This window comes from Vibrio sp. CUB2, assembly GCF_001557945.1.
Lineage (GTDB): Bacteria > Pseudomonadota > Gammaproteobacteria > Enterobacterales > Vibrionaceae > Vibrio > Vibrio owensii.
This window is the reverse complement of sequence record NZ_LNRB01000010.1, coordinates 1-115,343: the sequence shown is the minus strand read 5'-3', so window position 1 is coordinate 115,343 and position 115,343 is coordinate 1. Positions and strand designations below refer to the sequence as shown.

The 115,343-nt window shown below is 45.2% G+C and carries 100 protein-coding genes and 1 tRNA gene (1 of these 101 running past the window's edge); 32 read left to right on the top strand and 69 right to left on the bottom strand.

Annotated elements, in window-relative coordinates:
* Positions 1-3,841: the 5' portion of a retention module-containing protein gene (locus ATB78_RS17235; protein ID WP_061009459.1), read on the bottom strand. 14,792 nt of this gene lie to the left of the window's left edge; 3,841 of the gene's 18,633 nt are visible here — the first part of the coding sequence; it begins with the start codon at positions 3,839-3,841; its stop codon lies beyond the left edge, outside the window.
* An 862-nt stretch (positions 3,842-4,703) separates the two neighbouring features.
* On the opposite strand from ATB78_RS17235, the gene ATB78_RS17230 reads away from it, so the two are divergent.
* Together ATB78_RS17230 and cueR are read left to right on the top strand one after the other, a co-directional pair.
* A complete protein-coding gene (locus ATB78_RS17230) occupies positions 4,704-4,952 on the top strand; it encodes a YgjV family protein (protein ID WP_005431786.1) in 249 nt (82 codons plus the stop codon).
* Positions 4,953-5,120: 168 nt separating this feature from the next.
* The gene (gene cueR / locus ATB78_RS17225) at positions 5,121-5,507 is read left to right on the top strand and encodes a Cu(I)-responsive transcriptional regulator (protein ID WP_005431823.1); all 387 of its coding nucleotides are present in this window, start codon (positions 5,121-5,123) and stop codon (positions 5,505-5,507) included.
* 86 nt (positions 5,508-5,593) lie between these two features.
* Here the strand turns inward: cueR and vctC are convergent, their stop codons facing one another.
* From vctC to ATB78_RS17205, 4 genes are read right to left on the bottom strand one after another with little or no spacing between them, the layout of a single operon-like run.
* On the bottom strand, positions 5,594-6,349 hold the full coding sequence (gene vctC / locus ATB78_RS17220) for an iron chelate ABC transporter ATP-binding protein VctC (RefSeq protein ID WP_045403161.1): 756 nt from the start codon (positions 6,347-6,349) through the stop codon (positions 5,594-5,596).
* A gap of 2 nt (positions 6,350-6,351) precedes the next feature.
* Positions 6,352-7,302 (bottom strand): iron chelate uptake ABC transporter permease subunit VctG, encoded by a 951-nt coding sequence (vctG, locus tag ATB78_RS17215; RefSeq protein ID WP_061009456.1) that lies wholly within the window; start codon positions 7,300-7,302, stop codon positions 6,352-6,354.
* Positions 7,295-8,230, bottom strand: a complete 936-nt coding sequence (vctD, locus tag ATB78_RS17210; protein ID WP_045379770.1) for an iron chelate uptake ABC transporter permease subunit VctD — start codon at positions 8,228-8,230, stop codon at positions 7,295-7,297. Before vctD ends, vctG begins: the two co-directional genes overlap by 8 nt.
* A gap of 22 nt (positions 8,231-8,252) precedes the next feature.
* Positions 8,253-9,161, bottom strand: coding sequence for a siderophore ABC transporter substrate-binding protein (locus ATB78_RS17205; RefSeq protein ID WP_061009454.1), 909 nt, complete (start codon positions 9,159-9,161; stop codon positions 8,253-8,255).
* Between the two features lie 244 nt (positions 9,162-9,405).
* Here ATB78_RS17205 and ATB78_RS28555 point away from each other — a divergent pair, with 244 nt between their 5' ends.
* Positions 9,406-9,570 carry a DUF3012 domain-containing protein gene (locus ATB78_RS28555; RefSeq protein WP_081096617.1) on the top strand — a complete coding sequence of 55 codons (165 nt, stop codon included), beginning with the start codon at positions 9,406-9,408 and terminating at the stop codon, positions 9,568-9,570.
* Positions 9,571-9,644: 74 nt separating this feature from the next.
* On the opposite strand, the gene ATB78_RS17200 is transcribed toward ATB78_RS28555, so the two are convergent.
* The 10 genes from ATB78_RS17200 to rbsD form a co-directional block, all read right to left on the bottom strand.
* Positions 9,645-10,325, bottom strand: a complete 681-nt coding sequence (locus tag ATB78_RS17200; protein ID WP_005437794.1) for a Crp/Fnr family transcriptional regulator — start codon at positions 10,323-10,325, stop codon at positions 9,645-9,647.
* Positions 10,326-10,447: 122 nt separating this feature from the next.
* Complete coding sequence (locus tag ATB78_RS17195; protein WP_061009452.1) at positions 10,448-11,179, bottom strand: nucleoside phosphorylase; 732 nt, start codon at positions 11,177-11,179, stop codon at positions 10,448-10,450.
* Between the two features lie 4 nt (positions 11,180-11,183).
* Positions 11,184-11,921: a nicotinamide riboside transporter PnuC gene (gene pnuC / locus ATB78_RS17190; RefSeq protein ID WP_061009450.1), complete on the bottom strand. Its 738-nt coding sequence runs from the start codon at positions 11,919-11,921 to the stop codon at positions 11,184-11,186.
* Positions 11,922-12,078: 157 nt separating this feature from the next.
* Positions 12,079-12,297 (bottom strand): hypothetical protein, encoded by a 219-nt coding sequence (locus ATB78_RS17185; RefSeq protein ID WP_033005155.1) that lies wholly within the window; start codon positions 12,295-12,297, stop codon positions 12,079-12,081.
* Between the two features lie 222 nt (positions 12,298-12,519).
* The gene (locus ATB78_RS17180) at positions 12,520-13,530 is read right to left on the bottom strand and encodes a substrate-binding domain-containing protein (RefSeq protein WP_054824544.1); all 1,011 of its coding nucleotides are present in this window, start codon (positions 13,528-13,530) and stop codon (positions 12,520-12,522) included.
* A gap of 283 nt (positions 13,531-13,813) precedes the next feature.
* A complete protein-coding gene (gene rbsK / locus ATB78_RS17175) occupies positions 13,814-14,731 on the bottom strand; it encodes a ribokinase (RefSeq protein WP_061009448.1) in 918 nt (305 codons plus the stop codon).
* Positions 14,732-14,935: 204 nt separating this feature from the next.
* On the bottom strand, positions 14,936-15,814 hold the full coding sequence (rbsB, locus tag ATB78_RS17170) for a ribose ABC transporter substrate-binding protein RbsB (protein WP_009704137.1): 879 nt from the start codon (positions 15,812-15,814) through the stop codon (positions 14,936-14,938).
* 92 nt (positions 15,815-15,906) lie between these two features.
* A complete protein-coding gene (gene rbsC, locus ATB78_RS17165) occupies positions 15,907-16,890 on the bottom strand; it encodes a ribose ABC transporter permease (protein WP_005435746.1) in 984 nt (327 codons plus the stop codon).
* On the bottom strand, positions 16,887-18,392 hold the full coding sequence (rbsA, locus tag ATB78_RS17160) for a ribose ABC transporter ATP-binding protein RbsA (RefSeq protein ID WP_061009446.1): 1,506 nt from the start codon (positions 18,390-18,392) through the stop codon (positions 16,887-16,889). The genes rbsC and rbsA overlap by 4 nt, the downstream gene beginning before the upstream one ends.
* Positions 18,393-18,416: 24 nt before the next feature.
* On the bottom strand, positions 18,417-18,836 hold the full coding sequence (rbsD, locus tag ATB78_RS17155) for a D-ribose pyranase (protein ID WP_005435742.1): 420 nt from the start codon (positions 18,834-18,836) through the stop codon (positions 18,417-18,419).
* Between the two features lie 504 nt (positions 18,837-19,340).
* Here rbsD and ATB78_RS17150 point away from each other — a divergent pair.
* Positions 19,341-21,677, top strand: coding sequence for an EAL domain-containing protein (locus tag ATB78_RS17150; RefSeq protein ID WP_038895371.1), 2,337 nt, complete (start codon positions 19,341-19,343; stop codon positions 21,675-21,677).
* Positions 21,678-21,791: 114 nt separating this feature from the next.
* Here ATB78_RS17150 and ATB78_RS17145 read toward each other — a convergent pair whose 3' ends face one another.
* The 4 genes from ATB78_RS17145 to ATB78_RS17130 all read right to left on the bottom strand — a co-directional run bounded on the left by ATB78_RS17145 (position 21,792) and on the right by ATB78_RS17130 (position 24,828).
* Positions 21,792-22,547 carry a 5'-methylthioadenosine/adenosylhomocysteine nucleosidase gene (locus ATB78_RS17145; protein WP_009704133.1) on the bottom strand — a complete coding sequence of 252 codons (756 nt, stop codon included), beginning with the start codon at positions 22,545-22,547 and terminating at the stop codon, positions 21,792-21,794.
* Positions 22,548-22,904: 357 nt separating this feature from the next.
* The gene (locus ATB78_RS17140) at positions 22,905-23,603 is read right to left on the bottom strand and encodes an aspartate/glutamate racemase family protein (protein WP_061009444.1); all 699 of its coding nucleotides are present in this window, start codon (positions 23,601-23,603) and stop codon (positions 22,905-22,907) included.
* Between the two features lie 8 nt (positions 23,604-23,611).
* Positions 23,612-24,229 carry an NUDIX hydrolase gene (locus ATB78_RS17135; RefSeq protein ID WP_061009442.1) on the bottom strand — a complete coding sequence of 206 codons (618 nt, stop codon included), beginning with the start codon at positions 24,227-24,229 and terminating at the stop codon, positions 23,612-23,614.
* A 188-nt stretch (positions 24,230-24,417) separates the two neighbouring features.
* Positions 24,418-24,828: an NUDIX domain-containing protein gene (locus tag ATB78_RS17130; RefSeq protein ID WP_061009577.1), complete on the bottom strand. Its 411-nt coding sequence runs from the start codon at positions 24,826-24,828 to the stop codon at positions 24,418-24,420.
* A gap of 574 nt (positions 24,829-25,402) precedes the next feature.
* Between ATB78_RS17130 and ATB78_RS17125 the strand changes: the two genes are divergently transcribed.
* The 3 genes from ATB78_RS17125 (at position 25,403) to ATB78_RS17115 (ending at position 27,077) form a co-directional block, all read left to right on the top strand.
* Positions 25,403-26,047 carry a murein L,D-transpeptidase catalytic domain family protein gene (locus ATB78_RS17125; RefSeq protein ID WP_020197530.1) on the top strand — a complete coding sequence of 215 codons (645 nt, stop codon included), beginning with the start codon at positions 25,403-25,405 and terminating at the stop codon, positions 26,045-26,047.
* 209 nt (positions 26,048-26,256) lie between these two features.
* A complete protein-coding gene (locus tag ATB78_RS17120) occupies positions 26,257-26,664 on the top strand; it encodes a hypothetical protein (protein WP_038895379.1) in 408 nt (135 codons plus the stop codon).
* A 95-nt stretch (positions 26,665-26,759) separates the two neighbouring features.
* The gene (locus ATB78_RS17115; RefSeq protein WP_009704127.1) at positions 26,760-27,077 is read left to right on the top strand and encodes a hypothetical protein; all 318 of its coding nucleotides are present in this window, start codon (positions 26,760-26,762) and stop codon (positions 27,075-27,077) included.
* A gap of 85 nt (positions 27,078-27,162) precedes the next feature.
* Here the strand turns inward: ATB78_RS17115 and ATB78_RS17110 are convergent, their stop codons facing one another.
* The 5 genes from ATB78_RS17110 to ATB78_RS17090 all read right to left on the bottom strand — a co-directional run bounded on the left by ATB78_RS17110 (position 27,163) and on the right by ATB78_RS17090 (position 30,126).
* Complete coding sequence (locus ATB78_RS17110) at positions 27,163-27,840, bottom strand: VTT domain-containing protein (RefSeq protein ID WP_005435728.1); 678 nt, start codon at positions 27,838-27,840, stop codon at positions 27,163-27,165.
* 49 nt (positions 27,841-27,889) lie between these two features.
* Positions 27,890-28,297 (bottom strand): hypothetical protein, encoded by a 408-nt coding sequence (locus tag ATB78_RS28545; protein ID WP_081096616.1) that lies wholly within the window; start codon positions 28,295-28,297, stop codon positions 27,890-27,892.
* 141 nt (positions 28,298-28,438) lie between these two features.
* Positions 28,439-28,822, bottom strand: a complete 384-nt coding sequence (locus ATB78_RS17100; protein ID WP_061009438.1) for a hypothetical protein — start codon at positions 28,820-28,822, stop codon at positions 28,439-28,441.
* Positions 28,823-29,000: 178 nt separating this feature from the next.
* On the bottom strand, positions 29,001-29,465 hold the full coding sequence (locus ATB78_RS17095) for a hypothetical protein (protein ID WP_061009436.1): 465 nt from the start codon (positions 29,463-29,465) through the stop codon (positions 29,001-29,003).
* Positions 29,458-30,126 carry a helix-turn-helix domain-containing protein gene (locus ATB78_RS17090; protein WP_061009434.1) on the bottom strand — a complete coding sequence of 223 codons (669 nt, stop codon included), beginning with the start codon at positions 30,124-30,126 and terminating at the stop codon, positions 29,458-29,460. Before ATB78_RS17090 ends, ATB78_RS17095 begins: the two co-directional genes overlap by 8 nt.
* Positions 30,127-30,615: 489 nt before the next feature.
* Here ATB78_RS17090 and ATB78_RS17085 point away from each other — a divergent pair, with 489 nt between their 5' ends.
* Genes ATB78_RS17085 through ATB78_RS17075 form a run of 3 tightly spaced genes read left to right on the top strand, consistent with a single transcriptional unit; the run spans position 30,616 to position 37,356 of the window.
* Positions 30,616-32,721: a hypothetical protein gene (locus ATB78_RS17085; protein ID WP_061009432.1), complete on the top strand. Its 2,106-nt coding sequence runs from the start codon at positions 30,616-30,618 to the stop codon at positions 32,719-32,721.
* Positions 32,722-32,740: 19 nt separating this feature from the next.
* A complete protein-coding gene (locus ATB78_RS17080) occupies positions 32,741-33,793 on the top strand; it encodes a two-component system response regulator (protein ID WP_061009431.1) in 1,053 nt (350 codons plus the stop codon).
* Positions 33,793-37,356, top strand: a complete 3,564-nt coding sequence (locus ATB78_RS17075; RefSeq protein ID WP_061009429.1) for a response regulator — start codon at positions 33,793-33,795, stop codon at positions 37,354-37,356. The genes ATB78_RS17080 and ATB78_RS17075 overlap by 1 nt, the downstream gene beginning before the upstream one ends.
* An 82-nt stretch (positions 37,357-37,438) precedes the next feature.
* Here the strand turns inward: ATB78_RS17075 and ATB78_RS17070 are convergent, their stop codons facing one another.
* Complete coding sequence (locus ATB78_RS17070) at positions 37,439-37,957, bottom strand: DUF4136 domain-containing protein (protein ID WP_061009427.1); 519 nt, start codon at positions 37,955-37,957, stop codon at positions 37,439-37,441.
* A 328-nt stretch (positions 37,958-38,285) separates the two neighbouring features.
* Here ATB78_RS17070 and ATB78_RS17065 point away from each other — a divergent pair.
* Positions 38,286-38,360: transfer RNA gene (locus tag ATB78_RS17065), tRNA-Gly, on the top strand.
* Positions 38,361-38,546: 186 nt separating this feature from the next.
* On the opposite strand, the gene ATB78_RS17060 is transcribed toward ATB78_RS17065, so the two are convergent.
* The 7 genes from ATB78_RS17060 to ATB78_RS17030 all read right to left on the bottom strand — a co-directional run bounded on the left by ATB78_RS17060 (position 38,547) and on the right by ATB78_RS17030 (position 45,967).
* Positions 38,547-38,954 (bottom strand): hypothetical protein, encoded by a 408-nt coding sequence (locus ATB78_RS17060; RefSeq protein ID WP_061009425.1) that lies wholly within the window; start codon positions 38,952-38,954, stop codon positions 38,547-38,549.
* A gap of 103 nt (positions 38,955-39,057) precedes the next feature.
* A complete protein-coding gene (locus ATB78_RS17055) occupies positions 39,058-39,915 on the bottom strand; it encodes a sterol desaturase family protein (protein ID WP_045483255.1) in 858 nt (285 codons plus the stop codon).
* Between the two features lie 9 nt (positions 39,916-39,924).
* Positions 39,925-40,935, bottom strand: a complete 1,011-nt coding sequence (locus tag ATB78_RS17050; RefSeq protein WP_061009423.1) for a DUF2804 domain-containing protein — start codon at positions 40,933-40,935, stop codon at positions 39,925-39,927.
* A 151-nt stretch (positions 40,936-41,086) separates the two neighbouring features.
* A complete protein-coding gene (locus ATB78_RS17045; protein ID WP_061009421.1) occupies positions 41,087-41,968 on the bottom strand; it encodes a LysR family transcriptional regulator in 882 nt (293 codons plus the stop codon).
* A gap of 76 nt (positions 41,969-42,044) precedes the next feature.
* The gene (locus ATB78_RS17040) at positions 42,045-42,512 is read right to left on the bottom strand and encodes an OsmC family protein (protein ID WP_061009419.1); all 468 of its coding nucleotides are present in this window, start codon (positions 42,510-42,512) and stop codon (positions 42,045-42,047) included.
* A 121-nt stretch (positions 42,513-42,633) separates the two neighbouring features.
* Positions 42,634-44,997 (bottom strand): ATP-binding protein, encoded by a 2,364-nt coding sequence (locus ATB78_RS17035; RefSeq protein ID WP_061009418.1) that lies wholly within the window; start codon positions 44,995-44,997, stop codon positions 42,634-42,636.
* Positions 44,990-45,967, bottom strand: a complete 978-nt coding sequence (locus tag ATB78_RS17030) for a cytochrome c peroxidase (RefSeq protein ID WP_061009416.1) — start codon at positions 45,965-45,967, stop codon at positions 44,990-44,992. Before ATB78_RS17030 ends, ATB78_RS17035 begins: the two co-directional genes overlap by 8 nt.
* Positions 45,968-46,226: 259 nt before the next feature.
* Here ATB78_RS17030 and ATB78_RS17025 point away from each other — a divergent pair, with 259 nt between their 5' ends.
* The 3 genes from ATB78_RS17025 to ATB78_RS17015 all read left to right on the top strand — a co-directional run bounded on the left by ATB78_RS17025 (position 46,227) and on the right by ATB78_RS17015 (position 52,704).
* Positions 46,227-49,829, top strand: coding sequence for a transporter substrate-binding domain-containing protein (locus ATB78_RS17025; protein ID WP_061009414.1), 3,603 nt, complete (start codon positions 46,227-46,229; stop codon positions 49,827-49,829).
* Complete coding sequence (locus ATB78_RS17020; RefSeq protein ID WP_061009412.1) at positions 49,830-50,972, top strand: EAL domain-containing response regulator; 1,143 nt, start codon at positions 49,830-49,832, stop codon at positions 50,970-50,972.
* Between the two features lie 64 nt (positions 50,973-51,036).
* Complete coding sequence (locus ATB78_RS17015) at positions 51,037-52,704, top strand: response regulator (protein ID WP_179947007.1); 1,668 nt, start codon at positions 51,037-51,039, stop codon at positions 52,702-52,704.
* A gap of 37 nt (positions 52,705-52,741) precedes the next feature.
* Here the strand turns inward: ATB78_RS17015 and ATB78_RS17010 are convergent, their stop codons facing one another.
* Positions 52,742-53,008, bottom strand: coding sequence for a hypothetical protein (locus tag ATB78_RS17010; RefSeq protein ID WP_061009408.1), 267 nt, complete (start codon positions 53,006-53,008; stop codon positions 52,742-52,744).
* Positions 53,009-53,104: 96 nt separating this feature from the next.
* Between ATB78_RS17010 and ATB78_RS17005 the strand changes: the two genes are divergently transcribed.
* Together ATB78_RS17005 and ATB78_RS17000 are read left to right on the top strand one after the other, a co-directional pair.
* Positions 53,105-54,472, top strand: a complete 1,368-nt coding sequence (locus ATB78_RS17005; RefSeq protein ID WP_061009405.1) for a nodulation protein NfeD — start codon at positions 53,105-53,107, stop codon at positions 54,470-54,472.
* 9 nt (positions 54,473-54,481) lie between these two features.
* Complete coding sequence (locus tag ATB78_RS17000) at positions 54,482-55,273, top strand: slipin family protein (RefSeq protein WP_061009403.1); 792 nt, start codon at positions 54,482-54,484, stop codon at positions 55,271-55,273.
* 88 nt (positions 55,274-55,361) lie between these two features.
* Here ATB78_RS17000 and ATB78_RS16995 read toward each other — a convergent pair whose 3' ends face one another.
* The gene (locus tag ATB78_RS16995; RefSeq protein ID WP_041060632.1) at positions 55,362-55,766 is read right to left on the bottom strand and encodes a hypothetical protein; all 405 of its coding nucleotides are present in this window, start codon (positions 55,764-55,766) and stop codon (positions 55,362-55,364) included.
* 287 nt (positions 55,767-56,053) lie between these two features.
* Between ATB78_RS16995 and ATB78_RS16990 the strand changes: the two genes are divergently transcribed.
* Positions 56,054-56,710: an NAD(P)H-dependent oxidoreductase gene (locus tag ATB78_RS16990; protein ID WP_061009401.1), complete on the top strand. Its 657-nt coding sequence runs from the start codon at positions 56,054-56,056 to the stop codon at positions 56,708-56,710.
* 120 nt (positions 56,711-56,830) lie between these two features.
* On the opposite strand, the gene ATB78_RS16985 is transcribed toward ATB78_RS16990, so the two are convergent.
* The 7 genes from ATB78_RS16985 to aspT form a co-directional block, all read right to left on the bottom strand.
* Positions 56,831-57,997 (bottom strand): BamA/TamA family outer membrane protein, encoded by a 1,167-nt coding sequence (locus ATB78_RS16985; protein ID WP_061009399.1) that lies wholly within the window; start codon positions 57,995-57,997, stop codon positions 56,831-56,833.
* A 258-nt stretch (positions 57,998-58,255) separates the two neighbouring features.
* On the bottom strand, positions 58,256-59,167 hold the full coding sequence (locus ATB78_RS16980) for a LysR family transcriptional regulator (protein WP_061009397.1): 912 nt from the start codon (positions 59,165-59,167) through the stop codon (positions 58,256-58,258).
* A gap of 142 nt (positions 59,168-59,309) precedes the next feature.
* The gene (locus ATB78_RS16975) at positions 59,310-59,738 is read right to left on the bottom strand and encodes a hypothetical protein (protein ID WP_061009395.1); all 429 of its coding nucleotides are present in this window, start codon (positions 59,736-59,738) and stop codon (positions 59,310-59,312) included.
* A gap of 17 nt (positions 59,739-59,755) precedes the next feature.
* Positions 59,756-60,925 (bottom strand): patatin-like phospholipase family protein, encoded by a 1,170-nt coding sequence (locus ATB78_RS16970; RefSeq protein ID WP_061009394.1) that lies wholly within the window; start codon positions 60,923-60,925, stop codon positions 59,756-59,758.
* Between the two features lie 226 nt (positions 60,926-61,151).
* Entirely contained in the window at positions 61,152-62,009 is an 858-nt protein-coding gene (gene pdxY, locus ATB78_RS16965) for a pyridoxal kinase PdxY (RefSeq protein ID WP_061009392.1), read from the bottom strand.
* Positions 62,010-62,134: 125 nt separating this feature from the next.
* Positions 62,135-63,730, bottom strand: coding sequence for a bifunctional aspartate transaminase/aspartate 4-decarboxylase (locus ATB78_RS16960; protein WP_061009390.1), 1,596 nt, complete (start codon positions 63,728-63,730; stop codon positions 62,135-62,137).
* A gap of 95 nt (positions 63,731-63,825) precedes the next feature.
* Positions 63,826-65,541: an aspartate-alanine antiporter gene (gene aspT, locus ATB78_RS16955; protein ID WP_031781104.1), complete on the bottom strand. Its 1,716-nt coding sequence runs from the start codon at positions 65,539-65,541 to the stop codon at positions 63,826-63,828.
* A 426-nt stretch (positions 65,542-65,967) separates the two neighbouring features.
* On the opposite strand from aspT, the gene ATB78_RS16950 reads away from it, so the two are divergent.
* From ATB78_RS16950 to ATB78_RS16925, 6 genes are all read left to right on the top strand, one after another.
* Positions 65,968-66,180 carry a DUF1656 domain-containing protein gene (locus ATB78_RS16950; RefSeq protein ID WP_033005140.1) on the top strand — a complete coding sequence of 71 codons (213 nt, stop codon included), beginning with the start codon at positions 65,968-65,970 and terminating at the stop codon, positions 66,178-66,180.
* Positions 66,181-66,190: 10 nt separating this feature from the next.
* Positions 66,191-67,051 carry an HlyD family secretion protein gene (locus ATB78_RS16945; RefSeq protein ID WP_061009388.1) on the top strand — a complete coding sequence of 287 codons (861 nt, stop codon included), beginning with the start codon at positions 66,191-66,193 and terminating at the stop codon, positions 67,049-67,051.
* A gap of 13 nt (positions 67,052-67,064) precedes the next feature.
* The gene (locus ATB78_RS16940; protein ID WP_061009385.1) at positions 67,065-68,420 is read left to right on the top strand and encodes an FUSC family protein; all 1,356 of its coding nucleotides are present in this window, start codon (positions 67,065-67,067) and stop codon (positions 68,418-68,420) included.
* 301 nt (positions 68,421-68,721) lie between these two features.
* Positions 68,722-70,374, top strand: a complete 1,653-nt coding sequence (locus ATB78_RS16935) for a hypothetical protein (protein WP_061009383.1) — start codon at positions 68,722-68,724, stop codon at positions 70,372-70,374.
* A 232-nt stretch (positions 70,375-70,606) separates the two neighbouring features.
* Positions 70,607-72,646: a carboxylesterase family protein gene (locus ATB78_RS16930; RefSeq protein WP_061009381.1), complete on the top strand. Its 2,040-nt coding sequence runs from the start codon at positions 70,607-70,609 to the stop codon at positions 72,644-72,646.
* Positions 72,647-72,747: 101 nt separating this feature from the next.
* On the top strand, positions 72,748-74,199 hold the full coding sequence (locus tag ATB78_RS16925; RefSeq protein WP_061009380.1) for a phospholipase D family protein: 1,452 nt from the start codon (positions 72,748-72,750) through the stop codon (positions 74,197-74,199).
* Positions 74,200-74,257: 58 nt separating this feature from the next.
* Here ATB78_RS16925 and ATB78_RS16920 read toward each other — a convergent pair whose 3' ends face one another.
* The 7 genes from ATB78_RS16920 to betI form a co-directional block, all read right to left on the bottom strand.
* The gene (locus ATB78_RS16920; protein ID WP_061009378.1) at positions 74,258-75,964 is read right to left on the bottom strand and encodes an autotransporter assembly complex family protein; all 1,707 of its coding nucleotides are present in this window, start codon (positions 75,962-75,964) and stop codon (positions 74,258-74,260) included.
* 141 nt (positions 75,965-76,105) lie between these two features.
* Positions 76,106-77,290, bottom strand: a complete 1,185-nt coding sequence (gene choV / locus ATB78_RS16915; protein WP_061009376.1) for a choline ABC transporter ATP-binding protein — start codon at positions 77,288-77,290, stop codon at positions 76,106-76,108.
* Position 77,291: 1 nt separating this feature from the next.
* Entirely contained in the window at positions 77,292-78,134 is an 843-nt protein-coding gene (choW, locus tag ATB78_RS16910) for a choline ABC transporter permease subunit (RefSeq protein ID WP_038888377.1), read from the bottom strand.
* Between the two features lie 62 nt (positions 78,135-78,196).
* Positions 78,197-79,135, bottom strand: a complete 939-nt coding sequence (locus ATB78_RS16905) for a choline ABC transporter substrate-binding protein (protein ID WP_050910269.1) — start codon at positions 79,133-79,135, stop codon at positions 78,197-78,199.
* Positions 79,136-79,164: 29 nt separating this feature from the next.
* Positions 79,165-80,865, bottom strand: coding sequence for a choline dehydrogenase (betA, locus tag ATB78_RS16900; RefSeq protein WP_061009374.1), 1,701 nt, complete (start codon positions 80,863-80,865; stop codon positions 79,165-79,167).
* 19 nt (positions 80,866-80,884) lie between these two features.
* On the bottom strand, positions 80,885-82,345 hold the full coding sequence (gene betB / locus ATB78_RS16895) for a betaine-aldehyde dehydrogenase (RefSeq protein WP_061009372.1): 1,461 nt from the start codon (positions 82,343-82,345) through the stop codon (positions 80,885-80,887).
* Between the two features lie 16 nt (positions 82,346-82,361).
* Positions 82,362-82,961 (bottom strand): transcriptional regulator BetI, encoded by a 600-nt coding sequence (betI, locus tag ATB78_RS16890; RefSeq protein WP_061009370.1) that lies wholly within the window; start codon positions 82,959-82,961, stop codon positions 82,362-82,364.
* 546 nt (positions 82,962-83,507) lie between these two features.
* Here betI and ATB78_RS16885 point away from each other — a divergent pair.
* Positions 83,508-84,959 carry a coniferyl aldehyde dehydrogenase gene (locus ATB78_RS16885; protein WP_061009368.1) on the top strand — a complete coding sequence of 484 codons (1,452 nt, stop codon included), beginning with the start codon at positions 83,508-83,510 and terminating at the stop codon, positions 84,957-84,959.
* A gap of 47 nt (positions 84,960-85,006) precedes the next feature.
* Here ATB78_RS16885 and ATB78_RS16880 read toward each other — a convergent pair whose 3' ends face one another.
* On the bottom strand, positions 85,007-86,005 hold the full coding sequence (locus ATB78_RS16880) for an AraC family transcriptional regulator (protein WP_061009365.1): 999 nt from the start codon (positions 86,003-86,005) through the stop codon (positions 85,007-85,009).
* 147 nt (positions 86,006-86,152) lie between these two features.
* A complete protein-coding gene (locus ATB78_RS16875; protein WP_061009364.1) occupies positions 86,153-87,241 on the bottom strand; it encodes a sensor domain-containing diguanylate cyclase in 1,089 nt (362 codons plus the stop codon).
* Between the two features lie 206 nt (positions 87,242-87,447).
* On the opposite strand from ATB78_RS16875, the gene ATB78_RS16870 reads away from it, so the two are divergent.
* Both ATB78_RS16870 and ATB78_RS29855 read left to right on the top strand, forming a co-directional pair.
* A complete protein-coding gene (locus tag ATB78_RS16870) occupies positions 87,448-87,768 on the top strand; it encodes a hypothetical protein (protein ID WP_061009362.1) in 321 nt (106 codons plus the stop codon).
* 236 nt (positions 87,769-88,004) lie between these two features.
* Positions 88,005-88,166: a hypothetical protein gene (locus ATB78_RS29855; protein ID WP_009704081.1), complete on the top strand. Its 162-nt coding sequence runs from the start codon at positions 88,005-88,007 to the stop codon at positions 88,164-88,166.
* Between the two features lie 498 nt (positions 88,167-88,664).
* Here ATB78_RS29855 and ATB78_RS16865 read toward each other — a convergent pair whose 3' ends face one another.
* The 5 genes from ATB78_RS16865 to ATB78_RS16845 form a co-directional block, all read right to left on the bottom strand.
* Positions 88,665-89,927, bottom strand: coding sequence for an amidohydrolase family protein (locus tag ATB78_RS16865; protein WP_061009360.1), 1,263 nt, complete (start codon positions 89,925-89,927; stop codon positions 88,665-88,667).
* 98 nt (positions 89,928-90,025) lie between these two features.
* On the bottom strand, positions 90,026-91,039 hold the full coding sequence (locus ATB78_RS16860) for an XRE family transcriptional regulator (RefSeq protein WP_240537413.1): 1,014 nt from the start codon (positions 91,037-91,039) through the stop codon (positions 90,026-90,028).
* A gap of 217 nt (positions 91,040-91,256) precedes the next feature.
* Positions 91,257-91,532 (bottom strand): ANR family transcriptional regulator, encoded by a 276-nt coding sequence (locus tag ATB78_RS16855; RefSeq protein ID WP_061009358.1) that lies wholly within the window; start codon positions 91,530-91,532, stop codon positions 91,257-91,259.
* 138 nt (positions 91,533-91,670) lie between these two features.
* Positions 91,671-92,306: a TRIC cation channel family protein gene (locus ATB78_RS16850; RefSeq protein ID WP_050554353.1), complete on the bottom strand. Its 636-nt coding sequence runs from the start codon at positions 92,304-92,306 to the stop codon at positions 91,671-91,673.
* 70 nt (positions 92,307-92,376) lie between these two features.
* Positions 92,377-93,813 carry an amidohydrolase gene (locus ATB78_RS16845; protein WP_061009357.1) on the bottom strand — a complete coding sequence of 479 codons (1,437 nt, stop codon included), beginning with the start codon at positions 93,811-93,813 and terminating at the stop codon, positions 92,377-92,379.
* Positions 93,814-94,058: 245 nt separating this feature from the next.
* On the opposite strand from ATB78_RS16845, the gene ATB78_RS16840 reads away from it, so the two are divergent.
* The gene (locus ATB78_RS16840) at positions 94,059-94,976 is read left to right on the top strand and encodes a LysR family transcriptional regulator (RefSeq protein WP_061009355.1); all 918 of its coding nucleotides are present in this window, start codon (positions 94,059-94,061) and stop codon (positions 94,974-94,976) included.
* A 75-nt stretch (positions 94,977-95,051) separates the two neighbouring features.
* On the opposite strand, the gene ATB78_RS16835 is transcribed toward ATB78_RS16840, so the two are convergent.
* From ATB78_RS16835 to ATB78_RS16805, 7 genes are all read right to left on the bottom strand, one after another.
* Entirely contained in the window at positions 95,052-96,182 is a 1,131-nt protein-coding gene (locus tag ATB78_RS16835; RefSeq protein WP_061009352.1) for a BspA family leucine-rich repeat surface protein, read from the bottom strand.
* Between the two features lie 26 nt (positions 96,183-96,208).
* Positions 96,209-96,646 carry a BspA family leucine-rich repeat surface protein gene (locus ATB78_RS16830; protein ID WP_061009350.1) on the bottom strand — a complete coding sequence of 146 codons (438 nt, stop codon included), beginning with the start codon at positions 96,644-96,646 and terminating at the stop codon, positions 96,209-96,211.
* Positions 96,647-96,975: 329 nt separating this feature from the next.
* Entirely contained in the window at positions 96,976-98,019 is a 1,044-nt protein-coding gene (locus tag ATB78_RS16825; protein ID WP_009704073.1) for a GMP reductase, read from the bottom strand.
* A 454-nt stretch (positions 98,020-98,473) separates the two neighbouring features.
* Positions 98,474-100,009, bottom strand: coding sequence for a bifunctional ADP-dependent NAD(P)H-hydrate dehydratase/NAD(P)H-hydrate epimerase (locus ATB78_RS16820; RefSeq protein WP_061009348.1), 1,536 nt, complete (start codon positions 100,007-100,009; stop codon positions 98,474-98,476).
* Between the two features lie 90 nt (positions 100,010-100,099).
* Positions 100,100-100,540, bottom strand: coding sequence for a PAS domain-containing protein (locus ATB78_RS16815; RefSeq protein WP_061009346.1), 441 nt, complete (start codon positions 100,538-100,540; stop codon positions 100,100-100,102).
* Positions 100,540-101,544 (bottom strand): response regulator, encoded by a 1,005-nt coding sequence (locus tag ATB78_RS16810; RefSeq protein ID WP_061009344.1) that lies wholly within the window; start codon positions 101,542-101,544, stop codon positions 100,540-100,542. The genes ATB78_RS16815 and ATB78_RS16810 overlap by 1 nt, the downstream gene beginning before the upstream one ends.
* A gap of 309 nt (positions 101,545-101,853) precedes the next feature.
* Positions 101,854-102,762, bottom strand: coding sequence for an aldo/keto reductase family oxidoreductase (locus tag ATB78_RS16805; protein ID WP_061009342.1), 909 nt, complete (start codon positions 102,760-102,762; stop codon positions 101,854-101,856).
* A 96-nt stretch (positions 102,763-102,858) separates the two neighbouring features.
* Between ATB78_RS16805 and ATB78_RS16800 the strand changes: the two genes are divergently transcribed.
* Positions 102,859-103,272 carry a helix-turn-helix transcriptional regulator gene (locus tag ATB78_RS16800; protein WP_005435626.1) on the top strand — a complete coding sequence of 138 codons (414 nt, stop codon included), beginning with the start codon at positions 102,859-102,861 and terminating at the stop codon, positions 103,270-103,272.
* Between the two features lie 42 nt (positions 103,273-103,314).
* On the opposite strand, the gene ATB78_RS16795 is transcribed toward ATB78_RS16800, so the two are convergent.
* Positions 103,315-103,875: a hypothetical protein gene (locus ATB78_RS16795; protein WP_061009341.1), complete on the bottom strand. Its 561-nt coding sequence runs from the start codon at positions 103,873-103,875 to the stop codon at positions 103,315-103,317.
* A 695-nt stretch (positions 103,876-104,570) separates the two neighbouring features.
* Between ATB78_RS16795 and clcA the strand changes: the two genes are divergently transcribed.
* Both clcA and ATB78_RS16785 read left to right on the top strand, forming a co-directional pair.
* The gene (clcA, locus tag ATB78_RS16790) at positions 104,571-105,977 is read left to right on the top strand and encodes a H(+)/Cl(-) exchange transporter ClcA (RefSeq protein ID WP_005435622.1); all 1,407 of its coding nucleotides are present in this window, start codon (positions 104,571-104,573) and stop codon (positions 105,975-105,977) included.
* Positions 105,978-106,188: 211 nt separating this feature from the next.
* Positions 106,189-107,154: a TDT family transporter gene (locus ATB78_RS16785; RefSeq protein ID WP_081096614.1), complete on the top strand. Its 966-nt coding sequence runs from the start codon at positions 106,189-106,191 to the stop codon at positions 107,152-107,154.
* A gap of 75 nt (positions 107,155-107,229) precedes the next feature.
* On the opposite strand, the gene ATB78_RS16780 is transcribed toward ATB78_RS16785, so the two are convergent.
* Both ATB78_RS16780 and folE read right to left on the bottom strand, forming a co-directional pair.
* Entirely contained in the window at positions 107,230-108,471 is a 1,242-nt protein-coding gene (locus ATB78_RS16780; protein ID WP_061009338.1) for an NRAMP family divalent metal transporter, read from the bottom strand.
* Between the two features lie 277 nt (positions 108,472-108,748).
* Complete coding sequence (gene folE, locus ATB78_RS16775) at positions 108,749-109,402, bottom strand: GTP cyclohydrolase I FolE (RefSeq protein WP_005373478.1); 654 nt, start codon at positions 109,400-109,402, stop codon at positions 108,749-108,751.
* A gap of 288 nt (positions 109,403-109,690) precedes the next feature.
* Here folE and moeA point away from each other — a divergent pair, with 288 nt between their 5' ends.
* Together moeA and moeB are read left to right on the top strand one after the other, a co-directional pair.
* Positions 109,691-110,926, top strand: coding sequence for a molybdopterin molybdotransferase MoeA (moeA, locus tag ATB78_RS16770; protein ID WP_017635208.1), 1,236 nt, complete (start codon positions 109,691-109,693; stop codon positions 110,924-110,926).
* A gap of 9 nt (positions 110,927-110,935) precedes the next feature.
* On the top strand, positions 110,936-111,685 hold the full coding sequence (moeB, locus tag ATB78_RS16765) for a molybdopterin-synthase adenylyltransferase MoeB (RefSeq protein ID WP_061009335.1): 750 nt from the start codon (positions 110,936-110,938) through the stop codon (positions 111,683-111,685).
* Positions 111,686-111,837: 152 nt separating this feature from the next.
* On the opposite strand, the gene ribB is transcribed toward moeB, so the two are convergent.
* From ribB to ATB78_RS16745, 4 genes are all read right to left on the bottom strand, one after another.
* Positions 111,838-112,530: a 3,4-dihydroxy-2-butanone-4-phosphate synthase gene (gene ribB / locus ATB78_RS16760; RefSeq protein ID WP_061009333.1), complete on the bottom strand. Its 693-nt coding sequence runs from the start codon at positions 112,528-112,530 to the stop codon at positions 111,838-111,840.
* Positions 112,531-112,552: 22 nt separating this feature from the next.
* The gene (gene fre, locus ATB78_RS16755) at positions 112,553-113,254 is read right to left on the bottom strand and encodes an NAD(P)H-flavin reductase (protein ID WP_061009331.1); all 702 of its coding nucleotides are present in this window, start codon (positions 113,252-113,254) and stop codon (positions 112,553-112,555) included.
* A 1-nt stretch (position 113,255) separates the two neighbouring features.
* On the bottom strand, positions 113,256-114,392 hold the full coding sequence (locus ATB78_RS16750) for a long-chain fatty acid--CoA ligase (RefSeq protein WP_061009329.1): 1,137 nt from the start codon (positions 114,390-114,392) through the stop codon (positions 113,256-113,258).
* Positions 114,393-114,477: 85 nt separating this feature from the next.
* Positions 114,478-115,343, bottom strand: an 866-nt coding sequence (locus tag ATB78_RS16745) for an LLM class flavin-dependent oxidoreductase (protein WP_061009327.1), incomplete at its 5' end; no start/stop codon positions are given.

Below are 115,343 nucleotides of genomic sequence, written 5' to 3'. Positions count from 1 at the left end.
CCAAGGTAATCGCCTCACCTTGAGACGTTAGCCCCGCAACAGGATCAGCGGTTGAATCCAGTTGATAGCTCACCACTCGGTCAGAGCCTTGAGTGGTCGTAAACGCGCCTTCAACGAACAGAGCGCCGCCTGGGTCGGACCCCACACCGCTAAGGTCATCTTCATCGACACTCAACGCATCCACCGCTGTGATGGTCGGAACATCATCAACAATTGTGACTGGAATGGTTTCAGTAACGGTGTCGCCATCAAAGTCGGTTGCGATAATTGGGAAGTTGAGTGTCAGCTCATCACTATCAACCGCATGATCAATTGGCCCTTCTAGCGTGAAGTTATAAGAGCCATCAGTATTCACTACCAAAGTAAATACAAGGTTGCCACCCGCTGTCGCTTCATAAGTGAAACTACCATCACCATTTGCGGTTTCTGTTAGCGTTACCGCTACACCTTGCGAGGTTAAACCGTCAACTGGTGTTGCAGAAGCATCTAACTGGTAGCTCACCACTCGGTCAGAGCCTTGTGTGGTAGTAAAGTTCCCATCAATAGAAATCGGATTGCTTTGGTCTGAGCCAATTGACGCGAGATCATCTTCATCAACCGTGATTGCATCTACGTCAGTAATAACTGGCTTATCGTCCACGATCGTCACAGGGATAGTGGCGTTTGTGGTATCGCCATCAAAGTCTGTCGCGATGATTGGGAAGTTCAGTGTCAACTCGTCGCTATCAACAGCATGATCAATTGGCCCTTCTAGCGTGAAGTTATAAGAGCCATCAGTATTCACTGTCAGCGTAAAGACCGCTTCACTCCCCGCCGTCGCCTCGTAAGTAAAGCTGCCATCACCGTTTGCGGTTTCAGTCAGCGTGACGGCCACGCCTTGTGATGTAAGGCCATCAACTGGTGTTGAAGAAGCATCGAGCTGATAGCTCACTACTCGGTCCGAGCCTTGTGTGGTGGTGAAGTTGCCATCGATTGAAATCGGGTCAGTCTGATCTGACCCAATCGTGCCTAAGTCATCTTCATCAACGGTAATCGCATCGACGTCGGTAATGGTTGGCTTATCATCCACGATGGTAACAGGCAATACGATTTGGCTTGTGTCACCATCGAAATCAGTAGCAATAACATTAAAATCGAGGGTTAAGCTGTCGCTATTTGCCGCATGGTCGATTGGACCTTGCAGCTCAAAACTGTACGAGCCGTCGGTATTCAAAATTAATGTGAAAACTGCGCTGCCATTTGCCGTTGCGCTGTAGGTGTAACTGCCGTCTGCATTTTGCGTTTCGGCAATGGAGACGGTCTGACCTTGAGATTGCAGGCCATTTAAAGGATCAGCGTTTACATCCAACTGATACTGTACGACGCCATCAGAACCCTGAGTCGCCGTGAACTGACCTTCAACCAGCGTTGGCTGTGATTGGTCAGAGCCTACCGAACTTAAGTCATCCTCATCGACGGTAAGAGCAACAACGTCGTTAATGGTTGGCACATCATCAGTAATGGTAACCGGTAGAACAAGTGAACTGGTGTCACCGTCAAAGTCCGTTGCGACAATAGTAAAGTCTAGAGTTAAGCTATCGCTACCAACAGCATGATCGATTGGACCTTCAAGGGTAAATGAATAAGAACCGTCAGGGTTCACTTGTAAGGTGAAGATAGCGTCCCCTTCTGCTGTTGCAGAATAGGTAAAGCTGCCATCTGAGTTGGTTGTTTCCGTCAGAGAGATAGATCGACCCTGAGATTCCAACCCATTGAGTGGGTCAGTACCGCTTTCTAATTGATAACTTACAACACGGTCTGAGCCCTGAGTCGTCGTGAAACTGCCTTGCGCGAGCACAGAGTCGCTTTGATCGGAGCCAATGCTTGATAAATCGTCTTCATCGACGGCTAGTGCCTCGACGCCATCAATCGTGGGAACGTCATCTTGAACTTGAATGACAATTTGCGCTGCTTCTGGTGTGTTCGAGCCGTCGGTAATCGAGGAGCGGTCACCATCCGCATCTACCGCGTAAACTGGCAGTGAGAAAGTAAGCGAGTCATCGTTGGCACCCGTATGGTCAAGTTGTTCATACAAGTTGAATTGGTATTCGCCCAATGCAGGCGCATCAATCGCCACATCAAATACGGTAATACGCACGCCATCCAGCTCGATGAAGCCTTCGTAAGTACGTACGCCGTTACTCTTGGACGCTAGTTCTAGTTGAACAACCTGCCCTTGAGATTGGAGTTCTCCACCAACATTAAACTCCGTAGGTTCCAACTCATAGTGATCAATGATGTCGCTACCGACCGCTGTCGTGATCGACCCAGTACCACTTGTTACTACCGCACCTTCCTGTGAACCTTGGTCAACCCCCGCCTCGTCTAAAGACAATCCCGTCACGTTTTCAATCACCGGATTATCGCCATCAAGGATGGTCATCGTAAAGGTGTTGCTTGCCGTATCTTGGTCAAAGTCGACGATTGTGGTTGGCAAAGAGAGCTCAATCGTATCTTCACCGTTTGTTTGTTCTAACGGCTTAAATTGCTCAAATTGGTAAGTGCCATCTGTGTTCAGACCAATGGTTAAGACGGTTTCATTCGAGCCAGCAATGGACAAGGTGATAGTACTGCCGTCTTCAGAGAGTACCGCTTCTGTCGCCTGATTATCACTCAGTAGGCCATCGAACTGACTAAGTCCTTCTTGATTAAACGTGACCGTTGCCAATTGATCACTACCAATATCAACAAAGGTGCCAGTGATTGGTGTAGAAGAAGATTCAACGTTTTCAAAAGTAACGTTTTGCGGCGCAGGATCATCGCCATCAATAACAGTTGTCGTAAAATCAATAGGCGCTTGAATGCTGTTACCACCAATATCTGCACCTGTAATATCAAAAGCAATATTGATTTGATCACCGACGATCGATACTTGACCATCAGCAACAGACGCAACATGGTCAACGCCCTGGCTAATCGTGGTAACGACCTCTAACTCTAAATCACGGCCTAAAGATGTCGCTTCGATCTCGATACGAAGCACTTCGTTACCTTCTTGAGTACCGATAATAGCATTTTGCGCTTCGTCATAAACGAACGCCACTGGCTGACCACCAGAAGTAATATCACTGTTAAGCTCAGTTAACAAAGACTCTAAAGAAGACGTTTCGGGTATAAATGAAGCAGTATCAAGTGCGAGATCCCCTGCTTCAACCAGCAAACTAGACGAAATGGTTTGCGGATAGCTTGATAGAGAAATTGAGCCTTCTGTTACTTGAGAAGAGAGAGATTGGCCACCATCGGCAAAAACAGTGACATTTAAGCCGTCAGGATCATCTTCAGTATCCGTGTTACCAGTCGGAGCTGAGGTTTCAAAAAACGTTGAGGCCAATACTTCAGGGTTATTGTATTCAACAGTAACAAAGCCTGCGTTTGCAGACCCAGAACCACCGCCGCCACCAGCCGGACCCGCGGCCGTGGCTTCAAGGATAGCCGTAGGGTCAGCGCCTTCTAAAATGGCTTGCTGGATTGCAGCCACATCCTCAGCCCCGAATTCGGCGTCAGCCGCCGCGGTTGGATCGACATTGATTTGGCCATCAACGGGCGCTTGAACAACCGCGTCTGTCGGTTGTTGCTCTAAAGATGGTGCCGGTATGCAGGCTACACAATTCTCATCCACGAGATAGAGTGAGCCTTCCGCGATCACTTCAATGGAAGCGCCGTTTTCAGTGATGATGACATCACCCGGAACTAATACATCCCCAACGTTTATCGCTCTCACCTTCCCCTCAAGGCTTAGCGCGTAAACATCCCCTTTGACAGCATCTACTACAACTTCTTGCGGCACAGCTTGTGTACTCATCTGACCCCCGCTAATGGCTAACGCACTTCGTTAGACCTTTATAAATTATTTTAGTTTATAGAAATGTGATTCACATTGTCTCACCAGACTGATTTAACTAACTATTGAGTCAATAAACAATCAAATTTTGTTCTTTCGTTAACCACATGAAATGAAAACCTCACCAAGTCACAAGTATGCGACACATTCAAATGTAAACTATCCATTAATTTTATGAAACAAAAGGCTTATTAGACAAAGATTAGTTTCAATCCAGTGAGAAGAAAAGTTGAACAACCTAAGAAGTGAGAATCAAGCCACCAGTGCCAATGAGTAAGGGTAGAAAGGCAAACAAAACATCGTATGTAGACGAACGCTTTGCCAACCTAATAAGCAAAGGAGAAGTAAAGAACATCACGATAAGATACTGAATAACATAGGAAGAAGGGATAAAAATCAACAGTAGTATGTGAGTTAGGATATGAACCCCAATTCCCAGTGAATTCGGTTTTGTCCGCATGATAAGAGCAAACGAAAAAATAAGACTAATAGCAATTGGCATAAATCAACTTAATTAATAATAATTCTCATTTGCAATATTATGTTATTGTTTACCTTCCTTCAACTTTGTTTTATCTATTGTTGCCATCACTAATATCAATCAACACAATAAGTAAAATTATCAATAATTTCTCTCCTAAACGTTTGCGTAATCGCTAACCTTCTCTTAACCTTTATTTGAGGCTTTCATCACGGTTTTTCCATTGCTATAGTGCACCCATCAAAACGAAAAAGACCATTCGAGGCATGGAGCTTCCTCGTTAATCTCAAGATGAGAAGAAGTGGTACCGACAAAATTCGGCAGATTTAAGAGGGTCAAATAATGGAAATGAACATGGTTGAGATTCTAGGCTACGCGGCTTCTATCATGGTTGCTATCTCACTAACTATGAAAGATATCGTTAAGCTTCGTATCCTTAACTTTATCGGCTGTGCACTTTTCACAGCGTACGGTTTGATGATTGATTCATGGCCAGTAGTACTAACAAACGGCTTTATTGCATGTGTTAACGTGTACTTCCTTGCAAAAATGCAGCAGGAAAAAAAAAGCCTAGCGCCTGAAGAAGCCTAGTTAAAACGATTTTAGAAAGCCCGTAAGTGTTATGCTTACGGGCTTTTTTGTTTGCCAAATTTTTAACCCACCGAATCGACAGACGAAAAACAGCATTAAAGTCGTTTTTGAACACCAACACTTAGCGTTATACTCGCGAGAAAGGTTATCTGAAACACAGAGGTCATCATGAATATTGGTGCAGTTGCAAAACTCACAGGATTGTCTTCTAAATCGATTCGTATGTACGAAGACAAAGGCATCATTTCGTCACCAGCTCGCAGCGACTCCGGCTATCGCGAATATTCTGAAAAACACATCCAAGAGCTAAACCTTGTTTCCAGAGCAAAAAACGCCGGTTTCTCATTACAAGAATGCAAAGAGTTCGTGCAATTGGCACACAACCCAAACCGCAAAAGTAGCGAAGTAAAAGCACGAACCATGGACAAACTTCATGAAGTGGAGCAAAAAATTGCCCACTTAGTGGAGATTAAAAAGCAGTTGGAGGGCTGGGTTTCTTCATGTCCTGGGGATGCAAAGAGCCGCTGTCCGATCATGGACGAGCTCACCAAGTAAACCCGTCACTGTTTCTACTTTACCTTGCTGGGCTATTGTTTTGTTGAGCTCCGCTTTAACGGAATTTTGGTCGATAGAACATAACTTTAATGGTAAGTACACATACGCTTACCATTAAGCTCAATGATATTGAACGGAGTCTCGTAGATATCCTCTAGCGTTGAAGACTGAATCACCTCTTCGACTTTACCACTGGCCACTACTTTCCCTTTCTTGAGGGCAAGGATCTCGTCGGAATAACACGCAGCAAAGTTAATATCATGAATCACCACCACCATGGCTTTGTTCATATCGTGCGCAAGACGTTGAACGACTTTCATGATCTGTAGTGAGTGCTTGATATCAAGGTTATTCAATGGTTCATCGAGAAAAACGTAATCCGTATCTTGGGCAATTACCATTGCAATAAAGGCCAGCTGTCGTTGACCACCACTCAATTCATCTAAGAATTTATCTTGAATTTCTTTCAGATCTAAGTAGTCGATAGCTTGGTCGATTAACGCATGGTCATCTTTGGTTAGGTTACCTTTCGAATAAGGGAATCGTCCAAATGAGACCAACTCTTTTACGGTAAAACGCATCGTAATTGTGTTTGCTTGGCGCAGTACCGCCAGCTTTTTTGCAAGCTCTTTGGTGTCCCATTCAGCAATCTCTTTACAGTCGATCATAACGCTACCACCATCACGCTCAGTCAATCGCGACGCCATTGATAGTAACGTACTCTTCCCTGCTCCGTTAGGGCCAATAATTGACGTTACTTTCCCTTTTTCAAATTGAGTATCGGCCTCATCAACCACTTTGTTGGGACCAAATGCTTTCGTTAGTTTATCTATAATAATCATGTTTATACGACTTTGTTTTTCAGCAATAGATACAAGAAGTAGATACCGCCAATAAAGTTAATCACTACGCTCAACGTCGTTTCAAATGAAAAGACGTTTTCTATAATCCATTGCCCCGACAACAAGGCACAAATTGCCATCAATGAGCAGCCTATTAACAGGGTACGATGCTGGTAGGAGCGGAACATCTCACGACTTAAGTTTGTCACCAACAATCCAAAAAACATGATAGGGCCGACAAGCGCGGTCGAGATGGCAATGAGGAGCGCGGAGAGAATGAAGACGTTGCGCGTCACTTTAGGGACATCAACCCCTAGACTCTTAGCATTGTCCTGGTCGAGCCAAAACACATCTAAGGTGTGATGCATGCGATACAACAACCAACAAGCGATGAACAATATTGGCGAGCTTAGATACACCAAGTTCACCTTCACATTGTTGAAACTGGCATACAGTTTAGATTGCACAAACGCAAAGGTATTTGGGTCCATCAGAAGAGAGAAGAACACCGCAATATTGCTAAACAACTGCCCAAAGATCAGCCCAACCAACAGCAAAGTGATGAGATTACGCCCGCCTTTTGAAAAATAAAATCCAAACAGCAATAGCGAAAAGCCTACCATCACCAATACCGCAATCGAGAAGTTGATGTAAACATTCAGAACGAGAGCGCTTAAACCACCAAACAACAAAACAACCAGAACTTGCGTCAACACATACAACGCATCAAATCCCATGATGCTAGGGGTGAGGATCCGGTTATGGGTAATGGTTTGGAACACCAATGAAGATTGAGCAATCGCAATACCTGCCAATACCATGGCTAACACTTTAGGTACACGTCGCGACAAAAAGTACTGGTAGTTATCTGTTGTTAAGCCAATACCAATAAACAAAAATGCAAAAAGCAGCGCAATGCCTGCCAATAAGATCAGTTTCTTGGAATCACGCACTTTGCTTACCTCGTAACAACATCGCGATAAACACCACACCACCCAAGATGCTGATCACAATTGAAATAGGCATTTCATGAGGGAAAATGATCACTCGGCTAACCAGGTCACACGCTAAAACAAGGAACGCTCCATACATGGCAGTAAGCGGGATATTGCGTTTGAGGTTATCACCGTAGAAGTAACTGACTAAGTTTGGCACGATAAGTCCAAGAAACGGCAGTTGACCAACGATCATCACCACACTGGCTGACATTACCGACACCAAAAGTACACCTAATGTCACCACTTGTTGGTAGTTAAGACCAAGGTTTACTGCAAAGTCTTTACCAATACCAACCGCAGAAATTCGTGCCGCAAACAAGTAACTTAAAAGGGCGACGGGGACAGCGATATAGAGCAGCTCAAAATCACCGCGCAAAATGTTGGCAAAGTTTGCCACGCTCCACGCAGACAGACTTTGTAGTGCATCGTATTTGTAGGCAATGAAAGTAGTGACAGCGTCAACAACGTTACCAAAGATGATGCCCACGAGCGGCACAAATACGACGCTTTTAAATTGGATACGCTGAATGAACTGAACGAACATTAAAGTGCCAAGAATAGAGACACCAAAGACAAGCCAAAGCTGTTCGCCACTACCAAAAAACACCACACTCATTACGTAACCAAGCATGGCACACTCAATCGTGCCTGTTGTTGAAGGCGCAGCGAATCGGTTTTGGCTAATTTGCTGCATCACTAATCCAGCGATACTTAGCCCGGCCCCAGCAAGCAGAATCGCAAATAGGCGCGGAATCCGGCTAGTGAAGAAGAGTTCTAGTGCTTTTGCATCACCCGAAAACAACTGTTGGGGTGTCATATTTCCCACCCCAACAAACAACGACGCGACGCTTAGAGCAACAAGAACAAGCAATAACTTTTTCAAAGTTAACCTCTGCTAGCTTGGCTTAAAGTTCGATCGTGTGTTTAATTTCACTCACCATCTTTTCCGTTGCAGTCACACCCGACATAGCTAAGTACCAAGCATCAACATCTAGGAAGGTAATTTTCTTGTTCTTGTATGCAGAAGTCGCTTTAACCAAATCGTTATCAAGCGATTTAGCAAGGTCATTGTCAGACTTTGCGTGAAGTGCGTTTCTATCAATAACGAGGATGTTTTTCGGGTTGGCTTCGCGAATAAACTCATAAGAAATGACGTCACCATGTGTGCCCGTTTTGAGATTCTCCACAGTCTCTGAAAAGCCAAAATCTGAGTAAATCGCGCCAAAACGAGATTTCGCACCAAATGCACTGATGTTGTCAGCAATGCTTAGAATTGTGAGTGCATCATTATTGTTGGTTTGGTTGTAATCACGAATCGCCTTGAACTGTGCATCCAGGTTTTCAATTTTTTGTTCAACCTTTTCTTCTATATTGAAGATCTTGCCAACGTTGCGCCATTGCGCTTTTGTGCCCTGCCAGTAGCCTTCGTTTTCACCTGATGCGAGCACAACTGTTGGTGCTATTTCACTTAACTCATCGTATTTAGACGAACCGCGAGGACCAACCAAAATCAAGTCCGGCTTTTGCATGTAGATGGTTTCAAAGTCTGGTTCGAAAAGACTACCTGCCGATGTGTAATAGGTCTTGCTGTATTTAGATAAGTACTTTGGAAGATGGGAGGCGTTCGATACCGCTACTGGATCGATGCCAAAACTATCCAGCATATCGAGTGGGCCAAAGCCAATCACAACCACTCGTTTGGGGGATTGTTCAACTTCTGTCGTTCCCATGTAATGGTCAATTTTGACGGTTGCAGCAAAAGAAGGTGAAATTATAAGCAGCGAAAGAATTGCCGCACTGACGAGTTTTTCCATTTTCAAGCCTTAATGAGATCCGTTATCATGCGCATTCGCAATATATCCTTACTCAAACAGGCATTCAACCAATTATTCAATAACTTTACATTCGTTACACTTCTAAATAGGCTTATTAAATCAACAAATTACACCATACAGATATCGAATTTGAGACGGTAAGCGCAAAGTTGTCATTTTGATATTTATCAGCTCAGTGAATGTTTATACTAGGTTTAAATGACTCACTAGAAAGGACTAGATAATGAAGAAGTTAGCATTGGTTTTATTTGTCGCTGCACAATTGATGGCTTGTACTGAAGTTGGTAGTGAAGCATGGTGTAACGACATGAAAGAAAAGCCAAAAGGCGAATGGACAGCAAACGAAGCGTCTGATTTTGCTAAAAATTGTGTTTTTAAATCAGAATAAACACACATTGTTCTGATTGAATAACAGATAAACCAGATAGCCCGCAGCTTTTTTTTTAAATGGAATCGTGCGGGCTACTCGTAGGCGTCAAGAAACGCTTTTAGTGCAAGTTCATCAACAATCTCTAGCCCCTGTTCGCCCTTTCTGATCAAACCCTTTTCCATTAAATCTTTCACCGCTCGGCGATAAACACGCCCCGAAGTGCCAAATCTTTCGGCTTCTTGGTTTACTTTGCCAAATCCACCCAACAAGGTATTAGTCTGTTTTTGCACCAACAAATCATAAGCGATGTTGTAAGTAATTGGGTGTAACAAGCGATTGGTGTAGATGTCCATTGAATCCTGATAATCCTCCGCCAAAGCAGAGGCAAAGAAGAACATCATGTCAGGTTGTTGATGCAACGCCTCAGTCAGTTTTTGAATACAGATGATATCCACTTGCATGTGTTCATCAGCTACCACATTCCATTGGCAAGGCGTTTGGGTGAAGTACTCCATTTCACCATAGATGTGATAATCGCAATTGGCTTCGCCCAGCTGGAAACGTCGTCCATTAGCAGCAATGATGCTCATCGAAACTCGACCAACTGGCACAACATAAAGATATTGAAGTTGTTCACCTTGGCGAAGGATCTCTTCACCAGAGTCAAAGTATCGACTGCCGATTTGGCATTGATAGATTAAGTCACGAAACTCAGCACTTTTCTGTTCTAGAAAGCTTTTGAAACGTCCAGTCGGATAAGGGCTTATTTTCACGTGAGTTTCTCTTTAATGACAACAATCTCAAATAGATTGTACTCGCTAGAATCGTTTGATGACAGCCAATAAAAAAGCGACACCAAGGTGCCGCTTATAAAATTGACTAAGCTGTGATCTGGTTAACTCTGTGTAATTAAGGCTTCAAGAGCAGCGTAAGACGCTAAACGCTCCCCTTCCATCATCACTTGCGCTTCGTCGACGTACTGCCCTACGCCTTCTTTCACATCCTGCTGATACAAAACCACATTGTTCAGAATGGAGGCGACATTCAGACCACGCAGTCGACCGACAGTAAACAAAGCCGAGGTTTCCATATCCGCACCGAGAATACCTTTCTTGTTCCAGTACTCGCAGATCGCTTCTTCGTCGTCGGTATAGAAGCTGTCATGGGAACGAACCACACCTAAATGATAGCGCGCCTCTTTTTCGGCTAAATAGCTGTCCAACGCTTTCAATAACGAAAAGCTTGCGTAAGCCGGATACGAAGAGCGAACGTACGCTTTCGAGCCACCTTCGTCTCTTAAGGCGCCTTCAGCCACAATCAACTCACCAAGTTGAATGCCAGATTGCATCGCGCCAGCAGAACCCACTCGAATCACATCTGTCACACCACACTGCTTTAACTCTTCCACCGCAATGATCATCGAAGGTGCTCCGATACCTGTACTGCAAACAGATACGCGTTGACCTTTGTATGCGCCAGTGAAAACGCGATACTCACGGTTTTCAGAGACCAGTTCTGCGTTATCAAACAACGCGGCAATACGGTTTGCTCGATCTGGCTCACCACAGACGATCACTCGAGGCGCTATTTGAGTACTGTCTACACCAATATGAGGTTGTTTCATCATTGGCTTAACCTTGAGCTGTCGCTTGAGTTAGGGTCTTCCCACCGTTGCGTTTTGCGCTACGTGCCCACTCTCTTGTGCCGTTTGCTGCGATGAACATGAGAATCGCGTATTGAACCGACATTGCGTACACACCTTGTGTCGCGTAAATACCAACGCTGATGATGTTGATTACGACCCAAAGAATCCAGTTCTCAACGTACTTACGTGTCATTAAGATTTGCGCCACGATAGAAAGCACTGTCATGGTTGTATCCCAGAATGGGAAAGCATCTGGTTCTAAGACTGGTTCAGACAAACCTGCACCGAACACATTTAGCGTATCAACGGCAATGTTAGCCAACGCAAAGAAGAATGGGTCGATGTAAATCGTTAACATCGCAATCGCAACAATGCTTACTGAACCTGTCGCAATCAGCTTCTGTTTGCTTAACCAACGCACCTCAAGTATCTCACCTTGTGCATTTGGTCTTGTCCATGCATACCAGCCATAGATGTTGGCGCAAAAGAAGAACAGTTGAAGCAGAAGCAATCCGTAAAGCTGAATCTGGAAAAAGATAACGGCAAAAAGTGTTACGTTCAGCAGACCGAACAAGTAGTTGATCGTTTTTTCTTGGCTTGCAAACCAAATACAAAGCAGACCGAAAACCGTACCAAAGGCTTCAATCCAGCTCATTGCATAGCCACCACCAATAGGAATGTTAACAAGGGTGTTGTTGATGTCTAACAGGGCAAATAGGTCCATGAAGATGTCCTTTATTATTGTGCTTGGGATGCGCTCATCTTATTGCCTCGCAGCAAACAAAAAGGAGGACATTTGTCCTCCCTTTGATGTATCCGATCATAAATCAGATCAATAATTGTTTTAAAGTGCTTTGATGGCACTTGTCACCCTAAGGCGCTTACGACTCATGCCCTAAATAGCGCTTTTTGAAAGATGACGCAGAAGCAAAAAATGCAGTTGCAATGAACGTAAAAGCAATACCCGATAAGTAGACGAATTCTTCGTTTGCGAGCAGTTCATAAACACTGACTACAAATACGAACAATACCAACATTACATTGATACGATGAAACCACGGTTTCTTGGTTGAATACTGTGCGTATCTCTTAACAAACATAAAAAATTTCCATTCACCACAATAATTTATAAATCTATTTATAGACTCTTCTAATAATAAGCTTTCCTGTGAATTTCTACACGATATCTTTCACTTTACGCGCAAAAAATCACACTTTGATGGGCTTATTATGTAAAAAGAAGGCATTTACTTTCTAAATCCATTCAGAAAGCTAACCATTATAAGTTTAGATAAATAACTAATTGAGAACGAATAACTTCTTTATTCGGAGAGGCACTTCACACTGTTACGCTCAACCAATGTAGGTTCAAGCTGTACAACCTGAGCTTCATCAGATTTATCATCCAATTTTCGCAATAAGGTTTCGACTGCGGCTTGCCCTAGACGGTATTTTGGTTGGTGAATTGTTGTCAGAGATGGAGACATGAATTTGGCGATATGGATGTCATCGTAGCCAATAATAGATAACTGCTCTGGAATTTTAATGCCTAGCTCGTTAGCCGCGTTAATTGCGCCCATTGCCATCATGTCGTTGGAGACAAAAATCGAGCTTGGGAGCGGACCACGTTCCGCCATCTTCTTGAAGGCTTGATAACCACCTTCACATTCAAAGTCAGATTCAACAATCCAGTTTGCATTGAACTCAAGCCCAGCTTCAATCATCGCTCGCTTATAGCCTTCGTAACGCATTTGCGCTTGATGCTTGATTAGTGGACCTGTAATACAACCAATCTCTTGGTGGCCGCAGTCGATAAGGTATTTAGCTGCAAGATAGCCACCACGAAGCGAGTTATCTTGAATCTTATCGCTGGTGAACAACATTGGGCCCCAATCCATGACTACAACTGGAATATCAGGGTAACGTTCGAATACATCAATACGCTCCCCTTCTAACGATGAACACATCAAAATCAAACCATCAACGCGCTTTTGCAACAGCGTATTGATAGATTCACGCATGCGCTCGTTATCGCCTTCAGTGTTACACAGGATCAGGCTGTAGCCTTTATGGTAGCAACTGCGCTCAACACCTTTTACGACTTCACCGAAAAATGGGTTGGTAGAGGTGGTTACTAGCATACCAATGGTTTTGGTGCGATTGACTTTGAGGCTACGCGCCAAAGCAGACGGCGCGTAGTAATTGAGTTCTTTGGCAGCGTTGCTGACTCGTTCCGAGATCTCTTCGCTGACAAAGCGAGTTTTGTTAATAACATGGCTCACAGTTGAAGTGGAAACCCCTGCCAGTTTTGCGATGTCTTTCATCGTTGCCATGTTATTACTCCTTGATTTTAGGGTCTGTTGTTCTTTCGTGGTTAAGTTTTGTTCGAGATAAAAGCGTTTTAATCGCGACGAGAGGTTTGTAGCCTAGTCATCCTAAGCACATACCTCTCAACAAAGAGTAAAACGCTTTTAGCCGAACCCTTCGGGCAGCATTTGTGGCTTATTTCTACTTCGTTATCGGCTTATCAGGTAGGCCAACTACATTTCAAAGCCTCTGCCTTGTATAAACTGCCCACAAATCGCTGCAAAAATCAGCTCGAAAGGTCAACAGGCCCTACTTTTGAGCCAGAAACTCCTCAACCTCTTCACGGGTTGGAATGGAGGTTTGCGCGCCAAAGCGAGTTACTGAGATCGCTGCTGCTGCGTGGGCAAACTTAATCGCTGATTCTAAAGGTAAGTCTTCCAATAAACCAGTGACTAATGCCCCATTAAAAGTATCGCCCGCCGCTGTGGTATCTGTTGCCTCTACGCGGAAGCCAGGAATGATTTCACCACGACCGTTTTGACTCAGCCACACTCCTTTCGCACCGAGCGTGATCATTACAATTTCAATGCCTTTCGAATGCAGGATGTTCGCCGCTTCTTGTGCACTGTCATCGTCCGTTACCGTCACACCTGTTAGCACTTCCGCTTCCGTTTCATTTGGTGTAATCACATCGATGCAAGACAGTAATTCATCTGACAGCTCGCGAGCTGGTGCAGGGTTAAGAATCACGTTGGTTTTGGCATCTTTCGCGATTCGTGCTGCTTTCTCGATGCCGCACATTGGCGTTTCTAGTTGCATCAACAAGTAATCAGCCTGACGAATGCGCTCTAGATCGGGCTCAATCGCCTCCGCAGTCAGCTTTACGTTGGCTTCTGCAGAGATACAAATGCTGTTCTCGCCGCTGTCCGCCACTTGAATCATGGCAATGCCCGTTGGGCAGTTTGGCTGCATCTTCACGCCAGTAATGTCGATGCCATCCATTTTGAAGTTCTCGCGAATGTTGATGCCGAATGAATCATCACCCACACACGCAATAAAGCCGATGTCTGCGTTTAATCGAGCTGCCGCCACAGCTTGGTTGGCACCTTTGCCACCTGGGATAACTTGATAGTTGCGACCATGCAGCGTCTCGCCTGGGCGAGGGAAAGAAGGCACTTGAAGAACATGGTCAGCGTTTACACTACCTAACACCACTAACTTATTCATACGGTTATCCTCGGTTCTGATTGAACCCTTTATATTTGAACAGGAGTAATAGGTTTACGCTCTTTGAAAAAACGTAAGCGTATTACGATTCAGTAAGTTTTAATTTTCTAACGTACCGCTTTCGTTGTTTGGAATGACCCAACACATTCATTGGGTCATTCCGTTATCTTCAACAAAGAAGAATCACTGAGTCAGGCGCTAAGCTTACTTAGTCACGACTTTAAGCGGAACAGGAATGTACTCCTCAACCTTCTCGCCTTTCAATACTTTCGCTGCAGTTTCTACACCCAACGCACCGATAAGATCTGGTTGCTGTGCGATAGTCGCTGCTAGCTTGCCACGGTTAACTGCAGCGATACCATCGTCGGTACCGTCGAAGCCTACGATCATTACGTCTTTACCTGATGCCTGAACTGCGCGAAGCGCACCAAGTGCCATCTCATCATTCTGAGCAAATACCGCTTGAACATCTGGGTTAGCTGCAAGCAAGTTTTCCATTACGTTCAGACCTTTAGTACGGTCAAAATCAGCAGGTTGGCTTGCTAGTAGCTCCATGTTGCTGCCCTTAACTGCTGTCATGAAACCTTCACCACGCTCTCGCGCCGCAGACGTACCTGCAATACCTTCTAGTTGGATAACTTTCGCTTTCTCACCTACTTTTTCCATGATGTAGTGACCAGCCATTTCGCCACCAACTACGTTGTCAGATGCGATGTGGCTCACTACATCACCACGACTTGCACCACGGTCTAGTGTCAACACAGGGATCTTAGAACGGTTCGCCATACGAATCGCGTTTGACACAGCGTCTGAATCTGTTGGGTTAATCAGAATCGCTTTTACGCCACGAATCGTTAGGTCTTCGATGTTTGACAGTTCTTTACTCGGGTCATTTTGCGAGTCCAGTACAATCAAGTCATATCCCAGTTCTTTCGCTTTTGCTTCTGCGCCGTCTTTCATCGTTACGAAGAACGGGTTATTCAGTGTAGAAACTACAATCGCCATTGTATCTTGAGCGTGCGCCGCTACCGATACGGTTGAAGAAAGAAGTGCAGCAGAGATAAGAGTTGCGAGTTTTTTCATCGTTCTAGTCCTTTGTGTAGGGTGAGCCAGCACACGTCCTCTGGCTCGATTTGTATTCAGGATTTAGTGGAGCTCTTTATTTTAAATATCGATTACTTGTTTTTGTTGTCTACCAGTACTGCTAGCAAGATAACCACTGCTTTCGCAATCATTTGGTAGTAAGAAGAAACATCGAGTAGGTTCAGCGCGTTGTTTAGGAAGCCGATGATTAGAGCACCAATCAAAGTCCCCATGATGCGACCTTTACCGCCCATCAAACTGGTGCCGCCAAGAACCACTGCTGCGATAGCGTCTAGCTCGTAGCCCATACCTGCTGTTGGCTGCGCCGAAGACAGGCGAGATGTTACGATGATGCCTGCAAGCGCTGCCAACATACCGCAGATGGCGTATACACCGATTTTCACACGGTCAACGTTTATACCAGAAAGGCGCGTTGCTGATTCGTTGCCACCAAGTGCATACACGTAGCGACCAAAGCGAGTGTGGTTCAGTAGGTACCAAGCTGCAGCAAAGACAATCACCATCAACCAAACAGGAACTGGGATACCGAGTGCGTAACCGGTACCGAACCATGCAAATGCGTCTGCTGTGTCAGTAAAGCCCGTAGAGATAGGACGACCGTCTGTGTAAACCATGGTTACACCGCGTAGTAACGTCATAGTAACCAGTGTTGCGATAAAGGCTTGAACCTTACCTTTGGCAATGATGATACCGCTGATCGCCCCCAAAGCTGCACCAGCGAACAATGCAGTCGGAACTGCGATAAGCACAGGCACTTCTAATGCAATCATGCTCGCGGCAAACGCACCACATAACGCGAGTACAGAACCAACACTTAGGTCGATGCCTGCGGTCAGGATAACCAACGTCATACCTACCGCTATGATTGCGTTAACTGAGGTTTGACGAAGAATATTAAGAATGTTGTCTACCGTAAAAAAGTTCGGGTTCAAGAATGACACAACAACAATCAAGAAAATCAGTGCAATCAGCGACTTTTGCTCAATCAGCCATTCTTTGGTGAACAACTTTTTGCTGTTCGCTTCGGTTGGTTTGCTCATGGTCTTAGTACTCATGCTGCTTCCTCATTGATCTTTCTGCCTACGGCACAAGCGAGTAGTGTTTCTTGGTCGGCGTCTTTCGCATCGAATTCGCCAGTAATACGACCTTCGTGCATCACCATGATGCGGTCACTCATGCCTAGCACTTCAGGCATCTCAGAAGAAACCAAGATGATGCTCATGCCATCGGCTTTAAATTTGTTGATTAGCTGGTAGATTTCTTTCTTCGCACCCACGTCGACGCCGCGAGTAGGCTCATCCAGAATCAGAACTTTGGGTTTGGTCATCAGCCCTTTTGCGATTGCCACTTTCTGCTGGTTACCACCAGACAGGTTGCCAATGATTTGGTCTCGGGTTGGCGTTTTGATGTTGAACAGTTTGATGAAGTCTTCTACCGCCACGACTTCTTCGCCATGTTGGATTTGGAAGCCTTTGGTGAGTTTATCCAGTGCACACAGAGACATGTTCTCCTTCACGGATAACCCCAGCACCAAGCCATCGCCTTTACGATCTTCAGAGATGTAAGCAATGCCATTCGCCAGGCCATCTTGTGGACTAACCGGGTTAATGGTCTTGTTGTCTAAGTTGATAACGCCACGCTCACTTGGTAGCGCACCGTAAATAACCTTCATCAACTCCGTACGCCCCGCGCCCATCAAGCCTGACACGCCAAGGATTTCACCACGTTGAAGTGTGAAGTTAATGTCGTGAACGCCCGAGCCCGTCAAACCAATCACTTCAAGACAAACGTCACCATGCGTCACATCGATACGTGGATATTGTTCTTCCAACTTACGACCAACCATCATTTCGATGAGTCCATCTTCGTCGGTGTCTTTAACTTGGCATTCGCCGATGAACTTACCGTCACGTAACACAGTAATGTCATCACAGATTTCGAAGATTTCTTTCAGGCGGTGTGAGATGTAAACGATGCCGCAACCTTGGTCGCGAAGTTCGTTGATCACTTTAAACAACGATTCCGTCTCTTTGTCGGTCAACGCGTCCGTTGGTTCATCCATGATGATGACTTTGGATTCGAAAGACAGCGCTTTCGCAATCTCAACCATTTGTTGCTCACCAAGGCTCAAATCACCAAGCAAAGTTTTCGATGAGTGCTTTACGTTAAGGCGTTGAAGCAACTTGTCTGCTTCTTCATACATCTTGCCCCACTGAATACGCCCCATAGAACCGGTAAACTCACGACCTAGATAGATGTTTTCGGCAATCGTCAGCTCCGGGATCAAGTTCAATTCTTGGTGAATGATACTGATGCCGGCTTCTTGCGAGTCTCGTGGACCTTTAAACGCCGCTGGTTGGCCTTGATATTTGATGCTTCCTACATCCATGTGGTAGATGCCCGTTAACACTTTCATCAAGGTCGACTTACCTGCCCCGTTCTCTCCCATCAACGCCATCACACGACCTGGGTATACGTTAAGGCTGGCTTTATCCAACGCCTTAACACCCGGGAACGCTTTCTCGATGTCGCTCAGTTGTAGAATGGCTTGAGTCATAATTTGTCCTCAATTAGTTGTGGCTTAAAAAACCACGCCGGCTTGGAAAATCACGTTCGCGTAAGGTGTGCACTCGCCTGTTCTAACAACAGCGCGGCTTTGTTCTGTGCGAGCTTTAAAATCTTCATGCGACACATAGTTGATCGCGATTTGTTTGCCTGTTTGCTCACTTTCTTTGGTTAGCTCAGTGATTAAAGCATCATGGTGAACTGGGCTAACTTTTGCGAATTCTTCAGCAATGATGACCCCTTCAATTTGGGACTCAGACAGAATCACGCGAACGGTATCTAGAAAGCCTGGGACTCCGTGCGTCAACGCTAAATCAATGCGCTGTACATGATCAGGAATTGGCAAACCCGCGTCACAAATGGTGATTTCGTCGGTATGACCCAGCGTCGCCACCAAGTAAGAAATTTCTGAGTTAATTAGGGTACTTTTTTTCATCTCATCGACCTTTCGGTTACACGTTCATACAACTTTGAGTTTCATTTCTTAGTATTGACAGAAAACCCATCGAAACGTTTCGATGCAATAATAGGACGGCAATGAAAATTGGCTAGTGACAGATCGATAAGGTGTGAGAATGATCCGTAATTGAAGCTTATGTGATGAAGAAAAAGATATTGAGGTCACATTTCCCCATCGAAACGTTTCGATGGGGAAAAATCAATAAAAGGGAAACTGTCAGAACTGTATTTCTCATTTTCGCATTCATCCAGAAAATGTATTTTGTGCTTTTGAAACGGTACAAATATGTCTAAAGTTTGAGACTTCTTCTGGTCAATCTCGTAAAAAACCGCACACAGCATCACAAATTAAGTAAGGGTGTCTGACTTTCGAAAATCACCCACTTACAATTTGAAAAACACAGAAATACTATCGTCATCCGTTCGGAACCTTTAAGTAGGGAACGTTTGTAGGGACACAAACGGAAATTGAAGAACCATAATGAAACTAAGCAATAGAGTTGTTTTGCTTGTCGCGCCAGTCATTCTTATTAGCGCGTTGGTGTCGAGTTACATCATTTATAGCATTCAAAAAGTCACATTGATCAAGCGAGAAGACAGCTACATTCAGCTGCAAATGGAGAAACTCGCAGGGCAATTTCGTCAAGCCAATATCTTCCTCAACAGTTACGCCTATACCCTAGGGAAAAGTGAAGTCTTACAGGATTACTTCGTTAACCACGAAGACCCGTACCGAGAACGACAGCTATTCAACCGATTGGATGAAACAGTGGAAGTGCTAAGCCATGGTTATAATGGCGATGCGAACATGGCAATACTGGATGGCGACCAACACCTACTCTATTACACCGAGAATCAGTTTTATGAGTCCAACGGCAGCGTCGATCCTAAGATTCTCGAATACGTAGAAAAGAGCTATGCCCAGCACGGTAAAACCAGCCATACCGGCTTTATTTACAACTCAAGTGGGCAAAGCATACTCCTGCAGTACGAACTGTTCGATAAGCGAACGGGCGAGCACCCACCCAGCTTTGATCCGCACAACGCATTCTTTGTTGTCGTCTCCGTCTCTCTCGAAGCTTTTAATGACATCAAACACGAAATCGAATTTGATACCCACAGTGTCATCACATTTTCTGACAAACCGATTCACCTCGACATCCCTCTAGCCCAAACCATAGAACTCTTACCGCATTTCCACGCAATTTTGTCACCGGCAGAGTATTTAATGTGGAATAAGGTCGATAAGGTCTGGTTGGAGCTGGCTCTTTCGTTTGGTATTGCGTCGTTTTGTACCATCACTTTGATTGTCTTAGTTTTATATCGTTACGTGCTCAGCCCGGTATCGAAACTGGACAAACAACTGCGCGAAATAGAAGCAAACAAGCGCACTAACATTGAAAAGCTAAACAGTGACGATGAAATTGGTCGCCTCTCTTCGCGCTTTTTCGACATGTATGAAGAACTCAATAACATCTATCATAAAACCAAGCACTTGGCTGAAACAGACCACTTAACTCAACTCGCGAACCGTCACCGTTTTCATGAGTTGGCAACTCGCGAGTTAGCCGATCCCTCTGAGCAACTTTGGGTTGTATACATCGACCTAGATAACTTCAAGTACGTGAACGACAAATACGGCCACGAATTGGGTGACAAGCTTTTACAAGTCTTCTCTCGTCATATAAAAAATGTCTGCCAGAAGTTTACCCAACAACACAATAGCCCTTGCTTTGGCGCTCGTTTGTCTGGCGATGAGTTCGCCATCCTACTGAGTACAAACCAAAAGAAAGCCGACATACCAGATATGTTCGCTTCAGAGTTACTCAAACCCATCCATAATCTGAGCCAATCTTCGACAAATTCGTTTCCGGTGACGGCAAGTGTTGGTATTGCTCAATATCCAAGAGATGGCGCTGATATTGCCAAGTTGCTTTCAAGTGCGGATGCGGCGATGTACCAAGCCAAACGCGGCGGTAAAAACCAATACGCCTACTATTCAGCGGCGCTCAATATTGAAGCTCAGCGCCGTAGCCAGATCGAACGCGCTTTGCGTAAAGCCAACGTGGAAGACGAGTTCCATTTAGTTTTCCAGCCATACATGAACAGTCACGCCAATGAAATCGAGGGGCTGGAGGTTCTCTTACGTTGGGAAGCGGAAGGAATTGGGTCGATTCCACCGAAGGAATTCATCCCTATTGCGGAACAAACCGGGTTGTTCGAGAAAATCGACCGCTGGGTGTTTGCGAACGCAATGGAAGAGTACCACCAGCTTAAGAGTATTTTTGGCAAGGACATCATTTTATCCATTAACCTATCATCAGCAGAGCTGAACTCCCTCTCGATGGCCGAGTTCATCCACGACAAAGCGAAGCAAAATGGTGTGCCCCCTCACTGTATTGAGTTGGAAATCACGGAAACCTTCGCCGCCGACCAACAAGGTACTGCTCTACTCGATGAACTAGCCCAACTTGGCTATAAGCTGGCAATTGATGACTTTGGCTCAGGCTATACCTCATTGACACAACTTGTTCAGTACCCTGTTCAGAAAATCAAATTCGACCGAGAATTTCTGCTCACCTTGATGAATACAGACAACGGCCACGTCATCAAACCCATCATTGAACTGTGCCATGCGCAAAACAAGAAGGTAACGGCAGAAGGTATTGAGCATAACGTGATGCACGAATGGCTATCTTCGTATCGCTGTGACTTCATGCAAGGCTATTTGTTTGGTAAGCCCATGAACAAAGAGCAGCTTGATCAATGGTGGAAATCGGCTAACGACCAACCTTTTACCCGTTCTGATATTGCGTAGCTTAACGGCTTATATCGTTCATCACAGAGCAATTGAAACCCAACAAAAAAAGCAGCACCGTGTGTGCTGCTTTTTCGTGTTCTCAAAAGACAATTTAACCTAGTGAACGTTTTCTCACATGCGCTTTAGCATATTGAGGGTAATGTTCGCTGAGTTGTCGGCCGTTGCTTTTTTAAGATCCGAGTAGACAACATCTGCCGAACCATCCGCTTTATCTGAAATCGTACGGATAACCACGTAAGGTACTTTGAACGCATCTGCTACTTGGCCTAATGCTGCGCCTTCCATTTCCACAGCCATTGCGTTGTATTCTTGGTAGATACCCGTCACTTTCACTTTGCTTGCAATGAACTGGTCACCAGATGCGATAACGCCACGGTAAACACTCTCTTTGCCAAGCGTATCAACGGCTGCATCAAATGCGTATTTTTGCAGTGTTTTATCTGCGTAGAAGTAACGCTCTTCGTAATCAGGCAGTAGACCTTTCGGCATATTGAATGCGGTTAGGTCAACATCGTGCTGAACCAAACGTGTAGAAACCACGACATCTAACGGGTCTAATTTAGGATCGCTAGCACCAGCAATACCCGTGAAGATCAGTTGGTCAACGCCGAAAGATTCAATCAGAAGAGTAGTCGTCATTGCTGCATTGACCTTACCTACGCCAGATTTTGTCACGACAACGGTTTTGCCCTCTAACTCACCCGTGTAAAAGCGATGGCTACCAATTTTCTTTACTTGTTGGTTTTGGATTTTTGGCAGTAGCGCTTCAACTTCGACATCCATCGCACCGACGATACCGATGGTCGAACCTGCAACGGAAGGAAGTGAGTACGCAGCAAGCATTAGAGCAAGAGATTTCTTCAACATGGGAATCCTGAAATGTAATACGCGCCACCAAAGTGTGACGCGACGCAAATTATACAATACATCCCCAAGAGAGCAATCGTTTGCATCAATCAACTAATACTGATTGATTAAGAAATTCTCAATTAATGAGAACGACTTAGCCATTTTTACTTTTTAAAGGAGAAACCACACGATCTTTAACCCGGATCGTCGGCATAAAATAATCGCAAGCTGCACGGTTCGCATCCGTTGGATGACCCCAAGCCCCGCAAATATCAGCGCTGCTCTTCTGTCTCGTAAACTGGCGACATTGTCCGCATCGATAATTCATAACTCTTCCCTGAGCAATTTAATCCTGTCGATCAATTCTGTAGAGAATTACGCTTCATTCAGCGCAGCTTCTACCGCGGCCTTAGCGTGAATCTCTGTTGTATCGTAAAGCTTCACGCCTGTGTGTTGAGGTTCAACTAACATCGCAATCTCAGTACAACCAAGAATGACCGCTTCAGCGCCCTCTTCAACTAACTTATCGATTATAGCGAGGTACTGTTGACGAGAATCCTCAAGCACTTCTCCTTTGCACAGTTCGTTATAGATAACCTCATGAACAATCGTTTGGTCATCTGAACTCGGTACAACGACATCAACACCAAATTTATCGATGAGTCGCTGTTTATAGAAGTCTTGCTCCATGGTAAAACGCGTACCAAGTAAACCAACCTTCTTAATGCCATCCGCCACCAGCTTCTCAGCGGTCGAATCAGCAATGTGAACAAGCGGTACATTGACAGCTTGCTGAATTTGGTCCGCGACTTTATGCATGGTATTAGTACAAATCAGAATGAAGTCCGCACCGCCTGCTTCCACCGATTTTGCTGCTTGGGAGAGAATCGTAGCCGTGTCATCCCATCGACCTTGATGTTGAAGTGTTTCAATTTCGGCGAAATCGACACTGTACAGACAGACTTTTCCAGAATGTAACCCACCTAGACGCGCTTTTACTTCACGGTTAATGATTTGGTAATAGTTCGCGGTAGACTCCCATGACATACCACCAATTAGACCTATCGTTTTCATTTTCTTCCTTAATCGACGTGTACTTGAAAATCTTCACTGTAAAAAGCATCGAAGACCATTTCAATATCTCTTGGTAAAACTCGACTTTGCGAAAGTGGCGGAATCTTATGCTGCGCGAAGAAATCGATTTCCGAAACTTCAATGTTCTCTTTAGGCTCACCAGAAACGTATTCACACAAAAAGAACATCTTATAGATGTGGAATGGATAAGGCGGCTGATAGTCATGCATCGCTCTGTCGCGAATCGCAATCAGTTTCGGTCTTGCAACCACGAGGCCAGATTCCTCCAACACTTCGCGTACCACCCCACTACTTGGCGTTTCACACACGTCAGCCCAACCACCAGGCAACGTCCACCCTCCGTCTTCGCGCTCTCTTACGAGAAGTATCTTGCCATCTTTTATCACCCCAGCACGTAGGTCGACTTTGGGTGTTGGATAGCCCGTTTCAGGGATAAACAAGTTTTGAATATCGGCAACTGACTTATCGCTGATGTCAGCAAACATCTGATGAGCGATGTCTTCTACCGTTTTAAATCGCTCTAGATCGTAAGCATCTTTACTGTATGCTTCCCCTGCTTGAGCAATCGCCTGCAGCTGCTTTGCCCAATCTAACCACTTCGACATACACTTCCCTTTTTCAACTTACCTTTGCAGAAACTAGCATAACCAACTGAAAGCAAAGTTTATTTTTGATCAAGTTTTCGCAAAGTATTTATCCGCTATATTTTGTTCACAAGATAATTCGAATATTTTCGATATTTACAATTCAATCAAAAATATTATTACTCGTCACAAATATTATTTATGGAACTTCATTTATTAAACACAGTTCTTAGCGCTGTATTTAATCGAAGATATTCACTTAATGCGACGCGATCGACTTCCGTCGAGACTGGTGCATTTATTATTGGATACCAGTTAACAGATTCCGCTTCTAAACTCTGAATATCACCTTTCCAATTGGTCACCACATAATAGTGAATCAATTGCAGTTCTGTAGTTGGGTGATATAAAGAACATAAATAACCAAATTGAAGTGGCTTGATATTGAGCTCTTCTTCCAATTCTCTAAACAACGTTTGTTGTTGCGTTTCGTTAAACTCCATATGACCGCCGGGTATTGCTATTGCCCCAGGGTCAGATTCCTTATCCTTTGCTCTAGTTTCCAGCAACACTTGATCGCCCTTAACTAAGATAAATGAGACACACTCATGAACTTCCATCTTCATCGCCCTTTGATAACAGTTTTCTAGCAAACTAACATAAATTATTTCGATGATGTGAACAGCAATAGTCAATAAATTGACCACATACAACAACCTAGCTACACGTTTAGTTGAATATGCAGAATTAGGTATTCGCTTAATCTATCAATTGTCTGTAGCCGGGTAATGATTTGTTACGACTAGGATCACAGTCTAAAAAATTTTTGCACAATGCTAAGTATGAAATAAATACATTGAATTCAAACGGTATTTTTATTTCATTTATAATTAAACGACGTTTTATTAGCACCACAGCTTAGCAAATCACGGTAAACACAGTTTTATTAATTACCCAAATCGGCTAGTATTTGTCTTGAAGATTTTTAAAGTCATCGATTAACCTCTCAATGTTGATTAATTTCAGCGAGTTAGTTGGCAGAACTCTGCCAAATACCAAAAATGGCTCGGTAATACGTGTCACTACGCATAATAGGAAACGTTGAGAATAGAATTAAATTGATGTGCATGCTGTATTAACGACTGCAAGACGCAATCGCTGAATTTGCTACACCAAGAGTTTTATTTAGTACAAATGAAAAAGCTATTTTTATTATTGATATGGACATCGCTTACGGTTTCACCTTTTGCCTTTGCTCACCACTCATCAGCGAAAGCAACGGAAACTAAAGCTACCAAGCAACTTGTTGAAAAGACATTTAAAGAAGCCAATTTGGAAGGGGTCATCGACTTCAGTTTATTCAACGATGCATTTTTAGCTTACAAAAAAGCACATGACCGTAAAAAGCCAGTATTAACCATCATCGACTACAGTAAACCCTCTACTGAAAAACGCTTTTATGTGGTCGATTTAGATAAGAAAAAACTTATCTTTAATACCTACGTTTCTCACGGCGTAAATAGTGGTAAAAAGACTGCGACAAAGTTTTCTAACGTAGTGAACTCTCGTAAGACTTCTTTAGGTACGTTCTTAACTGATACCACTTACTATGGTTCTAACGGATACTCGCTGCGACTCGATGGATTAACATCTGGTGTCAACGACAAGGCACGTGAGCGTTACATCGTGGTTCATGGCGCAGACTACGCAAACCCTTCTTTTATCAAGAAGAATGGCTATCTTGGCCGCAGTTGGGGTTGCCCAGCACTGCCGCAAAAGTTATCACGACAAATCATTGATACCATTAAAGGTGGTAGCGTTATCTACGCCAGCGCTTAACGCCGCTTTTACAAAGTTCAAAAAGGGAGCAGATTTGCTCCCTTTTTTAATAGACAAAAAACTGTTCATCCTGTTAACAAGTCGCTAGTATACGCAAGCGCCACCAATTGGCAGCAAACGAATGTCGATTCCATCTTGTGTTAGGGTTAGTTTTGGTTCACGTATTTCGCCTACTGCTTTTGTTGTCACTCTCCCTGTTCTCAGGGCAGATGTATGCTGCGCAAAATCATGAATCTGCAGATACCAACTACACCGCTTCCGAGGCGTTCTACAAACTTACGCTACATGACTATCATGCGTTAAAAGTCCCTTATCGAGCTTGGAATACTCGTGATGCTTGGAGCCCTGATGGTTACTACCGCCACTTAAAGCGCGACCTGTTGGGTCTACTGCCTTGCCGTCGAGCTTCTGGCAACGATGGCGAATTGACATTGAGCGTCCTACCCGAGTATCACCTTCTGGTCGCTTTTTTGTCCCCTTCCTTATTGGATATCGCACTCAAAGCCACACCTTTGCCAAATCGTGCACAGTTATCGGCAAGCAAAAGTGCATTTCATCTTCCGGGATGGAAGCAAGCCAATTTACTTTACGTGTTTAAACACAGTCGCGAGGCTTAGCTCGCACATTGACTGTACTGAGATTAATACGGATACCTTCAGTACTAGCCAAGGATGATCTCATCTTTACCCTGAATTAACTCGAGATCCTGATTATGAAAAAAATCGCGACTATCGCCGTTTTGGCTCTAACAACCTTATTCGCTGCGACGTCACAAGCAGCAAAACCTGAAGATATGAGTAATAGTGCGCTTCTAGAGTGTGCAAATGCTTCTAACGCTCGTGCAGCCGTTCCTGAGCATCGTGCTATGTTTCGTCATTACTTAATGGCTGAGCGCGGCTATACATTCAGCCAGCTCTCTTCTGCGGAGACCGAATTCAAAGCACAAGGCATGGATGAAACGAAGATGGAACAGTTCTACAAAACTGAGTGTAAGGAAGCAGGCGAATACCTTTACAATATCGGTTACTGATTCGCGCTCATTGTAAGCAATGTAAATACAGAAAAAGGCGCTGTGATAGCGCCTTTTTTGCTTTTCAAATTTCTTACCAGAACAATTATGGCAGTTGTGGAGTTGTTTTTGATTTGCTCCAAGCCTTGCGAACTTTCACCAATACAAAACTCATGATGGCAATGGTTAGGGTAATAACCGGTGCAGCCATCAATCCCATGGTCACAATCTTGTTTAGCTTTTCTGGTAACAATGGTAACAACAGGCCAAGACCGCACAGCAGTAGTGTCCAGAGAATCGCACTCAGCCACGCAAAGTAATGGAACTTGCTAACACGGTTCACACGTAATCCCATCATCAATGGCAGCAACGAACGCACCACTGGAATAAAACGCGCGCAAAATAGCGCAATCAAACCATGCTTACCCAGCAGCATGTCCACTTGTTCTAAACGCTTCGCTGGTACTGCATTCACCCAGCCTTGTACTTTCGGCAAGCGGTTTAGCCATTTACCTTGCAAATATGCTGCCCAACTGCCCATTGCTGCACTGACTACAATCACCAACATGATCATAACTGGGTCAAGCACTCCAACCGCTGCCAATGTACCAGAAAGTACGACCACGCTGTCACACGGGAATGGGGCTGCGGGGATAAACCCACTTTCAAGGAAAATAAGTGCACCAACTACAAAGTAAATCAGCCCTGCACTACCCGGCGCCATCAGCGCGGTAAAGTCTTGGTGCCACAACGCAAACAACACCTGAGTAATCGAATCAAACATAGCAAACTCCTAAACATCACAAATAAATTTAAAAACGGATGAATAGGCATCACCTAGAATGCATGAAGCGATATATGAGATTGGATTCTTGTCCTGTCCCAAGTCGATATTTCGAGCGAGGATAAAAGACATCTATAACTGGCATGGCCACTTTTGATACAAAGCGTTTATTAGAATCCGCAACTACTGTTAACCAGCGTGCAGGTACTACATCAAAGTCATCAGATACTGGTGATGTATTGGAATGGTTAACGCGCAGTGCGTTTCGACTGAATAAGCTGGCGGCAATTTTACGAGATGGTGAGAATGGTGCTTTCTCAAGATGCGCTTCACCATCAATTAAAGAAGAGGTGTAGCTGACCGCGTGGGAAAGTTTTGGTGACGGTGAAGCCTGACTCAATCCAAAAGCCATCAGCGCAACAACAAGCCCTAACACACTGACTAGGTAAGTACGCACAGAATTCACCTAAACCACAACGATACGCTGTTGTAACTCCATGCGTGTTGATTTGCAATCTAAATTCTCAGTTGATAGTAAAAAGAGAGTTTTGCAAACCTTTGGGCGTACATTTCATGCTCAAAAGGCCTCAAAAGTATTCTAGGTGATACCGGATAACCGAGAAGCAATCTTAGCAACCACTTGAGCAACAAACTCAAGTTTACAGCGCCCTAATAATGCACCAGCCGTTGCTTCTGCCAACATACGTATTTCGTTTGAGTTGATGCCAAGCCTTGTCAGCTCATTTAACTCAAACAACAAACCCGACTCTTGCGAACTTTTCTCTCCGGGCAGAGAAACCACGTTAATGAAAATGCCAACGGATGCTAAGCGATTACAAGCTGATGCAGAACCCTCTTCATGATGCCACTTAACCATCACTTTATTCGCTTGCGCGTTTTCATCTTTGAGCTTACAAACTTCAAGCCCTTCATCAATCAAGCAACGCGCAAACAAGTTCGCATTATCAACATCACTTAGCATTGTCTTGTTCCTTCTATCCAAAAGCAGCTTCTTTAATACTTCTGTCGCTACTTTAAAAATAACGTTCGCGCCTTAGTGAGTAATTTAGCGTTAAATAATGGCGGTACTGTTTGTTCCCATCGAAAAGCAGCGCTTCAGGAGCTAGCTAATTCACTGATGAAACGCGAGTTCTTTATAGTCACCTCATCACCATGGCAAACAAATCCATTTCCCCTTCTAACTGCCCTTCAATAACGTTGTTTTCCGGGAAGTTTTCGAAGATAAACACACGCTCGCCCAGCGGCTCTACGTGGTAAAAGAGAACGTTGTATCCCGAGAAGATTTCGTTATATCTGTCCGTCTGGTTGTTTGTGCTGCCACCATCAATGCGGTTTCGGTCATAGATGATGTATATCACCTGCTTGCCAAACTTCATTTGCCTTGCCATTACCTGCCACTTGGAAACTAGTTCATTTTGCTCGTTGAGAAGAGAATGGAGCACCACCACCTTGCCGCGGTAGCAGGTGACAAACGTTTTTTGATGTTCAGCATTTTCCACCGAGAGGTCATAGCGACAACCAGCACCATTGACCAGCCCATATAAAAGAAAAGCGGTAGTTAAGATGAAGCCAAGAAATGCGCCGCGTTGTAGTAGCTTAGTCATGATATGCCCCCTCATAACGCTTGCCGTTTGATGAGACGAAAATGGATGAGCCTTGCTCTGCTTTCAGCTCAGAGTCGACATCCCCTCGAATTGCACAGACTTTGGATTGGCCGACAACCTCGCAATCAACTTGAACCCAAGAAAAGCTGAAATACGACGCCACAAACACCACATACAACAGCGATAACCAGGCGCAAATGACGCTAATCATGTTGGAGTTTGTTTCAATACGTTTATTGATATTATGTTCAGGCTTGGATGCAACGACTTGCTCTGTTACTTCTTCAACTTGTTCTGAATGCGACTCTCCAGCCCCCATACACTCTACTTCCAGTTGATAACCTTGGCGGGGGACATTAACGATCTTGATCTTTTCCGGTTCGAGTACTTTACGCAGGTTTGAAATCGCGACAGGTAACGAGTTGGAACCGATGATCTCGGGGTTTCCCCACGCTGCGCGAATAAGGGCATCTTTGGAAACCACTTTGCCCAAGTTGGTAACTAACGTTTTTAAGACATCACTTTCTTTCGTTGTAATGTTGTAGCGTTTACCGCTTTCCACGATGAGTTCACACGCGTGCTGTTGCACCTTGAGTAAACACGACCCTACTTGAACTTCGTGTGCTTCAAATTCCTCGAATACAGGGCTGGTAATCTTCATTGCGACCCCCACTTTTATCCATCCTGTTTAGGAATTAGCAAAAGCTAAGCCAAGCCCTAAAAGTATCACCGCGACAACCTCTGTCCATTGAGGCGATACCTATTGAAGTCGCTGTCCAGCAGTCAGCTGGCGTCAGTAATAGATGAGCATGAGGAAGATTGCTCTCATCTACTTGGGCGCTAGGTTCTGAGTTCTGGGTTCTCAAATTGAATGTCAAAAAGAGAATTTTTGTCTCAAAGAAGAAACCTAGGCGGATAAATGAGCAATAAATTACTTATTTTATCCGGTAATTTTCATCAATCATTAGTGCCCAGCGAGATTCACGACTGGTTCACTCGCTAAATACACACTTGGTATGCCTTATGCTTCTTCAGTGTGTAACCCCGTCAGAAATAAGAGTTAGCCGACAACAAAAACAACACAACCGCTAAAGGCTAGTGAAACAAAAACGAATCCAGTCGCTTGTAAGTTCACAACTCGGAATCATTTATGAAAGCACTTTTATTGTTAGTCACATGCTCGACGCTTTTTCTTACTGCCTGTAATGACACCGAAACAGGCACGGAAGTCGTTACGCCACCGCAACAACAAGAAGTTGAACTGCCGAAAACCCCAGACGTAGAACCGACACCAGACCCAATTCAACCGCCAGAGAGTGAAAAACCACCACTTCCGCCCGTCGATACGCCTCCAGTTTTGCCACCAAAGGCTGAACCGAAACCTGATCCGGTGCCAGAAAAGCAGCCTGACCAGAATCAGAACAAACAACCTGACGAGAATGCAAAACCGCAGCCTGACCAGAATCAGAACAAACAACCTGACGAGGATACAAAACAGCAGCCTGATCAAAACCAGGACAAACAACCTGAACCACCAGTTATTGCGCCAGACCCAACACCTGTGCCTGTGCCGCCAAGTGCCTTTACTTTAAGCGCGCCAACTTCCGTGAGTGGGAAAACGTTCTTGTTTCAGTGGCAAACCAGTCAAAACGCTGACGAGTACACGTTGTGCAGAAAAAACACGACAGCAACGGATAACTGCGACGTCTTGTCTAGTGGATTAACCGAGACCAATAAACAAGCTGAGCTCAACAGTTTGTTATCCACCAACGAGACGTATTTCGTGGTGGCTAGTAACAAAGATGGTAGCCAGAAAAGTAACGAAGTATCGATTGAACCAAGCGCTTTATTGAATGCTATTGGCTTGTTGAAAGCTTCTAACACCGACAGTAACGACAATTACGGCAACGCTGTCGCGGTGAGCAACGATGGCTCGACTATCGCAGTGAGTGCTTTCAAAGAAAGCGGCATAGCCAATGATCCTACTGCAAACAGCGCTGCCCTATCTGGAGCGGTGTATGTTTATCGAAAAACAAACGGTATTTGGAACGAAGTTGCTTACCTTAAAGCGCCGAATGCCGATGACAAAGATGAGTTTGGTTACGCGATTGCTCTGAGCGGAGATGGCAATACGCTTGCTGTCAGCACAATAAACGAAGCCTCGTCTGCAACGGGTATCGATGGCAATCAATTGGACAACTTAGCGCCAGCGTCCGGTGCTGTTTATCTATACGTTAACGGTGGTTCTTCTTGGCAATCGCAAGCTTACATTAAATCCTCAAACAGCAACCTTGTTGATTCGTTTGGCTTCTCAGTATCACTGGATTCAGACGGTACGACGTTACTTGTTGGTGCGCCTGGAGAAAGCTCCTCAGCTCAATCCATCAGTGGTGACGAGACAGATAACACAGGTAGTTTGTCTGGTGCTGCCTACGTGTTTGAACTGCAAAATAGCCTGTGGGCGCAAACCGCGTACTTGAAGTCAACAAACTCAGACAAGCTTGACTCGTTCGGATACGACGTGGCGCTAAGCGAAGACGGATTAACCGCGGTAGTCGGCTCTCCGGGTGAAGATTCAAATACCACAAGCGTCAATGGTAACGAGATGGACAATAGCAGCGATAACTCAGGTGCGGCCTATGTCTTTGTTCATAACGGTACAACTTGGGCTCAAGATTCCTATTTAAAAGCCTCAAACTCGGATTCTGAAGACCAGTTTGGACACTCAGTCGACGTAAACTCAGATGGCACCGTGATAGCGATTGGCGCTTTCAACGAAGCGTCTGACAGTGAGATAAACGGCAATGAATCAGACAACTCAACTTCTGGCGCTGGAGCCGCTTACCTCTTCTACAAATCGCAAGCGGGTTGGCAACAAGAAGATTACATCAAAGCCGTTAACTCCGATGCTTCTGACCACTTCGGTTCCGATGTTCAACTGAGCAGCGATGGCAAAGCGCTCGTTGTTGGCGCCCCAAATGAAGCCTCATCTAGCCAAGGTTTGGATGGTGACGTGCAATTGAATGACGCAAGTACAGCTGGTGCAGTTTATCTCTTTACCGATGTTGAAGGAACTTGGCAGCAAACAGAATACATCAAATCCCTCAATACAGATGCAGGCGATGGATTTGGCAGCGTTATCGCCATCAGTGGTGATGGTAATACCTTGATCGTCGGCGCAAAAGACGAAGCGTCTGACGGGTCTGATTTCAACGACAACAGTAGCTCGGGTTCGGGCGCAGCTTACATCTACTAAACGCAAAAGGAGATGAACCATGCTAACGACTAAACCTACCGTCTTGGTCATTGACGATACACCCGAGCACATTCAGATCATCTCTAACGTGCTGAATGAAGAATACCAAGTTAAAGCAGCGATCAACGGTGAACGCGGCTTGCAAATTGCACTTCAAGAGCCAAAACCTGACCTCATCTTGCTCGACATTGTCATGCCTGCAATGAACGGTTTTGAGGTATGTAAGCGTTTGAAGTCTAACCCTTTGACTAGCGCTATTCCGGTCATGTTTTTAACCGCGCAATCCGATGACGATGATGAACAGTTCGGCTTTGATATTGGTGCGGTTGATTACATCACCAAACCGATTAGCCCAGCCATACTTCGGGTAAGGGTACGTTCACAATTACTGGCTTACAGTAAAAGCCGAATGCTAGCAGCTCAAGTCAAAGAAAAAACCGCCCTTCTTGCTCGAAACCAACTCGAGATCATCAACTGCTTAGCAAGGGCTGGCGAGTACAAAGACAACGAAACAGGCATGCACGTGATTCGAATGAGCCACTACAGCCGATTGCTAGCAGAAGCCATTGGCGCTGATGAGGAATGGTGCGAGCTGCTCTTTACCGCCGCCCCCATGCATGACATCGGTAAAATAGGAACACCCGATGCAGTTCTACTCAAGCCCTCTCGACTGGATGAAGATGAATGGGAAGAGATGCAACGACACGTGGAATATGGTTATGAGATCCTCGGCAAGCACGATTCTCCTCTCCTGAACCTTGCGAGAGAAGTCGTCATCGCGCATCACGAGAAGTGGGATGGAAGCGGTTACCCGAAAGGTATTTCTGGGGAGCAGATTCCCCTTTCTGCTCGAATCGTTGCCATTGCAGACGTGTTCGACGCTTTAACCAGTGAACGACCTTATAAACGAGCATGGTCGATTCCCGAAGCATGCGCGCTTCTGACTAAGGAATCGGGTACCCACTTTGACCCAAAACTGGTACCTGTTTTTATCTCTCTCATTCCTGAAATCAAAAAAATCATGGCGCGTTATTCCGATGTTGAACCCCAAGCCTTAAGAGTTAACGCGTAATGACCAGAGAAGGCGAAAACAAAGTCTCGAAACAAGCAAAACGAACCCTATTGAGTTTCGGGTTCGTTATCGTGCTGTTTTGTATCGTGGGCTTGTTCGCTGGTTTCAGTATCAATAAAACCTTTGGTTCAATTGAAAGGTACGGTCTCGCGGGGCAACTCTTGCTAGCACTTGATAACGCGAGATTATATGAGCTCACCTACACACGCGACCGCCAGTTGGAAGACGCAGCTAAAGCAGAGCGTTTTATCGAAGAAACCAAAAAACTCGCGCAGAGCTTTGAAGATAACTCAGTGTCAAACGACCTCATCGATGAATCTTTACTTAGCTACGTAGAAGATTATCAAGAGCTCTTCACCCAATATAAAACCCTCACAGAACAACAGAAACAAAGCCTTTCTGTGATGGAAAAGGATGCGACAACCGTTGCCACACAAACCCGAGAGTTACAAAAACGCCTCGCTTCGAAAGTCGTATCAGACAAACAGGAAGAGCTTCAAAACCGAGACATGATGGTTCGTGTGGCCGAGCACGAATCACTCAGCTACGAGATAAACTTAACCGCCCAGTCCATTCGCTCTGCGAGTCTAGAGTTTCTTCTATTCGGCAGAGACAGGGATCTCAACGATGCCATCAAGTACACGGACGAGCTTGAGCAGCTCACAGAAACGCTCTCTGAAGCGCTGCACAACAAATACGAATTAACCCTCGTTCAAGCGCTAAAGAACTCCCAAAAGCGCTACTCATCAGCCTTAAGCTTGGTAAATCAAAGCGCAGACAATGAAGCCACGTCTAAAAACCTGAGAGCCTCTTCGGAACAACTTGCTCGAAGCGTTGATGCATTGCGTGAACGCATCAGGCAGGATCTGATTCAAGCGCAAGCCAATGCCTCCAACCTAGAAAGTGACATGAACATGAGCCTTGAAGCAGGTATCCAAGCAACGCTACTTAAACAATCGGTCGGTAAGGCAAGACAAGCAGATCGCGACTTCATGATTTCGACTCGAGCCGAAGAAAAGGAAAAACACAAACTGATTGTTTTAGAGGCGTTGGCGAAAGCGCAAGCACATACGCGAAGCATCCAATCTTTCCTGGTTGAAGAGAGCAATAATGCGCTGTTTGAATCTGTGCCTAGCTCTATTGAGGCTTATAAGCTGCACTTTTTAGATGTCGTCGAGGTATCCCAACAACTGAACAATATTGCAGGCAAAATGGTCATGGCCGCGACCAAAGCAGACGACCAGCTTGATCATTTAAGAGAGCTGCGTTTTGCCGAGGTGTCGCAATTCAAACAAGTGTCGCAATATCTCATTTATTCGGCGTTCGTGTTCATTTTAGCAATCATCTTACTCGCCTATACCATGCGTCGCTCCCAAATTGAACTTCAGGCCATGGCGGCGACATTGCAAGAAGCACGTGATGACGCCGAATCTGCCAACCAAGCCAAATCGAGCTTCCTAGCCAACATGAGTCATGAGATCAGAACGCCGATGAATGCCATCATAGGCATGAGTCATCTTGTTCTTGAATCAGAGCTCAATAAACACCAAAAGAACTACATTGAGAAGGTGCATCGTTCAGCGAAATCTTTGTTGCGATTGTTGAATGACATATTGGACTTTTCGAAAGTAGAAGCAGGAAAACTAGAGCTCGAACGTACGCCCTTCTCTCTCGATGAATTACTCGATCAAGCTATCGATATTTTGTCAGTCAAATCACAGGATAAATCTCTCGACCTATTACTTTCTGTCGATCAGAACTTACCGCAAACCTTGATAGGTGACCCTTACCGCGTCAAGCAAATCATTCTCAACTTAGGGTTTAATGCCATCAAGTTTACTCATCAAGGTAAAGTCACATTGCGTTTGAATCTGCTTCATAAAACCAAGAAATACAGTACGTTGGAGTTAGTTGTCGAGGATGAGGGTATCGGCATGACACCCGGACAGATCAACAAGCTGTTTAATAGTTTCTCTCAAGCAGACACTTCAACAACGCGCAAATACGGTGGTTCAGGGCTCGGTTTGGCCATTACGAAAAACATCATAGACTTGATGAAGGGGACAATCTCAGTGACCAGCACGCTTGGAAAAGGCTCAACCTTTAAGGTTCAATTCGAACTCGAATATTGCAATGAAGACGTTCCGTGTCCAAACTTCGACCACGTGCCTAACCGCGCGTTTTTGATCGATGCTTGTAAAGAGTCTCGCTTGCTTATACAAGGCCAGTTGCAACAACTAAACATCCAATGTGAGGACTTTGCTGACCTAAAAGACATGATAGATTCTGAACTTAAGCTACCTCCACTCCTTTTGGTCACCCTGCCCGCCCAACCCCACTTAATTACCAAGATGCTCTCCCAGCTTCGGAGCCTTGATGTGCCGAATAGCAAAGTGCTTTTGGTCACGAATACCAGTGTTGCGCACGTTCTACACCAACTGGATTCTATTGACCTCAAATACGATGAACTACTCAGGAAACCTTTCACAAACACAGTGCTTTCTGAGTGCTTGGACACCCTTTTCCAAAGTGAGAGTGAAACGCCTTCTCCTGCCACAACAAGCTCAGGCTCAAACTTGGCGAAAAAACGTATTCTTGTTGTTGAAGACCATCGAATAAATCAAGAGTTAGTGCGAGATGTATTAGTCAATGTGGGCTGCGTTGTGCAAATTGCCAACCACGGTAAAGAAGCCTTAGAACTTTTGGTTAAACACAACTTCGATGCCGTCTTAATGGATTGTCAGATGCCAATTATGGATGGATATCAGGCGACCCAAAACATCCGACAGAAGCTAAAGCTTACCGAGTTGCCAATTATCGCATTAACGGCCAATACCTTAGTTGAAGATGAGAAAAAAGCCCTCGATGCAGGCATGAATTGTGTGCTGCATAAACCCATAGATATTCCATTGCTGAAATCGACATTAGCGAAGCTACTGTGTACTGATGGCGGCGATAGTATTGAGACGCAAACGCCTACAAATGAGATGCCAATTGCCATAAAAGAAGCGCTTTCTCAAATACCTGAACTGAATATTGAACAAGGCATCAGAGTCACAGCAGGAAACAGCACGCTGTATCTGTCGGTACTACAAAAGTTTGCTCACCAATACAAATCGTTTAGCTTCGATGAAATGAATACTGACGAGGTAGGCAGAGCTATTCATACCATCAAAGGGCTCAGTGGCAGTGTCGGACTCAAGCAAATTCAAGCGCTATGCACGCAATTGGAAAAAGAGAACGTCAGTGCAAACGACAAAACACTTCTTGTCCAGTCCTTAATGAGCGTCTGTACTCACGTGTTGTCAGCCATTGAAAGCAATACAAAAGAAAAACCCGTTCATATTGACGAATCATTCAATCCAGAGACGTTCGAAATGTTGAAACGCCTACTGCTGAATGATGACACCGAGGTGCTTAATCACTTGAGTAGCGTTCATAGCGGCAAACAGCTCGGATTGGCGGCCTCTTGTTTCGATAAATTTAAAAGAGCAGCGGAACAATATGATTTCTCCCTCGCGCTTGAAATCCTCAATACATCCGATGGTTTGAGTAACTCGTGAGGGAGCAATGATGAAACCCACGATCAAAATAGCCCCGTTCGACTCATGCCGGACGGGGCTATTAGTTCGTGCTTGAGCCGAGCTATTTCTTACCGTAAGGGTAGTTTTCAAACATCTTCATCACTTCTTCCGAGATTAGCTCTTCACGCTTTTCCGTACTCATTGATTCGGTTAGCTTGCGGCTAGAGACACCCTTCCACACCACTTGGTTAGCTTTGGTATCAACAAGTTCAACAACAAGCTTGCCGTACTTCTTCTCTTTATAGCGCTCAGGGCTAGAAGTGATCACGCCAAAGCTGTTCCATCCGTAACCAACGCTAAAGCTAGACCCCGATGACACCAATTCGGACTCTTTGATGATGTCGTGATGCACATAAAGGTCACCGCCACTTTGCTCGCGCGACAGTCCTTTTGATTCCAGTTGAGCAGCCAATCCCTGTTCGATTCTTCGTGCGTCCAAACTGGTTGGAGTTTCAGACTGCTCACCAAAATCAAACGTTTTGTAGGATGAGAAATCCGCTTGCTTGTCGACGTCTGTCGTCACCGTTGTACAAGCCGTTACCGAGATAGCAAACAGTGTTGCCAGTAAACCTTTCCACATACCCTTTCTCCTCTGTATTATCGTGCCGGTCTCTCTCGGCAAATGGTGGTATTCGTTTTTACGTGTGTGGGAAAAAATTGAATCATTTCAACATTTAGTCTTGACCATGAATGCCAAGTGTTCAAATTCAAGACGCGAGAGAGACGAAGAACAGAGTAAATAACTGCCTGAGAAAGAAAACGGTTCGATATTTGGAGTTACCTATCGCCAACGCCATCGCGCGCTTTTTGAGCGAATTGGTATTTATTTGCTCATTAAGCAACTCATTGAGCAAAAAAGACTTTTCTTTTGAATTTAATCTGGCATATTGAATGAGTCCTATCGATGCGCGGGCATCGTATAATGGCTATTACCTCAGCCTTCCAAGCTGATGATGCGGGTTCGATTCCCGCTGCCCGCTCCAAGCTTTCCCTTAAGCTAATCTTTTTCTCAGATTTCCCAAACCTACCCTTTAAATTCTTACTTCACTGCTATCACGCTGTGGCTGTAATCGATCTCTTGTATTTGCTACCTCAAACTGCAGGCATAAAAAAGCCCCTGCAAAATACAGGGGCGCGTCTTCGTTATAATGTTCCCCATATCTTTGGGGTTAATCCAACTGAAGTGTCGTGAACGTGTCGTTTTTCAGCCCGCCACCAGCGCGTTTCTTCATGGTGACTTCGACCGATCGCTTCCCTTCATTGACGCGATAACGTATGGCTTGAGTAAGGTATTTGTCATTTCGCTTCAAGTCTCTAGCGTCAATCTTTAACGTACGATTTTGACGATTTCCCGTGCAGCGATAACCCCAATCATTTTTGCCTTTTTTCAAAGCCAGAAAAATACGTTGCCCTGACGTTCCCGCCGTTTTAATCCCGCGGGGCTGCTTATCTATCGCCATTGCTAACCCTGCTTTACACAGCTGATCTGCACTAAAAGCAGGTGCTGCGTATGCGTACCCAGAGCCGAGCATAGCGGCGGTCATCGTTACAATTGAGAAAACTCGATTAAATGTCATCGTCCGTTCCTTAAAACTTACAAAACACCGTACGCATTAAAACAACATTACCGAATGCTGTCAAGAATAAATAGTATGGCGTTTAGTTAATCATAAGAAACGGCTATTCCAAGGTGTCAGACGGAGGTGCAAACAAACACCGCCAGCGCTGACGCCAAGATAAATTAGGACGAGTCACTTCTTTGAACATGTCTTTCCATTCCGCAAACGTCACGGTAATAGGATTAAAGCTGTTAACAGGTTTTGAAATGCCATAACGAACCGTTTCAACTTCTGGCTCGAATGTACTGAACATGCGATCCCAGATGATCAGCACACCAGCGTAATTTTTATCGATATATTGACGATTCACACCATGATGAACTCGGTGATGAGATGGCGTATTGAAGACCCATTCTAAAGGGCCAAGAGAACGAATCGACTGAGTATGAACAAAGAATTGCAGACCGAGATTGAGCAGAACAACAAACACCACCCACTTAGGATCAAAACCAATAATGACCAGTGGCAACCAGAACAACCACATGCCTGCCAATGGGTACATTAGGCTTTGACGAAATGCGGTACTGAAGTTCATGCGCTCAGAACTGTGGTGCACCACATGTGCTGCCCACATCCAACGGATACGATGGCTTGCTCGGTGGAACCAGTAATAGAAGAAATCTTGTAAGACCATGAGTAACAGGAAGGTAGAAACCGTCATCTCGATATCAAATAAACGCCAACCAAACCACCATAGGTACAGCTTGGCGATAAGCAGCCCTGTTAAGATATCTGTCGCTTGATGAAGCCCAGCCAATACAAAGTTACACACCACTTCGGGTAAGTAATATCGGGCGCTCTCAGGTAATCTTCCACCACGCTGTCCAAACCAATATTCTGCAGCAATGCAAAGAAAAAATATTGGCGCGAGCAACATCAACAATAAATCAGGATGTTCCGTAATTTGTGACCATTCCATAGTCCGTTCCTACCATTTCGCGTAGTGATCTTCGGTGAGTCCCATCACCTCTTCAAGTTCGTGTTTAATGCCATTGCCATCAATCAAATAGCCAGAAAAGTAACCAACAAACTGACGAAAGTTACTCTTCAAAAACCAGAAGTTCTTTTTCTCTGAACGCTGATTTTTAGGTTTGAAGATCAGGTCGATGCGCTTGTCTTGTGACGTAATTCGCCATGACGCTTCTTGATGCAGGCGAGAAAATTCGAATTGGACAGGTGGCATCAAATGCCGTTCGCCATCAATCCAAATCACGTTTTCACAATGTCCGGTTTCGTTGACTCCAGCAGCAAAGTTCAGCCCTATCCGTTTGTCTTCACTGTAATGATTAATGCTCGCCCATCGCCAACTGGTTTCCCGTCGCATATACCCGGCAGAGAAGTCATACCCAGCGACTGCGTTGGTTAAATCTTGTGGTTGCCCTTTCACACTCATTTCACCTTGAACAGCGAGCGCGTTGTGTTTTTGGGTGTAGGTCCAGCCGGAATACGCGGTTGGCGTGCAGAGCATCAAAGGCAAGCTTTCTGACTCAGGTTTTAACCTCAAATCAGCTTGAATAAGGTCTGTTGAAAGCTGTATGTGCCAGAGTCCGTTTTCAATCTTGAATTGAATGTCATCATTAGCGAGATAGGCTTGGCTGTTCCAACTAGAAGGTTGTGTTTGATAACCCATGTTGAGCGGTTTTAGCCACTGCTGCTCAACGAGCTCATGGGTTTCTGTATCAAACACACAGCAAAAGCCAGACGCCAAATAGCGAATATCGGCAATCGCAACACCAATGATGTATTTCTCTGTCACGATCGAGACGAACTGGAACTGCTTATAGTCGAATCGCTTTCGCCAACTCGATGCAGGCTGGTCCATCTCATTAAGATACTGAAACGCATCCAACTGAAGCGATTCGGGAATCGATGCTAAATGACCAAATTGAGGTAATCCATTCGCTTGAATAAAGGGATTCAAAGGCGTTTGCACATCCATGCTCGCTATTAATCAATGACACACCATTCGATATTAACATTAATTTAACAACAAACAGTTTGCGCCACTGCACAACATTGGTTCAGTTCTTGGCTTCAAATGAGCTGAAATGTGAAACCAGTCACCCATATTCAAACCATTGAACGGTTAATTAGAGCTTTAACTTGGGTTGGATGAAATCAAGGAAAGCGGAAATACGCAATGAGACAGATGAAGATTTGTAGTAAACCGCATTGATCTGTTCACGACCAGTATTGGTGATCTTATCCGATTCCAATACCGGCACTAAGCGCCCCTCTTCCATGTCTTTACGCACCATAAAACCGGACAAACACGCAATGCCATTGCCTGCTAGCGCCAATTGACGAATGGTCTCACCGTTACTGGAAAGCAAATTAGGCTCAATCTCTGGTGCGCCTTTTAATGGCAATTTGTTGAGGGTCTTCGGCTCAGTGAATCCGATAATGTCGTGATGAGCAAGGTCAGTTGGCTTTTGTGGAATCCCTCTGTGTTTGAGGTAATCCGGTGAGGCAACCAAATACAACTCGCTCTTACCCAATGCTCTTGCATGCAAAGTAGAATCAGACAGTTTACCGATACGGATCGCCACATCTGTACGCTTTTCTAATAGATCAACGAAACCTTCGTTGGACTTCAGCTCCAATTCAATCTGCGGATAGGCTTCACGGAAAGGTTTAATCAGGTCAACAAGTTGATGGAAGACGAATGGGCTTGCGGCATCCACACGCAGTGTCCCTTGAGGTGTTTCTCCTAATGAGAGAATGCACTCTTCCGCCTGCTGAATGTACTGCATTGCAGTGCGCACATGCTCGACAAAACGGCGACCTTCATCGGTTAACTCAACGCGGCGTGTGGTGCGGTTTAGTAAAGAAACGCCAAGCTGCTGTTCAAGACGACTGACTGAACGAGAGACTCTTGCCACTTGCACATCTAATGCTTCTGCCGCAGCGGAAAAGCCACCACAGTCTACAACCGTTAATAGGATTTCTAGATCATCGGAACGCGTTAACATCGTCTTACCTCACTTTTGTTGCTGTAACCATAATTGAGGAGAGACTTTTGTCAATATTGAAATAATCTAAACGACACTAATCGAGAATTTCGGTCACGACTTCGGTCTTTACAGAATTGGCGATAAAACAGTTCTCATGAGCCAGATGATGCATTTTTTCTAACTGTTCACGTGTCGGCTGTTTATCTCCAGAAAAAACGATGCGTGGTCTCAGCACAACTTTAGAAACCCACTCTTTGCCGTTTTCTCCTGCCGTCAGTTCCCCAATTGCTTCGTCCACGTACGAATCAATTACGTAGCGACGCTTAGCGGCAATAGGGAGGAAAACCAACATATGACAACTCGATAACGCAGCAATAAACGCTTCTTCTGGATCGACGTTTTCTTCTACCGAAAGTGGTAGCGGAACAACTTGAGGAGATGGGGATGCAGGAACGGTAACGCCACCGTCAAACTGCCAGACGTGTGCTCGGCTGTATTGATTGTCGCTAAAGATTTCGTTGGTCTGGCGCTGCCATCGGATAACTGCGGTGTGTGTACTCATTACCATCCCTTGTGCTGTGGGGTTTTGCCTAATAAGGCGACTCTCCATAAATTAGAGCCCCAAGTAAACCACAGTACAAGGCGTGCCCCAAGAGCGGGGATGAAATACGTGCGCTAAGCCATTAAATCACCTGATTTGTGTCTGCCTGTTGTTTGCGAGATTGGTCAATCAAACGTTGCCCTTGATGCACATTCACCTGCAATCGGTTAATCAACTTTTGCAGTTGTTCAATATCCGGAATTTGTTTGTTTTTCACTTGGGTTTCAATTTCAAGCGCTTGATTTGCTAGCGTATCCAAACCTAAGTTTAACGCCATGCCTTTGGTGGTATGTAAGGTGCAGTGGAGCGCTTCAAGATCTTCCGCCATAAAGAACTCAATCAACTCGTCGACCGACTTCTCAAAGTCATTCACTATGCTTTCTAACAAATCCACCAAGGCTTCTGGCTCCTGCTTGAGGATCTCGACCGTTTCTGAGTGAGTCAGTTCCTCTTCAGTCAGTCTAAGCTTCTCAATCGGCTCACGGTGCAATTGAACAATATTGTCAGCTTGCTCTGTTGCATCATCACCTTGGGTCGGCAAACGCGAAGCAAACTGCTTGAGTGCGTCAGCAAAACTCTCTCGTTGCAGCGGCTTGGTCAGTACATGATCCGCCCCTGCTTCAATGAAGTTATCGTGCGCTTCTCTAAATACATCGGCGGTATAAGCAAACAATAAGGTATTCACGCCAAGTTTTTCGCGGATAAAGCGGGTCGCCTCAACCCCGTTCATCTCCGGCATGTGATTATCCATAAGAATCAAATCATATTGGTTCTCTTGTGCTTTCTTAGTCGCAATTAGACCATTCTCAGCAATCTCGACCGTATGCCCTAACTTCTCACAGAACCCTTTCGCCACAATCGCATTGACCCGATTGTCTTCGGCTAGAAGAATGTGCAGGTTACGTTTGTTTTCGCGCTGAACTTTAACTTTGGTATCCGCCGCTTTAGGTAACGCCTTCTCTTCCCAAGGTATTGGCAGTTCGACTAAAAACTGAGTACCAATGCTCTCTACGCTCTTAAGCTTGACCTCACCACCCATCAATTCTGTTAGCTTTTTCACAATCGCTAAACCAAGCCCTGTGCCACCAAACTTACGTGTGGTGGAAGTATCTGCTTGCTCAAAGGAGTTGAAGATACGGTCTTGCTTGTCCGCCGGAATACCAATGCCCGTATCGTTGATAGACAGCAATAAGCGCTTTCTTGATTCATCCAATTCTGCTCGAATCAGTACATGCCCATCACTGGTGAACTTGACCGCATTACCTGCAAGGTTAAACAGGATCTGTCGAATGCGCGCACAGTCACCATTAAACTCGATGTTTTCTGGTACTTCGTTCTCGACGTAAAGCTGAATGTTTTTCTCTTCGATTAAAGGCTGAATCGCACTACAAACTGGCGTGAGGACTTGGGGTAAATTGAATGGTGCGGCTTCAAGCTCCAACTTATTCTCTTCAACTTTGGAGAAATCCAAGATGTCATTAAGAATCGTCATCAGATGTTGACCAGAGTCCAAAATCACCTGAACGTGCTCTTTCGTCCCCTTCTCCTTGGTCTCACTGGCGATGATTTGCGAAATACCTAACACCCCATTCATTGGCGTTCTTAGCTCATGGCTCATGGTTGCTAAGAATTGTGACTTGGCTTTCGCCGCCCGCTCCGCTTTTTCTGTGGCTTCGGTTAAGTCATCATTGAGTTGCTTCAGCTTGTTCACACGGTGCTGAGTTTGCAGCACAAATACCGCTACCAAAGAGATAATGGATAACAGAACGAACACCCACGTAAGCCTTGCTTCACGCTGAGCAATCTCTAAAAGTTGATGCTCCGAGTATTCAACAAATTCAAAATAGTGACTCTCCAAAATCTTGTTGGTGAGCAACTCAATTTTGCGTTCGCTCTCTCGCAATCGATCAAGGAATAAGGCGATATTTTGGCTTTGCGCGTTCTCCCCCTCTAGGGCGGCATTGGTCAAGAATTCAAAATAATGCTGTTCGAGCCAAGCATCTTCATTGGTGACTTCAAACTGCTGCTTATAAATGTTGTGCAGAGTGTGCATTTCATATTGGTTTGCCACTTGAACGCCAACCAACATATCTAGCGTCTGCGTCGCATCGCGTACCTTGCCATCGAATTGGGCGACGATGTTTTGCACGCGCGTTTTGGTTGGGGTGAAACTAAACCAAATGGATTGCTTGAAATCCGTACACAAATTCTCGGCGGCAATCTCTAATTCCACCAAGCTTTGGGTGATTTCGTAGTTCTTTCGCTCTCTCAAAGAGTAACGATTCACGACACTGTCACGAGACTCAATCAAATGGTGACCAATCTCAGATAACGAAGTATGTAGACCATGTGTGTTTTTGGAATTCACATGCGTCATGTACGCCAGCACCATCATTGCTGCAATAACGATGAAAAGAAAGGCGTTGAGTAATCGGAATTTATTCATTTTCAAACACCTCTAAAATCGCGGGTCTCGGCGCCGTTAACGTATTTAAGAACGCTTCGATGTCTGCCACTTTGTCGTCACTCATGGTCACTCCCAGTTGGGTTTGCGACATGATCTGAATGGCTTCGGAAAGCTCATCGACTTGCCCGTTGTGGAAGTAAGGACTGGTTTGCCCCACGTTACGTAAGCTCGCGACTCGGAAATAGTACTTATCCTCACCATCCGTTGTTCTTAAGTGACGCCCTGTATCGAGCCTTTCATTTTGGGCTCGGAAGTAGGAAAAGCGCTGAATCATTGAACCACCGACATTCTTACCTTGATGACACTGAACGCAACCGACTTTTTGAAACGTATTCCAACCCCGAATTGCTTGTTCATCCAAAGTGTGGGAGTAGCCGAGTAAATAAGAATCAAAAGGCGCGCCTGGCGTTTGCAGTCCTCTAACGAACTCAACAATGGCACCTTTGATGTTGTTAACTGTGATCGCTCGATTGTCGGCTTGCTTAAATAGATCTTGGTAAGAAGGTTTCGACTTCACATATTGTTCTATGTCCTGCCAGTTCGAATCCATCTCTAACGGGTTTTGCACCGGACCGTCGATTTGAGCCATCAAAGAGTTCGCTGTGCCATCCCAAAGAAAACGATAATTTAAAGCCGCATTAAAAACAGTAATCGAGTTACGGTTGCCGACACCATTCACGCCAGTAGAAACCGCGGTTGGTTCTGCACCGTTAGTTGAAAGATCATGGCAGGTTTCACAACTGATAGTCCCGTTGGAAGATAAGTTTGGATCTCGGAACAAGTGCCAACCAACTCGAGCTAGATCCGTGTCGATATTAGGTTCGCCATCAATTGGTTGCACCAACTGAAAATTCACTTCGTCATCATGCGTTGCACCAGCAATAACCGAAGCACTAAAACCTATCATCAAACATCCACATAACCCTTTTGTGGTAAGCCTTTTGTTCATAATTCTGGGTGTCCTTACCTAGCCTCTTAATATGAACTTAGTTGCTTTTAAGTTTTTTTCCATTACGGCTCGTGGGGATATTGAGCTTCCTCTCATAACTTATTGATAATTAATCGTCCTGATCCTCTCTGAACTCATCGAGTTGTATATCAAGCGTATGTTGTCGACAAGACAAACAACCTTGATTGGAGAACGCGGTGAAAACCTATACGATTCCGCCCCATTTTGAATTCGGTTCTTGGCTGGAAAACATAAAATAGTGAAACTGTTCGCATTCATTGCTGCACTACTTACCACTCTGTCATTCAATGCATCTGCTCGTGATTTCTTAAACGCAGAAGACAGAACATTTCTGGACAATCAAAGCACATTAAAAGTCGGTGTACTTGAGGGAGATTGGCTACCTTACTGGGGTGATCTTGCCTCAAAAGAAGGCATCAATATCGAGTACGCAGAGACCATGCTGCACGACTTAAACATTGAGGCAGAGTACGTCCCGTATAGAACGTTAAATACACTATTCGATGGTTTAGAGAACGGAGAGATAGACCTCACCGTTGGCTTTGTTGCAACCAAAAAGCGCGCAGAACGTTTCCTGTACTCTGATCCAATATTTCACACATTGAGACTGGTTTGGTTGCGTGACAGCGCATTAGAGAATACCCCGCTAGACGAGCTCAAATGGGTATGTGTGCAAGATTCAAGTGCGTGTGACCAGATTGATGTACTTGGCTTTAAACACGTCCATTCTGTGCGTAATAACATGATGATGACGGCATCGCTGAATAGTGGTGCAGCTGATGCTGCCGTGGTCGGTTTGTCGACGCTGAGCTCTTATGGATTCAAAAACCCGAAAGGTGAACTGACGGGTAAAGTCGTGTACAACAAATCCCTCACTCCGGGAGAAGTAACGATTTTTACCGGAAAAGAGTCCACTCAGTTGATGGACATCATCACTAAGTACATCAAACACTCGAAAGAATCGAAACACAGTCGTGTTCACATCGAAGCCAACATCAACATTCTGCACAATGAATTGATGCTCGATATTCTTGAGCAGCAGCAAGGTCATCAGACGGTACGCTACACAATTCAAGATAATGTGTATCCACTGTCTTACCTCGACCCTAAAACAGGAGAGCTCAAAGGCTATGTTCATGATCTGCTTAAGCTAATGGAGCAAAAAAGCATGATCAAATTCGAATACGTGCCAGCCAATGGGCGTGATTTGGATTTGATGTTGGAAGAGAAGATCGTCGACCTACTGCCAGCGCGCAATATTAAGCTAACGGACAAGGAACGTTTCATCACCACTAGATCTCTTAGTGTTCTCCAATATGGTTTTGTTAAGTCATTAAGTAAAAACACCAAAAACTCGATTGCTATCCTCGATCGTTCAGGAAACTTTTACCCACATTTTCTCGACTACCCAAATTATCAGTACGCGTTGGTATATCGCGACTTTGATTCTTTAATCGATGCGATGCAAAGAGGTGATGTATCCCATGCATTTGTAAATCAAAGCCTTATCGACAATCACTTCTATGATAGCCAGGGCGTTAGATTCGTCTCAGTTGAGCCTCCTAAGGATATTCAACTGAGAATAAAGTTGGGCATGGAGCTAAGAAAAGACTCTGAGTTCTTACGCCGCGTGTTGAACACCGTGTTGAAAATCACCACAGACGCCGAGTTAAAGCAGCTCATGGAGCGTCATGACAAAGTCACCGTCCATTATGGTGTCGACAAAGAAATCGTGGTGATTTGGGCGCTAGTCGGTGTCTGTGTGCTGTTGGTTTCCGTACTGATTTACATTCTGAGAACCGGACATCTGACACGCAAGATCAAGCGTAAAGAGTACGAGACCAAAGTACGTCAACGACAAAACCGATGGTTGTCTTCGGTGCTTGATCATATCCCTAATAAGATTTTTATCTCGGATGATAACCACCAGCAAATCTTAGCCAACAAACCGTACTTGTCGATGCTGCAACGATGCAATACCGACAGCAACATCACAGATGAACAACGCGAGCTGGTTTTGAAGCTAACCAAGGATACGGATTACCCAGTACCGGATGAAATCGTCACCACGCTCTGCTCTCTTGGCAAAAAGCATTATCGAGTAAGAAGGCAGTCTCTCCTTCATCCAGAAGAAGGGACACGCTTCCATATGACGGTATTTGATGACATCACTGAGCTGAAAAAGAAAGAGTGTGCATTGAAAGCTTCCAACCTCAAAGCCATGCAAGCGATTGAGGCACGAGAGCACTTTCTCGCGGTGATCAGCCATGAACTGAGAACCCCTATCGCTGCCATGCTCGGACTGATGGAACTGTTGGAACAAGACCTCGATCGCCCAGAAAGCAAAGAACTACTGAAAAGTGCGATGTTGTCGGCTGAGCGTTTGCAGCTGCACGTAAACGACATTCTAGACTTCTCGAAAGTGGATGCGAACCAGCTTCAGTTGGATGTGCACAGTGGCAATGTTTATGAAGAGCTTGGCTCAAGTTTGCGTAGCTTTGAAAAAGCAGTAGAACAAAAGGCTTTAGCGTTTGAAGTGAATTGGCAGCCGACGCCTTATGCTTTGGTGAATCTCGACTGGCTGCGCGTTAACCAGATCATCAACAACCTACTGAGTAATGCCGTTAAGTTCACAGACAAAGGCAAAATCAGCGTGAACATTCACGTCTACACGAATGAGCTTGTGTTCTGCGTGCAAGACACCGGATGTGGCATGAGCAAGACTCAATTGGATGCCCTATTCCAACCATTTGTTCAGGGTGACAAGAGCATCAGTCGACGTTTTGGGGGCACAGGTCTTGGTATGTCTATTGTGAAAAAACTGGTCGACATCATGACCGGCACGATAGAGGTGAACAGTAAACAAGGCAAAGGGACAGAGATTACCGTGCGTTTGCCAATGACCAGCCAACCTCTCGACCTAACGGGAATGGGACCGATTTACACCGAAGACAAACAGATACAACGTTGGCTAAACACTTGGCAGGTAACACTCGATGAGTTTGAACTCAAGCATCATGTCATTGAGCCAGAACCGCACTACTCCAATGTTTATCCTGACCTTATTCAGCAAAAACTGAACACAAGTTCGACGATGCCAAATCACTGGACACAACCGACAACCTGCCAATGGCAAGGTCGAGTTTTAGTGGTTGATGACGACGCCATTAACCGACTGTTGTTTAAGCGCCAGTTTGAAAAGCTTGGTGTGTGTTGCCAATTGGCAGCGAGTGGGAGTGAGGCGATTGAGTTGTTGAAACAGGCTCAAGACGACAATGCTTTCGCGCCAATCAGTTTGATAATTAGTGATTGCCATATGCCGGATATGGATGGCTATCAACTAACACAAAAACTCAAAGCGAGCAGCGAATTTTCCATTCTACCCGTTGTGGGTTGTACAGCAGAAAACTCTCGCAATGTGATTGAGAAAGCGGAGCAAAACGGCATGGAATCAGTCTTGTTCAAACCCTATAACTTGGACGATCTCAAAGCCTTGTGTGAGCAGTATTTGGCGATGTCCTTCTCTAGCGAAACTCAAAGTGACTGGTTGGATGCCTATCACCATGAAGAAAAAGCAGAAATGGCACACGTGGTGTGCGAAGCGCTGAGTAACGACATCGCATTGATTCACTCAGGCGAAGAGAGCCTTAAGTCTGTCGCGCACCGAATTAAAGGTTCTGCTGCGGCATTGAATTTGACTCAATTGAAGCACAGTGCCCAACAATGTGAAGCGCTGATAGGTACAGAGCAAGAACAGCAAGCGCGCACGGCTTTACTTAACGAATTAGAAACCATCATAGCCACCACAAAACAATGGCTAGATTTGAGTGAGAACAACTAATTGAACATTTTGATTGTTGAAGATGACCGACTACAAGCAACCAATCTCAAGATTCTGCTTAATCGTCTTTTTAATGGCTCAATCACCATCGTACATCGTGGCTCTGAGGTCAGCGAAATCTGCACCAACCAAGCTGTAGATTTGATGTTCTGCGACATCGACCTACCCGATATCAATGGCGTCGACTTGCTGTGCACGCTGTCGAAAGAAACGCGTCCAAAAGGTGTGGTGATTTTGAGTGCAATGAATCAGGATGTGGTCGAAATCACTTACAACATGTGTTTGTCGGCAGGCTATGACTTTGTACGCGCACTCACTAAACCGATTTCTTGTGAACAGCTGAGCCAGATATTAACGGCTTTCCAGCAGTACACCATCGAAGAACAAATCGTTGCGCTACCTGTGCTGATGAACTCAACAGATATCGATACCGCGTTCCAACAAGATTGGTTTCATAACTACTACCAGCCGCAATACTCGGTAGTCGATAACCGTTTGGTTGGGCTAGAAGCGTTGGTGCGCTGCTTTCACCCAGAACATGGCGTGTTAGCTCCGGTTCAGTTTTTAAGTGAGATCCACACCCGTAATGAGCTGGATAAACTGTTTTGGTTGGTTTTGGAAAACGCATTGCGTGATTTGGCAAAACTCAACACAAGCGTGAGTTTGTCGGTCAACATGAACCAAAAGACGCTTAAACAACCGATGAGCGAACGATTTTTCGGTTTGTGCGACCAATACCAGATCGCTCCAGAACGAGTGACGCTAGAGCTGACAGAAGATGAGGTCTACGATTCAGACGTAGTTTCATTGGCCAACCTAGCTAACTTGCGCCTAAGAGGTGTCGGTTTGGCGATTGATGATTTTGGGACGGGTTACTCTTCTCTCAGCCAACTGGCGATTTTGCCGTACACGGAATTGAAGATTGATCGCCAATTCATCAAAAACGCGCTAACCAATTTTAAGAGCCAACAACTGACCATCTCTAGCCTACAGCTGGCAAAGTCACTGGGATTAAAGTCGGTAGCCGAAGGCGTCGAAGACCATGAAACGCTTTACTATCTTCGTCAAATTGGCGTCGATCTGTATCAAGGTTTTGTGCGCAGCCGTCCTGTTCCATTTGAGCAACTGGAAGCTTTGTTCTAATTCAATCTAAGTGGCATATGGTCTGCCCTCGCCGCTTAGATTTTGTTTGATGAATCACTTTGAAATGAATACCAAATCTTTCTCACAATACAATGTGCTCATTGTCGATGATGCGCCTATCGTAGTGCTCACATTACGTAACATGCTGACCAAACTTGGGTTCTCTGACAAACGTATTTTCACCGCTCGTCTTGCTAAGGGTGCGATTTCAATCGCCCATCAAGAGCGCATTGATCTGATCATTTGTGACTATAACTTTGGTCGCGGCATGAACGGCAAACAGCTCTTTGAAGAGTTAAAACACCTTAAGCTCTTAAGCCATGACACAGTATTTATTCTGGTAACAGGGGAAAGCTCTGCTACTATCGTGCGTGCGATCATTGAGCTCAAGCCCGACGAGTATCTACTTAAGCCCTTTAACTCAATCACGTTAAAAGAGCGTATTTCGGGCGCAGTAAAGCGTAAAAACACCTTACAAGCCATCTATGAAGCAGAGCTGAAGAACGATGCTCACGCTGGCTTAGAGGCGTGCGACGAGTTAGCCCCCTTCCACCCAGAATACTTCTTCATCATTGAGAAGTTCCGTGCCGATTTCTTAACGCGCCTAAAGCTGCATCACGAAGCCAAAATCGTCTACGAACAAGTCATCGAGCGCAAAGACGTTAACTGGGCAAAAATCGGCTTGGCAAACACGCTGGTTTCTCTGGGTGAAAACGACGAAGCACAACGTCTAGTACGTACCTTGCTAGAAGAGTCTCCTAACAATGTTGAAGTTCGTGAATGTGCCGCGAACTTCAACATGCTTAACCGTGAAGTGCCAAGTGCAATCAGACACTTAGAGCTAGCAAACAGCTTAGTTGAAGGCAATTCAGAACGTGAACTGGTGATCGTTAACTTGTGCCTAGCAGAGCACGATTATCACTCAGCATTACAGCACTATCACGCGTACATGGAGATCAACAAAGATACCTATCGCAACAACACCTTCTCTAAGCTGAATTTGATCCGAATTTTGCTTTATTGTGTGCGAAAACTAGAAGGTCGTGAGGATTTACTTGCTCAGGCAAAAAGCTTGTTTAAATCCATCACTAATGGCCCAGAAAACAAAGCAATTAAAGACGAATTGGATTTGATTGCCGCGCACATTGCGATTGAGGAAAACCAGTACGTTGCAGCGTTTAAAGTACTCAGTGATTTGTATCGTCGTAAGCCTTTCGCTCACTTTTATGCGCAGTTTCATCTCGCTTGGTTATTGCATGAGATGAACTTCGAATCTGAGTTTTCTCAAGCCATCACTTGGTGTTTTGAAAACCTACAAACCGACTCAAGCGATACGATTCTATCGAGTAAAATTGCTCTTGGTCGTTCTTTAGAAACAGACAACGCGGAACGCCAAGCTTGGATGCAAGAACAATACAAGAAGATTCGCGCAGCTGAGCAAGATTACCAAGCTTTGATCGACGCATTAATTGAGCTTCAAGCCCGTTGTCCGCTACTAAGAACCGTGTGTATTAACATCATCAAAGTGCTAACACGTGCTTTTCCGAGCAACAGCTCGTCATTAGAGGTCGAACTGCTGATCAAGCGCTGCGACAACATTGTGAAGCAATTGGTTTCTAGTGAAGAGCTTGAGAAAAGCGGCTACGACAAGTTTCTGTTTCTGGCTCAAGATCGATGTCAACAGATGTCTGTGGTGAACACTCCACCTACGCAACCAGAACTGGCAAACTAGACAGCAAAAAGGGGCTCGATGCCCCTTTCATTTCGGATTACAGGTTGAAGAAACGATTAATCCAAGTCACCTCACCGAACGCAATCAAATCGTAGATAGTGAAGAACACTGCACAGATAACGGCAAGCTTCACCAATCGAATCGCAATTAACATCATAACTTCCCACTTAACTTCTTGTCTGAGTGTCGTTGATTCTTCGCAGTTTACTGGTTTTCTGAAGAACCACAACGCATGAAAACCCAGATTACGTGACAAAGTGTTTAACACAGCGAACATCCCACCTTTGTACATTTGCTTATACATTTGGTTGCGAAGGATAAATCTATCCTCTCACCTAGTCGTATCTATACTTTAAATAGTGTTTTCAAAAAGTCCCAGTGGTAACACAAGGAGGGCTGTATGAAACAGATACGATTGTGGCTTCTTCCTCTACTCTTGTTTGCCAGCCAAGCGCTAGCGAGCACCGTTTGGGTATTGCCTGTCAAAGGCGCGATTGGTCCTGCTCTGAGTGATTATCTGTCGCGAGAGATTGAAGAAGCTCAGCAAAACGGCGTCGACCTCATCATTCTAAAAATGGATACCCCCGGCGGACTTGATAGCTCAATGAGAGACATCATTCACGCCATCACTACCTCTTCCGTACCCATTGCAACTTGGGTTGGTCCGTCAGGTTCTCGGGCCGCCAGCGCTGGCACCTACATTCTGCTGGCTAGTCATGTCGCTGCGATGGCAGAAGCCACCAATTTAGGTTCAGCTACTCCCGTTTCACTAGGCGGTGCACCACAGCAACCTTCGAGTGCCGACGACAAAGACAATGACGAATCGAATGATGAATCATCAGGCAAAAACTCTGATGAAGTGCCTGCTAAAACCGCAATGGAAAAGAAAGTCATTAATGACGCCAGAGCATATATCAAAGGCTTGGCTCGCTTGCATGGCAGAAACGCAGAGTGGGCAGAGAAAGCCGTCAGCGAAGCTGCAAACATAGACGCTTCAGAAGCGCTAGAGTTAAACGTTATTGATTACATTGCTAACTCTCCCGAAGACTTGGTCACAACCATCAATGGCACAGAGGTCAAAGTGAACGGCAAGCCATATAAGCTGACGTTAGATAACCCAACGTGGGTCAAGCGCGTCCCCGACTGGCGTGCCGAGATGTTGGCGGTGATCACAAATCCTAACGTGGCTTACATCCTGATGCTGATTGGTATTTACGGGCTGTTATTAGAGTTCTACAACCCTGGCATCGGTTTGCCAGGTGTGCTCGGTGGGATATGCTTGTTGCTCGCCATGTATGCCCTACAAATGATGCCTGTGAATTACGTTGGTTTAGGGTTACTGCTGCTCGGCATTGCTCTAATGATTGCTGAAGCCTTTAACCCGAGCTTTGGCGTACTCGGCTTAGGTGGTGTCGTTGCGTTTGTTCTCGGCTCCATCTTCCTGATGGACAGCGACATCCCCGGCTTCCAAATCGCTCTGCCATTAATCATTGGTATCGCTGTTTTCTCTGCTGGCTTAATCGTTATTACCGTTGGCTTGCTTCTTAAAATTCGCAGTAAAAAAGCCACCACCGGACTAGAAACCTACCCGGGCAAACTAGCTGTTGTGAGCGATGATTTTGTCGATGGAACTGGGCTTGTTCAACTGGATGGTGCTTTGTGGCAAGCCAAGGCTGACGCACAGCTCAAACAAGGAGACCACGTCACCGTGGTAACCATAAAAGGGTTGACCTTAACCGTGAAACCCAGTGACCGCCCTAAGGAATAGGAGGCGCTTATGATGCTCTACACTATTGCTGTTATCATTGTTTTATTGGTTGCACTGGCAACGCAAATGTTCAAGGTGCTGCGTGAGTACGAGCGTGGCGTGGTGTTCTTCCTCGGTCGTTTCCAAGAAGTAAAAGGACCGGGTTTGATCATCTTAATTCCTTTCATTCAACAAATGGTTCGTGTCGACTTACGCACCATCGTATTAGATGTTCCGACTCAAGATTTAATCACCCGTGACAACGTATCGGTCAGAGTCAATGCCGTGGTTTACTTCCGAGTTGTCGACCCACAAATGGCGATCAACAACATCGAAAGCTACAGCGATGCCACCAGCCAACTTGCGCAGACAACGTTGCGTTCTGTGCTTGGTCAGCATGAATTGGATGAATTGCTTTCTGAACGCGAACGCCTCAACAAAGATCTGCAATCCATTCTCGACCAGCAAACTGACGATTGGGGTATCAAGATAGCAACGGTTGAGGTGAAACACGTCGACCTTAACGACAGCATGGTGCGCGCCCTTGCCCGCCAAGCCGAAGCCGAGCGTAACCGTCGTGCGAAGATCATCCACGCAACTGGTGAGTTGGAAGCCTCCAACAAACTCAGAGAAGCCGCCGAGATGCTAAATAAAGCACCAAACGCGTTGCAGCTTCGATACATGCAGACGCTCACTGAAATCACCACAGACAAAACATCAACCATCATCTTCCCAATGCCGATTAACCTCGTCGAAGCGGTCTCCGATATCGCCAAAGCTGTGAAGAAGAATCAGGGAGAGTTGGAAGAAGGGAACGATTAAGCGTAGTAGCCGCTATAGAGGAAAGTAGAAAAAGGAAAAAGGGAGTAGCTGTGTTCTACTCCCTTTACGAATTCACCATTGATTGAACTTATGCATCGGTGCACTCTTTCTTCATAATTGCTAATCCAGTTTCAAAGCAGTGCCGCCACGCGTACTCCACCCTTTCATCAAAATCAGGATCACATTGGGCGACGGTTTCTAACAGGCTTTCAAACCAGACATCAATGTCTTCAGGGGCGACGCCAATATTATTGTGTCCGTGCTTATTGCCGTATTTCCTCATCATATCTCGAGCATCTACAGAGGTGTCTGCCATCATCACAAACACGATAGACCCTTTAAGCATCCGGATTTGCTTCTTCATGTCCACGCCATCGAACTTTTGTCTGAAGTTTTCACCTTTCGACCAAAAGTTCTCATAGAACAAATCAAAGAAGTCCTCATGGATTACGCAGCGTTCGTAGCTGTCGTTAAAAACCTCGATTACGTTCATACCCTAGCCTCCAACCAACTTATCTATTTTCATTATGAATGTAATTTGATAATCCTACCAAGCTCGTTGGTGGTTTCTGCGGTTTCTGAACGTCGGCGTACGGAGAATACCAATCTGCCCTTTAGGCGTTCAAATTCGATTTTCAATAAAAAATAGAAAGTGATTTAAACGAAACACGTATTATCAATTCGATAAAAGTCGATATTATGGACTCACTTTCGAGGTACGCATGGTTGTCGATGCTAAGCGCATCCTCATTTGTCTAATAATATTAAGAGGATATAAACGTGTCTCATCAAATCATTACAGACCTAAACAACCGTTACACAGCTAAAAAATACGACGAAGAGAAACGCATCTCTCAAGAAGATATGGCAATCATCAAAGAAGCAATCTGCCTATCTGCGTCTTCTATCAACTCTCAGCCTTGGAAATTCATCGTAATTGAGAGCGACGAAGCGAAACAGCGTTTCCATGACACGTTTGCTAACATGCACCAGTTCAACCAACCGCACGCTAAAGCAGCATCTCACACTATTCTGCTAGCGTACGATCCAAAATTCACTAAAGAGAAATTCGCGAAGCGTGTTGATGCTGAAGTGACTTCTGGTCACCTACCAGCAGACATGTACGACATGTTCATGGGTGCTTACGCATTTGCTGAAGCAAACACAGATGAGAACGGCTACAACGGCGGCTGGACTAAAGCGCAAGTTTACATCGCGCTTGGTAACCTACTGCACACACTAGCGCGTCTAGGTATCGACTCTACTCCGATGGAAGGTGTTGACCCAACACTGATCGGCGAAGAGTTCAAAGCAGAACTAGACGGTCACGTATGTGAAGTTGCACTAGCAATCGGCTACCACAAAGACGGCGAAGACTACAACCACGGTCTACCAAAAGCGCGACTAAACATGGATGACGTAATCACTACTCTTTAACGAGAACCGTGTCCTACCTCCTTGGTTCCTAGCCTAGAGCTTAGCTATCTAAATCATTGTTCAAATTGAAAGAGCCGTACTTCTTAGTTTCTCAGTCTAAGAGTACGGCTCTTTTTTTGTTTAAAATCCACTTCCAACGTTGAAGTATATTGCGCTTTCTTCATCGCTCACCGCGTAGTCCATTCCTAAATGCAATCCATAGCGACGAGCAATCTGATAACGAAAACCGACGCCACCCGCTTTTACTTTGTTTTCCTTTTCTGCAGATTCTTTTTGAATCGCTTTGCCTTCGCCGTAAAAAGCAGATACTTTCCAACGGTGAGTAATGCTGTAAGTGAGTTGACCTTGTAGCGTTTCGATTTCATCCCCTTGATAACGGTAAGAGGAGACACCGCGTAGCGACACATATGGCTTTGCCGTTGGAGATACAAATAGGTCATCTTGTTCGAAGCGCTGATAGTTTCCTGCTAAACCAAGTGTCCACTTCTCAGCCAAAGGAATAAAGCCTTCCCCTTCGAGGTTGAGATTACGATAGTTGTAATCACTGCCGATGGCATCATCGTAGAACATATAATCGGCACTGATCCTAGCGCCTTTGATTGGAAAAAAGAGGTTGTCTCTGGTGTCGTACTCCAGCTCTAATCCCAAACCCGATGTGAGATTCTCGTCCCCTAATGTCAGTTCCATGACGGTTTCAACGAGTTTGTTGTCAGACTCAACCTTAGACTTTGCCAATAACTGTTTTACGCCAACCATGATAGGCGTGTCTGCAATGCGCACTTGCACCTTTTGTGAGAGCGCGGCAACCGAGGTGGTGGTGCCAAATCTCAAGTCTTTTTGAATTGGGCCAAACGATAACTGTTTATACAAGTCCAGATTTGCAACCCCAAAGCCACCAACACCGATGTAGCGAACACGATCATTAAGCCATGAATGACGGTGTCCTCCAAAGACAAACCATGTGCCATTTTCTGTCCCTAAAGCGCCGGCAACGGTCATAGCAGCAGGAACAAGTTGTGCACCACCATCAATCGCTTCTAGTGCTGCTTGCTTTCGCTTGTTTTTCTCTTCTTCGGTTTCATGGAGAAACAGCCCTGCAACTCCGCCACCGTAGCCAACAGCAGGTTCAGTGATCAAAATGGGAATAGGCAAAAATCCGTGGGCGTTTTCTGCGATGTAATGCCCCATATCAAATTGTCCGTCAATTGGGTCATAAAATGAGGCGAAAGATGGAAATGCCAATAAGACGGATGTAGAAAGTAACGCACCTTGGCGTTGGCTATTCATAATAAATCCTCAGATAAAAAAAGCCGGGCAGTAAGGACCCGGCTGAAAATTCTGCATCCGTGCAGCAGACATATAGATAAAACACTTTTTGCTCTGGGTGACCCCATTCGCAGGGCTAGATTAAGGCAAAATAGTGATATCCCATACTCTCGTATAGAGGGTGTGATCCTTCAAAATTTCTAGCCGAATATTTCGAGTCGGATAAAACGAAAACAAGGCTCTAAATGAGCCTTGTTGGAATGAAATGAGTCTTTGGAATCAGCGACGAAGGCTGTCTTCGAATCGTTGGCGATAGTTATTTATCACGGTCATTAGCGATTGCTTGATATCACCAATCTGTTTGGAATGTGGACACCATAGTGCAAAACCAAACTTGAACCCTTCAAGCATCTCGGCAGATTCAACAGGTTCAATCGAATGGTTGGCAAACTCAGTGTTAGCAAAGGTTTTAGGCAGTAGCGCCCAACCCAAGCCCGCTTCGACCATTTTTATTACTAGGGCAAGCTGATCGACTTCTTCGTTATCAGAGCTAACGATGATCTTCTCCGCCATGCCTTCTTCGATAAATGAGCGTAAGACAAATTGCTTGCTGCTTTTCAATGCGGTTAAGACTTCATCTTTCTTCAACTTAGACAGCTCTCCACCTTTTTGTGCAAAAGGGAAAAACTCGAAATGCCCAAGGAAGGTGGCATCAAAACTGTGCATCGCCTGACTATCATGAACATTGACGATACCGAAGTGGAACTCACCACTAGCGATCCCCTTTTTGATGTCCTGTTTATTCCGAACAAAGAAGTTCACACGCATTAACGGAAAGTCACGTAACAATTGCTGGCGAATTTCAACCAAAGCACGATGCGGAATCACACTAGAATAGGCGATGTTAACGCTTTCTAATCCACCGTAAGAAAGACTCAGTGCGACTTTATCGAAAGTACGAGCCTGTTCGATGGTTTGTTTAGCATAATGGTACAGATAGTGACCATCTTCTGTTGGCTCTACCGATCGCCCGACTCGTTCAAACAAGTTAACAGCTAGTTGGTCTTCAAGATTGGTGATCACCTGCCCTATTGTGGTTCGGTGCTTATTGAGTTTGACCGCTGCCTTACTGAATGAAAGCTGTTCATAAACGGTCACGAACGCGAGAAGTTGTTCAAAACTAAAATTCATAGGTTGTGCTTACTTTTTAGAGTTATCTAATTAAATTATCACAAGATAGTAGAATTGCTACTCGGTAACGGTAACAAGCTGCGTTTGAATTCCTTCTCGGCTACATAAAAAAACCTACTAAAGTCAGTAGGTTTCTTCCATCTTAGTTATACTCAACAACGCGAGCCAAATAGTTAAATTCACCCGAGTCACCATGGTAATCGCGGTAAACATCCACACTAAAATACTTAGGTTGGTCAGCTTGAATGTGGTCAACGATCTTCTGTTCTAATGACGCTAGCGTTTCACCGGCTTGCGAATACACAAACTGCTTGTTCACTTTTTCCAATTTGCGTTGCTTTGCTTCTTTGTGTGAGACATAGTTGTTGATCTCTTCCCACTTACCCACATACTCTACTGCCACGTAACTCGAGTTCTCATCAATCATGATAAAGGCTGCACCTTCTTCTTTAATGGCAGACAGTTGCTGCATATCACTGTCGACTTTTTGCTGGTCAAGGTGAGCACCACTTTGTGCAAATGCAGTCGCAGAAGCAGTGAGCATCATTAACGTTAGAACGGCTTTTTTCATTGTGTTTTTTTCCTGTGTTAAGGGAGTTCAGTCACCCAAAGTTGTCCTTGGGTGGCTTTTTTGAATCCATATTCGTAAATCGTTAGCAAGTAATGTTGGTCGAACATGTCTTTCGTCACTTTGGCGTATCCGAAGTCTTGGTCGATATAAGTAAACTGCATCTCGATATCGTTGATTTCACTGATGTATTTCATTCGATACAGATCACCACGAGTTTGCGCTAACGTAAGGCTTGAGACGCTTTTTGAGACCAAATCCAAACCTTTGTCTTTTAGTGGTCGATACGGTGCTTTCAAAGCACCATTGCGAATAACATCTAACTGAGGTGCTTTTTCTAACCCCAGAGCCTCTGAAATTTGTTGATAGTTGAAGTTAGACGGATTAAAGAACACCTGCGCTGCAAGACCACCATCTACGTGTAACTCTTCAAGTGTTTCCCCACCATGTTCAACATCGATAAATTGTGGAGGGAAAACTCCAGGGATCGATGCACTTGCGGCAAGCACTTTGTAGATCAATTCAGATTTGTCCACTAAGTCACTATTCGCAATCGCGCCGATGTTCCAAATTACTAATTCACCTGAATCAAAATGGGTACTGCCGATAAAGAGGCGTTTACCATTGCGATGTTGCTGTGCCATCGCCTCAATCATTGGCTCAGGGTAAGCGTCCGCAATGAAGTCATAGAGGTTCTCGCCATCGGTAAACGCGTCCTTAAACAGTGTGTTTAAAAAGTTCTTTTTACCCAGGACGCTTTTGTCGTTGATGTTGAGCATGACTTCTTTCATCTTTGGCATTGCATCACCACCGATGAAAACAAATGGCGCAATTAACGCCCCCGCGCTAATGCCAGTAATGATGGCGTATTCTTTCAGTTCACCCTTTTCCTGTAAGCCCATCAAAACTCCGGCACCGTATGCGCCGTTTACGCCACCACCCGATAAGGCCAAAATATTGAGCTGTTCACCTTCTACTTTGATTGGTGTGGTTTGATTGTGTGCCGAATAAAGGAAATCGGGAGCCTCATTGGCCCACATTCGAAGCGGTTCTTTCGGTGTCGAGTTTGCGATTTCAACGTCTTTATAGTTGCTTGGAGAAACGCGGACATCCAGCGTATGGGGTGAGCTGCAAGCCACTACCAAGAGCGAGAGTGCTATCGTTACACCAGAGGAAATTAAACGATTCATAGTCAGTCTCATTTAATGTTCTCTGGCGTATGACCAGAGACTCAGTTTGAAGTTAATTGGGTCAAAATGAAGTCCGTTTCGTTGTGTGGAAGTACTATATCTAAGCGCATCAAAACGCTGTAATCGCAGATGTAGGACGCTATCCATCAATGCAATGACGCACAGATTTCATAACGTCGCGCTTAGCTTCTAGTCATCACTTTACGTATCCATCTGCGCCGTAGCACTAGGCGATTTTCACGACATTAAACTCATGCGTCGGCTCGACAAATTCGTATTGGCCGTTGATCGTCTGCAGTTCCCATGTGCCATAGCCTTTGGTGATCTCTAATACGCCATAAACCGCATTGTGAGCATGACGAAATGCAGCGACAGGAGACATCTTCTTCACCAAACAAGAAGTGAAAATTGCAGAAATCAAATCCCCAACGCCCACGGGTTGCTGGTCAAAATCAATACTTGGGCGTTGAGCTAAATAACACGCTTTTGGTGTCGCTAAGATCATACTGAAGGCATCATCTGTTAGCGCATGCAGGTGTTTCACCAATACCATTTTTGGTCCCAGCTCTAGGGCCTTTTTGCATGCAGTGACCGCATCATAAAGGGAGTCAATTTTCACGCCCGTTAGCTCACTCAGTTCAAACTGGTTTGGAACAATCACATCAGCGATGGGCAACAAACTATGGTTGATCGCTTCTTTGACGCCGTCCTCTACAATGCAGCCTTTATCTGGATCACCCATCACTGGGTCGCACACGTAAAGCGCGCTGTGGTTACGCGATTTAACTAAACTGACGGCTTCAGCGACGGCGCGGCATTGCTCTGCGCTGCCTTGATAACCGGACAGTACCGCACCGCATTCACTGAGCTTTTCAATATTGTCCAAACCGCGCATTAATGAACGAATATCGTCAGAGCCGAATCGTTGTCCCGTCCAGCCTTGTTGGTATTGCGTATGATTTGAGAACTGAACCGTGTGGATTGGCCAGACTTCAAGCCCCATTCTCTGCATTGGGAAGACTGCAGAACTGTTTCCTGCGTGGCCATAAACCACATGAGATTGAATAGAAATAATGCTTTTCATAAGTCACTCTTAATTGGGAAGTTTGTTAGCTTGGCGACTAAATAAACACAATGCCGCGCACTGTGCTTATTTGGTCGGAATAGCCTCGACAACGCCGAGGCCTATTCTTAATCAGGCTGGATTAATTAGCCCTGGAACTCAGCAAAGTACTCATCCAACACTTTGCGTGTTGCACGACCGATAAGCTCGTATTCGTGGTGAGTAAGGTTTGCTAACGAAACTCGAACTGATGCGTGCACTACATCGAAGCCTTGGCCTGGAAGTAGGATAACGCCGGTTTCATGTGCAAGGCGGAACAGGAAGTCTTTGCCCTTCTCGCTCGCTTTGAACCATTCAACGAAGGCTGGTCCGTACAATTTGCCGCCCAAAGTGTCGAGCTCAAGCAGTGTGTAGTAGTCCACACGATCTTTGTTTTCTTCAATTTCTACACCCATGTTTTTGTACAGAGTTTTGTAACGCTCACGGATGATACGTTTACATGCTTCTTTGTAGTTTTGTTCTGAGTCCATCAAGCAGTTCAATGAGAACAACGCCATTTGAACTTGTTGAGGAAGAGACAAACCTGCTGTGTGGTTAAGCGCTACGCTGCGGCTGTCTGCTACGATACGGTCAATAAACTTAATCTCACGAGGTTCCGGAGTCAGTGTTTTGTAACGATCGTCCAACTCAAGTTGACGCGCTTCAGGAAGGCTGCGCATTGCATCGTCAAACACGTTGTTGTCTTGAATCGCAATCGAGCCTAAACGCCAGCCTGTTGCACCGAAGTACTTAGAGAACGAGTAAACACAAAGCGTGTTGTATGGCAGTTTCGCGAACAGTGAGACAAAGTCGTCCGCAAATGTGCCGTATACATCGTCAGTCACAATGAACAGGTCGCTACGTTCGTTGTTCACGAAGTTTGATAGGTTATCCAGAGTCTCGTCCGAGAACTTCACAGACGCAGGGTTTGCTGGGTTCACGACACAAAGCAGTTTGATGTCTCTATCTGCAAGCTTTTCGATTTCAGACATAGGCAGTTGCCATGTGGTCTCATCCAAACGTAGCTCAACGATTTCCAGTTCGTATTCACTAAGCTCTGGAATCTCTAGGTACGGCGTAAAGATTGGAGTGATTAGCGCAACCTTGTCACCTTTCTTCAACAGACCGTTGTTGAACATAGTTTGGAACGTGTACGTCATAGACGCAGTACCGCCTTCAGTTGCAAACAGATCGAAGTCTGTTGTCATTGGCATTGGGCCGTACATCTCTTCTGCAATGTATTGCTTCACAACGGTTTCGATGTTCGTCAACATACGTGGTGGCACAGGGTAGTTACATGCAAGGTATGCGTTAACCAGCTCATTCAAGAAAGCTTGTTTCTCTAGACCCAAACGGTCTTTTACGTAGCTCAGTGACTTTTCTAGGAACTGCACGCCTTGGTCTTTCTTATTGTCGTTTGCAAACGTGTCGAAGCGCTCAACAATGCCCACACCATCGGGAATGCCACCAAAACCACCATCTAGGTATGAGTAAGTGCGCTCTGCTTCCAACACTGCGAATTCACCCAAACGAATGAACGCTTTACGTGGTAGCGTCGCTAGAAAGTTAGGGTTACCACGACCAGCATCTAATAACGCGCGGTCAGGAACAGTTTGTGCCACTTCAATAAGTTTATCTTTTAATTCAAATGGGCTTAAATCTGCAAATTTTGAAAAATCAATTGTTGTGTTTTGCGTAGTCATAATATTTACCTGAATCTATTATTTACTTAAATTTTGATAATACTTCCCCTATCGCCTATTTAATTAGGCGATAAGCGTGTTCGAATTTATTTAAATTACATGCCTGCGTTTAAAGTAATAATGCCGACAATAATTGGACCCCATAGGGTAAGCAGTACATTGGCGACTGCATAAGTCACGGTGAATGAGAATACTGGCGTTGCGTTGCCTGTTTTTTCCATTAAAGCCGCGAACGCTGGGTTTGCACTTCGTCCACCTGTAACACAACCTAGTGCTTCAACTGGGTTCTTAATCTTCAATACAAAGTATGAGAAGAAGAACGAAATAAACTGAGGAATAATGGTCACAGCCATACCAAGGAACAACAGAGACATGCCGTGTTCTTTGATGGTGTCGACCGCTTGAGGGCCTGCCTCTAAGCCAACAATGCCCACAAATGCTGCCAAACCGAAATCTCGAATGAAGTTCGCTGCACCTTCTGGGAACTGAGCAACGTGTGGATTGCGGCTACGTAACCAACCGACGATCAAACCTGAGATCAAACAACCTGCACCAGAACCGATGGTGACGGGAATACCAGCAATCTTAAAGCTGATGAGACCAATCAATAGACCAAGCACCATGCCCATACCTAGCACAATGAAGTCCGTCATGGTTGCAGAGCCCATGCGTTGACCGATGTTTTTCTCAACGCGATTAATGTCTTTTGCTGTACCTGTAAGCTGGATGACGTCGTTTTTCTTCACCACAAGATCCGGCGTCATTTCGATAGAGCTGCCTTCACGAATGTAATCCGTCACATAAATGCCGCGCATTGAACCTTGGTTCGAAGCCTCTTTAATCTCTTGCAGCGACTTACCAATCAGTTTGCGGTTGTCCGCAATCAGTTGACGGTTTTCTTCAATAACTTCATAGCCTTCTGGAAGTGCAATCTCGTTGTCAGCCAAACCATCTTGCAGCTGATGTACCGCATTACGACGACCTGTTACAACAATGACATCCCCTTCTTTCAGTGCGGTGAATTTGTCCACTTCTAGCACTTTGCCATCACGTTGAATCAATTCAATACAAGCTGCTAGTGCGTGCTGGTTTAACTGAGCCAAGGTTTTTCCTGCTAGCCCGCCATCTTTGCTCACTTTAAATGCTCGTGTAACCAGCGCGGTTACTGCGTTGAATTCACCCGGCGCAAGATCGCGCTTACCATTTGAGTTTTTCTCTTCTAGAGCAATCGCTTCTGCTCGGATATCCCACTTCATCAGTGTTGGGAATACCCATGTCACCATAAGAATTGGACCAAGCGAACCAAAGATGTACGTAACTGCATAGCCTACTGCGACGTTGGTCTGCATTAGGTGTTTTGCTTCTTCTGTCACACCACCAAGACGTGCGATCGCATCACCCGCTGTACCGATGATTGCCGATTGAGTCAAACCACCCGCTGCAAGACCCGCTGCCGTACCTCTGTCTAGATCAAACATCCAAGCTGCCGCTAACACACAAAGCAGGCCAGAGACCGTCATCACAACAGCAGAAAGTAGAATGTTGATGGTTCTAAAGTTCAATGCTTTGAAGAACTGCGCACCACCTTGATACCCTACTGCGTAAATAAAGAGCGCAAAGAAAATGCTTTTTACGCCGGGATCAATATGAACACCAAATTGCCCAATAATTACACCCATTAATAATGTTCCGGCTACACCGCCAAGAACAAATCGACCAATGGTAATTTTACCTACCATATAACCGAGAGAGAGCGTAATAAAGAGAGCAACAAATGGTGCCATGTCAAAAAGGTTAGAAATAATTTCCATGACAATTTTACTCTTACTAATAAATATAAAACTCAAATAATCTAACGAATAATCTGTCACTCATATTTGTTGGATTATTTAATTTAAAAAGCATCTCGTTTGCTTCGAAGCGAATATTAGGAACAAAAACTCACAACTCGTAATCCCATTTGATGGATGAAACCATCACTTCGCGTATTAAAAAGCGAACATTGAGCAATAATTGTCGAAAATTTAATAACTTAGTGTTATGCAATGAACATCAGATAAATCAGAAAATAATTTTATTTTTGTTTTCGCTCTCCAAAAAGCGGTTTGGTTGCATCATCCCCTCTATATAGCGCATAACACCTTTCGTTTGATGGATTAGATCCTCCAAAAGCGATTATCACGGATGCCACCATTTGCCTTATCTTTCCATTCATCAAGTTAATAGAGAAAAACACCATGAACTCAATGCCACATGAACTTGTGTGGGGCGAAGTTTACTTCCCACCCTTGTTGCTGGTTATTGCATTGGCTTACATGCTCACCATTTTGGTCGGAACCATTGCTACAAAACTGGGTATCCACAAGTACGTTGCATTTCCTGCACTCGCAGAGCTGAGCCTAATTGTGATTTTTACTGGCGTTATTGGTCGATTCATTACCATCTTTTGAGGCAAATCCCGTGATTAAACGTTATCTCATCACATTGCTACTGCTTTGTGCCGCTGGCAGTGTGATTTTCAGCTATTACCAGTCGTACTCAAGCAGTCCTTGGACACGAGACGGTCAAGTCAGTGCATACATTGTCTCAATCACGCCGCGTGTGACAGGACAAGTCATTAACGTGTATGTCGAAGACAACTCGCAAGTGAAACAAGGCGATTTACTGTTTGAGATCGACCCTAGCATCTATAAAGCCGCATACCACAAAGCGCTGGCGACTCAAAAACAAGCGGTCGCTCTGCTAGCAAAAGCAAAAAACGAAGAGCAGCGAGCACTTAAGTTAGAAAAGCGCACACCTGGAGCCGTACCTGTACTGACATTGAACAACTTAAACAATGCGGTAGAAACGGCGGTTGCCAACGTAGAACTCGCAAAAGCCAATGTAGAGGAAGCAAGACTGAACCTTGATTACACCAAAGTTTATGCTCCAACGAATGGTTACATCACTAATTTGAATTTACGTGTCGGTTCTCAAGTGGTCGCCAACTCTCCGGTCGTTGCCCTAATTGATGAAGACAGCTTTTGGATTGAAGGTTACTTCAAAGAGACAGATCTTGTTGGCGTCAACCCTGAAGACACTGCTTACGTAACCTTGATGATGCACAACGATGTACAACTAAAAGGTGAAATCAAAAGCATCGGCTACGGTATTGCTAAGCAAGATGGCAGCACAGGCAATGACCTCCTGCCGAATGTCAATCCGAACTTCCAGTGGATTCGTTTGGCTCAACGTATTCCCATCAAAGTAAAACTGGATGAACTGCCAGACGATCTGCAACTTCGCGTGGGTATGACGGCTTCTATCAAAATCATTAAATAGTTCGGTGATTGTTATGTTCAGCGCCTCAACCAAAGAAGCGATCAAAGCCGCGCTCTCTATCGTTATCGCGATCTGCCTCGCCTTATGGTTTCAATGGGAGAAACCTTACTGGGCGGCAATTGCGGTCGCGGTGATGGCATTGAATGAAAGCTTCGCCCACTCGATAAACAAAGGTCATAACCGGTTGTTGGGAACCTTATTGGGCACCGGTTATGCCTTTTTTCTTATTGCGATGTTTTCTCAAGACCGCTTTTTGTTCCTCACCTTCTTCACCTTGTTTTTGGGGGTGTGCATTTTCATGTCGAGCGACGAAAAGTATGGTTATGTGTTTACCATCGGTTTTGCTGTGTGTTCGATCGTCGCCTGCATGGGTGGCTTTGACAATCAAGCAACGTTCCACTTCGCCGTCCTTCGTATGCAGGAGACGATTCTTGGCGTGATCACCTTCTCGGTGGTGTATCGCTTAGTGTGGCCAGTAAACACGGAACAAAACTTCATTCAGCGTTTTGAGACAAGCCGTGAGGCGATGTTTAATGCCATGAATAACCCTCGCCACATTGATATAGAAGCACTGGAAACCAATACGACTAACATAGAGAAACTGTTCCAACTGATCAGCTTGCCGCTCACTGGTAGCTACCATTTAAAAGAGCATCGTCAACTATGGCGCGCGCGTTTAAATGAGATGGCACAGATCCAAGACCGATTGCTAGAACAAGCCGATAAGCCGAAACGTAATGAGATCGATTGGCCGACGTTAGCACAGCAACTTCAAAGCTTTGATATGAAAAAGCCGAGTACATCGTTTGTTGGCAACGTCTCTTCTGTTATTCGAGGCGATAAAAATACTGTTTGGCATCATGAGCATCGAACCTTCATCCAGCATTTGAATGAAGACGGAAGAAAGGTACTGCAAGGTGTCTCCATGTTCGTGACGTCGCTGCTGATCTGGATTTACCTTCCTGTGCCCGGAGGGTTCATTTTCCCTATGCTGGCCGGTGTATTCTCATCACTCGTTCCTACCATGCCACCGAGCATTATTAAGGATGCTTTTTTTGGGGTGATAGGTACGGGAACCGTGATCCTTCTGCAATACATTTTCTTAATGCCCATTATGACCGAGCTATGGCAGCTTGCCTTGTTCTACTTCATCAACATCATCGTGATTTGGAAGGTTTTTTCCACACCAAAACTGATGGTACATAGAATCCTAGGTATTAACTTATTGGTTGTTTTGACATCGGGTGCGCTCAACTTAACCCCAGCGTATCGAATTGAAACGCCATTGCTGATGCTAGTAAACATTATGATCATTTTGATGATTGCCAAGTTGTTTACCGATCTGTTCCGTGTTCGCGTCACGGCCTAAGCGTCACCTCCGTTCTTGAAACTAAAGCCCCGCATTGCTTTTGCTCTGCGGGGCTTTTTGCTTTGTTCACTGCCCTATTCCTGCCTCACCCTTAAAGCGAGGATAGTATCCATCAAAAGCGATTAACGGGATTTCTCTACCCCCCATAAAATCCTCTCATTGATTTACGAAATGCAATTAAAAACGCTGCATTCACAACATCAATCACAGCAAACACATCTATCCAACTGAACAAGAAGTTCAGTGACACATTAACTGTCTGAGTCTCGAAGGTCTGAGGCTATTCAGAGTGGAAATCGTCATGAGTTTTTTTGAAATACGCGCTAGCAAGACATCTTCTCTTACTGTTCTAGCGAGCGCACTAATGCTTACTACCCCCACTTTTAGCTTCGCCGCAAAAGAGACAACTTACAACGAAGTAATGGAACAAGGTCGCCAGCTCTTCGACAAATACGGTATCAGCCATGATCTACCGAAACTGGCCATCAGTTCTCTAGTGCAAGGCGAGCACTTGGTAGAGCATGCTCACCGAACGGTTCAAATCGGCAACGAGGTCCGTGACTCTTCGGTGTTCCTTGTAAAGAACACCGACAGCAAGGGCAATATCGATTTACGCATCAAATACAACCCTGAAGAGCTAGATAAGAACGAAAAAGTGTTGGATGAAATCGAAGCCTTCACGCGCACAGAATATCGTCTGCGTAATTACGCAGAGAGCTTTGATTCTTCATCGGTGCGAGCAAAAGAAGATCAAAACGGCAATGTCGTTGTCAGCTTCAACTACTCAAAATATGGGCTTCCACAAGACATCGCCTATTTCCGTTTCTTAAGCGTCGATATCGAACTCGTTAACGGTGAACCAAAACGCATGGTCATCACTAACGAAAAGCCGTTCACACACCACAAATACAAGGTGGATACGTACCATCAAGAGATCCGCTTTCAAAAGTTGGATTCTGGCAAACTTGTGATTGCGAGCAAACACACTGAAATTGTTGGCTCAAGCAAAAACAAACCACTGAAAATGTTCAGCACTCTTAAACCTGTTGCCATCTATGAGGATGACATTGGTGTGCAAGTGTTGGATGAGAAGCGCTTGAACGAAGTTTCTGACCCACGCATGCAAGAAGCCAGTGTAAAACTTGATCGTATCTTCCCATTAATGGGCGATATGGTGCGTCGACAAGGCATCGATTTACCGCTGCCGTTTGGTGTATCAATGGCTTACCGTAACCAAGATATGAACATCCCATTCAATGACTTCACTATTGATGGCGTGCGTCTAAACGACCTATTCGACCCAGAAGACACCGTCGGGATTGTGAACGCAGAGAGTTTCAGTGTTCGTGGTGATGTGAACATCCTCCCTTTTTGGAACGTGTTTGGTTACGTCGGCAAAATCAATGTCGATGCGAACGTGGATGCGGGATACACAGGCGAAGGTGGCCAGTATCTAAAAGACAAGCTTAATGATCGTCTCCCGGGCTTAGGCGACAAGTTTTGTGATGGTTTGTCTGCCCTATGTAATCGCGGGCGACTGAACGTGCCAATTCACCTTGAATACGATTTGCGCGGTGTCGGTACAACACTCTCGGTTGGTTACAAAGAGTTCTTTGCTTCTGTGACTGGCACGTACTCTCAGACACGTTTAAAAGGCTTGGATGACTGGGGTGACGGCATTGTTACCGTTCAACCGATGCTTGGTTATCAGTTAGTCGACTACCGTACCCAGTTCTTTGTCGGTGCTGAATATCAAGGCTTGGACTCTCGTATGGATGGCCGAGTAAAAACCGGAGATATCGAGTTCGATTACGACATCGGTGTCGAGCTTAACGAGTGGGCATTCCTGACAGGTTTCAATAAGCAAATCGGTAAGAACTACAACTTAACCATGCTTTACAACAAAGGCGAAACACGTGACTCACTGACCTTGAACTTGGGTTATCGCTTCTAATCGCACAAAGCAATAGCACACAAAGAAATAACACATTGGTAGGCCATTGGATGGTAGGACTGCATCCTACAAAGGCGATTATTGAAACTGTCACTGATGCCCTACCATTTGAGCCATCAATACAACAAGCCATCCAACCATTCACGGATTAATACCAAAGCGTCAGGACGTCGCTTGTTAGATGCCGTTTAACATTTTCGGTGTACGCACCAAATGACTTTTGGACATAACAATGACTTTACTCAATCGCTCAACTTTAGCCATTACCATCACTCTTGCCTTAGCGGCTTGTGGTGATGATTCAAGTAAACCTAGCGTTCCTTACGATCCGGAGCCATTACAACCGTTACCGCCAGAGCAAATCTCTTTGGAAATTGGTGATGCGACCATTCAAGCCACTAAAGAGTCCCTTGTCATCACACCGCTTGATGCGGATGAAAAACTGGCAGCGATAGAGGCGTTCAAAGGTATCCAATTTGCGCAAGCAGACCGCTTTCAGCACAGCATTGTGGCCCCACTTGAAGGCGATGTTGATGCGACTCAGTTCGGTGATGCGTGTCCGCAATTAAAAACCACGACTCAAACGCAGTCAGAAAATTGTTTGAACCTAAACATTTGGCGACCAACCGGGACAGAAGCGTACGCAGATTTGCCAGTTTATGTCTTTATTCACGGTGGAGACTTTGAATACGGCGCGGGCTCAGAACCGCTGATTCATGGTGATATGGTGGTTGCACAAGGTGCTGACGATGGTAACCCGTTTATTGCTGTTACTTTTAACTACCGTTTGGGCTTGTTGGGCAGTGTTTGGGTTGATGGTTTGGACAACCCTGAGGGCGGTAACTTTGGCCTAGGCGATCAAAAACACGCGCTAGAATGGGTTCAACAAAACATAGAGGCATTCGGCGGCAATCCGCAAAACGTGACACTCATGGGTCAAGGTGCGGGTGCCATGTCGGTGGGAATTTTACAGCAATCAAAAGGCGATGCTGCAATCGCAGGTGAGCACTTTCAACGTGCCATCATGCAAAGCAACGCTTACGGCTTTGAATATAAAAGTTACGATGTTGCCAAGAGCCAAAGACCAGAGCAAAGCGTTGAAGATCTTGCGTTACTACCACTTGAAGAGGTTATGAAGGTACAGAGCGAGATGCTTGATCCTATTCAACGTCTTAAGAACTGGGTACTGACCGCCGCGAATATTCCGGTTATAAGCCCAACACGCGACAACAGCCCATTAGCTACGTTGATGCCATTTGCGCCTTACATCGAGCATCGCCCACCAGCGTTTCTAGTGAAAGAAGTACCAGGCTATCACTTTACTGAACAAGCGATTGAGAGTGAATGGATCGTACCGACGGTAATTGGCTCAAACAGTGCAGAGAGCAATACTCTGGGCATGCTGCCGAGCCTGACATTTTTGATCCCAACTATCCTTGATATTTTGAGCCAAGAAGCGCCAGAAATCATCGAAAGTGGTGACGAAACCTTAATCGTCGAATACATGGTGGAGTGGCTAGAATCGGATGCGAACTTGAACCGTTTACGCGCTGAATATCGTTCATTACTCAGCGATTCAGCTTCGATTGAACTCGATCTTTCTGACTTATTGGAACTGCTGCCTAGCACCGCTTATGAGGCGATGACTAAGTTGTTTTTCGGTTTGGGGAACTCCGATTCAACCACTGAGTTACTTGCTCTGGCTGACTTTTTCCCTAACGATGAAAGTGAACTGAATGGCGCGGCGAAAAACATGCAGCAATTCAAAACCACGTTGCATGATTTGCTCTTCACGGGTCCAAACCGTCATAAAGTTTCAACTGAAGAAGCAACAGGAGCAACGCCAAGCTTCTACTACTTTGACTACAAACCTGGATTCAACGTATGGACTTACAATACCAAAGGTGAAAATGGCGATCTCGACGTTGGCGATTTACTCAAAAGCATCAGTTGTATTGTCGGCGCTTGTAATGCATCGGAATTACCATTTGTGTTTAACAAGGCATTAAAGCTTGATGGTTCAAGTGTTCGCCCAGGTAGCAAAGACAAAGCAATGATGAACGAACTCTCTCGTATGTGGTTTAGCGAACGTTTATTTGAGGACTTCCAATACAACAATGCTACTGACCGAGTACTGCTGATCGATGACGATGGCGGTATTCAATCCACACAAGACTGGGACAATGCTCATCACTCAGGCATCGATCCAAAACTGCGCCAAGGTCGCCTCAACGGTCTCGAGGAACTTGGGCTGATTCTGAGTCACATGTAACGTTATCTTCAGTCACTAAAAGCTCGTTACCGAATACCTAAAAGCCAGTTCGCTGGCTTTTTTCATCCTTATTCCTTGAACATAATTAGGAAGGTTTACTCATGTTTCCTAACGCCCTTCGTGCTCTGCTACTCTTTATCTTCAGCGTGCTATTGGTTGGCTGTGCCCAGCCCTACCCGCAAGTTGAACCGGATTTTGAAGCCAATTGGCAAACTACTCAACATCAAGCCAAAGTTTACTTAATTCCTACCGCTCCGGAAGCCTTTGCGCGTCGCGTTGAGCTGGTAAGAAATGCTCAGCAAAGCATCGATATGACTTACTTTTCTTGGGAGATTGACACGCTTGGTTTGATGCTACTCAATGAACTCAAACAAGCAGCAGATCGAGGCGTGCAAATTCGACTCACTCTCGATGATTTATTGGTGTTTAACGATAAATGGCTTGCAGATCTCAGCGCTCACGACAACATTCAAATCCGCTTATTCAATCCGTTTGATTCACGTAAGTCAGGTTGGATTGGTCGCGCCGTCAACTTCTCTACTCACCAACAACGTTTGGACAATCGTCTGCACGAGAAGTACTTCAACGTCGACCATCAATGGATGATTCTAGGTGGACGTAACATTGGCGACGACTATTTTGGTTACAGCCGTATAGCCAACTTCTTTGATATGGATGTCTTGTTCAAAGGCAGCATTATTCGAGCGTTCGACCAAAACTACCAACAGCTTTGGGACAGCCAGCATGTTACGCCAATAGAAAACATCGTTAACGTTACCCCAAACTATTCCGCGTTTACTAAAGCGCTTAATAAAGGTGAGAAAGACAAAAGCATCATTCTGGCGGAAGTTGAAAAACAAGTTAAGCAACTGACCAGTCCCGACTTCATCACTGCGCAAGTCACCCCCGTTTTCGACTCATTAGACAAGTTAGAAAACAACAAACCCTACTTTAGAAAACGTGCAGAACACCAAGTTTGGCAACAAATAACCTCTGCATCCAAAGCAGTGATATCAACACCTTATGTGGTACCAAGTGATGGTGAATTTGCCTTTATTGATACCTTGATGGAGCAAAAAGCGGACATCACGTTAATGACGAACTCGTCTGCATCTAATGACTCTGGCTTTATTCCAGCTTATTACGAAGAGCATCGCCAAACCTTGTTGGATAAGGGCGTTCATATACTTGAGTACAAAAACCAAGCGAAAAATGATGACCATTACTTCCATGCGGATACTTATTATCACAACAAGACGGTGATACTCGATGATCGGCTGACTTATATCGGCTCATCAAACTTCGACCCAAGATCGGATTTCCTCAATGTGGAATTTGGTGTGTTGGTCCAAAGCGAAGCCTTTGCAGAACATGTCATGCACTACTTAACCCGACAACAAGATGAACTGTTTTGGCGAGTATCTCGAGATGGACAAGGCCAAACTCAGTGGCAATCAATGAATGAAATCCATACTAAGAATCCAAACTATGGTGGATGGCATAAGGCGCCTAACTGGATATTCAAGAAACTGAATGGGGAGTTCGAACTCTGAACAATCAAGCATTAAACAGGCTCTCTATCTGCAAGGATGAGAGCCTTTTTAATGCCCGCTAAAACTGCGTGCCTAGTGAGAAGTGAACGCGGAATTGGTCTCCTTGAGGAGCATCTAACCCGTAAGCAAAATCCACTTTGACGGGCACGTATTTTGAATTCCATATCAAACTCAACCCTGTACCACTTTTCCAATCCACCTTATCGTTGAAGGCATCACCGACATCATAGAATGCCCCAAGCCACAGTTGGCGGTAGACCTGATATTGATATTCCAGCCCAGCAGTAAACATGTAACGAGCACCGGTTAAATCGCCATTTTCATCTCTCGGAGAGATAGACTCATAACCATAACCACGAAGATTGCCATCACCTCCCGCAAAGAAGCGTAATGATGATGGGATATCGCTCAAAGTGTCAGCGACATTAATGCCAACATTGGAACGAAAGTGAAACTTGTGTTTTTCACTAATATCCCAAGACAGAACACTATTGCCCTCAATACGCAGCAAACGAGAATCGGAGAAAAAATTGGGGTCTGAGTATTCCAATGAGTAAACGTGACGGTGCTTTACTTCTAATTGGTCATTCTTGCGATCAAGCAGCGAAAATGTCACCCCCGGTAATAACAACTGTGACTCGTTATTCTCCGACGCTTGTCGATAACTTTCTTGCAAGTAACGAACGTGCATGGTGCTTTGCCAATCACTATCCAACTGCCAGTGTTTTTCGAACGACAAATCATTAGAAAAACTCGATGTATCTCGATAATCGACATGCTTAGATTCAAACTGAATCCCGTAGTAATCCGTCAGGACATTTTGGGTGGGAATTTTATAACCAAGTAATAGCGATTGTTCCGGTTTGGAAGCGTACGCTTGTGCCTCAAAACTGTGTCCACGTGCGTTGTACCAAGGCTTGGTCCAGTTCAGCGAAGCGCGCAATCCCAAGTCTGTCGAATACCCTCCACCGACCTCCACAATATTGCGTGAATTCGGCTCTGCGAGCACTTCTATCGGCACCTTATGACCATCGGATATCTCCTCGAAATCCGCTTTCACAATCACACTGCGAAACCAATCAGTACTGGAGAGGTCGGCCTGATATTGACTCAATTTCAAAGTGTCAAAATCGTCGCCCCGCTCAAATGTTCTCATCGCTTCTATTCGTGCCGTTTCGATACCCGACGTAAGAACAGACAGCTCTCCAAATTGGTAACGAGAACCACTAGAGAAATGCAGATTCACATGGGCTTGATTCAAACTTGGAATGACTTCCAAAGACGATTCGATAAAACGTCCATCCAAGTAACCTTTTTGCTGAGCCAAAGAAATCAAGTTTCGCTTTAGCGTATCGTACTCAGAATGAAGCAACGGCTGCCCTTGTTTAAGTTGAGCTTGATTGATTAGTTCGATGAAATCTTGATCGTTACTGGCCTCCCCCGACACAGCAATATTAGATTGTTTGACCAACATCACCTCCCCCGCGTCAACCTCAAGCGTGATGAGATCATTCTCTGATCTCTGAACTCTGAGCTCGGAATGGTAGTAACCAAAAGGATTTAACGCTGACCTAACCAGCTTGTTGAGTTGACTAATAGAAAGGTTTTCAGCCGGCACTTCAGCTAATGGCGAGAGGTAATACTCTAGGTTCTTCTCCAGTGGTTTTGATAAGCCTTGTATAGCAAATTCTGCTGCCAAAGCGTCACCAAAAGGAAGAGAAGCGAATACAGAAATTCCAACGAGTTTTTGGACGAGAGATGCCACAAATCTGCCTAAGTGAGTTTGACACTCAACTAGGCTAAACGTACTACAGAAATCACGTTAATCGTGTATGTAGGATGCCGCCCTACTAAAACAAAAAAGAGCCATGATAGCGGCTCTTTATTGTTCGAAAGTGTAATCGGCCTACGCCACTTGCTTGGACTTAAAGTTACCAAGCAGCGCATCGTACAACTCGTTATCACTCAATACGCCCACTAGCTTGTTCTCTTCTACTAGCAATATCGGCTGGTTGCTGCGTTGCTTTAGTTCAATCGCCTCACGCATGCTGATATCTGGATTGGCTTGAACAACCGTGCTTTCGCCAATGTCGTCGAGTGTGGTTGAACCACTTTCCCAATTCACCAACGACTTATCGGAATCCACTAGCGTTAAGCCTTTCGGCTCTTGCTCGACCCAAATCTGCTTATCTGCACACACCAATACGCGGTCATTCTGCTGCTTAAGCTCGGTGCTCGCTTGCATTAGTGAACGACCTTTCAATACGTTAAGCGGATTAGTGTGAGCAACAAAGTCCGCCACATAGTCGTTTTCTGGCGCAAGGATGATTTGCTCCGGCTTGCCGTGTTGAATCAGTTTGCCCGACTCCATAATGGCAATGTTGTTACCGATTTTCAGCGCTTCATCTAAGTCATGGCTCACAAACAAAATCGTCTTGTTGAGCTTCTCTTGCAGTTGAATCAGCTCATCTTGAAGCTGAGCGCGAATCAGCGGATCGAGCGCAGAAAACGGTTCATCCATTAGTAAGATGTCGGTATCCATAGCAAAGGCGCGAGCCAAACCAACACGCTGCTGCATACCGCCAGAAAGCTCATGCGGGAATTTACTCTCCCACTCGCTTAGCCCAACCATTTCAAGTTGTTCACGCGCTTTTTTACGACGTTCCGCTTTGCCAATGCCCTGCATCTCAAGACCAAATGCCACGTTATCCAATACCGTTAACCACGGCATCAGCGCAAACTTTTGGAACACCATCGATACACGGTGAGTACGCAAGTTACGCAGAGTCTGCTCGTCACAGTTAGCAAGCTCTACCATGTCGTCACCATCTTTGATTTTGAGTGAACCGCGAGAGATCTCATTCAAACCATTAACGGCACGAAGGAGGCTGGATTTACCCGAACCGGACAGCCCCATCAATACACAGAGCTCACCTTGTTTGACGCTCATTGAGACCTTATCAACACCAACCACTTGTCCGGTTTCATCAATGATCTCTTGGCGAGACTTACCTTGGTCTAAAAGCGCCAATGCTTGCTCTTGCTGCTGACCAAACACAACGTCGAGGTTTTCAATCGTAATTGCATCCATGTTATGCCTCCTTTTGGTTTGGTGCTTTGCACAAACGGTCGAGAATAATCGCGACCAAAACAATCGCTAAACCGGCTTCAAAGCCTTGAGAAATGTTCACCGTGTTCAGTGCTCGTACGACGGGTTTACCCAGACCATCGGCACCGACTAGCGCAGCAATAACCACCATAGAAAGAGACAACATAATGCACTGCGTAATACCCGCCATAATACTTGGCAATGCTGCTGGGAGTTCGACTTTGAATAGCAATTTCATACGACTGGCACCAAAGGCTTTACCCGCTTCAATCAACTCTTCTGGCACTTTGGTGATGCCAAGGTAAGTCAGACGAATCGGCGCGGCGATGGCAAAGATAATGGTGGAAATCAGACCCGGAACGATGCCTAAACCAAATAGAACCAATGTAGGGATCAGATACACAAACGTTGGTACGGTCTGCATTAAATCGAGTATCGGGCGCAATAAGGTATACAACCACGGGCGATGCGCCGCCATAATGCCAAGCGGTACGCCAATTAATACGGAAATCGTTGTCGCAGCGAAGACGAGAACAAAGGTTTCCAGCATTTCTTGCCAGTAGCCGAGGTTAAGAATAGTCAGTAGCGCCAGCACGATAAACACAACTAAAGGAATGCTGCGGTGTAGGAACCACGCAATCGCTGCGGTCATGATGATTGGTGCTGCCGGTGGCATCCATTTGAAAATATCCACCACGAATAGAATGATGGTTTCGAGAAAAATAGAGATAGCATCAAAGAAACCCGACGCGTTCATGGTTAACCAATCCACGCCTGTTTCCATCCATTCGCCCAACGGAAGTTTGTTGTCCGTAATAAAATTCACAATAAGACCTTTGTGTTAATAGGTGAGCATCGCTGCCCACCTTTTCCTAAAGAGAGGAATGATTAAGCGTTTGTTTTTAGGTAAGAAGTAATCGCTTGTTTTGCATCTTTGCCGTCTAGCGTCTTCACGCCTTCTAGCCACGCTTCAAATTGTTGTGGGTTGGCATTCAACCATTCTTGTGCTGCTTTCGCTGGCTTCTGCTTTTGGTTTAGAATCGCTTCCATCAACTGGTTTTCCATCTCTAGACTGAACTCTAGATTCTTAAGCAGTTGACCCACGTTTTGACACTCAGATAGGTAGTCTTGGCGCACGTTGGTGTAAACATTGGCACCACCGTAGTTAGGTCCAAAGAAGTCGTCACCGCCAGATAGGTATTCCATCTCAACATTGCTGTTCATTGGGTGTGGTGCCCAACCTAGGTAAACGATCCATTGGTTACGACGCACTGCGCGAGACACTTGAGACACCATGCCTGCTTCGCTTGATTCCACTAGGCTGAAGTCTTTCAAGCCGAATGCATCGCTGTCGATCATATCTTGGATCAAACGGTTGCCATCGTTGCCAGGCTCAATGCCGTAGATGCGGTCTTTAAATTTGTCGGCATGTTTTACCAAGTCAGCAAAGCTTTTCACGCCTGCGTCATACACATACTTTGGCACGGCTAGAGTGTATTTCGCGCCCTCTAGGTTTGCGCGAACGGTTTCCACTGTGCCAGCTTCACGATATTTGGCGATATCGCCTTCCATGGTTGGCATCCAGTTACCTAGGAACACGTCAATGTCGCCGTTTGCCATTGAAGAGTACGTCACAGGTACAGACAGAAGGTCGGTCTTGGTTTTGTAGCCCAAGCCTTTTAGCAGCTCAGAGGTAACAGCAGTAGTTGCAGTAATGTCCGTCCAGCCGACATCGGCAAATCGAACAGTTTCACATTGGTTAGCGTAAGCACCTGTCGCTGCTGCACTCAGCGCGATAGATGAAAAGATTTTTGTCATCGTAGACATGTTTAAATTCCTTGTAATGATTGCTGACTTTATGAGATTGAGCTTAAGTCTCTTTTCGGCGGACGCATTCTTTGCGTCTCTTGCCAGTTCGGAGCAATCCAAACTGGTGTGTTATTCGATTCTTCGAGTACGTTCCCCAAGATCATGTCCGCTGCACGCTCTGCGACCATGATGGTTGGTGCGTTTAAGTTGCCATTTGGAATAGTTGGGAAGATGGATGAATCCACCACGCGCAAGCCTTCAAAACCACGCACTTGGCAGGCTTCATTCAGAACTGCCATTGGGTCATCGTCTGCGCCCATTTTGCAGCTACACGATGGGTGGTAAGCACTTTCCACGTTTTGCTTTACCCATTCATCAATCGCGTCATCGCTGGTGATGTTAAGACCGGGCTGGATCTCTTCACCCCGAAACGCATCCATTGCTGGTTGGTTGAGGATTTCACGCGTTAGGCGAATACAGTCTCGCCAATCCTGCTTATCTTGTTCCGTCGATATGTAGTTGAACTCGATTTTTGGCTTGTCATTTGGGTTGGCAGAAACCACTTCGACACTACCGCGACTCTCTGGCTTGTTTGGACCAACATGCACTTGGAAGCCGTGACCATCAAATGCCGCGCGTCCGTCATAGCGCATTGCCGCTGGTAGAAAGTGATATTGAATGTTTGGCGATTTCAACCCTTCACGAGAACGGATGAACGCACACGATTCAAAGTGGTTGGTTGCGCCCAGACCTTTGCGTGTCAGAATCCATTCCGTACCAATCAAACCTTTACTGATCAAACCTAACTTGCTGTTAAGCGTGATCGGCTGTTTACAGTGATACTGGAAGTACACTTCAAGGTGGTCTTGCAAGTTCTTACCCACACCTTCAAGAGCGTGTTTCACTTCAATGCCCGCTTTCTCAAGCACAGTCTTAGGACCAATACCCGAGAGTTGCAGTAGTTGTACCGAACCGATAGAACCCGCGCTCGACACCACTTCTTTGTTAGCAAAGCACTGTTTGATCTTGCCAGATTGCTCAAACTCAATGCCGACCGCTTTCTTGCCTTCCAGCAAAATACGGTGAGCCGTTACGCCTTTCATCAAGGTGAAGTTACTGCGCTTTTTTGCACGGCTTAAGTAAGCGTTAGAGGTAGAAGCGCGCACGCCTTTATCTACCGTCATGTGCATCGGACCGAAGCCCTCTTGCTGATAACCGTTGTAATCTTGTGTTTCTGGGTAGCCCGCATCTTTGCCTGCTTCAATAAACGCTTGGTAAAGTGGATTAAGCTTCATGTCGTTGCCGTTGCATGTCCCTACCGGACCGCTGTCGCCACGGTATTCGTCTGCGCCGCCTGTCCACGTTTCCGCTTTACGGAAGTACGGCAGACAAGCTTGGTAGTTCCAGCCTTTTGCGCCTTCTGCTTCCCATTCGTCAAAGTCACAAGCATGACCTCGAACATAAACCATTCCGTTAATCGAAGAGCTTCCGCCTAACACTTTGCCGCGTGGACAATGCAGTTGGCGTCCGTCTAAACCCTCTTCAGCTACAGTTTCGAACTGCCATGCGTACTTTTCAGTATTCATTGGGTAAGACAGCGCCGTTGGCATTTGGATGAAGATGCTCTTGTCTGAGCCACCCGCTTCCAACAGTAAGACTTGGTGCTGACCGCTTTCACTCAGGCGATCCGCCAAAACACAGCCTGCCGAGCCAGCACCGACGATGATGTAATCGTAGTGTTGTTGCATTACAAATCCTCCTGACTGATTAGGCGTAAGGGCTATCGAAATCACCCAAATGCACTAACACGCTCTTGGTTTGGGTGTAATGCTTGAGGGTTTCAACGCCGTTTTCACGTCCAATGCCAGACAGTTTGTAACCGCCAACTGGCATTTCAGCTGGGGAATCTCCCCAGGTGTTAATCCAACAAATACCTGCTTGAATTTGATGAATCACGCGGTGTGCACGAGAGAGGTTTTGCGTAAACACACCAGCTGCAAGTCCGTAATCGGTGTTGTTAGCACGAGCAATCACTTCGTCCTCGTCACTGAACTTAAGCACTGACATTACGGGACCAAAGATCTCTTGCTGCACGTGCGGCATTTCGTCTTCGCAATCAATGAAAACCGTTGGCACAACAAAATTGCCGCTCGCCAAACCGTTTTCTGTGACTTTGTATCCGCCGGTTAGTAGCGTTGCTTTGCTTGCTTTCGCTTGTTCAATTGCGGAAAGGACTTTTGATTCATGCTCTTTAGAAATCAGCGCGCCAATTTGAGTTTGCTCATCAAGCGGATCGCCAACCACCAGCAGCTCAGTACGCTTCTTAAGTTGAGCGACAAACTCATCATAGATACCTTCATGAACGAACACGCGAGTACCGTGTGTACAAACCTCACCTTGGGTATAGAAGTTCGCAACCATTGCAGCAGAAACCGCGTCGTCTAGCTTGGCATCATCAAAAATGATCATTGGCGATTTACCGCCAAGCTCCATTGTGACTTGCTTCAGCGTCGCGGCGCTGTCACCCATCACGACTTTGCCCGTACCCGATTCACCCGTGAAAGAGACTTTAGCGATGTCAGGATGTGCGGTGAGCATTTGCCCTACTCGGTAATCACCTTGAATAACGTTGAACACGCCATCTGGCAACCCTGCTTCGCTGTAGATTTCTGCTAGTTTGAGTGCGGTTAACGGAGTTTCTTCTGATGGCTTAAAGATCATCACATTACCCGCAGCAAGTGCAGGGGCAGATTTCCACATCGCGATTTGAATTGGGTAGTTCCATGCGCCAATACCCGCACAAATGCCTAGAGGCTCGCGGCGAGTGTAGAAAAACTGTGATTCATTCAGCGGTTGCTGTTCGCCATGCATGCTAGGCGCAAGACCTGCGTAGTACTCGATGACATCGGCGCCCGTGGCAATGTCTACGCAATTCGCTTCTTGAATTGGCTTGCCTGTATCTGCAACTTCTAGTGCTGCCAACTCGTCGTTTCTTTCACGAAGTAACGCCACCGCTTTAAGTAGAATGCGACTGCGTTCTGTCGCCGTCATGGCAGACCAAATCGCAAAACCGCGCTTGGCAGATTCAATTGCCGCTTCCATATCTTGCTGGTTAGCCTGCTTCACATTCGCAAGCGGCTCACCATTGGCGGGATTGTATGTGGTGAAGTGTTCTTCTGAGCATCCTAGGTGCATCGCACCATCGATGTAGTGTGCTTTCATATCCATTTGAAGGTTTGACTCTTTATTTTAGTTTTGAGTAGAACGTGAGCTGTTTGTCGAGATAGTCGTTGATGATGACGCGTGCATTCTCGGCATCGATGCCTTGCGGGTTGAGCGTTCCACGCAGCCAAATGCCATCAATCAGTGACGCAATACCATGCGCTACTAGCTCTGCTTGGTCATTATCCAGCAAAGCTTTTAATTCTTTTTTTAGGTGAGAAAGGAGTCGTCGTTCATTCACTCGCTGCAGACGTTTGAGCTGCGCGTCATGCATGGAGTACGACCAGAATGCCAACCAAGTTTTTGCCACTTGGTTCTCGGCTTGGAAACCCACAAAGTTGCCGTCGATGATGGCATTAATACGTTGATGATGCGCATCAGCTGGCAGCTGGCTTAAGTTCTCTTTGATGGTGGCAGAAAGCTGGCGCAGGATTTCACGCATGGTCTCTTCTAACAAGCCGTGCTTTCCACCGAAATAGTGATTAATGATCCCTGTTGATACCCCTGCTTCTTTGCTGATCAACGAGATACTCGCGGCGTGCAAACCTACTCTGTCGATGACCGACATCGTCGCTTTGACTAGCTGCGGTTTTCTGATTTCAGGCATCCCAACCTTGGGCATTTTGCATCCTTGTTATTTTTAATTGAACGGTTAGTTAAATATAAAATGCCTTAAATTTAGTTCGAACTCAAACTAATTATCTAGAAAAAATGACAGATACAGCCGAATCATTTCGACTACAATCATTACTAAAACTTGAGAAAAGATAGAACTTACGAAGATTTAATACGTAAAAACAGAAAAATTAAAACCTTTAAAGTCAATAAGTAGAGTTTTTACAACGCAAATTATAGATACAAAGACTCATGAAAGCCCCGTTCTTATCAAAAGTACAAACAAAGACAAATACAATGAGCTCAAATATTTTCTACACATTTTATTTTTAAGTTTGTTAATTGACCAAGGAATGGCATACCGCTTCATCACATCAAGTTCATTGCACCAGGATGTAAACACCTTGTGGCAGTCAAGATCGTTCAGTTTGATGACATTCTTTGTTTTTGTTGTCCGGTTTGGACAATAAAATGTCCGCTATCAACATGTGAAGTTCACTTTGCTAAAGACATACTGAATTCCATAAACGCAGATACTAATGAGGAGTCAGATATGTCAGCTCAACCACTTTACGACATTGACCAACCAGAAGCGGCGCTTCGTCCAACGTTAGAAACATTGAAAAGTGCTTTCTTAACCATTCCAAATCCAAGCGCTGGCATGCGTATTGAACGTCTTCAAAGACTGCACTCGGCTTTGTTAGCCTATCAAGACCGTCTCATAGACGCGGTAGATCAAGATTTCAATGGGCGCTCAAGTGCTGAAACCTTGATGATCGAGCTTCTGCCTATTCTTGAAGGAATTCATTACAACAAGAAAAACCTGCGTAAGTGGATGAAACCATCTCGTCGCAAAACGCCTTTGATGTTGTTCGGCGCGAAAACCAAAGTGCATTACCAACCACTCGGTGTCGTCGGCATTGTTGTGCCTTGGAACTTCCCTATTTTCTTAGGTTTGTCACCTTTGGCTGGTGCGCTGGCGGCGGGTAATTTGGCCATGATCAAAACTTCTGAATTTGCCCCAAAGACGGGGGAAGTGATGAAGCAAATGATCTCCGAATATTTCACCTCTGACGAGGTTGTCGTGGTCAATGGTGGTGTTGAAGTCGCGACCGAATTCACCAAATTGCCGTTTGACCATATTGTTTTCACTGGCTCAACTCAGGTGGGTAGCATTGTAATGCAGGCGGCAGCACAGAACCTGACTCCTGTGACCCTAGAATTGGGCGGCAAATCTCCTGCAATCATCCACGAAGACTTCCCTATTGAAGAAGCAGCTAAACGCATCGCTTTTGGTAAAGGTCTCAACGCTGGACAAGTTTGCGTCTCACCCGACTACATTTTAGTGCCAAATGGAAAGGTGGATGAGTTTGCAGAAGCATTCAAAAACGCCATCTCCAAGCATTATCCAACCATGCGTGACAACCCGGATTACACCTCCATCATTACAGAGAGGCAGCGCGATAGATTGGCTGACAACATTGCTGACGCGAAACAAAAAGGCGCAGAAGTGATGGTGATAAACCCAGCAAACGAAGACTTCTCTGGGATTCGAAAGCTGCCTATGCATGTGGTTAAAAATGTCACTCACGACATGCGAGTGATGCGTGAAGAGATCTTTGGTCCAATTTTGCCGCTAGTACCTTACGAAACGCTTGACGACGCCATTCAATACGTCCAAAGCAAAGATAGACCGCTTGCTCTGTACTACTTCGACTGGGATCAGAGCCGCGTTGAGAAAGTGGTAGAAAACACACATTCAGGTGGCGTGTGTATCAATGAAGTGATGACCCATACCATGGTCGATGATATGCCTTTTGGCGGTGTAGGGCCTTCAGGCATGGGGCACTACCACGGCAAAGAAGGCTTCTTGAACTTCTCGAAAGCAAAATCGATTGTGATCAAAGGTCGCTTCGATGCGAGCCAGTACATCTCTGCACCTTGGGGAAATAAGATGTTCAACTTCTTCACCAACTTTCAGTTGAATCGTCTGAAGAAATTCTAAAACCAAATAGCCCTAATGACGCTAAGAGTCATTAGGGCTATTTGTGGTCAACACGTTTTCTTAATACTGCCAGGCGAGAAGCCGAACTGCTTTACAAATGCTCGAACAAAGCTGGCTGGCTCGGCATACCCCACTCGCCATGCGACGGTTTCTACGTTCAAGCAGGAAGCTTCAAGTAACTGCCGCGCAATGGTCAAACGCGTGTTGGCATACAGTTCTCGATAAGTTGTCCCTTCGTCACTCAAACGTCTTCTTAAGGTTCGCTCTGTCATTGAGAGTTTGTCGGCGACCGCACTGAGCGTCTTCTCTTCTGCGATATCTTCGAGAACCACTTCTTTCACGCGCTCGGTCCACTGCTTCTCTTCGTCTTCTCCCTGAGCTACAATGGCATCACACTGCTCCAGACAGAACTTCAAGGTAACCGGATCGCTTTTTGGCAGTGGCTGATTGAGCATAGAATGGGGAATCACCAACGCATGGTGTGATTGCCCGCCTTTAACATGAATACCAAGAACCTGACTAAGTTTGTCGATGTGATCCGGGTTATCTAGTGTGGTTTTCAGATAAAGGTCTTCCAGTGCGGGCAAAGGTAATGCTTCACGCATAAAGTTAAGCGTAACGGCGGTATGCCTCTCTAAGATGAAAGGCGTTACTCGCTCAGACAAACCAGACATGCCAAAGCTCAGCTCACCACCTTCTTGCGTCTCTTTGAAAGTCAGTTTGGCTATCACCAAAGAGAGCGCGACATAGTCGATTGCTGTGTTGAACGCAGCACGCATCGTCGGACTGGTTAATATCGCAAATCCCCAAATTCCGAACACATTCACATGCATTTGCTGACCGATTTCAACACCGAGCCCCACTTCACTTGGCGCCAGTTTGACGTAGTTTTCTATCACCGCGACTTCTTGCGGCATGGTGAGTTTAAGATCGTCTTTGACAAGGTCTTGTTCTGTCAGCCCTGTGCCCGCTAAGCATTCCTCTAAAGGAATACCTCGCTTCTGTGCGGCATCACAAATCAATCGTACGCTGGTGATCGATCTCATAAGTGTCTCTGTAGGTGATCAAGGCTTACGAGTTTGAATTTTAATGCAACCATGCACTTATACATAAACCATAACTTCCTAATTCAGGTATTTCCTTTTAAGCGAGAGTACTGATAGAAGTATAGAGCGTCAATGCTGAGAAGATAGTCAAAGCACATTGCATTGACGTGAGCTATGTTTCTCGCTCAGTTCAGCCTTGGCACTTGCTTGTTGTATCGATTCATCTTCAGAGCTACACACTCGGTTTCGACCCAATGTTTTCGCACGATAAAGCGCTTTATCTGCTCGGCGATAGCTTTGCTCTACAGAACGGTTGATCGTCGTAATTCCGCCACTGATCGTAATACCCAATACACTTTTCGATTGAATAATTTCTTTAAGACGATAAATCGCTTCAAATGCATTGCGAGTATTAGTCTCTGGCATGATGATGGCAAACTCCTCACCGCCAACACGCGCGACAATGTCTGTCTCTCGGCACTGTGCTTTCATCAAGTTCCCGAGGTCTTTGATCACCTCATCCCCAACATCATGACCGTGTTTATCATTAATCTGCTTGAAGTGGTCTATATCGATAATAGCCAATGCGGTATTAGACACCGCGTAACGATCAGCAATACTCGCATGACGCGCCAGCTCCTTGTCGAAACGACGGCGATTCCAACAACCCGTTAGTGGATCTTTTTCGGCAAGGTTCTTCAGTTTATTCTCCAACCGCACTCGATGGCTGATGTCTCGGAAACTAAGCACATAACGGTCGCTCATTCCCATCCCCATTTTATAATGAGTAATGTGCGTATCTAGCGTTAGATGGTCACCAAAACGATTGGTCACTTTGATTTCACCTTTCCAGTTGGCTTTCGCGCCTAACTTGGTCATCGCCTTGTTCAAACAGCTGAAGCCATACTGTTGCAGGTTTTCACCATTCAGTTGTTCGCGTGTATAGCCTGTCAGCTTAGAAAAACTCTTGTTCGCAAAATCGACTCGTAAATCTTGATCGAGAATGACGACACCAATCACCGAGTGTGCGGCAATACTTGCGATCTTTTCGTCAATGCGTTCACTTTCTAAGTGGTAGTTGCGCAATACCATCAATAAGCCGATAACGAACAGCAACAATGCCTGCCAACTGTAATCATGTGTGAGCGTGTAAATTCCCCAGCCAGTCAGCGTCAATAGATAAACAAAAGGAAGTAACTTGCGCTTGGTGTCGTTAGTAAACTTTCTCGCATTCATAATGCGTGCTCCGAATAATTCGATGAGCAAAGGTTATTGAATTCAGGTTGTTAAGATTTACCACTTTGCGCCACACCTTAATCACTGACATGCCGCTGACAAACCATCATCGCTATTCGTTTCTTCGTTTATGTCGCTTAATGGCAATTTTTAGACGTCGTTGCCCTTTATCTTATTCAGCAACTTGATTGAATTAGGAAAGAGAAATGAAAGCACGTAATGCCCTTTTGATTTTACTTACAAGCACTATTGGTTTTAACGCTTATGCGATTACCGACGCCAGCAAGATTGGTGCAAACGCAGGCGCGATGAGTTACTGCTACGATCGCGTCGCCTCTGGCAAAGACAAATCGAAATACCGTTTATTGAAGCTCAAAACACTGGAAGAGTATCAAGAGCTAGACAGCGGTGATCGAGCGAGAGCCCTAGTGATGAAGAAAGCCGCTGAAGATGGAGAATATCTTGGCGATCCACTGGATAAATCACGATGCAATAGCTTAAGAAAGATGTTGTTTGTAAAATACTAATCGAACCAAAATCCTTAAAGCCATCACTGTTTAGTGGTGGCTTTTTTGTATCTTTAATCCACTCATCACAAATTCACCCCGACTATTTATAACCGTTCCAATCGATATTACTTTTTTATCTTTACGTGCGAAGTGGCGCCAAATGGTAAGTCCCCATTCACGCTTATTTCTACTATACCGCTACAGGGTATGCATTGAGCGACAGGAGTCCCCCACTTAAAAAATGAGAGACCAAAATGACTTACGCAGAGTTCAAACAAACTGATCTACACACTTGTCTAACCGTTGCTGGTGAGCTGATGCTGACCATCGGTAAAGTTGCCTTCAAGACCATAAAAATTTTATTCAAAGCCTTTGCTTGGTTGGCAATCAAAACTTACCGCTATGTGATGAAGTAAGCTGATTCGAACTCACTCTGTCGCATTACTTTTAACTAGAACCGCGCCTTTCAAGGTGCGGTTTTTTGTATGTCCTATCCCCAAGTTTAATTCCCTATCGCGCCCTTCTTTCCCCTCGCTCCTTCTTTACACTTGGCGCTCAGAACAAAGCAAACCAATGCTAGTTATGAACCAATTAAAAAGAGAATCGGTACCTCTTATTGACTCCTATGTTGAGTCACTCAAGACGTTTTACTTAAGCTCTTAGGGAACTAAGCCAACGTGAGGCTCAATGCTAGAAACGTTCTGAGGCACTCTGGATAGGCAATATAAAAAGACTAACAAGAGGAGCTTTGAGATCAATGTGAGGTGATCTTGTGAAGATAGTGGCAGGAAGGTTTAACGGCTTTAGAGCTGGGTTAAGGTTGAGTCTAAAAACCGTTCACAGGTTGAGCTTCACTTTTCTTAACACGCAAAAAAGGCGCTCAGTGAGCGCCTTTGCCTAGGAGGTGTTAAGATTTATAGCGTGTTCTTGTACACGACACCGTCTTTCATGATCAACTTCTGTGTATCTGTGTTTGCCACACATTCCACACCTTCTAGAGGGTTGCCATCGACGATCAACAAGTCTGCGTAAGCACCTTCCACGATTTGACCTAACTTACCTTCTTGGTATGGGTGTTGGTAAGTCGACATCTCGAACAAACGACCACAGTTTGACGTTGCCATACGAAGTGCCGTGATGGTATCGAACGTTTTCTCAATCGCTCCCAATTCATTTAGCTGTGTTGCGTGAACATTTGTCTCGCCAACGCAGTCTGTACCAAACGCGAGGTTTTGAATATCGTACTTCTTGATTAGCTCAGCAGACTTAAACATCGCTTTACCAACACGTTCGGTTTTTCGATAAGTTTCCTCATTCGGTAGCGGGATTTTACGCTCAGCGATCAAAGAGGATGTAAAGTATGAAGGGATTACCCAAATGCCTTTTTCTTTAATCGTCTGAGCGATATCGTCATCCATAATCGTTGCGTGTTCGAATGACATCACCCCTGCCTCAGCAGCTCTGCGCATCGCATCTGGCGTATGAATGTGCGCCGCGACATAAGTACCGTAGTCGCTCGCTGCTTCTACCGCTGCTTTCATCTCATCAAGCGTGTATTGCAGCGTATCAAGTGGGTCAAAGGTAGAAGACGCACCACCACCAGCCATGATTTTGATTTGTGATGCGCCCTTAAATAGCTGTTCACGAACGGCTCTTAATACTTCTGCACGACCATCTGCCACTTTCATCGCGCCTAGCTTCATCATTGGCGAATCTTCGTGGCCATTCGCTAAACGCTCTTGAGCTTGGTTTTGGCGATAGTCTGCATGACCACTCGTTTGCGAGATGGCTGCCATTGAAGGCAAAATTCGCGGACCTTTTGCATAACCATTATCGATGCTGTTTTTCAAACCTAATGTATTACCTGCCACGTCACGAATGGTCGTGAAACCGCGCATCAACATCTCTTCTGAGATTTTCGCTGATCGAATCGCGACTTCTTCACGTGTCATAGTGTCAATCACATTAAATGGTGCTGACAGCGTGATGTGTACGTGCGCATCAATCAGCCCAGGCATCACCGTTTTGCCTTCGGCATCGATGATTTGCTCAGCATTCGAGTCATCCACTTTCCCGATTTGTGTGATCAAGTTGTTTTCAATCAGAAGGTCCACGTTCTTCAGAAGTTGCTCATCCACACCGTTAAACACGTTTGCATTTTTAATTACGATACTCATGGTTTCTATCTCCGAGTCAGTTGTCTCAATACAGGTGCATCATATCGAGTGACTCGGGAATAGAATTGCCATTTCGCGACAATGAAGAAATGAAGATATTAACTTGCGAGCACCTCTATCAGTGCCGCCATAGGCTTAAAATCCCGCAGATTACACAAATTACATTCAGGATCACAATTCGCTAAACACTCTAGTTTGTCTTTCACCTTCTTTAATAAGACAGGATTGGAGATAGACTTAATAATATTGTGTTTAAACAGATATACGCCCATGCTGCCTTTCTCTTTCGGTGGGTAGTACTTTACTTCTTCCGCATTAAACACCAATTTGCTAAAGGCAATTAAGGGTTGAAAATCGACAATAAAGAAATACGCATAATCTTTCTTACTTGAATAACGAATTAAGTAATAACAAAGAGCCTGCACAATCAACTCAAAATAGTGGGCTGAACTTGTAAAGTACCCTACACCAATCAGACAGCTTTTTTCCGCTTCTTCCTGAGACATACTAATAAAGGAAGGTAGGCCATTAATGCTATCGATATTCACGAGGCCATACCAATGACCAACAATGGCCTCTTGCTCGTTTTTAATCAAAACACATTGATATTTAACATCATTGCCTTTGTCTTGCAGATCCTGATAAAAACGCGCTAAAGGAGAGATATTGTGATTAAACTCTTTAAACATATCCGCGTATTCATTCAAAGACAGCGATTTAATTTCACTCTTTGGTGGCCCAGATACCTTACGATATGAGAGATTAGATATTGAAAAATCGAGCGCTTTTACGAGTGTGCTGATCACCACATCATGTTTGTTCGAGTAACGAGCTTTAGAAAGATCCATTCTTAATAGAACTTCCACCAAATCCATTTCCAAACACTTAGCGATATAGAACTGTTTGTAGATTGGTGGGACGCTTTTTCCAGTAAACCACCTACTCAAGGTAATAGAGTCTAGTCCTTTGAACTCTTCGTAATAGTTGTTTTGCAGCAACGCAATAACATCTTTTCGAGAAATGCCTCTCGTTTCAACCCAACGACTTAACTCGTCTTTAAAGCAATACGCCATATGACTCCCCCTTTCAATCAAAATATCCATTGCTGACATGAGTATTTAGAACAGATATCACATTATTCCTGCAGAGCATTTCTATTGATGCCCTTTATTAAATAATGCAGCCAACTATTAAAGGAGGTTATTTAATTTTATCTTTTTTAGATATATGTGCGCACCACTCTCAGAATTTTCTGACAGAATATAAAGAACCACAGAAAACATGAGAGACTCGTTCCGTGTCGTTTTTTTGATTATATTTAAAGGGTATTTAACTAAACACCGTTCCTCTGAAAGATGAGAGACTACTCATTGCAATTTTACTCTCCCTGATTTGAATAGAAGGTTCCGATGGAAAGTAAAAGCCATTTTCTCGAGTACGCCCTCGGCAGAAGTCCGACCGCAACAACGCCCAATGCTTATTGCTACTATTTTCTGGTGCTTTGGTTGCAGCTGCGAGCCAAAACTCACACGCTAATCCCCACTCATATTCCCTCTCATTTGCAGCAGCTTGTTTCGCCAACTCAAGATAATCTTTATTAGGCACATTTTCCTCCGTGAGCCAATAACAAAAAGTCATCTTAAGGAATGGATAAAGACCATAAATAGCATTCAAGAACGATTTAGTTTTAATAATGCAACTTTTGCGTTTTTTGACCGAATAGCAAGCTCAATTCGAACGTGGTTATCTCATGATCGCCCAACTTGGAACCTGAACATGTTTATTGATAGTAAGGTGACGCATGTATATCACCAAGACGATTGCCCCCACCGCACTGAAGTCAGCAAGTTGGGGCGCGAAAGACAAGACAACCGCATGCAGTGTACAACCTATCGCCACAGGAATAGCGTAAAGCTCTTTAGATAAAAACAAGGTTGGACGCTGAATCAAAACGTCTCTGACTATCCCACCACCTACCGCAGTAATTACTCCCAAGAGAATAGGAGCAACGGGTAGACCAAAACCTAAGCTCCACGCTTTTTCTGTTCCTTGAATTGAGAACATTGCTAACGCTACAGAATCGACATACAGATTGACTTTATTCATCCAATTTTTCTTTATGAGAGAAAAGCAAATAAATCCAATCAAACCACTCGCTATGGCAATCCAGACGAGATAAATATCTTGAGACCAAAATACTGGAACATCTAGCATACAGTCTCGTATGGTACCCCCTCCAACAGCGGTGGTGACGGCTAAAACCAGCACGGTAAAAACATCGGTTTTCTTTTCACTTGCAGCAAAAACTGCTGATAAAGCAAAAGCAGCCGTACCGAGAACCGTAATGGTCTCAATCAAAAAAACTGTCGTAATAAACATGCCCACACTCTCTCGCCAGCAAAACATAGGAAGGATTGTGGGTGAAGATTGACCTCACCCGCCATTGTCATTAGTGGTGACACACGCCTAAATGTTCTAGCGCAGTGTGTAGGCAACATTCATAGTGATGAACTTGCTCATCATTAAGTATGCCACGTGGATTCGTCACGGTGTCGTTCAATGAAACATACTCACGACCCGCTTTTTTGTTCTCAAATTCTGCTTTAACTTGTTCTAGTAAATCAGTATTTGTCATCAACTCTAACCCTTGTGCTGCAAGGACGTGTGCCGCATTCAGCCCTGCTTTCTGACCAATACTCATACCGTTACAAGCCGTACAACCCCATTGATGTGGTGGAATATGCAAAGGCCAAGCCGCGTAAACAATTCCCATTGTCGGAACATTCCAGCTGATATCCCCGACATCCGTTGAGCCACCAACTTCAATACCTTGTGGTACATCCATCACATCGGTTGCTAAGCCGTCTTCAGGCTTACCCATTTCTCGTTGAATGCTCTTAGCGAATTCTTGCTCCTCTTGCGTCCAACTCAATGGAAAGTAACGATTCAGATGCTCGGTGATAGAACTTGCTAATACATCATTTGGCAAACAGTCGTAGATTCCACCTAGGTTTGTCACCTCCGTTGTGGTTTGTGTCGCCAATGCCGCGCCTTTTGCTATGTCCTCTAACCACGCTTTGTGTTGACGAACATTCTCCGCGCTTTTGCCTCGATAACGTACTAACACTTTTGCATAGTCAGGCACCACATTTACAGCTGAACCACCATTAAGGATTTGATAATGGAGACGGCCTGTTGGCTCCAATTGCTCTCGCATCATGTTAGCCGCAACAATAAATACTTCAGCAGCATGAAGCGCGCTTCGGCCGTCCCAAGGAGCAGCACCAGCGTGAGCCGTTACACCGTGCCACTCGACGATAAGATCGATAGAAGCGGTAGAATGGAAGTTTACTGCCGCGTTCACCATAGCTGGGTGGTTATGCAGACATACATCAAGCTCATCAAACACACCTGTCGCTGCCATGTAGTTCTTACCATTTAGTGACTCTTCTGCAGGACAGCCGTAAACCTTGATTGTTCCTTGAATGCCCTCTTTATCCATATGTTGCTTGAGTGCAATTGCAGCGCCAATTGAAGAAGAACCAATTAGGTTATGACCACAACCATGACCATTTGTGTTGCCGCTTTTAGCCGGCGTTTTGTGAGGAACCGTGTCATTGCCCAAATCTGGCAAAGCGTCAAATTCGACAAGGTAGCCAACCACAGGCTTACCCTGCCCCCACGTCGCCACCCACGATGTTGCTAGATCAGCAATATTGCGCTGTTCAATAGTGAAACCATGCGCTTCAAGAACAGAACTTTCTAACGCCGAGCTTTCAAACTCTTCATAGCTGAGCTCTGCATAATCCCAGACCTGAGATGCCATTCCCCAAATAACCTCTGATAGTTGATCTACTTCGCGGTCAATATTGGTGTAATCAGTCATTGTGTTTACCTTATTGGTGATTTGATATGGAAATAATTCGCAGCACCATTGGTTCATCGCCATGTCCTGCGTGTTGATGCAGTTCATATTAGCGATGAATTTGAAACGCAATAAATGCGTTATGACGGACGCTATCCGTCCAAATTAACTCGACCACATCACAGCAATAAGCTTAATAAATGGCAGTTTATAAGCGTAGTGATAAGTTTTAGATAGACGACATCGAGGAAAAGGAAGTATCCAATATGAGCACCAGCATTGAACAATTACTGGCATTTGTGACGGTGTACGAAGAGCGCTCCTTTAGCAAAGCAGCAGCCAAACTCGGTAAACATCGCACGACAACAGGCCAAGTTATCGCCAACATGGAAGATATTCTCGCGGTAGAACTGTTTGAGAGAATTGGTCGTAATGTCGAACCAACCGAAGAAGGGCACTTGCTCTACCATTACGCCAAAGCAACGATTGCGCAATCTGACACCTTCGACAAAATCGCCCTTAGCTTGGCCTATGGAGGACTGGAGGGAATCACCTTTGCCCACTCAAGCGTTGTGCCCCACGGGATGCTCGCGACCATTCGAATGCAGCTTGCTAACGACTTCCCGAATATGAAGGTGAATTTTCTAGTAAAAACAAAAGCGGAAGTTGAAGAGGGTATTAATAATGGCGATATTCATTTTGGTTTAGTACACATTGATCAAGGCAAAGGAATGTATGGTAAAGACGCTACCTTTATCGGTCATATGGAATTTTTGCCGTTCGTTAAAAAAGGCAGCCCCCTCTCTCAATTGCCTGATGATAAGGTATTAAATGCGCTCAGAACTACCAGACAATTTGTTCTTAGAGCATTTGTGCATGAAGGGTTAAAAGAAAAGCTCATTGTATCGGCTGACAATGAAGAAGTTGATCAACTCGCACTCACGATCAAACTCATTCAATCCGGCTTAGGCTGGGCATGGTTACCAAAGGTGCTTTCAGAGTCTCAATACGTCACAGAAAACTTGCAGCCACTTAAACCTCGAGAACTCAAGCACGGACTAAAGTTCTCTTTTGCTTTGTGGAATCCGCACTCTAAGCAAATCCTTGAAATCAAAAAGTCGGTACTTAAAGCAGTAGATGATTACATCGACCATTTTAAAGCACTGCAACTGAATGATGTGTAAAGAAAATACAGGAACAAAAAAGCCAGCGTTGAATCCATCAACACTGACCTTTGTTTAGTTAAACCGAAACGGGAATCAGTCTACAAAATACGGCAGGTGTTTTTCAGACAGAGCACTGCCTTTCGCAAAGTCAGTATGCTCAGTTACCTTACTCACGTTCCAATTGGTTAAATCTTGGTTAAATGCTCTTGCACCTGCAAACATGTAGTTCATAGATGTCGCATTCGATGTATCCCAACGGCCTATATCTTGGTTAAACGCACTTGTGCCATAAAACATTCTTGTCATGTGCTCTACATTTGCCGTATCCCAATGGCCTATATCTTGGTTAAATGTTTTTGCATCTCTGAACATATCTCCCATATCCAGAACTCTTGATGTATCCCAATGACCTATATCTTGGTTAAATGCGCTCGCGCGATAAAACATTCGAAACATATACACTACTTTCGACGTATCCCAATGGCCTATATCTTGGTTAAAGGTATCCGCGGAATCAAACATTTGATACATAGACACCACATTCGATGTATTCCAATGACCTATATCTTGGTTAAAGTTTTTTGCATTCTGAAATGTAAACTTCATCTGTGTCACATTGGACGTATCCCAATAACCTATATCTTGATTAAAGGCATCTGCGGAGGCAAACATGCCACTGATATCCGTAACATTGGACGTATCCCAATAACCTATATCCTGATTGAAGGCGTCTGCACCATAAAACACATTTATCATTTTCGTCACATTCGAGGTATCCCAATGACCTATATCTTGATTAAAGGCATTTGCGAAGGCAAACATATGGGTCATATCTGTAACTCTTGATGTATCCCAATCACTAATATCTTGGTTAAATGATTTTGCTTTATTAAATAGGAAAGCCATATCCGTCACATTCGAGGTATCCCAATCACCGATATCAGCATTAAACATTTCAGGGTTAAACGATTGGCGTTTAGAAAATACGCCCCTCATATTAGTCACCTGTGTGGTACAAAACCGAATTTGTCCTCGCTCCAGATAATCCAACATAGTCTGATCTTGAATAAGTGTATTATCGACCACGACATAAACTTGACCATTTTCAAGCATCACTGAGTTAACATCTTGGTCAGGACATTTTACCGAGATATCAATAGCAAAAGCAGTTTGGCTAGCGAGCGCGGCTGCGCCCACAAGAAGTGAGGCTATGGTTCTTTTCATTGTATTTTCCTAGGGTTGAATAGACGTTATTGCGTAAAAGTTGGAAGGTTATCTTCAGACAGGCCACTGTCTTTAGCGAAGTCGGTATGACGAGAGACACGCTTGACGTTCCAGTAGGTCAAATCTTGGTCAAAGCGTTTTGCGCCGGAGAACATACGGTCCATGTTGGTAACACGGGAAGTATCCCAGCGGCTGATGTCTTGATTGAAGTATTGGTCTTTAGCGAACAGGTCACTCATGTCCGTCACATGACTGGTACAGAGCAGAATGTTGCCATCCAGAAAGTTTTGCCAGTAGTCTGAATTGCGGATTAGCGTGTCATTGACGACCACAAACAATTCATCTTCTTGAACCATCACGGTTCCTGGTTTATTTGATTCGCAAGTCACCGTTTCTGGTTCATTAGCATAGGCTTGGCTACAACTTAGTAGCGCGCAGGCGGAAATAATCGAACGTAGCTTCATGATTAAGATATCCGTGTCTTATAAAACGAATCTCGATCATATAAAAAGCATTTTTGTCAGTTTCACTAATAGAGGCTTTAAATTAACTAAATCAGTAAAAATGCATTCCTTAGCCCAATAAATACCTCACATTAATAACAGAATTCATTATAAAGAGAGTTTTTTGTGAGATGTTCTGATAATTGTGTTGAATATAGTCAGTGTATTTTCTAAGTTTACTTAAGTAACGGCTATTTACCGTATCAGTCTTTTTGCATTTCGTTTTTTGATCAAAAAAAAGAGCCGCAAACTGCGGCTCTTAATCTATCTATTTCTATTTAAGCAAAAACTTATTCTTTACCGAATACGTTGTTTTCTTGCTCTTGTACGCGGATGAACGTAGTACGCTTGGTTAGCTCTTTAAGCTTTGCTGCACCTACGTAAGTACATGTTGAGCGAACACCGCCAAGGATGTCTTGGATAGTACCGTGAACGCTGCCACGGAATGGTAGAAGTACGGTTTTACCTTCTGCTGCGCGGTAGCCAGCAACACCACCAGAGTGCTTGTCCATCGCGCTCTTCGACGACATTCCGTAGAATTTCATGAACTTCTTGCCGTCTTGTTCGATCACTTCGCCGCCTGACTCTTCGTGACCTGCTAGCATACCGCCTAGCATTACGAAGTCAGCGCCGCCGCCGAATGCTTTTGCAACGTCACCCGCACATGAACAGCCACCATCACCGATGATCATGCCGCCAAGGCCGTGTGCTGCATCACCACACTCGATGATTGCAGAAAGTTGTGGGTAACCTACACCTGTTTTAACACGTGTAGTACATACAGAACCTGGGCCGATACCCACTTTCACGATGTCTGCGCCCGCTAGGATTAGCTCTTCACACATGTCGCCAGTTACTACGTTACCTGCAGAGATAACTTTGTCTGGGAATGCAGCACGTACACGTTGTACGTACTCGACTAGGTGCTCTGAGTAACCGTTCGCGATATCGATACAGATGAAGATAAACTCATCAGAGATCGCCATGATGTCTTTGGTTTTTTGGAAGTCTGCATCAGACGTACCCGTAGACACCATTACGTTGTTTAGCGTTGTTTTGTCAGCTGTTTTTGCAAACTCTGCCCAGTCTTCTACTGTGTAGTGTTTGTGAACAGCGGTCATTACACCATGCTCTGCTAGTGCCTTCGCCATTGCGAAGCTACCAACCGAATCCATGTTCGCCGCAATTACAGGTACACCAGACCATTGACGGCCACTGTGCTTGAATGTAAAATCGCGGGTTAAATTTACTTGAGAACGGCTCTTAAGGGTTGAACGTTTCGGGCGAAACAGTACATCTTTGAAACCTAACTTAAGTTCTTGTTCGATACGCATTGTGTAATTCCTTGATTCATAAGTATATGTGTCATCTCAGAGTGCGTAGTGAAGTCGTTGGCAGACGAGTTCACTGTTCTTCGGACACAAAAAAACCGGAGCGTTGGCAGACGCTCCGGTTTTCAGCATTATAGGTCGTGATTTATTTCCTACAAGTCTGATATTTGAATTTTTTTTGTGATACCATCTTGGAAATCGCATATCAAAAACACCTCACCGCTCTCCAAAACCATAACTTTATTAACAATATCAAATAGTTAAAACCAACCTCTATTTAATCCTTTGCGCAAACCTTTGCGTTAAAGAATGGGGATTTTACCGTTCAACCTCTCATAAACGCTCAAAATTACACCAAACGATACTTATTAGTCGGTTTGTACAAGAATAATTTTCTAATTTTTTTCACGCTCCACATCACTTTTCTGCCACTTTTTTTGAGTGTATCAAGCACGCACTAGCTCTCTGTAACGTTTATAGCGCATCGAAGTGATTCAATAACATCACTTGCTAATAACCCAATTTCGCCTTTTTGTTGAACATTAATGTCCGCAGCGTGACTATGGAGCATGACTCCCAAACGTGCAGCAACAGCAATAGGTAACCCTTTGGCAAGCAGTGCGGCAATCACACCAGAGAGCACATCCCCCATACCGCCACTGGCCATTCCCGGATTTCCGGCAAGACAAACGTACATTCTCACACCATCATAGATGAGCGTACCTGCCCCTTTAAGTACAACGACACCTCCATAACGTTCATGAAGTTGTCTTGCTGCGGCAAAGCGATCTTTCTCTATGTCCTTTGTAGAGACATTAAGTAAACGTGCGGCCTCTCCCGGATGTGGAGTCATAACGCGTTGCTCATCTCGTAAAACCACGACGTCGTTACGCTGATTCAGCATCGCAAGAATATTGAGTCCGTCTGCATCAACGACTTTCAGTTTGTGCTGCTGAGATAAGTATTGATAGGCTTGATGCGCCCATTCATCCTCACCGAAACCAGGACCAAAAGCTAAAACATCCCCCCAACGTGTCCGTTGAATCAGTTGGTTGTCCTGCTCTTTTAGCTCATCAAACGTAATAGCCTGACTCATGACTTCTGGAGAACCGACTTGCAATGGCAACAATGAGCTTGGGTGAGTGAGAGCGGCGGTTAACCCTGCCCCTGTTCTTACTGCGGCTGAAGCGCACAAACAAATGGCGCCAGACATGCCTTGATTACCGCCTATACATAAGAGCTTGCCATTATTCCCTTTGTGGGCTGTGGCTTTTCTTTTTGGTAGTAACCTTTTGATGATTTGATGGTCGATACCTAAAGCACTTTCTTCTTCAATTGAATCAAACTCAACGTTTACCCCCAAGCCTGAAAAATGCAGCTCACCGACGTAGTCTCTCGCCTGCCCTGTACATAAGCCTTGCTTCACACCAATAAAAGTCACCGTATGATCCGCTTGTATGGCATCTCCAAGCACGGAACCTGTGTCTGCACTTAACCCCGAAGGAATATCGATTGAGATAACCGGGCAATGAATTTGATTAACTTGATCAATGTAGCGGCGATACTCATGCCTTACTTCACCAGAAAGCCCTGTTCCAAGCATGGCATCGATGATTACATCCGCCTCTAAAAGTGCAGTATGCCAATCATCCCAAGAACAATTCTCGCCATCCACAGATTGCCAATCTTCAAACGCTCGCAACGCATCCCCTTTCAATGATGTGGTGTCACCTAGCTGGAAAACACGAACATTTAACTGTGCCTGTTTGGCAAGCGTGGCAAACACGTATCCGTCTCCACCATTATTGCCTTTGCCGCAGACCACCAGCACGGTTCGCGCCCTTGGGTAAAGATGAAGAAATCGTTCGTATACCGCCATTCCTGCACGCTGCATTAGGCTGTACATTGAGACGCCTGCCATTTGAGCGGCGAGTATTTCTCCGTTTCTGACTTGCTCTGCGGTGTAGAGCTTGAGGGCGAGATTAAAGTCCATATTGAGATTCTGCGTTTTAGAAGACACGATTTAAGTATACGAAAAAGCCGAGGCGAACCTCGGCTTTTACTGTGTTTATTTTCTCAAGCTTTATTTTTGCTGCTGCGACATCAAAGCTTCGGCAGTTGCATCTTGAATCGACAAGAACAACGAGTTGATTTTCCCTGTTGGGGTTCGCATTGGGTTTAGCGTCACGTTTTGGTACATGAACTCTGCTTGTTGCGTCACTGGTCGAACGTTGCGGCAACGGAACAGATATGAACGCTGACGCCACGTGATGAAGCTTCGACACCCCAAATCGTAAACAGGCTTAGTTTTCAACTTGAACCACTCTTGCGGGATCTCAGGGAAGATATCAAAGATCGAACGACCAATTGCCTCGTGAGATTGCAAACCGCTGTGGTGAGTCATAAAACCATTCCACACTTGAACGTTGTAATCTTTATCGATAACGACTAAGCCCATGTCGACATTTTGAACCATGTCGACCATCCAATGGAATTGTTCAAATTCTGCAGGTAAATTCAGCATTAGAAATCCTCCATTAGGTACGACAGTTTGTTATCCAGCAACGGAAGTGACTCATCAACAAACATAAACAGTAGATCACAACGGATGGAGGTGCCTTCAATGTTGTAGCTAACCTCGAATGTCATGGTTCGACTAAATGCACCTGTTGTCGACTCGATAATAGAATCGATGGAAATATGCTGACCAAGCAGCACTGGTGAACTCTGGAAAAAGCGGACTTCAGACTGTTCGCCCAAACCATTCAAGAATGATCCAACCAAGATATTGGAAATGTCCATCAACAGCTCTAGTTCTTCCAACTCTTCGCTGTCTGCTGGCACCTTCATCAGTTTCTTAAGATCAGAAACACTGGAGTCGCTCAAGATCACTAACGCTTCGCCGGCGATGCCCTCACCACAAAAGCCTTGGCAAACACCGGACACATTGTCGTGAGATGCGAGATCGCGCAAAGCCATGTGCAGTTCACTGACTTCAAAGATATTCACGTTTGGCAATGGAAGCTGAACAAATACATCAAAGTGTCGAGCGAGCGCATCCGCTGCACGGCCAATAGAAACGTTCGCCACTTCCATATAGATGTCGCGGCGGCGGAGAATCGGCAATTCTATGGTTGTTGGTGTGATGACTTGTGGTCGATCATTCGGCTCGATCAGCTCTTTTAACGTCGCTTTAAGCTCGTCTTTACCAATCGGCTTTTGAATAAACGCTTTCGCACCGAGAGCAAACACGCGCTCTTTTGATTTTGGTTGAATATCGCCAGACACAACCACGACAGGCGTTTGAATGCCCAAGCGTTTCATGTTTTCTAATGTTTCAAAACCGTCCATCTCTGGCATGGTGAGGTCAAGAAACATCAGTTTAAATTCTTTTTGCGCTAACTCTTCAAGCGCATTTTTACCATGGATGGCAAATGTCACGTCTGCATTCAATGTTGCTGGCAGTGATCTTGCCATCTGTTTGCGTGCTAACGCAGAATCATCACAGATGAGTACAGGAAAAGACATGCTACCACCTTTAAATATTCAACAATCTGTGCGGAATTCTACCAGATTGTTACTGCTACACAGACTAAGAGTCTTCGTTTTTTGTTTACTGGGTAAGCATACGCAATATGAATAGTTGAGTGAACCAATGAACTAAGAAAAAATTCGATTCCCTATACATTTAGTGACATCAGTCAGGAATGATTAAAAGTTCTACAAGGCTTGATACACAAGGGGTTGCGTTTATAAAGTGGCTGCCATTTAAGATAAGAAGAAATAAAAAAGGCACCCTCTTTGGAGTGCCTCAGTCTTTTGTTTACTGGCCGCTTTCTATGGCACACCGTGACCTTTTGATGCAACCCAAACTCGGTACCATTGCTCACGAGTTAGCTCAATGCTTAGCGCGTTAACTGCACTATGCACACGCTCGATTTTACCAGAACCAATAATTGGCATCGGCTTTGAAGGCAAGCGACGTACCCAAGCGTAAATCACTTCGTCGATGCTGTTTGCACCCACTTCTTCTCGGATAGCTTCTAGCTCGTTACGAACACGAACCGCTTGCTCCGTATCACCAGTAAAGATTGAACCACCACCCAAACATGACCATGCCATTGGACGAACACGATGCGTTTGAAGTAGATCTAGCGTACCATCGTGTGCCACTTCAAAGTTCAGTGGGTTGATTTCCACTTGGTTAGTCACAAGAGGTTTGCTTAAACGAGATTGAAGAAGATCGAATTGGCGAGGCGTGAAGTTAGAAACACCAAAGTGCTTAACTTTACCCACTTTATGCAGCTCAGAGAACGCTTCTGCTACCTCGTCTGCATCCATCAACACGTCTGGACGATGGATAAGAAGAACATCAATCTCGTCGACTTTTAGTCGCTCAAGCGAGTTGTTCACGGATTGATAGATGTGTGCAGCGCTGGTGTCGTAGTGGTTAATCTTACGCTCTGGCGTTTTGTCACCACACAAGTTGATGTCGCACTTTGTCACGATCTGAATTTGCTCACGAACGCTTTTGTCCAGTGCGAGTGCTTCACCAAACAGCGCTTCACATTCGTAGTTACCGTAGATGTCAGCGTGATCGACGGTGGTAATGCCTAACTCAATGTGTTGCTTTAGGAACGACAAACGCTCTTGCGCCGTCATGCCCCAATCTACTGCACGCCAATAACCTTGTACCAGTTCAGAAAACTCTGGACCGTTTGGTGCAGTCACTACTTTTGCAACCATGGGTTTATCTCCTTTTCTCAATCTGCTTTCATCCTAGTCTTGTTTTACCGCTCGCTCAACGGGTAAACTTTCGCAATTCGAACTGGAGTACGAAATATGTCTTTTGCCCAACGACTCGCGACATTAATTGGCGAAGAAAGCATCAGTGGTTTTGCGCGACGCGTGGACGTTTCTGAAGCTTTGATTCGCAAATACCTCAAAGGCAGCGAACCGAGCTTAGCCAAAGCGAATCAAATCGCCATGCGAGCCAACTGCTCATTGGAATGGTTAGCCACTGGTTGCGGCTATTTATACCGTCAAGCGGAAGTCGTGGACATGGAGGCCTATAAACTGGCCTTCCAACACGTGATGAATGGAACGATATCAGAAGAGGAAGAAGCCAAACACCGCAAGTTGGTCGCGGGTTATCAGTACCTACGCGCACACAAAAAGTCAGATGGATTTTTGGATGAATCGGCGATGGCGACCTTTCTTTCTTTGCATGATGAAAACAAGACCGCGCAAAACTAAGCCTTTAAACGATGTTTGTATCGCGATGCTTTAACTTCCGCTTTAAAAGCGCTCAACCTTAAGCTCAATCATTTCGCCATCACTGTTTAACGTGACATGCACTCTCGGTGTTGGCGATTCAAATTCTTCAGCTAACACCCAATCAATACTTCGCGGCACTTGCTGAGGGTGGCGGTTGATAAACAGAATCAGAGCTTTGTCGACAGCTTCTGGTGAGTTTTGTTTTAAAGCTGCAGCTATATCGTACTGCTCGCCCTGTATGTTAATTCGCTTCATCACCAACCCATCTTTTCTCAGATTCAGTATCACATCACTCAAGTTTTGAGGTTGATAGTCCGTGAGAAAGTTTAGACGAATCACTTTTTCTTCTATCGTTGCTTCTCCGTAAAGGTGCTGGTGGTAATAATGAAAATCATCCAAGCAGAATGCACCTTCGCTTTCCTGCGTCTCACATCCGTACCAGTCACCACCCTCTTGCAAGGTTTGTTGAACCTCAACAAAAGGCGCTTCAGATAATATGATTTGCCACCACGCATCTCGTGCATTTGCGGTTTGAGAAAACAAACTTAAAGAAAGAAGCAGGAAGAATGAGAAACGCAACATAGGGGGACTATCGATTTGACTCGAGAAGATGAATGAAAGAGCTTTATCTTTGCTGTAAGTAGCGCGAGAAGCAAGTGACTATGTCGGATTTCAGACACAAAAAAAGCGGACCTTCTAGTCCGCATCAATCTTTGTATAAAGCATAAACTGCGTAGTCCATCACGCTGAGAACCATTACGAGACAGCAGAATAGCATACCATTAATATTTATCAATACTTCATACGGTTATTGTTGAGTAACTGTGCAGATACCTTTATAGGCGGAGTAGTGAATAGGCTTGCAGTTTAGACAGGCATTAAAAAGGCGCACTCTTGCGTGCGCCTCTGCCTCGTGACTCAATCGTGAGTATGCGAATCGGGAAGTCTATTGATGCATCCCGAACAAATAACGAGGAATTTCTGTAGGGTTTGAATCCATCCAAATTGTGTGTAAAACCTCACATCCCTCCTTCTGAAGCAGTCATGTTGCTTTACACTTAAAGCATGGTTCATTTTGCTCAGAAAACAAGGTTACTCGATAAAAAAATAGCGTGAGATATGGGATCAATAGCACAATATTTATCAATATTTACACAATGGACGCTTGAACTGCTCAATAGTGGAAAGCTAAATTGCATCTTTATTGATTAGGTCTAGACTCTCGTGAGCGTATAATTTCTTTCGTCCCTTCCATTTATTCCCAGGAGAACCTGTTAATGACCAAGCGAGAGAGAATTGTGAAATCTGTGTTAGCGCACGTACCGAAAGATGCGATTAACCAGTTTGTCTCTCGAGGGTCAACACCAACATCATTTTCCGTCCTCTTTATGGCCGCGATCGTTGGTACGTTAGCAGGTCTTGTCGGCACCTACTTCGAAATTGCCGTTCACTTTGTTTCAGAAACTCGTACCGAGTGGTTAAAAAGCGAAATCGGTAGCGTACTGCCTTTGTGGCTTGCTGCGATTCTAATCAGTGCAACCTTGGCATTTATCGGTTACTACCTTGTTCACCGTTTTGCGCCTGAAGCATCTGGCTCAGGTATTCCTGAGATCGAAGGTGCCATGGATAACATTCGCCCTGTACGTTGGTGGCGAGTAATCCCTGTGAAGTTCTTTGGCGGTATGGGCGCGCTTGGTTCAGGTATGGTTTTAGGTCGCGAAGGTCCTACCGTACAAATGGGTGGTGCCGTTGGTCGCATGGTCACTGACATCTTCCGTATTAAAGACGATGATACACGCCACTCATTATTAGCCTCTGGTGCTGCCGGAGGCTTGGCCGCTGCCTTTAACGCGCCATTAGCAGGCATTATGTTTGTAGTTGAGGAAATGCGCCCTCAATTTCGCTACTCGTTGATTTCTATCCGAGCGGTGATCATTTCAGCGATCATGGCAAACATTGTATTTCGCGCCATTAATGGCCAAGCCGCCGTTATCACCATGCCGCAGTATCAATCGCCAGAGTTACAATCACTATGGCTATTCCTACTGCTTGGTTCTTTGTTCGGTGTATTTGGTGTCATCTTCAACAAACTGGTGACTATCGCACAAGACAGCTTTGTTGCTCTACACAAGAACGACCGTAAACGTTACCTAATCACAGGCACCGTATTGGGTGGTGTGTTTGGCTTACTACTGCTTTATGTTCCTCAACTTACTGGTGGTGGTATTGGTTTGATTCCGGACATTACCAACGGTAACTACTCAATCTCGATCTTAGTGATGCTGTTTGTTGGCCGTGTTATCACAACCTTACTCTGTTTTGGTTCAGGTGCTCCGGGCGGTATCTTCGCACCAATGTTGGCGCTGGGTACGCTATTTGGCTACGCGTTTGGCGCAAGTGCAGACATGTTATTACCTTCTCTGACAATTGAACCTGGCGTGTTTGCCATTGCCGGTATGGGAGCGTTATTCGCAGCGACAGTGCGTGCTCCAATCACTGGCATCTTGCTGGTTATCGAGATGACAAATAACTACTACTTAATTCTGCCTCTCATCATTACTAGCTTAGGCGCGGTAATCGTAGCGCAGTTACTTGGCGGGCAACCGATTTACAGCCAGTTGCTACATCGTACGCTTAAAAATGACAAGCTACGTCAGCAAGACCTACCAGAAAACCAAGCCTAACTTAATATCGGCTCCAAATTATCTTCCACATAAGATGTTAGTTTGGAGCCAGTAATTCTGCATTTTTGCATCTCTCTACAAAATTTCCCTACCAAACTCACAAAATTCCCATTCTCTGATATTTACTTATAATATTTAAGGGTAACGACTCATGAATATTGTTAGTATTCTCGCCTCAAATTAGAGTGATTCATCCAATCTCGGAGTAGTTTTGAACTGGAGAAGACTTGTACAGTTTTACAGTGTCCCGCCTTCGCAAGCGGCTTTGGCACTGGGTATGATAGGGCTTGGACAAGCTTGGGCTTTATACATTCCTGACATTGGCGAACCGATAAGACCATTTCTTGCTGCACTTGGTGCATTGCTCCTCACTCCAGTTCTCCTAAAATACGCCACCAGCCCTCGCCTGTTTATGGCGGATATCAAACACCCGCTGAGTGGTAGCTTAATGGCTCCAATGAGCATGGCGTTACTCGTACTGTGTGACTACCTTGCGGCAGTAGCGCCACTTATTGCTTATCCATTGTGGTTTGTGGCGGTCTTACTTCACTTTACGATGATGGTGTTGTTCTTTGGCTTCCAGATCATGAACTTCAAGATGTCGAACATCGTGCCAAGTTGGTTCCTATATCCTGTTGGCTTGATCAGTTCTTCCCTTGCAGGTTCTCAATTCGGCCATAATGTGTTTTCTGAAACCTTGGCGATGATGTGCATTGGTATTTACTTCTTCATGTTGCCATTAGTGCTATATCGATTGGTGTTCTTTGGTTCTCTTCCGCGTCGCGCACGCCCAACATTGGCGATCATGGCGGCACCGGTAAACTTGTCTTTAGCAGCGTATCTGGTCAACTTTGGCGAACCAGACCCGATTCTGACAGGCGCATTGGCAGGCATCGCAATCACCATGACGTTGCTGATTTATCTGTGTTACTTCCGTTTAATGCGTTTGAAGTTCCAGCCATCTATTGCGGCCGTGACCTTCCCTTCCGTTATCAGTGCTATTGCGATGCATCGCCTCACCACCTTTTTTGCTGAGTCACATCCCCACTGGCATTGGTTGCACGATTTTGGATTCCTAGAGTTAAGCATTGCCACCGTACTTGTCGTTTGGGTTTCTGCTGGTTATGTAAAAATGTACTGGCCAGAACTGGTAAGAACGCCTTCAAAACAGACATAAAAAACGACCTCATTACGAGGTCGTTTTCTTTTGTTCTAGCAAGCTCATATCCCGATAAACATTACTCGATACACATTAGCCGATAAACTTGGCCATAAAGTTGCTGATATTGGTCATGCTTGATGCCGCCATCACCACGACAATTGCAACGCCCGTCAGCGTTAAATAGGCTGGGTGTTTGTAGTCACCTACGATGTCTTTTCTGCGTGTCGCCACCAGCACCATACCTAAAACGATTGGCAGGATAATACTGTTAACAAGGCCAGCCAGCATTAGCAGCAGAATCGGCATGTTCATCGTCACAGTGCCAAGCGATGTGATAATAATGAAACCGACACACCATGCTTTCTCGTTGCGAGCCACAACTGGGAAGAGTGTTTTGATAAGGGAAATCGCCATGTACGAGTTACCGACAACCGAGGTAATCGATGCTACAAACAACACCAAGCCAAAGATAAAGTAACCTACCTCACCTGCACCTTGCCGAAACGCGTCAGCGGCTGGGTTTGTAGAGTCTAAAGTCGCGCCTGTTGCAATCACACCGAACACTGCCATAAACAACAGGATGCGAATCACCACGGCAATTGAAATACCGGCCCATGCTGCTGTTTTGATAGCGGGTACGTTCTCTTTACCTTGCAAGCCGATGTCAACCAATCGCTGTGCGCCTGTGTAATAGCCACCTACTGCGCCACCAACGATAGTCAGCGTCGGTAATAGCAGGCTGCCAACATCAGTAGGCATTACTGCTGCGCTCAAAGTCTCCCCCATTGGCGGTAAACTGGTCATCGCGACATACGCAATTAAGATGATCATAAACAAGCCGAGGTAGCGTGCCATTTGGTCCATGCGTTTAGAAGCGTTGTGCACCACAAACAGCAAACAACCTACTACGCCTGTGAAAAGAGCACCCCAAGTTGTATCCACACCCGTTAGTACATTAATACCGAGCGCAGAACCACTTACGTTACCGAAGTTAAATGCAACCGCACCAAGTGCCAGCAGAATGCCCACCACGTAGCCCATCCCCGGTGCGACTCTGTTGGCAATGTCTTGAATGCGCATACCAGACACACCTACGATGCGCCATAAGTTCATCACAATACCAAAGGTGATAAACATGGATGCAAACACAGGGAATGCCATGTCGATTTTGTAGATATTGGTGAAGACCGCTGTTTGGGTTAAAAAGCCAGGTCCAACAGACGTGGTCGCCATTAAGAACGCGACACTAAGAATTGCTTTCTTTTGCCAACTGTTTTCCGATGCTTGAATAGAAGCTGGAGCAGTCGAGTTGATGGTGGTTTGTGTGGTCATGCCAAATCTCAATTTTGTTGCCTTTCTACTATTAGAAAACAGAAAGACAACTGACCGAGATCAGCTGAGCTTGAAGAATCAAATTGGGCAGAACGAATAGAGAAGTGAAGCCTTCGCAACCGTTTGCTGGGCGTGGATATTAAGTCTATCGCATGTGACTGTCAACACAGAAATCGATAAATGATTTTTGTCGTATTCATTCTCAAATCATTATTCATTTCAGACAGATACAAAAAAGGATGGCGTTTGCCATCCTCTTAGAATAGTGCTTGGTTACCTAGCGTAAACCGTGCAGAAACTCGGCACGCGTTGCTGGGTTGCTTTTGAAGATGCCACCCAATGCTGTTGTCGTCGTTTCGCTGGTTGCATCCATCACACCGCGAGATTTCACGCAGTAGTGTGTTGCGTCAATCGTCACTGCCACATCATCAGACTCAAGCAACGTTTGAAGTGCAACAAGAATCTGCTGAGTCATACGCTCTTGAACTTGTGGACGCTGGGCAAAGAAGCGAACGATACGGTTGATCTTTGATAGGCCAATGATCTTGCCACGTGGAATGTAAGCCACAGCAGCCTTGCCATCAATGGTCACAAGGTGGTGTTCACAAGTGCTGGTCACTGTGATGTCCTTCACGCGAACCATCTCGCTCACGTTCATCTTGTTCTCAATCACCGTGATTTTCGGGAAGTTGGAGTAATCCAAACCAGAGAAGATTTCGTCAACGTACATCTTAGCAATGCGGTGAGGGGTTTCTTCTAGGCTATCGTCGGTAAGGTCAAGTTGAAGCAGACCTAAGATCTCACGCATGTGGTGTTCGATCTTCTCTTTCTTCTCTTCACGACTTACGTTGTTTGGACGCATTGGCGTTTCCAAACCGCGTTGCTCTAGCGCTTCTTTTACTAACTTCGCTGACTCGCTAAGACCTGACATTCCACTTCCTCTTTTGTTACTTCCGCTTCAATACAAACCCAATCAAAATTGCATTCATATTTTTCGCTTTGAGTTGCTCAGTTTCGTGTCTTTACACCAAGTCACATCAAATATAGGTACTGAGCTGATTTTATTGAGCTCCGCGGGCTTTTTTACCCCTTTCGGATGGCTGACAAGGATACTCGGATTTTTGAATAATTACACCCATATTTTATAGGTGGACATTCTTACTCGGTCCCCTTTTTATGGTAAAGTTGCCACAAAACAAAAGAACACAGGATTTTCTCAATGGGCTGCTGCGACGCACCTGGCTTGATGCCAATTGAAGAAGCGATGGACAAAATGCTATCGCGAATCAAACCTATCCAAACAACGCTTTCTCTTCCACTTGCTGAAGCTCTCGGTTTTGTACTGGCAGAAGACATCCTGTCTCCTATTCACGTACCACCATTCGATAACTCAGCAATGGATGGCTACGCTATTCGCATTCAAGATCTTGAGTCATCTTCTGTATTGCCTCTGGCAGGTAAATCATTTGCAGGACAACCTTTTGAAGGTGAATGGCCTCAAGGTACCTGTGTTCGCATCATGACTGGCGCAAAAATCCCACAGGGTTGTGATGCCGTTATCATGCAAGAAAACACAGAAGTAACGGATGCTGGTATTCAGTTCAACCAAACCGACGTGAAGCCGCAAAACAACATCCGCCCAACAGGTGACGACATCAAACAAGGCGACATCGTACTGGCAAAAGGCGCACGTTTAACACCTCGCGATATTCCGATGATTGCGTCTCTTGGTGTAAGCCATGTGACAGTAGTACGTAAGCCAAAAGTTGCTTTCTTCTCTACAGGTGATGAGCTTAAACCACTGGGCGAACCGCTAGACGAAGGCCAAATCTACGACAGTAACCGTTACGGTATTAAACCGCTTATTGAGAACTTCGGTTGTGAAGCCGTTGATCTTGGCATCATTCCTGATTGCCCAGAGACTCTAAAAGCAACCTTTGAACAAGCGCAAACATTGGCAGATGTGGTCGTGACCTCAGGCGGTGTTAGTGTGGGCGAAGCGGATTACACCAAAGACATTCTTGAAGAGCTTGGTGAAATCGGTTTCTGGAAGCTAGCAATCAAGCCGGGTAAACCTTTCGCGTTTGGTAAGCTAAGCACTGCTTGGTTCTGTGGTCTGCCGGGTAACCCTGTTTCTGCAGTTCTTACTATGTACGTGCTTGTTCAACCAATGCTGGCAAAACTTGCAGGCCACACCGAATGGAAAGCACCCGAGTCTATTCCAGCAACAACCAAAACCGCCTTTAAGAAAGCGCCAGGTCGTACCGATTACCAACGTGGTATCTACACATTGGAAGATGGCAAGTTTGTGGTTGAAACAACCGGTAACCAAAGCTCTGGCGCGTTCCGCTCAATGAGCCTAGCGAACTGTTTTGTTGTCTTGGAACGTGAACGCGGCCGAGTTGAAGTGGGCGAAACGGTTCAGATTCAACTATTCAACTCAACCCTTTACTAGGAAGTCGTTGTGGATATTCTTTCCGATCAGGAAATGTTGCGTTACAACCGCCAAATCATTCTTCGTCAGTTTGACTTTGAAGGACAAGAAGCACTCAAACAAGCATCGGTATTGATGCTTGGTGCTGGCGGTTTAGGCTGCGCATCAAGCCAATATTTGGCGACGGCTGGTGTCGGTAAAATCACGCTGATTGATGATGATATCGTCGAGCTGTCTAACCTTCAGCGCCAAGTGCTGCACCACGATGCGGATATTGGTCGTAAGAAGGTAGAATCAGCGGCAGATGCACTACGCGAACTTAACCCGCACATCATCGTAGATACCATCGCAAAACGTCTTGATGATACAGCGTTAGAAGGCCTGATTAAGCAACACACAATTGTTGTCGATGCATCAGATAACGTCGATACGCGCAATCAACTTAACCGCCTATGTTTTGCGACCAAAACACCGCTAATTTCAGGCGCGGCCATTCGTATGGAAGGCCAAGTGAGTGTATTTACTTACGATGACCCAACGCAACCATGTTACCAGTGCTTGAGTGCCCTTTTTGGCAATGGCGCGTTAAGCTGTGTCGAAGCTGGAGTCATGGCGCCTGTTGTGGGTATTGTTGGCGCAGTACAAGCGATGGAAGCGATCAAAGTGATTGCTGATTACGGCCAACCAAAGAAAGGCAAGATTTTGATTCTCGATGCGCTCAGCATGTCTTGGCGAGAAATGAATCTGATGAAAATGCCAACCTGTCCAGTTTGCAACTAGCTTGTTTGCAATTAACCGGCTTACAACTAACCACCTTATATCAATAAGCCCGCTTTTGCGGGTTTATTTTTGACTTCTGCAAAACAAAAAAACCGCCCGATAAGGGCGGGAAAGTCAGCTAGGCGACTGAACAAACAAAGGAACTTTAAATACTAAGACCAACTCACTTCACACACTAAGCCACTCTCATATTCATTTCTCAGTTCAATTACCGTCCGATAATCGACGATATCTTCAATAGTGAGCACTGGCATTCCATGACGTCTTGCAAACTCAATGGTTTCTGGTAGTTTCGCCATGGTTCCATCAGGGTTAGTCAGTTCGCAAAGGATCCCTGACGGGACTAAGTTTGCTAGATACATCAAATCGATCGTACCTTCGGTATGACCTCGCCGGGCCAACACGCCATTTGTTTTCGCAACCAGCGGAAAAACATGGCCTGGTCTTGCTAGATCTTCTGGTTGAGCATCAAAATAAGTGGCCGTTTTGACCGTTGTAACGCGATCTTTCGCAGAAACCCCTGTCGTCACCCCTTCTTTCGCTTCAATCGAAACCGTAAAAGCGGTCTGGTTTTTACTGCGATTATCTTTCACCATAGGAGGAAGCTCTAACCAATTGGCGCGTTCCTCCGTTAAGCACAAACACACGATGCCACTGCATTCACGAATCATGAGTGCCATTTGCGCTTCGGTAAGGTGCTGTGCAGAAAAGATAAGGTCGCCTTCGTTCTCGCGATCCTCATCATCCATTAATAGAACACCAAGGCCATTTTTCAGAGCCTCAATCGCTCTTTCTACCCTTTGTACTGGAGTGCCAAACTCATCTAGTAGTGACGTTGAGCTCATAGTTTCTTCTCCTTGATACTGATTACAAATAAGCGAACGCGTCCGCGTAAAGTTGCTCTGGTTCTGCCCCTCTTTTGTCACAGAACCAATCACGAGCCACTTCAACCATTTTGCAAGGTCCACACAAGTAGATATCGAACTCAGATAAGTTACGGAAATCACTCATTACACACTCCAACACCTTTCCTTGCTTAGCGTATTGGGGACAGGTTGATATTTCAGTGACTGGCACGTAACTGACGTTTTTGTTTTCAAGCGCAATGTCCACCAGCTCGTCATGCACATACAGGTTATCCATATCCTTGGCACCCCAATAGACGTAAATCGGCTGGGTAAACCCTTGCGCCAAGCTATTTTTCAAAATACTTAGTGTGTACGACATTCCGGTCCCGCCTGCGACCAATAACAAGGGGTTGACTCTCTCATTACGCAGCCAAGCCTCGCCTCGCGCTTCGCTTACTTCAACCATGTTGCCGCAGACCCACGAATTGGTGAGTTCTTCCATCACAAGCGTATTTTTCTTGCTGATATCTGAGCCACCAATATGGAGTTCTAATAACGCACCATTAGAAGGACATGAGGCTATAGAAAACGGTAAACTACCAAAGCTTAAACTAACGTTAATGTACTGCCCTGCCTTAAATTCAAAAGGCAGTTCCGGCTTGAGTAACACTCGGAATATGAAGCTACTTAACGGCTCAATTTTTTTTATCGAACATAACATCTCAGTTACCTCCGTCATTCTTAACTGTAAACGCTTGAGACATACTGAGAGCGCACCCCTTCATACCCCGCGTCTTAACTCTTCTAACGATCTCAACGGTGGTTCCCGGGCGATCGCCTTCTTCTTCTCGCACGATACCTATATCATCCGTCACTAGAAAGCATGGATAGCTGACCGCCGAGGCATCCATATAGCTCATCAGTCCCGGCTTTCCATGCGGAAGCGGCTTTAATGTTTTAGGATCCAGAGCTCTTGCAAAGACCCAGGGCGGTACACGCTTTTTGTGTTCTGTATCCTCAAAAAAGCAGGTGTTCAGTTCAACTTGATTAAATGTGTCTCGAATCTGCTCTGGGCTTTCTAAGGTAAAAGTCTCACACAAAAGTTGGTTGAACTCGTCTCTATCGAGCGATTGATCCTGATGTTTTTTCCAGCCGCCGCCAGTGATGATGTAAAGATCGCGACCACCATTGAAAGTTTGACCTTGCTCGCGCATGAAACAGCACAGTAGATAGATAAAATAAGGAGGACCGATAAGACAAATGGTTTTACCAGACTGCTTGATACGATTCATATTAGCTAGCGTCGCCTCAAAGTCGATCTCATCCTCAGTGACAGTAAATGCGGTCGGGTAGAGGAGTTCGACTAAGCTCATGACGTACTTGAACCAAATATTGTTGGCATTAAAACGATCTGGGCCTAAGTTCACCAACTCCATCTGATGGTCAAACCAATCACCTACGTAATTCATACCGAAATTTACAGAGCCAAGAAGTCGCTCAATACTGAGTCTATCTCGTGCGACAATACTTTTGATGCCACTAGTACCACTGCTAGTAAAGCGATTCTCTACCTCTTCATCGTCCAATGTTAATAGGGTCTTCAACTTAAAAATAGAAGTAGGGAAAACGGGGATCTCGTTGAGATCTTCCACCATCTCTCCGACTCCCAACTTCTGGCAGAACTGACGATAGTCATCATTATTGTGGTAATGGTATTGATATGCCCCTTTAACAAAGCGAGATGTCAGTTGTTTTTGTTCCTGCAATGACCATTGCTGAGGAGTTCCCATGAAAATCAAGTCATCGATTTCCGTGCTCGCTGCGATGTTTTCCTGCTTAACCGCTGAAAGTACGTCCATATAAATGCCTCTATTAGTTAGCGCTATCGCGCGAAAAGAATGGTGATATAAGGGGCATCACTGCCCCTTCAGCATCAGTTAAACGTTACGAGTGGTATTTGACGATGTTGGCGTTTACCACATCGATAACCGCTCTTTGCTGCGCTTTATCTTCCATCGACTCAAAAGACATCAATAGGTCCGCGGCACCACAGCACTCAATCGCAACTCGCGCTGCCTGAGTACTTTCTTCATAAGTACCGATGGCATTTTCTGACAACAGCTCTGCCATTTTTTGCTCAAAATCGGTATTTGGGTAAGATTCACTGACAAACTCTTCCAAATACACGCGTGCTTCAGCCCTTGCTGCTTCACCATCTACATTTTGGTTGACCAACAGCGTCAGCTTGTGTCGAACCTGACTAACATCGACACCATGTGCCTGAGCAACTTCGTGGTACAAACCGGCGTATTCTTTTCTTTGCGCGTTTGAGTCGTCCCATTTAAACACGAGTGGAAGCCCTAACTTAGCCGCCCACTCAACCACTTCTTTGCTCGTCGCATTCACAAATTGCGCAGGGCCGCCTTCAGTGTACGCGTGTGGGTTAACAGAGATTTTAGGAAAACTATAAAAATCATTGTTTGGATGGCAGTATCCAGTAGTGAATGCATCATTGATGATATTGTGACACTCACTGAACAGCTGAAACTGAGAATCCGTTGGTCGGTTAAAAAAGCGCATATCTGCACTCTTTTCACAATCACTAAAACCAAAGACAAAACGGCCTTCACTCATTTGGTCGAGTAGACACGCTTCTTCCGCCACACGTACTGGATGATGTGTGGTAATAACGTGATTCAACGAAGCCACTTTGGCGTTCTTTGTCATACCAAGTAAAAAACCAGCCACTGTTAATGGGGCACCAACCACACCATTGTTCGAGAAATGGTTTTCGTAAACAGCCAACGTGT

What these genes read in the sequence shown, in the direction of transcription:
- ATB78_RS17230 (WP_005431786.1), top strand. Translation starts at nt 4,704, where the DNA reads ATGGAAATGAACATGGTTGAGATTCTAGGCTACGCGGCTTCTATCATG.
- cueR (WP_005431823.1), top strand. Translation starts at nt 5,121, where the DNA reads ATGAATATTGGTGCAGTTGCAAAACTCACAGGATTGTCTTCTAAATCG.
- vctC (WP_045403161.1), bottom strand. Translation starts at nt 6,349, where the DNA reads ATGATTATTATAGATAAACTAACGAAAGCATTTGGTCCCAACAAAGTG.
- ATB78_RS17205 (WP_061009454.1), bottom strand. Translation starts at nt 9,161, where the DNA reads ATGGAAAAACTCGTCAGTGCGGCAATTCTTTCGCTGCTTATAATTTCA.
- ATB78_RS28555 (WP_081096617.1), top strand. Translation starts at nt 9,406, where the DNA reads ATGAAGAAGTTAGCATTGGTTTTATTTGTCGCTGCACAATTGATGGCT.
- ATB78_RS17195 (WP_061009452.1), bottom strand. Translation starts at nt 11,179, where the DNA reads ATGATGAAACAACCTCATATTGGTGTAGACAGTACTCAAATAGCGCCT.
- pnuC (WP_061009450.1), bottom strand. Translation starts at nt 11,921, where the DNA reads ATGGACCTATTTGCCCTGTTAGACATCAACAACACCCTTGTTAACATT.
- ATB78_RS17185 (WP_033005155.1), bottom strand. Translation starts at nt 12,297, where the DNA reads ATGTTTGTTAAGAGATACGCACAGTATTCAACCAAGAAACCGTGGTTT.
- ATB78_RS17180 (WP_054824544.1), bottom strand. Translation starts at nt 13,530, where the DNA reads ATGGCAACGATGAAAGACATCGCAAAACTGGCAGGGGTTTCCACTTCA.
- rbsK (WP_061009448.1), bottom strand. Translation starts at nt 14,731, where the DNA reads ATGAATAAGTTAGTGGTGTTAGGTAGTGTAAACGCTGACCATGTTCTT.
- rbsB (WP_009704137.1), bottom strand. Translation starts at nt 15,814, where the DNA reads ATGAAAAAACTCGCAACTCTTATCTCTGCTGCACTTCTTTCTTCAACC.
- rbsC (WP_005435746.1), bottom strand. Translation starts at nt 16,890, where the DNA reads ATGAGTACTAAGACCATGAGCAAACCAACCGAAGCGAACAGCAAAAAG.
- rbsA (WP_061009446.1), bottom strand. Translation starts at nt 18,392, where the DNA reads ATGACTCAAGCCATTCTACAACTGAGCGACATCGAGAAAGCGTTCCCG.
- rbsD (WP_005435742.1), bottom strand. Translation starts at nt 18,836, where the DNA reads ATGAAAAAAAGTACCCTAATTAACTCAGAAATTTCTTACTTGGTGGCG.
- ATB78_RS17150 (WP_038895371.1), top strand. Translation starts at nt 19,341, where the DNA reads ATGAAACTAAGCAATAGAGTTGTTTTGCTTGTCGCGCCAGTCATTCTT.
- ATB78_RS17145 (WP_009704133.1), bottom strand. Translation starts at nt 22,547, where the DNA reads ATGTTGAAGAAATCTCTTGCTCTAATGCTTGCTGCGTACTCACTTCCT.
- ATB78_RS17140 (WP_061009444.1), bottom strand. Translation starts at nt 23,603, where the DNA reads ATGAAAACGATAGGTCTAATTGGTGGTATGTCATGGGAGTCTACCGCG.
- ATB78_RS17135 (WP_061009442.1), bottom strand. Translation starts at nt 24,229, where the DNA reads ATGTCGAAGTGGTTAGATTGGGCAAAGCAGCTGCAGGCGATTGCTCAA.
- ATB78_RS17130 (WP_061009577.1), bottom strand. Translation starts at nt 24,828, where the DNA reads ATGGAAGTTCATGAGTGTGTCTCATTTATCTTAGTTAAGGGCGATCAA.
- ATB78_RS17125 (WP_020197530.1), top strand. Translation starts at nt 25,403, where the DNA reads ATGAAAAAGCTATTTTTATTATTGATATGGACATCGCTTACGGTTTCA.
- ATB78_RS17120 (WP_038895379.1), top strand. Translation starts at nt 26,257, where the DNA reads ATGTATGCTGCGCAAAATCATGAATCTGCAGATACCAACTACACCGCT.
- ATB78_RS17115 (WP_009704127.1), top strand. Translation starts at nt 26,760, where the DNA reads ATGAAAAAAATCGCGACTATCGCCGTTTTGGCTCTAACAACCTTATTC.
- ATB78_RS17110 (WP_005435728.1), bottom strand. Translation starts at nt 27,840, where the DNA reads ATGTTTGATTCGATTACTCAGGTGTTGTTTGCGTTGTGGCACCAAGAC.
- ATB78_RS17100 (WP_061009438.1), bottom strand. Translation starts at nt 28,822, where the DNA reads ATGCTAAGTGATGTTGATAATGCGAACTTGTTTGCGCGTTGCTTGATT.
- ATB78_RS17095 (WP_061009436.1), bottom strand. Translation starts at nt 29,465, where the DNA reads ATGACTAAGCTACTACAACGCGGCGCATTTCTTGGCTTCATCTTAACT.
- ATB78_RS17090 (WP_061009434.1), bottom strand. Translation starts at nt 30,126, where the DNA reads ATGAAGATTACCAGCCCTGTATTCGAGGAATTTGAAGCACACGAAGTT.
- ATB78_RS17085 (WP_061009432.1), top strand. Translation starts at nt 30,616, where the DNA reads ATGAAAGCACTTTTATTGTTAGTCACATGCTCGACGCTTTTTCTTACT.
- ATB78_RS17080 (WP_061009431.1), top strand. Translation starts at nt 32,741, where the DNA reads ATGCTAACGACTAAACCTACCGTCTTGGTCATTGACGATACACCCGAG.
- ATB78_RS17075 (WP_061009429.1), top strand. Translation starts at nt 33,793, where the DNA reads ATGACCAGAGAAGGCGAAAACAAAGTCTCGAAACAAGCAAAACGAACC.
- ATB78_RS17070 (WP_061009427.1), bottom strand. Translation starts at nt 37,957, where the DNA reads ATGTGGAAAGGTTTACTGGCAACACTGTTTGCTATCTCGGTAACGGCT.
- ATB78_RS17060 (WP_061009425.1), bottom strand. Translation starts at nt 38,954, where the DNA reads ATGACATTTAATCGAGTTTTCTCAATTGTAACGATGACCGCCGCTATG.
- ATB78_RS17055 (WP_045483255.1), bottom strand. Translation starts at nt 39,915, where the DNA reads ATGGAATGGTCACAAATTACGGAACATCCTGATTTATTGTTGATGTTG.
- ATB78_RS17050 (WP_061009423.1), bottom strand. Translation starts at nt 40,935, where the DNA reads ATGGATGTGCAAACGCCTTTGAATCCCTTTATTCAAGCGAATGGATTA.
- ATB78_RS17045 (WP_061009421.1), bottom strand. Translation starts at nt 41,968, where the DNA reads ATGTTAACGCGTTCCGATGATCTAGAAATCCTATTAACGGTTGTAGAC.
- ATB78_RS17040 (WP_061009419.1), bottom strand. Translation starts at nt 42,512, where the DNA reads ATGAGTACACACACCGCAGTTATCCGATGGCAGCGCCAGACCAACGAA.
- ATB78_RS17035 (WP_061009418.1), bottom strand. Translation starts at nt 44,997, where the DNA reads ATGAATAAATTCCGATTACTCAACGCCTTTCTTTTCATCGTTATTGCA.
- ATB78_RS17030 (WP_061009416.1), bottom strand. Translation starts at nt 45,967, where the DNA reads ATGAACAAAAGGCTTACCACAAAAGGGTTATGTGGATGTTTGATGATA.
- ATB78_RS17015 (WP_179947007.1), top strand. Translation starts at nt 51,037, where the DNA reads ATGAATACCAAATCTTTCTCACAATACAATGTGCTCATTGTCGATGAT.
- ATB78_RS17010 (WP_061009408.1), bottom strand. Translation starts at nt 53,008, where the DNA reads ATGTATAAGCAAATGTACAAAGGTGGGATGTTCGCTGTGTTAAACACT.
- ATB78_RS17005 (WP_061009405.1), top strand. Translation starts at nt 53,105, where the DNA reads ATGAAACAGATACGATTGTGGCTTCTTCCTCTACTCTTGTTTGCCAGC.
- ATB78_RS17000 (WP_061009403.1), top strand. Translation starts at nt 54,482, where the DNA reads ATGATGCTCTACACTATTGCTGTTATCATTGTTTTATTGGTTGCACTG.
- ATB78_RS16995 (WP_041060632.1), bottom strand. Translation starts at nt 55,766, where the DNA reads ATGAACGTAATCGAGGTTTTTAACGACAGCTACGAACGCTGCGTAATC.
- ATB78_RS16985 (WP_061009399.1), bottom strand. Translation starts at nt 57,997, where the DNA reads ATGAATAGCCAACGCCAAGGTGCGTTACTTTCTACATCCGTCTTATTG.
- ATB78_RS16980 (WP_061009397.1), bottom strand. Translation starts at nt 59,167, where the DNA reads ATGAATTTTAGTTTTGAACAACTTCTCGCGTTCGTGACCGTTTATGAA.
- ATB78_RS16975 (WP_061009395.1), bottom strand. Translation starts at nt 59,738, where the DNA reads ATGAAAAAAGCCGTTCTAACGTTAATGATGCTCACTGCTTCTGCGACT.
- ATB78_RS16970 (WP_061009394.1), bottom strand. Translation starts at nt 60,925, where the DNA reads ATGAATCGTTTAATTTCCTCTGGTGTAACGATAGCACTCTCGCTCTTG.
- pdxY (WP_061009392.1), bottom strand. Translation starts at nt 62,009, where the DNA reads ATGAAAAGCATTATTTCTATTCAATCTCATGTGGTTTATGGCCACGCA.
- ATB78_RS16960 (WP_061009390.1), bottom strand. Translation starts at nt 63,730, where the DNA reads ATGACTACGCAAAACACAACAATTGATTTTTCAAAATTTGCAGATTTA.
- aspT (WP_031781104.1), bottom strand. Translation starts at nt 65,541, where the DNA reads ATGGAAATTATTTCTAACCTTTTTGACATGGCACCATTTGTTGCTCTC.
- ATB78_RS16950 (WP_033005140.1), top strand. Translation starts at nt 65,968, where the DNA reads ATGAACTCAATGCCACATGAACTTGTGTGGGGCGAAGTTTACTTCCCA.
- ATB78_RS16940 (WP_061009385.1), top strand. Translation starts at nt 67,065, where the DNA reads ATGTTCAGCGCCTCAACCAAAGAAGCGATCAAAGCCGCGCTCTCTATC.
- ATB78_RS16935 (WP_061009383.1), top strand. Translation starts at nt 68,722, where the DNA reads ATGAGTTTTTTTGAAATACGCGCTAGCAAGACATCTTCTCTTACTGTT.
- ATB78_RS16930 (WP_061009381.1), top strand. Translation starts at nt 70,607, where the DNA reads ATGACTTTACTCAATCGCTCAACTTTAGCCATTACCATCACTCTTGCC.
- ATB78_RS16925 (WP_061009380.1), top strand. Translation starts at nt 72,748, where the DNA reads ATGTTTCCTAACGCCCTTCGTGCTCTGCTACTCTTTATCTTCAGCGTG.
- choV (WP_061009376.1), bottom strand. Translation starts at nt 77,290, where the DNA reads ATGGATGCAATTACGATTGAAAACCTCGACGTTGTGTTTGGTCAGCAG.
- ATB78_RS16905 (WP_050910269.1), bottom strand. Translation starts at nt 79,135, where the DNA reads ATGTCTACGATGACAAAAATCTTTTCATCTATCGCGCTGAGTGCAGCA.
- betA (WP_061009374.1), bottom strand. Translation starts at nt 80,865, where the DNA reads ATGCAACAACACTACGATTACATCATCGTCGGTGCTGGCTCGGCAGGC.
- betB (WP_061009372.1), bottom strand. Translation starts at nt 82,345, where the DNA reads ATGGATATGAAAGCACACTACATCGATGGTGCGATGCACCTAGGATGC.
- betI (WP_061009370.1), bottom strand. Translation starts at nt 82,961, where the DNA reads ATGCCCAAGGTTGGGATGCCTGAAATCAGAAAACCGCAGCTAGTCAAA.
- ATB78_RS16885 (WP_061009368.1), top strand. Translation starts at nt 83,508, where the DNA reads ATGTCAGCTCAACCACTTTACGACATTGACCAACCAGAAGCGGCGCTT.
- ATB78_RS16880 (WP_061009365.1), bottom strand. Translation starts at nt 86,005, where the DNA reads ATGAGATCGATCACCAGCGTACGATTGATTTGTGATGCCGCACAGAAG.
- ATB78_RS16875 (WP_061009364.1), bottom strand. Translation starts at nt 87,241, where the DNA reads ATGAATGCGAGAAAGTTTACTAACGACACCAAGCGCAAGTTACTTCCT.
- ATB78_RS16870 (WP_061009362.1), top strand. Translation starts at nt 87,448, where the DNA reads ATGAAAGCACGTAATGCCCTTTTGATTTTACTTACAAGCACTATTGGT.
- ATB78_RS29855 (WP_009704081.1), top strand. Translation starts at nt 88,005, where the DNA reads ATGACTTACGCAGAGTTCAAACAAACTGATCTACACACTTGTCTAACC.
- ATB78_RS16865 (WP_061009360.1), bottom strand. Translation starts at nt 89,927, where the DNA reads ATGAGTATCGTAATTAAAAATGCAAACGTGTTTAACGGTGTGGATGAG.
- ATB78_RS16860 (WP_240537413.1), bottom strand. Translation starts at nt 91,039, where the DNA reads ATGTCAGCAATGGATATTTTGATTGAAAGGGGGAGTCATATGGCGTAT.
- ATB78_RS16850 (WP_050554353.1), bottom strand. Translation starts at nt 92,306, where the DNA reads ATGTTTATTACGACAGTTTTTTTGATTGAGACCATTACGGTTCTCGGT.
- ATB78_RS16845 (WP_061009357.1), bottom strand. Translation starts at nt 93,813, where the DNA reads ATGACTGATTACACCAATATTGACCGCGAAGTAGATCAACTATCAGAG.
- ATB78_RS16840 (WP_061009355.1), top strand. Translation starts at nt 94,059, where the DNA reads ATGAGCACCAGCATTGAACAATTACTGGCATTTGTGACGGTGTACGAA.
- ATB78_RS16835 (WP_061009352.1), bottom strand. Translation starts at nt 96,182, where the DNA reads ATGAAAAGAACCATAGCCTCACTTCTTGTGGGCGCAGCCGCGCTCGCT.
- ATB78_RS16830 (WP_061009350.1), bottom strand. Translation starts at nt 96,646, where the DNA reads ATGAAGCTACGTTCGATTATTTCCGCCTGCGCGCTACTAAGTTGTAGC.
- ATB78_RS16825 (WP_009704073.1), bottom strand. Translation starts at nt 98,019, where the DNA reads ATGCGTATCGAACAAGAACTTAAGTTAGGTTTCAAAGATGTACTGTTT.
- ATB78_RS16820 (WP_061009348.1), bottom strand. Translation starts at nt 100,009, where the DNA reads ATGGACTTTAATCTCGCCCTCAAGCTCTACACCGCAGAGCAAGTCAGA.
- ATB78_RS16815 (WP_061009346.1), bottom strand. Translation starts at nt 100,540, where the DNA reads ATGCTGAATTTACCTGCAGAATTTGAACAATTCCATTGGATGGTCGAC.
- ATB78_RS16810 (WP_061009344.1), bottom strand. Translation starts at nt 101,544, where the DNA reads ATGTCTTTTCCTGTACTCATCTGTGATGATTCTGCGTTAGCACGCAAA.
- ATB78_RS16805 (WP_061009342.1), bottom strand. Translation starts at nt 102,762, where the DNA reads ATGGTTGCAAAAGTAGTGACTGCACCAAACGGTCCAGAGTTTTCTGAA.
- ATB78_RS16800 (WP_005435626.1), top strand. Translation starts at nt 102,859, where the DNA reads ATGTCTTTTGCCCAACGACTCGCGACATTAATTGGCGAAGAAAGCATC.
- ATB78_RS16795 (WP_061009341.1), bottom strand. Translation starts at nt 103,875, where the DNA reads ATGTTGCGTTTCTCATTCTTCCTGCTTCTTTCTTTAAGTTTGTTTTCT.
- clcA (WP_005435622.1), top strand. Translation starts at nt 104,571, where the DNA reads ATGACCAAGCGAGAGAGAATTGTGAAATCTGTGTTAGCGCACGTACCG.
- ATB78_RS16780 (WP_061009338.1), bottom strand. Translation starts at nt 108,471, where the DNA reads ATGACCACACAAACCACCATCAACTCGACTGCTCCAGCTTCTATTCAA.
- folE (WP_005373478.1), bottom strand. Translation starts at nt 109,402, where the DNA reads ATGTCAGGTCTTAGCGAGTCAGCGAAGTTAGTAAAAGAAGCGCTAGAG.
- moeA (WP_017635208.1), top strand. Translation starts at nt 109,691, where the DNA reads ATGGGCTGCTGCGACGCACCTGGCTTGATGCCAATTGAAGAAGCGATG.
- ribB (WP_061009333.1), bottom strand. Translation starts at nt 112,530, where the DNA reads ATGAGCTCAACGTCACTACTAGATGAGTTTGGCACTCCAGTACAAAGG.
- fre (WP_061009331.1), bottom strand. Translation starts at nt 113,254, where the DNA reads ATGTTATGTTCGATAAAAAAAATTGAGCCGTTAAGTAGCTTCATATTC.
- ATB78_RS16750 (WP_061009329.1), bottom strand. Translation starts at nt 114,392, where the DNA reads ATGGACGTACTTTCAGCGGTTAAGCAGGAAAACATCGCAGCGAGCACG.